The following is a 114,509-nucleotide window of genomic DNA, read 5'->3' on the forward strand; positions in this document are numbered from 1 at the left end:
CGAGGTCGAGGATGCCCAGGAATTCGGGCTGGCCAGCCCGCTGCCGTCGGTCGACGAACTGCGCCGCGATGTGTTTGCCCAGGAGATGCCCGCATGACGGCCAAGAAGATGAACTCGCTCCAGGCCGTCAATTCGGCGCTCGCCCAGGCGATGGCGGAGGATGACAAGGTGCTGGTGCTGGGCGAGGATGTCGCCGACCGCGAGGGCGGCGGCGTCACCGGCGCGACCGCCGGCCTGTCGACCCGCTTCGGCGACGATCGCGTCAAGTCGACGCCGATTTCCGAACAGGCGATCATCGGCGCGGCGATCGGCGCGGCACTGGCCGGCTACAAGCCGGTGGCGGAGATCATGCTGATGAACTTCACCACTGTCGCCATGGACATGATCTTTAACCATGCGGCCAAGCTGCGCTTCATGTCGGGCGGGCAGAGCACGGTGCCGATCACCATCCGCACCCTGACCGGCGCGGGCTGGCAGACCGCCGGCCAGCATGCCGACCATCTGGAAGGCTGGTTCGCCCACACCGCCGGCATCAAGGTGGTCGCGCCCTCGACCCCGGCCGATTACAAGGGGCTGCTCTTGTCCTGCATCCAGGACCCCGATCCCTGCATCTTCATCGAATCCGCCGGCAGCCTGTTCATTCCGGGCGAGGTGGATGAGGTTGCGACGCCGATTCCGCTCGGCAAGGCGCGGATCGTGCAGGAAGGCACCGACATCACCATCATCTCCTGGTCGTCGCAGCTGCTGCGCTGCCAGGCCGCGCTGCCGGCATTGGCGGAGGCAGGCATTTCGGCCGAACTGGTCGACCTGCGCACCGTATCGCCCTGGGACCGGGAAGCGGTGCTGGCTTCGGTCGCCAAGACCGGCCGCGCGCTGGTGGTGCATGAGGCTGTGCGCGATTTCGGTCCGGGCGGCGAAATCGCCTCGACCATTGCGGAGGAACTGTTCGGTCAGCTCAAGGCCCCGGTCCGACGCCTGGGCGCGCCCAAGTCGCCGGTGCCCTTCGCCAAGGTGCTGGAGGACGCCTATATCGTCTCGCCCGAGCGCGTGGCCGACACGGTCAAGGCGCTGATGGCCTGAAGATCGGAAGGCGGCCGGGGCAGTAATCCGGCCGCTTTCTTCTTACCGCCCCACCTCCCCCACCGGCAGCACGGTGGTGAATTTCGTCACCGACAGGGCGAAGTGGGAGGAGGCGCCGCCGACCGAGGGGTGTTTGAGCAGGTTGCGCATCAGGAAATGCTCATAATCGGCGACGTCGGAGGCCACGACCCGCATCAGATAGTCCCATTCGCCCGACATGAGGTAGCATTCCATGATCTGCGGATGCGCCTCGACAAAGGCGTGGAAGGCGTCGACGCTTTCGCTGGTGTGGCTCTTCATCCGCACGCTGCACAAGATGTTGACGGCATGGCCCAGCTTCTCCGCATCGGCGAGGCGCACCGCGCCCTTGAGCACGCCCATCTCCTCCAGCGCCCGGATCCGCCGCCAGCAGGAAGGGGCGGTGCTGCCGACCCGTTCGGCCAGGTCCGCATTGCTGAGCGAAGCGTCGCGCTGAAGCTCTGCGACGATGCGGCGGTCGAGCGCATCGAGATTGACGGATTTGTTCATGATATCGCCGATCGGTGAATTGATTTCCCAAAATCCCTTGTAAATTCTCCCCGATTGAAAGGCAATTACGTCCACTCTGTGAGAGATTGGCGTGATGGTAGAGGAGCTTGAACCACCCGCAGGCGCTGCGACCGACTGGACGATCCCGCAGGCGTGGGACCGCTACAGCGCGGCCGAGCATGCGATGTGGGATACGCTGTTCGCGCGCCAGTCCGCCATGCTGCCCGACCGGGTGGTGCCCGAGTTCATGACCGGGCTTGATATCCTGCGCATCAACCGCCCCGGCATCCCCAATTTCGAGGAACTGTCCGATCGGCTGATGCGCGCGACCGGCTGGCAGGTGGTGGCCGTGCCGGGGCTGGTGCCGGATCGGGTCTTCTTCGAGCATCTGGCCAATCGCCGCTTTGTCGCCGGCCGCTTCATCCGCACCCCCGACCAGATCGACTATCTGCAGGAGCCGGACATTTTCCACGATGTCTTCGGCCATGTGCCGCTGCTCGCGAATCCGGTCTTCGCCGACTATATGGAGGCCTATGGTGAGGGCGGCCTGCGCGCCGCCGATCTGGGTGCGATCGAGCGGCTGGCCCGGCTCTACTGGTACACGGTCGAATTCGGCCTCATTCGCCGGCCCGAGGGGCTGCGCCTCTATGGCGCGGGCATCGTCTCCTCCTATGGCGAATCCGTCTTCGCGCTCGACGATCCCTCGCCCCATCGCCTTGGCTTCGACCTCAGGCGGCTGATGCGCACCCGCTATCGCATCGACGATTATCAGCAGAGCTATTTCGTCATCGACAGTTTCGAGGATTTGCTGCGCCAGACGGTCGAGACCGACTTCGCCCCGCTTTATGCGCAACTGGCAGGGCAGCCCGATTTCGCGACCGACGCGATCACCGACACCGACATCATCTACACCCGTGGCACCCAAGCCTATGCCCGTGCCCGCGCTTCTGAGGTTCTATGACAGACACGACCCTTCTTGCCCCGGCGCCCGGCCGGTCCCTGTTCGGTGCGCTCGATCGCCAGGCGCCCGACGCGCTGCTGGGGCTGATCGCGCAGTATCGCGCCGATCCGCGCGCCGACAAGATTGACCTGGGCGTCGGCGTTTATCGCGACGAGGCGGGCGCGACCCCGGTAATGCGCGCGGTGAAGGCGGCAGAAGCGCTGCTGCTGGCCGAGCAGGGGAGCAAATCCTATCTCGGGCCGGAGGGCGACACGGGCTTTGTCGACCTGCTCGCCGCCATCATCTTTGGTCCGCTGGCAGGGGCCGACCGGATCGCCGGTGTGCAGACGCCGGGCGGCACCGGCGCACTGCGGCTGGGCGCCGACCTCATCGCCCGTGCGCGGCCCGGTGCCACCGTGTGGATCGGTGATCCGACCTGGCCCAATCATGCGCCGATCTTCCGCGAGGCCGGGCTGGCGCTGGCGTCGCACCGTTTCCTGGATGGTGCCGGCGCGGTCGATTTCGACGCGATGCTGGCCGATCTGGCCGCGGCCCAGGCCGGTGACGTGCTGCTGCTCCATGGCTGCTGCCATAATCCGACCGGCGTCGATTTCAGCGCCGATCAATGGGCGGCGATCACCGATCTGTGCGCGGCGCGCGGCCTGATCCCCTTCATCGACCTCGCCTATCAGGGTCTGGGCGACGGGCTGGAAGCGGACGCCGCCGCCACGCGGCAGATGTTGGCCGCCGTGCCCGATGCGCTGGTCGCCTATAGCTGCGACAAGAATTTCGGCCTCTATCGCGAGCGGGTGGGCGCGCTGTGGGTGCAGGGGGCGAATGCCGCGCTGACCGCGCTCGCCTTTTCCAACATCGTCGCGCTGGCGCGCGGCATCTGGTCGATGCCGCCCGATCATGGCGCGGCGATCGTGCGCACCATCCTGGAACGGCCGGCGATGCGCGCGCAATGGACGGACGAGCTGGACCAGATGCGCACCCGCATCAATGCGCTGCGCGCCGCGCTGGCGGCGGCCCATCCGCAGCTTGCCGCCATTGCCGGCCAGCGCGGCATGTTCGCGATGCTGCCGGTAACCCCTGCCGCCGTCGCCGCGATGCGCGCCGACCATGGCATCTACATGGCCGGCAATGGCCGCATCAACATCGCCGGGCTGCGGCTCGACACCATCCCCGCCTTTGTCGCCGGCCTTTCGCCGCATCTGCCTTCTGCCTGAGGAACCCGTTATGACCATCGATCCCGCCAACCCGCTGGGCCTCAACGGCTTCGAGTTCGTTGAATTCACCTCGCCCGAGCCCGAGAAGATGGCCGCCCAGTTCGAGCAGCTGGGCTTCACCGCGACCCACCGACACCCGACCAAGAATATCACCCGCTACAAGCAGGGGCGGATCAACCTGATGCTCAATCGCGACGATGCCGGACGCGTCGCTGCCTTTCGTGGCGAACATGGCCCCTCGGCCAGCGCCATGGCCTTTCGCGTTGCCGATCCCGATGCGGCGCTGCGCTGGGCGCTCGACCATGGCGGCAAGCCGACGGACGAGAATGACACGGTGATCCAGGGGATTGGCGGCTCCTACCTCTATTTCATGCCCGATGGCGGCGATCCCTATGCCGACTGGGCCGAGTTTCCCGGCTGGCGGGAAGCCGAAGCGCGCAACAATGTCGGCCTCGACCTGCTCGACCATCTGACCCACAATGTGAAGCGTGGCCAGATGCGGGTGTGGAGCGAATTTTACCGCACCCTCTTCGGCTTCGAGGAACAGAAATATTTCGATATCAAGGGCAAGGCGACCGGCCTGTTCAGCCAGGCGATGATTGCGCCGGACAAGGCGATCCGCATTCCCCTGAACGAGAGCCAGGACGACAAGAGTCAGATCGAGGAGTTCATCCGCGACTATAATGGCGAGGGCATCCAGCATATCGCGCTTACCACCGCCAATATCTATGACACGGTCGAGCGGCTGCGGGCGCGCGGGGTGCGGCTGCAGGACACGATCGAGACCTATTATGAGCTGGTCGACCAGCGCGTGCCGGGCCATGGCGAGGATCTGGAACGGTTGAAGCGCAACCGCATTCTGATCGACGGCAATGTCGGTGAGGAGGGCATCTTGCTGCAGATCTTTACCGAGACGATGTTCGGCCCGATCTTCTTCGAGATCATCCAGCGCAAGGGCAATGAAGGCTTTGGCAATGGGAATTTCCAGGCGCTCTATGAATCGATCGAACTGGACCAGATCCGTCGCGGCGTGATCACCGTCGATGAGTGACGCGCCGCCCCGGATGATGAGCGGCTTCGGCAATCATTTCTCGACCGAGGCGGTGGCCGGCGCGCTGCCGGTGGGGCGCAATTCGCCCCAGCGCCTGCCCTATGGCCTCTATGCCGAGCAATTGTCGGGCACCGCTTTCACGGCGCCACGGGCGGAGAACAGGCGCAGCTGGCTCTATCGCATGCGGCCGGCGGCATCGCATCCGCCCTTCGCTCCCTATGATGCTGCAGCCTTGCTGCGCAGCGCGCCATTTGACGAAGTGCCGCCATCGCCCAACCGGCTGCGCTGGAACCCGCTGCCGCTGCCGGAGGGTGACGTTGATTTCATCGACGGCCTCACCAGCTATGCCGGCAATGGGGATGTCGCGGCGGGCCAGGGCTGCGCCGTGCATCTCTATGCCGCGACCGCCTCTATGATCGACCGCGCCTTCGTCTGCGCCGATGGCGAGATGCTGATCGTGCCGCAGCAGGGGGCGCTGCGTATCGTCACCGAACTGGGCGTGATCGATGTCGCGCCGTTGCAGGTCGCGCTGATCCCGCGCGGCGTCCGCTTCCGGGTCGAACTGATCGAGGGCGCGGCGCGCGGCTATGTCTGCGAAAATTATGGCGCGCCATTCCGCCTGCCCGATCTGGGACCGATCGGCGCCAACGGCCTGGCCAATCCCCGCGATTTCGAGGCGCCGGTTGCCGCCTATGAGGATGTCGAGCGGCCATTCGCCCTGATACAAAAGTTCATGGGCCGCCTGTGGATAACTATGCTGGACCATAGCCCGTTCGATGTCGTCGCCTGGCACGGCAATTTGACGCCGCTGCGCTATGACCTCACCCGGTTCAACACGATCAACACGGTCAGTTTCGACCATCCCGACCCGTCGATCTTTACGGTGCTGACCTCGCCCAGCGAGACGCCGGGCACCGCCAATATCGATTTCGTCATCTTCCCGCCGCGCTGGATGGTGGCGGAGGACACGTTCCGGCCGCCCTGGTTCCATCGCAATGTGATGAGCGAGCTGATGGGCCTGATCCAGGGTGAATATGATGCCAAGGCGGGCGGTTTCGCGCCCGGCGGCGCGTCGCTGCACAATGGCATGGCTGGCCATGGCCCCGACCGTGCGAGCTATGACAAGGCGATCGCCGCCGACCTGGCGCCCCAGCGCATCGCCGACACCATGGCCTTCATGTTCGAAAGCCGCATGGTGCTGCGCCCGACGCGCTGGGCGATGGAAAGCCCGCTGCTGCAACCCGATTATGATGAATGCTGGTCCGGCTTCCGCAAGGCCCAGCTTCCCCCGATGAACGAGACCCCATGAGCTATTGGCACATAGACGAAACCCATGATTCGGCCCGCACGAGCTGGGTCGACAGCGCGCAGGATCATGGCGACTTTCCGATCCAGAATCTGCCCTATGGCCTGTTTTCGCCCGCAGGCGCTTCGCCGCGCGCCGGTGTCGCGATCGGCGACGCCATATTGGACCTGGCCGCCTGTGTCGGCGCCGGGCTGATCGATTGCGCGCCGCTGCTGGAAGGGCAGCTCAATGCGCTGATGGCGCTGCCGGTGGCAGAGCGGGTGGCCCTGCGTCGCCGGATCAGCGCGCTGCTGTCGGACCCGGCCCATCGCCCGGCGGTCGAGCCGCTGCTGCATCGGGCGGCGGACTGCATGCTGCACCTTCCGGCGCGGATCGGCGATTACAGCGACTTCTATGTCGGCATCCATCACGCCAACAATATCGGCCGCCAGTTCCGGCCCGACAATCCGCTGCTGCCCAATTATAAATATGTGCCGATCGGCTATCATGGCCGGGCGTCCTCTATCCGCCCGTCGGGCGATCCGCTGGTCCGCCCGCGCGGCCAGCGCAAGCCGCCCGAAGCCGATGTGCCGGTGGTCGGCCCGACTGCCCGGCTCGACTATGAGCTGGAACTGGGTGTGTGGATCGGCGCCGGCAATGATCTGGGTAGCCCGATCCCCATCAGCGAGGCGGCCGATCATGTCGCCGGCTTCTGCCTGCTCAACGACTGGTCGGCGCGCGATTTCCAGGCGTGGGAATATCAGCCGCTCGGGCCCTTCCTGGCCAAGAATTTCCATTCGACCATTTCGCCCTGGGTGGTGACGCCCGAGGCGCTGGCGCCGTTCCGCATCGCCCAGCCGCCCCGGCCCGAAGGCGACCCGGCGCCGTTGCCTTACCTTAGCGATGCCGATGATCAGGCTCATGGCGCGCTGGCGCTGACGTTGGAAGTGTATCTCTCCACCCAGGCGATGCGCGACGCAGGCCAGCCGCCGATGCGGCTGAGCCAGGGGCCGGCGAGCAACATGTACTGGACCGTCAGCCAGATCGTCACCCATCATGCGTCCAATGGCTGCAATCTGATGCCCGGCGATCTGCTGGGCAGCGGCACCATCTCCGCCCCGACGCGCGACGGCTATGGTAGCCTGATGGAAATCAGCAGTGGCGGCCGCGAGCCGATCAGCCTGCCATCGGGCGAGACGCGCAGCTTCCTGGAGGATGGCGACGAAGTGACATTGCGCGCGACCGCGTCGGCCCCCGGCCATGTGTCGATCGGCTTTGGCGAATGCCGCGCTATGATCGTGCCGGCGCGATGAGCGATCTCACCCTTCATGGTTATTGGCGGTCGAGCGCGAGCTATCGCGTGCGGATCGCGCTGGCCCTGAAGGGCGTCGACTATGCACAGGTCACCCATGACCTGCGCAGTGGCGCGCAGCGGGCGCCCGACTATCGGGCGCTGGCGCCGCAGGGGCTGGTGCCCGCACTGGTCGATGGCGACAGCGTGCTGACGCAGAGCGGCGCGATCCTTGAATGGATCGAGGCACGCTGGGCGCAGCCGGCCTTGCTGCCCGCTGACCCCGGCGATGCCGCGATCGTCCGTGCCATGGCCGGCATCATCGCCTGCGATATCCATCCGCTCGGCAATCTGCGCGTGTTGCAGGCGCTGCGGCAGGATTTCGGCGCCGATGAGGATCAGGTCCGCGCCTGGATCGCCCGCTGGACCGGCGAGGGGCTGGCCGCGCTCGAAACATTGGTCGCGCGCCATGGTGGCACCCATGCCTTCGGCGACGCGCCCAGCTTCGCCGACTGCCATATCGTGCCCCAACTCTACAATGCCCGGCGCTTCGGCGTCGACCTGACGCCCTTTCCGCGGCTGTGCGCCGTGGACGCGGCGGCATGCGCGCTCCCCGCCTTTGCCGCCGCGCACCCCGATCGCCAGCCCGACGCGGACGCATGAGCGACACTGACACGCGCCTGTTCGCGACGCCGGCGGGCGTGCGCCTCTGCCCGATCGAGCAAATCGCCGACGGCAAGGCACGCAATTTCGTGCTGCAGATGCGCGCCGGCCGCTTCCATGGCTTTGCCGTGCGGGATGGTGACCAGGTCAGCGGCTTTGTCGATCAATGCCCCCATGCCGGCCTGCCGCTGGCGCAGCAACTGGACGATTATCTGACCCCGGATGGCAGCCATATAAGATGCAGCTGGCACGGGGCCCTGTTTCGCCGCGACGATGGCGTCTGCGTCGGTGGGCCATGCGTCGGCCAGCGCATCGCACCCTGGCCGCTCAGCATCGCCGATGGCTGGATTGTCACCGCTGCCCAAAGCGACTAGGAACCGGCCCAGGGACGGCGCTTCGCATCGTCCCGACATGATCGCGCCGGTGCCCCCACGGGGGCTTAAAATGGGAAGGCGGTGCGGATGCCATGGCATCCAAGTCCGCAGCTGTCCCTGCAACTGTGAGCGGCGAGCGTGATGAACAGCGCCCTCCCCAGCCGGGAGGGCAGCCACTGGGCCGGACGCTAAATCCTGCGAGGCCTGGGAAGGCCGTTCCTCCCGCTATGACCCGCAAGCCAGGAGACCTGCCGGCGTTTAGGTCGCTCTTGCTTTGGTCCAGGGGATGGCCGGGGCACGGTGTTCCGTCTGAGCGACAGGTTGGCGGCTGGAGCCGCGCGGTCACGCATCTGCGGGCGAACAAGCGCCCGTCCGCGATGCCGGCCGGCCGTGCGTGCGCGCCCGGTTCGCTCCCGCCCCGGTTGCTCCGGCGCGCGAGTATTTGTCATGGCCAACACTGCATCTGCCAAGATTCCGACTACCGTCATCACCGGCTTCCTGGGCGCGGGCAAGACCACGCTGATCCGCCATCTGCTGGAAAATGCGAAGGGGCGCCGCCTCGCCCTCATCATCAACGAATTTGGCGATGTCGGCGTCGACGGCGAACTGGTGAAGGGCTGCAATGACGCCGCCTGCCCCGAAGAGGATATCGTCGAGCTGGCCAATGGCTGCATCTGCTGCACCGTGGCCGACGATTTTCTGCCGACCATGACCGCGCTGCTCGACCGGCCGAGCCCGCCCGACCATATCATCATCGAAACCTCGGGGCTGGCCCTGCCCAAGCCGCTGGTCAAGGCGTTCCAGTGGCCCGACATCCGCACCCGCGCCACGGTGGACGGGGTCGTCGCGCTGATCGACGCCGATGCGGTCGCCGCCGGCCGTTTCGCCACCGACGAAGCGGCGCTGGCCGCGGCGCGCGCCGCCGACCCCAATCTGGACCATGACAGCCCGCTGGAGGAATTGTTCGAGGATCAGCTTGCCTGCGCCGACATGGTGGTGCTGAACAAGAGCGACCTGGTCGATGCCGACACGCTGGCTGCAGTCGAGGCGCAGGTCGATGCCGAAACGCGGCCCGGCGTGAAGATCGTCCGCGCCGCTCATGGTGCGGTCGACATCGGCGCGCTGCTGGGCATCGTCGCCGCGGCCGAGGATGATCTCGACGCCCGCCCCTCGCACCATGAGGCGGAGGGCGAGGATCATGACCATGATGATTTCGACAGCTTCGTCGTCAGTGGCGATGCGGTTGCCGATCCCGACACGCTGGTGCAGGCGCTGTCCGCGCTGATCGCCACCCACGACGTGCTGCGCGTCAAGGGCATGGTCGCGGTCGCGGGCAAGCCGATGCGCCTCGTCGTGCAGGCGGTCGGCCCGCGCATCCAGCATTTCTTCGACCGCCCCTGGCAACCGCAAGAAGCGCGTCGTACCCAGCTGGTGGTGATCGGCCAGAAGGGGCTGGACCGCGCCGCGATCGAGGCCGACATCCAGGCCGTGCTCGGCTGATGCATCTTCTGTCCGCCACGCCGGGAACGATCAGCGACGGCGAGGAGGCGATCGACCTCGACCAGCCGCCCGGCGACATCGTTATCCTGACCGTGGCGGACAGCGATCTGGCCTGTTTCGCCGCTGCTGCCGCGCGCCTGCCCGATGATGCGCCGAGCGTGCGGCTGGCCAATCTGCTGCAGCTCAAGCATCCCTATTCGGTCGATCTCTATGTCGAGAAGGTGATCGCCAAGGCGCGCTTCGTCTGCGTCATCCTGCTCGGCGGCAAGAGCTACTGGCCCTATGGCGTGGACGAGATTGCGCAGGTCGCGCGCGAGCGCGGCATCGCCTTCGCCGCGATCGCCGACGGGCGCGAGGGTGATCCGGCGCTGGACCTCGTCTCCACCGTGCCGGCGGCGATGCGCGAGCAGTTGCGCGACTATCTGCGCCAGGGCGGCACAGCCAATGCGCTGTCCTTCCTGCGCTGCGCCGCTCGGCTGATCGGCGCGGATGCGGGCGAGCCCGACCATCCGCTGCCGATTGCCGACGCCGGCCTCTATCTGCCTGGCCATGACCGGCCCGGCGTGGCCGAATTGCGCGCGACCTGGGTCGAGGGGCGGCCGGTGGCGCTGCTGATCTTCTACCGCGCTTTGGTGGTCGCCGGCACGCTGAGCGCGGTCGATGCGATGGTCGCGGCGCTTGGCGCGCGCGGCTTCAATGTCGCCGCCGTGCATGTCCGTGCGCTGCGCGAGCCGTTCGTGCGCGACTGGCTAGGCGGGCTGCTGGCCGACATCGCGCCCGACATCATCGTCAATTCGACCAGCTTCGCCGCCTCCTCTTCGTCCGAGCCGCGCGTGCCGGGCATCTTGGAACAGGCCGATTGCCCGATCCTGCAGACCGCCTTTGCCGGGGTCGAGGAAGGCAGCTGGCGCGGGTCGGCCCGTGGCCTTGGCCCGCGCGACCTGGCGATGAATGTCGCCCTGCCCGAAGTGGACGGCCGCCTCTTCACCCGCGCCGTCGCCTTCAAGGCGGCCGAGCGGTTCGATGAACGCACCCAGTGCGGCATCGTCGTGCCGCGCGTGGCACCCGACCGGGTCGCCTTCGTCGCCGATCTGGCGCGCAACTGGGCGGCGCTGCGCCGCGCCGCGCCGGCCGAGCGCCGGGTCGCGCTGGTGCTGGCCAATTATCCCAATCGCGACGGGCGGATCGGCAATGGCGTCGGCCTCGACACGCCGGCCAGCGCTGCCGCGATCCTGTGCCGGCTGGGTGAGGCCGGCTATGCGATCGGCGACGCCCCGCGCGATGGTGCCGCGCTGATGCGGCTGATGACCGGCGGCGTCACCAATGATCGGGCGTCGATCGACCGGCCGGGCGAGGTCAGCCTGTCGCTTGATGTCTATCGCGCCGCCCTTACCGCTCTGCCCGACAGCGCGCGGGAGGCCATGGTCGATCGCTGGGGACCGCCGGAGGCCGACCCCTTCGTGCGGGACGGCGCCTTTCGCCTTGCCGTCCAGCGCTTCGGCCATGTCGCGATCGCGGTACAGCCGGCGCGCGGTTACAATATCGATCCCAAGAGCAGCTATCATGACCCAGCGCTGCCGCCGCCTCACGCCTATTTCGCCTTTCATGTCTGGCTGGCGCAGGATTTCGGTGCGCAGGCGCTGGTCCATGTCGGCAAGCATGGCAATCTGGAATGGCTGCCGGGCAAGGCGGTGTCGCTTTCGGCCGATTGCTTCCCCGAAATCTGCACCGGGCCGGTGCCGCAACTCTATCCCTTCATCGTCAACGATCCGGGCGAGGGGACGCAGGCCAAGCGCCGCATCGGCGCCGTCATCCTCGACCATCTGACCCCGCCGTTGACGCGGGCGGAAAGCTATGGGCCGCTCAAGCAGCTCGAAGCGCTGGTGGACGAATATTATCTCGCCGCCGGCATGGACCCGCGCCGGCTCGACCGGCTGCGCCGCGATATCATCGACCTCGCCCGCAGCCAGGGGCTGGACAAGGATGCGGGTGCCGCCGGCGACGATGACGACGCACTTGCCGCGATCGACAATTATCTGTGCGAGCTGAAGGAATTGCAGATCCGCGACGGGCTGCATGTCTTCACCGCCTCGCCGCAGGGGCGGCTGCGCCGCGACCTGCTGGTCGCGCTGGCGCGCACGCCGCGCGGGCTCGATCATCCGGGGCAGGCGTCCTTGCTGCGCGCGCTGGCCGATGATCTGAGGCTCGGCTTCGATCCGCTCGATTGCGTGCTGGGCGCGCCATGGCATGGGCCGCGTCCAGCGGCGCTGGCGGACTTATCCACAGACCCTTGGCGCACCCATGGCGACATGGTCGAGCGGCTGGAACTGCTGGCGGCGGCGCTGGTCGACGGCGCGGCGCCGGTCGGCCCGGCCAGCACCGCCGTGCTGGCGGCGATCGCCGATGATTTGGCGCCGCGCGTCGACGCCTGTGGTCCGCGCGAGGCGGCGGCGCTGCTGGCCGGGCTCGACGGGCGGTTCGTGCTGCCCGGACCATCGGGCGCGCCGACGCGCGGCCGGCCCGACGTGCTGCCGACCGGGCGCAATTTCTTTTCGGTCGATACCCGCGCCGTGCCGACCGCTGTGGCCTGGGATCTGGGCCAGCGATCGGCGCAATTGCTGGTCGACGATTATCTCCAGCGCGAGGGCGACTATCCCCGCGCCATCGCCCTGTCCGCCTGGGGCACGGCGAACATGCGCACCGGCGGCGACGATATTGCCCAGGCGCTGGCGCTGATGGGGGTGCGGCCGCGCTGGGAATGGAGTTCGGGGCGGGTCGTCGGCTTCGAGATGATGACCCTGGCCGAACTGGGCCGGCCGCGCGTCGACGTGACATTGCGCGTCTCCGGCTTCTTCCGCGACGCCTTCCCCGAACAGATCGACCTGATCGACAGCGCGGCCCGCGCGGTGATGGCACTCGATGAGCCGGACGAGGATAATCCCGCCGCCGCCCGGCATCGCGCCGAGCAGGCGGCGCTGGTGGCGGATGGTGCCGATGCGGCGGAGGCCGCGCGCCGCGCTGGTGCCCGCGTGTTCGGATCGAAACCCGGCGCCTATGGCGCGGGACTGCAGGCGATGATCGACGAGAAGATCTGGCACAGCCGCGCCGACCTGGCGGACGTCTATCTCGACTGGGGCGGCTATGCCTATGGCGCGGGGGTGGAGGGCGACAGCGAACGCAGCCTGTTCGCCACCCGCCTGGCCCAGGCCGACGCGGTTGTCCAGAACCAGGATAATCGCGAGCATGACCTGCTCGACAGCGACGATTATTATCAGTTCGAAGGGGGCATCGCCGCCGCCATCGAACATCTGAAAGGCACCCGGCCGCTCAGCTATCATAACGACCATAGCCGCCCGGAGCGGCCGGTGATCCGCACGCTGGAGGATGAGATCGGCCGCATCGTCCGCGCCCGCGTCACCAACCCCAAATGGATCGCTGGCGTCATGCGCCATGGCTATAAGGGCGCGTTCGAGATCGCCGCCTCGGTCGACTATCTCTTCGCCTTCGCCGCCACCACCCATGCGGTACGCGATCATCATTTCGACGCCGTCCACGCCGCCTTCATCGAGGATGAGGCCGTGCGCGCCTTCATGGCCGACGCCAATCCCGCCGCCCTGCGCGAGACCGCCGCCCGGCTGGCCGAGGCGCTGGAACGCGGTCTGTGGAAACCCAAGTCCAACAGCGCGGGCATGCTGCTCGCCGAGCTTTCTGGAGAGTGACGATGGTCGAACGCACCGACGAACAGCATGCGGAAAAGATGAAGAAGAAGCAGGCTGCCCATGACAAGATCATGGCGACCAAGACCCAGGAAAAGGGCCTGCTGATCGTCCATACCGGCAAGGGCAAGGGCAAGACCACGGCGGCGCTGGGCATGGTCGTCCGCATGATCGGCCATGGCCGTAAGGTCGGCGTGGTCCAGTTCGTGAAGGGCGCGATGACCACCGGCGAGAAGGCGGTGTTCGATGCCTTTCCCGAGCAGATCGAATTCAAGCCGATGGGCGAGGGCTTCACCTGGAACACGCAGGATCGCAGCCGCGACATCGCGCTGGCGCGCGAGGCGTGGGACGAGGTGAAGCGCATGGTCGCCGACCCCGATTATGCGATGGTGCTGGCCGATGAACTCAATATCGTGCTGCGCTACGACTATCTGCCGCTGGACGAGGTGCTGGCGGTGCTGACCGGCAGGGACGAGATGAAGCATGTCGTCGTCACCGGCCGCAATGCGCCCGAGGCGCTGATCGAGGCGGCCGATCTGGTCACCGAAATGACCATGATCAAGCATCCCTTCCGCAGCGGGGTGAAGGCGCAGGCCGGCATCGAATATTGATGCAGGCCTTCGATCCCGATTTCTGCGCGACGCTGACGGAGCTGCTGACCTGGCGCCGCGACGTGCGCCATTTCCGCACCGATCCGCTGGACGAGGCGATGGTGCTGGAACTGCTGACGCTGGCGCAACTGGCGCCCTCGGTCGGCAACAGCCAGCCCTGGCGCTTCGTCCGGGTAAGGACGCCGGCGCTGCGCGCGACACTGGCCGATCATGTCGATGCCGAGCGCGAGCGGGCCACCAGCCAGATCGCCGACGCGACCCGGCATGACGCCTATCGCGCGCTGAAGCTGCACGGGCTGGGCGAGGCGCCGGAGATCATCGCGGTCTTCTGCGACGATGCGACATCGGCCGGCGCGGGGCTGGGCGCTGCGACCATGCCGCAGACCCGGCTCCATTCGGTGATGCTGGCGATCCACACGCTGTGGCTGGCCGCGCGGGCGCGTGGGCTGGCGCTCGGCTGGGTATCGATTCTCGATCCCGCCTTTGTCGCGCGGACGCTGGCGGTGCCCGACGACTGGACCTTCGCCGCCCTGCTATGCCTGGGCCATCCCGAAGTCGTCGCCGACACGCCCGAGCTGGACCGGCTGGGCTGGCAGGCCCGGCTCGATCCGCTGGCGCAGATCAGCGAGCGCTGACCATTTATTGCGGGGCGACCTCGAACATGTCCTCGATCCCCGGCTCCTCGGGCATGTCGTCGCGTTCGGTCGCCTGGCGCGCCCACATGGTGGCGTAGAGACCGTCGGCGCGGACCAGATCGGCATGGCGGCCACGCTCGACGATGCGGCCGGCGTCCAGCACGATGATCTCGTCGGCATCGACCACGGTCGACAGGCGATGGGCCACCACCAATGTCGTGCGCTTGCGGCTGATGTCGCGCAGCACGGTCTGGATTTCGGTCTCGGTGCGACTGTCGAGCGCGCTGGTCGCTTCGTCCAGCACCAGCACCGGCGGGTCTTTCAGCAGCGTGCGGGCGATGGCGACGCGCTGTTTCTCTCCGCCCGACAGCTTGAGGCCGCGTTCGCCGACGCGGGTCTCATAGCCCTGCGGCAGGCTCATGATGAAATCATGGATCGATGCCGCCTTGGCTGCGGCCTCGATTTCATCCTGACTCGCGCCTTCGCGGCCATAGCCGATATTATAGCCGACCGTGTCGTTGAACAGGACCATGTCCTGCGGCACGATGCCGATCGCGGCGCGCAGCGAGGCCTGCGTCACGGCGGAGATGTCCTGCCCGTCGATCGACACGGTGCCGCCCTGGATATCGTAGAAGCGGAACAGGATGCGGGCGATGGTCGACTTGCCCGCGCCCGAGGGACCGACGATGGCCAGCGTCTTGCCCGCCGGCACCGCGAAGCTGACGCCATGGAGGATCTCGCGCTCGGGATCATAGCCGAAGCGGACCGCGTCGAAGCGGACGGCGCCGCCCGCAACCTGCAGCGCCGGGGCACCAGGCACGTCGGCAACTTCGGTCTCGGTATCGATCAGCTTGTACATCGCCTCCATGTCGATCAGGCCCTGGCGGATGGTGCGATAGACCATGCCGAGCAGGTCGAGCGGGCGGAACAGCTGCGACAGGAGGGTGTTTACCAGCACCACGTCGCCAGTGGAGAACTGCCCCCGGCTCCAGCCCCAGACGGTATAGGCCATCGCCCCGCCCATCATCAGGTTGGTGATCAGCGACTGACCGATATTGAGCCAGGCGAGGCTGTTTTCCGACTTTACCGCCGCCTTCGCATAGCGGCGCATGGCGTTGCCGTAGCGCCGGGCCTCGCGCTCCTCGGCGCCAAAATATTTGACCGTCTCGAAATTGAGCAGGCTGTCGACGGCATGGGCGACGGCGCTGGTGTCCATGTCGACCATGTCGCGGCGCAGTTGGTTGCGCCATTCGGTGACGAGGCGGGTGAACCAGATATAGAGGGCGACCATGGCCAGCGTCGCAGCGACCAGGCCGGGACCGAATTTCACCAGGAAGATGGCGCAGACGGCGAGCAGTTCCAGCACCGTCGGCGCGATGTTGAACAGCAGGAAATAGAGCATCGTATCGATGCTTTTCGTGCCGCGCTCGACGATCTTGGTGACGGCGCCGGTGCGGCGGTCGAGATGGAAGCGCAACGACAGGCGGTGGAGATGGACGAAGACATCGTCGGCCAGGCGCCGGCCCGCTTCCTGCCCGACCTTCTCGAAAATGGCGTTGCGCAGATTGTCGAACAGCACGCCGCCGAAGCGCGCGCCGGCATAGGCGACGACCAAAGCCATGGCGAGGCCGGCGGCCGGCTCCAGCCCCGGCGCCATCCGGTCGATCGCGCCCTTATAGGCAAAGGGCATGGCGAGGGTGACGACCTTGGCCAGCGCGACCAGCGCCAGCGCCACCGCGACGCGGCGACGCAGCGCCGGCGCATCGGCCGGCCAGAGATAGGGAATGAAGCGCCGCAGCGTGGCCCAGGCGGGCGGAAGGGGCGTGGAATCGGGCGTGGCTGGGGGCATTTGTCGCTATTTAGGGCATGACGGGCGGCAATCCAGTGGCGCGGCCATCCGGCCGGCCACGCAAAAGCGTCCCTTGTTGGAGATCATCCGCTTAACTTCGCACATTTCCCGCACATTCTGACATTTTCTTGCGCCCCGCCGATCCTATCGAAAAGTCGGGAACCGGGTGGCAAGAATAGCAAAGCGGGCTGCTGTAGGACAGCATCTTGCCCCGATGCGGCGCCCATGGCAGGCTTCGCCTCCGTCATCCTTCCCCGACAAGGAGCACGGCATGGAACCCTTTAGTGTGGCGCTGGCCCCCGAACGACTGTGGCAGGCGATCAATCCCCTGACTTGGACGCAGAGCGGTGGCCAGGTCGGCCTCATCAATATCGCGCTCGGCCAGACGGCACGCCCGGACATAGAGCGCACGGTATTGAACGAGGTCGGCAGCTATGGCCGACAGATCGGCCGGATCGGCGACGCGCTCGAAGTGCTGATCCGCCATTTCGAGACCAGGGATCTGCCACAGGCGGAACGCGACGCGCTGACGATTTTGATGGGCCAACTGGCCGAGGTCCGCAAGGTCAAGGCGCGCGAACGGGACGGGTGATATGGGGTTGGAACAAGGCATAGCCCCTCCCTTCCAGGGAGGGGTTGGGGTGGGTTGCGAGCGTAGCGAGCTTCTGCCCTATCGATCGTAGACCGCCGCTGCGCGGCGCACCCACCCCCGGCCCCTCCCTGGAAGGGAGGGGAGTAGGGAACAGCCGCATCTGGTCGAAGCCTGCCAATCCCCACAGGCGTCATCCTGACGAAAGTCAGGATCCATTCTGCACTGCGCCAGATAGGGATTGCTGAATGAATTCCGGATCAAAGTCTGGGATGACGACGAGGGTGAGGGCAGTATTGGGTCGTCAGCCATCAATGACGGGAGATAGTCGCTTCCGCTCATCCCCAGCAATGTCGCGCCGGACGCGATCCGGTCGCGCGTGGCCGTCATCGCCCACCGCTTTCCTATTCGCCCTGTCTCTGGTCTACCCTTGGCGATGCGACAGCGCGTTCCTTCGTCACCCCGTCTTCTCCATCCGGCGCTTGCCCGGCGCGCAACCGGTGCGTGGGTGTGGCGTCGGCGGCGCGCGGCGGGGGCGATCCGGGCGCGGCGCGCGGACCCGCCCCTTGTTGGAGGTGACGCGTTTCCCGCGCGTGACCGGCGCGTAACGGGTGCAAAGCCAGCGCAAAAGGCCCCGAAAGCCCGTTTACACTGTGAACTTCGGGAGAGGCGTCTTCTATCGGCCCTGGCGCAGGATCGCCGGTGCCTCCCGCCATGTGCCCGGCGCAATGTCGTCGATCGTCCAGTCGCCGATGCGCCAGCGGACCAGGCGCAGGGTCGGCAGGCCGACCGCCGCGGTCATGCGCCGAACCTGCCGATTGCGCCCTTCGCGGATGATGAGGCGCAGCCAGCAATCGGGCACGCTCTTGCGGAAGCGCACCGGCGGGTCGCGCGGCCACAGCGCGGGATCGTCGATCCGCTCGACCTCCGCCGGCAGGGTCATGCCGTCCTTCAGCTGCACGCCGCGCCGCAGCGCCGCCAGCGGCGCGTCGTCGGGGTCGCCCTCCACCTGGACCAGATAGGTTTTGGGCATCTTGAAGCGCGGATCGGCGATGCGCGCCTGCAACCGGCCGTCATCGGTCAGCAGCAGCAGCCCCTCGCTGTCGAGGTCGAGCCGGCCGGCGGGATAGACGCCGGGCTGGTCGACATAATCGGCCAGGGTCGGGCGCGGCGGGCCGGTGCGCTCGTCGCTGAACTGGCACAGCACGCCATAGGGCTTGTTGAGGAGGATCAGTCGTCCCATGCGTCGTCGTCCTCATCCTCCTCAAACGCGATGCTGCCCTGATTGTGGAGCAGCACCAGCAGCGCGATCGCGGCATCATCGCCCGCCAGCGCCGGATCAAGCGCCAGCGCGTCGTCCGCGCACAATTGCTGCGCCAGCGCCGCGCTGGCGCCGGTGCAGTCATGCGACGCGCCATCGACGAACAGCAAGATGGCGTCTTCCGCCCGGACGAAGGCGAAGCGGCTGGCCGGATTGCGGCGCAGGGGTGCGCCTTCCGCCACCAGCGCCTGCATGGATGCCGGGTCGATCGCCTCCTCGGGCGCCCAGTCGATCTCGGGATATTTGCGGGTGCTGCTATATTCGCCGAACCAGCGGGCAAAGCCGGCGGGATCGCCCAATTGTGCCAGCACCATCGCCTGCAACCGGGCGAGCGCGGCCGGCGCGATCTCGCCGGGATTGGCCTGGCGCGCCAAAGCGGGATCAGCATAGCGATCATCCTCGCCCAGCCCTTCGAGCAGCCGGTCGGTCCAGCCCTCGATCAGTTCGCTGCGCGCGGGCGCACGGAAACCGACCGAATAGGTCATGCAGTCGTCGCCCACCGCGACGCCATCATGGGCGATGCCGGGCGGGACATAGAGGATGTCGCCGGGTTCCAGCACCCATTCGTCGGTCGCGTCGAATTGGGCCAGCAGGCGCAGATCGGCATGCGGGCGCAGCGGGCTGTTATCGTCGCACATCTGGCCGATGCGCCAGCGGCGGCGGCCGGCGCCCTGGATCAGGAAGACGTCATATTGGTCAAAATGCGGGCCGACGCCGCCGCCGTCGCTGGCATAGCTGACCATGACATCGTCGATCCGCCAGTCGGGGATGAAGCGGAACGGGGCAATCAGCGCCGCGACATCGGGCGCCTGATGATCGACCGCCTGCACCAGCAAGGTCCAGGGGCTGGCGCCGAGCGCGGCGAAGCGATCCTCCGCCAGCGGCCCCTGTTCCATCGTCCAGTCGCCGTCCGCCTGCACCACCAGCCGCGACTCGACGCCCTCCTCGCAGGCGAGGCCCGCCAGTTCCTCGGGCGCCAGCGGGTTGCGCCATTGCGCCCAGGGATTGCGGATCAGCAGCGGCTTTTGCTGCCAATAGTCGCGCAGGAACAGGTCGATATCGAAATCATGCAGATGCATCGGGGTCTCGCCGGGAAGGGGCGGCGCGCGGGGCGCGCCTGCCATCGGCCCGAACCCTTGCCCCTGTGCCCTGCCAATGTCAAAGCAGACGGGACCGGATCGGCAGGAGGGGCGGGCATGGCCAGGCTGTTGGGGGCGATAATGGCGGGCGGACGCGCGACCCGCTTCGGCAGCGACAAGGCGGCGGCGCTGCTCGACGGGCGGCGGCTGATCGACCATGCGATCGATGCGCTCTCTCCCCATGTCGCCGCGATCGCGATCTGCGGCCGGACCGAGGAAGCCTATCTCAGCCTGCCCGACCGGCCGGGGCCGGACATGGGGCCGCTGGGCGGCCTCAACGCCGCGCTGCATCATGCCCAGGCCCACGGCTTTGACGGCGTGCTGACCAGCGGCTGCGACATGCCCTTCTATCCGGCCGACCTGCCCGCGCTGCTGATCGGCGAGCGGGCGGCAATCCTCGATGGGCAGCAGCTGCTCGGCTGGTGGCCGGCCGCGCTGGCGCCCGAACTGGACGCGCATCTGGCGGAAGAGAATAACCGATCGATCCGCGGCTGGCTGGCGCGGATTGGTGCGCGCACCGTGACGCTGCCGGGGCTGGTCCTGCCCAACATCAACCGGCCCGATGATCTGGCCGCGATCCGGCGCGATCGGGGGTAGCGCTCCCATTTTTTGCGGCGGGATGCGAAAAACACTTGTCCCCCCGCGCCATCCTGCCATTGTCCGGCGCGTCGGATGCGGGGAACGGGGATTCCCATGCACCGGACAGGGGCAAGGAGGGGTGCATGGATCTGGTCCATGTCGGCGCGGCGTTGGCGGTGCAGATGGTCGTCATTCTTGGCGCCTGTCGCCTGTCCGGCTGGCTGGTCGGCCGGTTCCTGCGCCAGCCACGGGTGATCGGCGACATGATCGCGGGCATCCTGCTTGGCCCCTCGCTGCTTGGCTGGCTGGCGCCGCAGGCCCAGGCGCTGCTCTTCCCGATCGAGACCCGGCCGCTGCTGCAGTTCGTCGCGCAGGCCGGCATCGGCCTCTACATGTTCCTGGTCGGCCTCGGCTTTCGCCGCGCGCATTTCCATCTTCAGGCGGGCAGCGCCGTTGCGGTTTCGCTGTGCGGCATCATCGCGCCCTTCCTGGGCGCGGTGGCGCTGACGCCCTGGCTGTCGGCCATGGGGCTGTTCGGGCCGACGGTCACGCCGTTCGAGGCGACCCTGTTCATCGGCGTCGCCATTTCCATCACCGCCTTTCCCGTGCTGGCGCGGATCATCCGCGAACGGGGGCTGGGTGGCACGCCGCTGGCCGCGCTGGCGCTGTCGGCCGGGGCGATCGACGATGCGATCGCCTGGTCGATCCTGGCGATCCTGCTCGCCTGCATCGGCGCGGACGGAATGATCGCGGTCCGGGCGCTGGGCGGCGGCGGGCTGTTCGCGATCGTCATGCTGTTCCTGGGCAGCCGGCTGCTGGCGCCACTCGCTCGCTGGGCGGAGCGGGAAGGGCGGGTCACGCCGGCCATGCTGCTGGTCGTGCTGCTGCTGTTCGGCGGTTGCGCCTGGGCGATGGACATGGCCGGACTGCATGCCGTGTTCGGCGGCTTCCTGCTGGGGGTGGCGATGCCGCGCGGCATCCTGTCGCAGGGGCTGGCCCGCAGGCTGGAGCCGACGACCATCGGCCTGCTGGTGCCGATCTTCTTCACCGTCTCCGGCCTCAATACGCAGGTAACGATGGTCAGCAGCCTGTCGCTGGCGCTGGTTGCGCTGGCGATCCTGGCGGTATCGATCCTGGCCAAGGGGGGCGCCTGCTGGGCGGCGGCGCGGCTGACCGGGCAGGACAATGTCACTGCGCTCGCCGTCGGCGCGCTGATGAATGCGCGCGGACTGATGGAATTGCTGGTCATCAATATCGGCCTGCAGCGCGGCATCATCGGGCCGGAACTGTTCGCCATGCTGGCGCTGATGACGATCGTGACGACGATGATGACGGTTCCGGCGATCGACCGGCTGGCGCGCCGGAAGGGGTTGGGCGGCCCGATTGCCGACGGGCCGGACGATGAACCCGCCGCGCGCGCCGTCGCGACGCCCGGTGCTGCCTGACCGATGCACCGCCCCATCCTGTTTCCCCTCCCGCTGGATTGACCGACATGCATGCAGATTTTCCGACGTCCGACCGGGTGGTGAAGCGGGTTGTCGTCGCCGGCGGGGGCACGGCCGGCTGGGTGACGGCGACCGCGCTGGTCCGCCATCTGGGGCCGCTGATCGACATCACGCTGATCGAATCCGACGCGATAGGCACCATCGGCGTGGGCGAATCCACCGTGCCGACCTTCCGCGGCTTCCACCAACTGATGAAGATCCGCGAAGACCGCTTCATGGCCGAGGCGCAGGCGACGGTGAAGCTGGGCATCGAGTTCAAAAATTGGGGACGGGTCGGCGACCGCTATATCCACCCGTTCGGCACGATCGGGCTGCAATGGAGCTGGATGGCCGATTTCCACCATTTCTGGCTGCATGCCAGGGCGCAGGGTTTTGGCGGCGAACTGGGCGAATATTGCCTGGAGTGGATGGCGGGCGAGGCCAATCGCATGTCGCTCAGCAGCTCGGTCGCGCCGAGCTATGCCTATCATATCGACGCGGCGCGCTATGCCCGCTTCCTGCGCAGCCTGGCCGAGCCGGCGGGGGTCAAGCGGGTCGAAGGCAAGATCCGCAATGTCGAACTGGCGCCCGAGAGCGGGCATATCGCCGCGCTGGTGCTGGAATCGGGCACGCGGATCGAGGGCGACCTGTTCATCGACTGCACCGGCTTTCGATCGCTGTTGCTGGGCGAGGCGCTGGGCGTCGGCTTCGAGGATTGGGGCCAGTGGATCCGCACCGACCGTGCGGTCGCAGTCCAGTCCACCTCCGACGGCCCGGCCCAGCCCTATACCTCGGCGATCGCGCATGAGGCGGGCTGGCGCTGGCGCATCCCGCTGCAGCATCGCGACGGCAACGGCTTCGTCTTCGCCAGCGATTTCATGTCCGACGATGAGGCGCATGCCCGGTTGCTGGCGGAAATCGAGGGGGAGCCGATCGTCGACCCATGGCTGGTTCGGTTCAAGACCGGCACCCGGACCAGGGCCTGGTACAAGAACTGCGTTGGCCTGGGGCTGGCCGGCGGCTTTATCGAGCCGCTCGAATCGACCAGCATCCACCTGATGATGGCGGCGGTGACGCGGCTGATCGAGGATTTCCCCTTCCACGGCTTCGACGACGCGCTGCTCGACCATTTCAACCGCAAGTCACGGCTGGAGTTCGAGAATATCCGCGATTTCATCATCCTTCACTATCATGTGACCCAGCGCGACGATTCCCCTTTCTGGGATCATTGCCGGACGATGGAGATACCCGACAGCCTGAAGGAAAGGCTGGCGCTGTGGCAGGAAAATGGCCGTGCCTATCAATTGGGGCATGAGCTGTTCCGCGTCGACAGCTGGTCGTCGGTGCTGCTGGGGCAGGGCATGCACCCGCGCGGCTATCATCATGTCGCGGCGATGATGCCTGAACCGCAGCTGCGCGAGGAGCTGGCGCGGATGCGCAAGGACATTGCCGGGGTCGTGGCGGAGATGCCCAGCCATCGCGAATTCCTGCGCCGCTATTGTCCGGCAGAATTGGTCTAGTCAAAAAATGCGCATCGGTAGAATATTTTTTGCAATGCACAATAAAACATAAAAAACCATTATTTTCAGTAAAATATAAATCTGTAAATCAAACCCTTAGGGACTTTAACCGATCATAGCATCATAATTGACAACGCTGGCCATTAGGCTAGCATGAGCGTCCAATAAGGCTCGATGTGGGCGAGCTGTTAAAAAAGGGAGGATTCTGAAATGGGCTTACCATATTCCAGATTCATGCGTTGCGCGTCTCTGATAGCGCTAACGTATAGCGTTACACCAACGGTGGCGCAGGCGCAGGACGCAGCCGTCCAGAATGCCGAAGCCGACATCATCGTCACCGGCGTGCGTGCCAGCCTTGATCGCGCGATCGACATCAAGCGCAATTCGAGCGGCGTGGTCGATGCCATTTCGGCCGAAGATATCGGCAAATTCCCCGACACCAACCTGGCGGAATCGCTGCAGCGTATCACCGGTGTGTCGATCGACCGCGTCAATGGCGAAGGGTCGCAGGTCACGGTCCGCGGCTTTGGCGGCGGCTTCAACCTGGTGACGCTGAACGGGCGCGCGCTGCCATCGGCCAATGTCACCTCCGTCGGCGGCGACCAGAATGCCGATTATTCGTCGGGCACCAGCCGCTCCTTCGACTTCGGCAATCTGGCGTCGGAAGGCGTCAGCACGCTGGAAGTCTACAAGACCGGTCGCGCCGCGATCCCGTCGGGCGGCATCGGCGCGTCGATCAACGTCGTCACCCGCAAGCCGCTCGACGCGCGCGAGGCGGGCTTCAGCGGCACGATCGGCGTCAAGGCGCTCTATGACACCAGCGTCGAGAAGAGCCTGAGCGACCCGGCCAAGATCACGCCCGAAGCATCGGGCCTGCTGAGCTGGCGCGACGAGAATGAAGTGTTCGGCGTTTCGATCTTCGGCAGCTATCAGAAGCGCAATTTCTCGACCCGCGGCGCGACCGTCAACAACTGGAACATCCGCCGTTACAGCCAGTTCGCCGATCCGGCCAACGGCTTCGTCAACGCCAATACCCAGATCAGCAACGCGCCGACCGACCCCAACACCCTGGTGTCGGTGCCCAATGACAGCAGCTATTATTATTCGCAGGGTTCACGCGAGCGCATCAACGGATCGGCGGTCATGCAATTCCGCCCGACCGAGACGCTGACCTTCACCGCCGACGCGCTGTTCGCCCAGAACAAGCAGCGGGAACAGCGTGCCAGCCAGGGCAACTGGTTCAACCGGCCCTTCGCCCAGGTGGAGTTTGACGGCAATCCGGTGGTCGCCACGACCAGCTATCTGCAGGAGAATATCGCCGGCGTTAAGGACGCGGCCTTCGAACAGGCCGAACGCGGCGTGCGCAACCGGTTGCAGGATTATGGCCTGAACGCGAAGTGGGAGATCAACGACCGCGTCACCCTGTCGATCGACGGCCATACTGGCCTGGCGCAAAGCTCGCCGGACAATCCCAATGGCGTGAGTTCGACGCTGGTGGGCCTGGGCGCGCCGATCGTGGCATCGCAGTCGGCCGATTTCAGCGGCGTCATCCCGGTTCAGTCGATCACCATCAACGATGCCCTGCGCGGCAACGGTAATGGCGTGCTGGACCTGGGTGACCTGGGTTCGCAGATGGGCCGCACCGTGTCCTCGGCGCAGCGCCAGCGGCTCAACGAGATCCGCGCCGACCTGGGCTGGGAACTGGATGATGGCGGCAGCCGCTTCGATGTCGGCGCCAATTACCGCACGTCCAAGATGCGCCAGACCCGCACCCAGACGCAGCAGACGCTGGGCGACTGGGGCATCAGCAATGTTGGCGATATCGCATCGGTCGCGCCGGGTGTGCTGCAGGAATATTGCCTGGTCTGCAAGTTCGACAATTTCGATGCCAAGGGCCAGGGCGCGACGCTGACCGCCTTCCAGGGCAGCGCCGTCGACCTCTATAATGCGCTGTCGCCTTATTATGCCCAGCGCGGCAATGCGATCGGCATCACCCAGCAGGAGGATAACCGGGTCAAGGAGGATATCTGGTCCGCCTATGGCCAGTTGACCTGGAAGGGCGAACTGGCGGGCCGTCCGGCATCGCTGGTGGTCGGCGCGCGCTATGAACGGACCAAGGTGCGTTCGACATCGCTGGTGGCGGTGCCGCAGGCGATCAACTGGGTGTCGGACAACGACTTCACTCTGGTGGTGTCGGATGAGGTCCAGCCGGTTTCGGACAGCGGCAATTACAACAACTTCCTGCCCGCGATGGACTTCCAGATCGAGCTGGCGAAGAATTTCATCGGTCGCTTCTCGTTCAGCAAGACCATTGCCCGGCCCGATTATGGCAATCTGTTCGTGGCAAGCTCGGTCGGCACGCCGCCGCGCCCGATCGCGCTCGGTGGCTTTGCCACTGGCTCGACCGGCAATGCTCGCCTGTCACCGCTGATTTCCGACAATCTCGATCTGTCGTTCGAATGGTATTACAAGCCGTCGAGCTATATTTCGGCGGGCGTGTTCGAAAAGCGGGTGCAGAACTTCGTCGGCACCGGCCAGACGACGCGCAACCTGTTCGGGCTGCGCGATGTCAGTTCGGGCGCGGCGGGATCGCGATCGGGCACGGCACTGGCTGAACTCAAGCGGCTGGGGGCTGACCCGAGCGACGTCAATCTGTTCACGATGACAGCATTGCTGCAGCAGCAGGGCAATATCGATGCCGCGTCACAGCAGTTCCAGGCGAACTATTCGAACGGGGCGCTCAGCCAGGCCTTCATCGACCAGGTGCTGACCGAAGTCGACCTGACGCCGGACGCCAATGACCCGCTCTACGATTTCGAGGTCACGCAGCCGATCAACAACCGGCAGGGCAAGATCTGGGGCTTCGAACTCGCGGCCCAGCATTTCTTCGGCAATACCGGTTTCGGTGTGTCGGCGGCCTATACGCTGGTCCGGGGTGACGTGGGCATCGATGTCGGCGCCGATCCGAGCGAGGACCAGTTCGCGCTGGTCGGCCTGTCGGATACCGCCAACGCCACGCTGATCTATGACAAGAACGGCCTGTCGGCCCGTCTCGCCTATAACTGGCGCGACAAGTTCCTGCAGTCGGCCAACCGTGGCGGCGGCGATCGCAACCCGGTGTTCGTGCGCCCGTTCGGCCAGCTCGATCTCAACATCAGCTGGGATGTGTCGGAACAGTTTGCCGTCTCGTTCGAGGCGATCAACCTGACCGAGAGCGACATCCGCACCTATGGCCGCGACAAGAGCAACCTGTGGTATGCGCAGGAACTGGACCGTCGCTTCCTGCTGGGTGGGCGCTTCCGCTTCTAAGGGGGGAGCCGGGGCCGTCCTGCCGGGCGGCCCCGACTTTCACAATTGCGTCGTGCGGACTGCATCGAGGCGGGCCACGCAAAGGGCTTTTCCTGCGCCGCCGACGCCCTACTATGGCCGCCCGTTCATGCGGCACGCCGGATATTCCATGACCAGCACGATGATACTCGATCCCATCACCCATGCCGCGCTTCGGGTCGCACCGGGCAATGGCGCTGCCTTTGGGGATGCCGTCAACCAGACCCTGATCTTCCCGACCGAGATCGACGCGATCCAGCGGGAATATCCGATCCTGATCCAGCGCGATGGCCAGGGCGCCTGGCAGCTCACGGCGCTGCTGGGGTTCGATCGCGACGAAAATCTGTTTCTCGACGCCGGGGGCTGGACCGCACGCTATGTGCCCGCCGTCCATCGGCGCGGCCCTTTCCTGATCGGCATGCAGCAGCGCGACGGCGAAGATCATCCGGTGATCCATGTCGACCTCGACGATCCGCGCGTCGGCGCGGCGGGCGAAGCGCTGTTCCTGCCCCATGGCGGCAATGCGCCCTATCTGGATCATGTCGCCGATGCGCTGCGCACCATCCATGAGGGCCATGGCCTGAGCGCGCCGATGTTTGCCGCGTTCGAGCAGGCCGGGCTGCTGGCGCCGATTGCGCTGGAGATCGCGATCGACGACGCGCAGCGCTATGACATTGCCGGTCGCTTCACCATCGATGCCGATCGGCTGGAGGCGCTGGATGGTCCGACGCTGCAGGCGCTGCATCAGGCGGGCCTGTTGCAACTGGCCTATGCGATCCGCTCCTCGCTCGCCAATATCGAGGATCTGATCGTGCGCAAGCGGGCGCGGCAGGCGGCGTGACGCTGCGCCAGACCCGGCGGATTGCCGCCAGCGACCTGACGCCTGGCTGGCTCGACGATCTGATGGCGGCGCAGAGGCCGGTCGTGATCGGCGGACTGGTCGATGGCTGGCCACTGGTCGCTGCCGGGCGGCTATCGGCGCAGGCGGCGATGGACCGATTGCTGGCCAATTATGGCGGCGCGCCGGTCACCGGCTATGTCGGGGCGCAGGAGGCCGGGGGCCGCTTCTTCTACAATGATGAACTGACCGGCTTCAATTTCGATCGCGGGCAGGCGCCGCTGCCCCATTATCTCGATAGGATCCGGGCGGATGCCAGTGACGACGGACCGGCCATCTATATCGGATCGACCGATGTCGACCGCTATTTCCCCGGCCTGCGCGCCGACCATGACCTGCCCGGCCTGTTCGGTGCGGCGGTGCCGACCGTCAGCCTGTGGATCGGCAACCGGACAGTCGCCGCGACCCATTATGACAGCTCGCACAACCTGGCCTGTTGCCTGGTCGGGCGGCGGCGCTTCACTTTGTTTCCGCCCGATCAGGTGGGCAATCTCTATCCCGGCCCGCTATCGCCGACGCCCGGCGGCCAGGTGGTCAGCATGGTCGATCCCGCGGCGCCCGACCTGGCCCGTTATCCGCGCTTTGCGCAGGCGCTGGCGGCCGGTGAGGTGGCCGAACTGGAGCCGGGCGACGCGCTCTTCTACCCGGCGCTCTGGTGGCATCAGGTCGAGGCGCGCGACGGCTTCAACATCATGATGAACTATTGGTGGGACGCCGTCCCCGACTTCATCGACACGCCGATGGCGACACTGCTGCACGGGCTGCTCAGCATCCGCGAGCGGCCGGAGCCCGAGCGCATGGCCTGGCGCGCGCTGTTCGACCATTATCTGTTCGGACCGATAGAGCATGCGCGCGACCATCTGCCCGATCATGCGAAGGGACCGTTGGCGCCGCTGACGCCGCTGGAGGCGCGACGCCTGCGGGCCATGGTGATGCAACGCCTCAACCGCTGAAAGGGCGGTGCCAATCGATCGTTGCGCGTGATTTATGATAACGCTATCAATTGCGCAAATCGCAAGGAGAGGATGATATGACGATCAAGCGCGGAATGTGCCTGCACGCATGGCCGCTGGCCCTGGGACTGGCGCTCGCCGCCTGCCAGCAGGCGCCGGAACAGAAGGGCGAACAGAAGACAGAACAGGCGGCCGGCAATGCCGCGAGCGGCAAGCGCGATGCGTCCGAATATCTGTCCCAGCCGCTGGTCAGCGACATCTACACCGCCGATCCGTCCGCCCATGTGTGGAACGGCAAGATCTATGTCTATCCCAGCCACGACATTGACGGGCCGACGCCCGAGGATGATCTGGGCAGCCATTTCGAGATGCGCGACTATCATGTCCTGTCGATGGACAAGATCGGCGGGCCGGTGACGGTCGGGCCGGTGGCGCTGGACGTGAAGGATGTGCCCTGGGCCGACAAGCAGATGTGGGCGCCCGACGCGGCCTACAAGAACGGCACCTATTATCTCTACTTCCCGGCCAAGGACAAGGAAGGCGCCTTCCGTATCGGTGTGGCGACCTCGAAGGATCCGATGGGGCCGTTCAAGGCCCAGCCGCAACCGATCAAGGGCAGCTATTCGATCGATCCGGCCGTCTTCACCGACGCCGACGGCCAGAGCTATATCTATTTCGGCGGCATCTGGGGCGGCCAGTTGCAGCGCAATATCGGCGGGAAATATGATCCGGACGGGTCGAAGACCGACCTGAAACAGGATGACAAGCCGGCGATCGCGCCGCGCGTCGCCAGGCTGAACGGCGACATGCTGGAATTTGCCGAAACCCCGCGCGAGATCCAGATCCTGGACGACAAGGGCAAGCCGCTGCTGGGCGGCGACCATGATCGCCGCTTCTTCGAGGCGTCGTGGATGCACAAGCATGATGGCAAATATTATTTCAGCTATTCGACCGGCGACACCCATTATCTGGTCTATGCCGTCGGCGATTCTCCTTATGGTCCCTTCACCTACAAGGGCCGTATCCTGGAGCCGGTCGAAGGCTGGACCACCCATCATTCGATCGTCGAATGGGGCGGCAAGTCCTGGCTATTCTACGCTGACAGCCAGTTGTCGGGGCAGACTCGCCTGCGCAACGTCAAGGTGACGGAATTGCGCTACAATGCCGATGGCAGCATCCAGACGATCAATCCGCTGCTGCCCAAGAAGGGCGCCGCGCACTGAGGATTGAGGGAAGCGCGGCGATCATGTCGCGCTTCCCCCTTCATGTCATGCGCCGGGCAGCGTGGTCCATTTGGCGTCGCCCGCCGCATTGGCGATGACGGTTTCGACGAAGCCCATGGTTTGCAGACCGTCCCCGACCGACGGGAACCAGGCTTCGCCGCCCCGGATGCGCGTGGCGAAGGCGCGGTAGAGATTGGCGAACGCCTCGATATAGCCTTCGGGATGGCCGCTGGGCGTGCGCAGCAGCGGCAGGGTCGAGGGCAGCAGGCCCGGCCCGGCCGCGCGCAGCACTTCGGTGGGCCGATCCAGCCAGCGCAGGGTCAGCGTGTTGGGCTCCATCTGCGCCCACTCCAGCCCGCCATGTTCGCCATGGATGCGCAGTTTCAGCCCATTTTCGTCGCCGGCCGCGACCTGCGTGGCCTTGAGGATGCCGCGCGCGCCATTGTCGAGGCGCAGCAGCACATTGACGTCGTCGTCGAGCCGGCGCCCCTCGACATGGATGCTGAGGTCGGCGCAGATTTCGCTGACGCGCAGGCCCGACACATGTTCGGCCAGGTGAAAGGCATGGGTGCCGATGTCGCCCAGGCAGCCGCCCAGGCCCGCACGGGCGGGATCGGTGCGCCATTCGGCCTGCTTGTTGCCATCGCGGTCGATCGCCTGGCTGAGCCAGCCTTGCGAATATTCGACCTGCACCAGCCTGATCTTGCCGAAATCACCGCGCGCGACGCGCGCCCGCGCCTCTTCCACCAGCGGATAGCCGCTATAGGTGAAGGCGAGGCCGAAATGCCGGCCCGAGCGTTCGGCAGCGGCAGCGATCTGGCGCGCCTCGGCCAGATCGAGCGCCATCGGCTTTTCGCAGAAGACATGGAAACCCGCGTCGAGCGCGGCGATCGCCATCGGCGCGTGGAGATGATTGGGCGTTACGATCGACAGGGCATCGATCCGCTCGTCCGCCGGCAGCGCCTGTTCGCCCGCCAGCAGCGCGTCGAGCGAATCATAGGTGCGCGCCGGGTCGATTCCCAGCGCCTCGCCCGAGCGCCGGTTGCGATCCGTGTCGCCGCTGAAGGCGCCGGCCGCCAGTCGCCAATCACCATCCAGTGCTGCGGCAGCGCGGTGGATCGCCCCGATAAAGGCGCCTTCGCCACCGCCGACCATGCCCAGGCGCAACGCTTTTCCTGCCATCCTCTTCTCCTTCGTAATTAGTCGACAGACCGTTCATTCTGCCTCTTGATCTTCCGATCATATTGGAACAGTTTACCGGTAAATAAAAGCCACAGACAAGACGGAGAGTCGAGGGTGCAAAGGGTAATGGGCTTCGGCCTGGTAGCGCTCGCAACGGGCGCAGTGATGATCCCCGCCATATCGAGCCAGGCGCAGACCGCACCAGCGGCGCCGCCGGCCTTCAACGCCTGCCGCGCCTGCCACAGCGTGCAGCCCGGCGGCAAGAGCGGCCTTGGCCCCAATCTGGTCGGCGTCGTCGGCCGCACCGCCGGCACCCTGGCCGGCTTCAACTATTCCCCCGCGCTCAAGGCGTCGAAGCTGAAATGGGACGAGAAGGCGCTGGACGAATATCTCGCCGCGCCGACCAAGAAGGTGCCCGGCAGCCGCATGCCCATCTCCACGCCCGATCCGGCCAAGCGCGCCGCGATCATCACCTATCTCAAGAGCGTGAAATGACGGCGGCGAAGGGCGCGATGCGCGGCCCGGCCATCTTCCTGGCGCAGTTCATGGGCGATGCCGCCCCGTTCGACAATCTGGACAATGCCGCGCGCTGGATGGCGCAGGCCGGCTATAAGGGCATTCAGGTGCCCAGCAACGATCCGCGCTGCATGGACCTCAAGCTGGCGGCGGAAAGCCAGGATTATTGCGATGAGCTGATCGGTCGCTGCAGCGAGGCCGGGGTCGAGATTTCGGAACTGTCGACCCATTTGCAGGGCCAGTTGGTCGCGGTCCACCCGGCCTATGATGCCGCCTTCGACGCATTCGCGCCGGCCGAACTGCGCGGCAAGCCGGCCGAGCGGCAAGCCTGGGCGGTCGAGCAGATGAAGCTGGCGGCCGTGGCCAGCCGGCGGCTGGGGCTGAAGGCGCATGCGACCTTCTCCGGCGCGCTGGCCTGGCCCTTCGTCTATCCCTGGCCGCAGCGGCCGGCGGGTCTGGTGGAAGAGGCCTTTGCCGAACTGGGGAAGCGCTGGCGCCCGATCCTGGACGCGTTCGACGAACAGGGGATCGACCTCTGCTACGAACTGCATCCGGGCGAGGATCTGCATGACGGCCTGACCTTCGAGCGGTTCCTGGATGCTGTCGGCGGCCACAAGCGCGCCAACATCCTCTATGATCCCAGCCATTTCGTGTTGCAGGCGATGGACTATCTGCAGTTCATCGACTTCTATCATGACCGCATCAGGATGTTCCACGTCAAGGATGCGGAGTTCAACCCGACCGGTCGCGCGGGCGTCTATGGCGGCTATGCCGACTGGGTCGACCGGCCCGGCCGTTTCCGCTCGCTGGGCGACGGCCAGGTCGACTTCACCGGCATATTCTCGCGCCTGACCCAATATGGCTATGATGGCTGGGCGGTGCTGGAATGGGAATGCTGCCTGAAACATCCCGAGGATGGCGCACGCGAAGGCGCGCCCTTCATCGAAGCGCACATGATCCGCCGGCCCGAACGGGCCTTCGACGATTTCGCAGGGGGCGGTGATCCCGCCAACAACCGGCGCTGGCTGGGGCTCAGCTGACACCGCAACCGACGATCGACACATGTCCCGACCGGAAGGCCGGCGGGACCAAAGGGAGAGGAGCCGACATGACGGCGATTAACCGGCACAGACTTTTCTGGCTGAGCGTCCTGGCGCTGTTCACCGCCTCGATGAGCGCATCGCTCCGCGCGGCGGTGGCGAGCAGCCTGAAGGCGGAATGGATCGACCCGATCGCCCCGATCGCGGCCGGCGAGATGATCGGGGCGGCGCTGGGATCGGCCTTCCTGGGCTTTTCCATCACCGTCTTCGTCGTCAGCGCCTTTCTCGACACGATCGGCATCCGCCGCGTGCTGATCGGCTGCGGCATCGCCTTCCTGATCGGCACGACGCTGATCGTGGGTGCGGGCAGCATGGCGACCGGCATGACCGTCTATCACCTCGTATGGCTGGGCATGCTGCTGTCGGGCATCGGCTGGGGCTTTGCCGAAGCGTCGATCAATCCGCTGACCGCCCGCCTCTACCCCGAGGATACGACCCATCGCCTCAACGTGCTGCACGCCTGGTATCCCGGCGGGCTTATCGTCGGCGGCCTTGCCGGCGTGTTCCTCGCCTCGGCGCTGCCCTGGCAGGCGATCATGGCGCTGGCCTATATCCCCGCCATCGGCGTCGTATTGATCGCCTCCACCACCCGCTTCCCCGCACCGCCCGCCACCGCCGGCAGCCGGGCGATGAAGGACATGATGCTGGAGGTGGTCCGTCGCCCCAGCTTCTTCATCTGGTTCAGCGCGATGTTCCTGACAGCCTCGTCCGAACTGGCGCCGGGCCAGTGGCTCGACGTCGCGCTCAGCAACCGGGTCGGCATGCGCGGCATATTGCTGCTGGTCTATGTCAGCGCGCTGATGTTCGTGTTCCGCCATTTTGCCGGACGGATCGCCGGCCGCCTGTCCAACCCCGGCCTGCTCTGGGTGTCGAGCCTGCTCGCCGCGATCGGCCTGTTCATGCTGTCGCAGGCGCAGTCGCCCGCCTCCGCCATCCTCGCCTCCACCGTCTGGGGCCTGGGCGTATGCGCGATGTGGCCGACGATGCTGGCGTCGGTGGCCGAACGTTATCCGCGCGGTGACGCCTGGGCGCTGGGGCTGGTGGGCTCGGCCGGCGCGCTTGCCAGCTTCTTCGTGCTGCCGCGGCTGGGCGAGATGTTCGATCAGGCCAAGGTGGAACTGGCCGGTGGGCCGGAAGCCTTCACCCGCCTGACCGGACCGGCGTTGCGCGCGGTGGAGGATGCGGCCGCGTCGCAATCCTTCGCCCGCCTCGCCTTCGTGCCGCTGATCCTGCTGGTCGTGTTCGGGCTGATCTGGCTGTCCGACCGGCGCGCCGGTCGTCGGGCGGAGGCCGTGGCATGAAGCTGTCGCGCAGAAACCTGATCGCCGCCGGCGTCGCCGCAGCCGCCAGCCCCGCCATCGCCGCTGCGGCCGGCAAGGGATCCTCCAATGCCGCCCGCTTCTCGCTCGGCTACGCCCCGCATGAAGGCAGCTTTACCAGCCGGGGCGGATTGCTGGAGCAGATCGCCTATGCCGCCGACCAGGGCTTTCGCGCCTGGGAGGATAATGAGGCACGCAAGCGTCCGGTCGAACAGCAGGAAGCCATGGCCAGGGCGCTGGCGCAGCGCGGCATGACCATGGGCGTGTTCGTCGCCAGCATGCCCAAATGGGCGGAGTTCCGCCCGCTGCTCGGCAGCAATGACGATGCCGAACGCGAAGCCTTCCTGGCCGACATCCGCACATCGGTGGAGGTCGCCAAGCGGCTGAACGCGAAACATGCGACCGTCGTTACCGGCTTCATGGACCGCAAGGTGCCGCAGGATATCCAGACCGGCCGGATCATCGATTGCATGCGCCGCGCCGGCGACATCGTCGCGCCGCACGGCCTGACGCTGGTGATGGAGCCGCTCAATACGCGGACCAACCATCCCGGCGTCTATATGCAGTCGATCGCCCAGGGCTATGCGGTGGCGCGCGGCGCCAACAGTCCGGGCGTCAAGATATTGGCGGACCTCTATCATGAGCAGATCCAGTCCGGGAACCTGATCCCGACGCTGGAGGCCTGCTGGGCGGAGGTCGGCTATATCCAGTTCGGCGACAATCCCGGCCGCAAGGAACCGGGCACCGGCGAGATCAACTACGCCAATATCGTCCGCTGGCTGCGGGGCCGCAATTATGGCGGCGTGATCGGCATGGAACATGGCAATTCGCTGGCCGGACGCGAGGGCGAGGATCGGCTGGTCGCCGCTTATCGCGCCATCGACCAAATATAAGATGAGAGGAGGACGAGGATGAAAATCATCCCGACTGGCTTTGCAGGGACGGGTATCGCGCTGGCCACGGCTCTGCTGGTGGGCACAGCGGCGCAGGCGCAAGACAAGCCTGGCAAGCTGGGTTTCAAGGACACGCCGATCCTGCCCGGCGGCAACTGGCACGTCCATGATCCCGATCGCCCCGCCCCCACCGTCGTCACCCCGGCGGCACAGGCCGGCGGTGCACAGGCCGGCGGCGCACCGTCCGACGCAACCATCCTGTTCGACGGCAAGTCGCTCGACGCATGGCGCGGCGAGCGTGGCCCCTGGACGCTGGAAAAGGGGATCATGACCATCCCGCCGCGCAGCCAGAGCGGCGGCGAGAACAACCTGATATCGAAGCAGGAATTTGGCGACGTCCAGTTGCATCTTGAATTTCGGTCGCCCAATCCGCCGACCAAAAGCTCGCAGGATCGCGGCAATAGTGGCATCTGGTTCATGCAGCGCTATGAAGTGCAGATCCTGGATGGCTATCAGAACCCGACCTATGCCGACGGCACGGTCGGCGCGGTCTATGCCTGGAAGCCGCCACTGGTGAACCCATCGCGCCAGCCGGGTGAATGGCAGAGCTATGACATCATCTTCGAACGGCCGCGTTTCGCCGCCGACGGCAGCCTGGTCCGGCCGGCCTATGTCACAGCGCTGCTGAACGGCGTGCTGGTGCAAAATCATCAGGCGATGCTGGGCACCACCAAATGGCGTTCGATCGCCCAATATCAGGCCCATGGGGACAAGGCGCCGATCCAGTTGCAGGATCATGACAGCCCCGTGTCCTTCCGCAACATCTGGGTCCGGCCGCTGCCGGATGAAGCCATCGCACAGGATCTGAAGGGAGCAGGACAATGATGGACCGCAGACATGCGCTGGCGGGCATGGTCGCCATGTTCGGCGCCGGGCTGTTCGCACCGCTGGCGCGCGCCGCCGGGGTGATGCCCGCCGCTGGCGTGATCGACCAGGGCGCACCCAGCCTGCAACTGTTCACGCCCGATCAGCGGGCGCTGATGACCGCGCTGTGCGAACGGATATTGCCGGCGACCGACACGCCCGGCGCGATCGAGGCCGGCGTCCCCGCCTATATCGAGAAATTGCTGGCCGACTGGTCGGTGGCGGAGGATCGCGATCCGGTCATCGCCGGTCTTGCCGAAATCGATGCGCGCAGCTGGCAGGATTACAAGATCCCCGCGACCAAGGCATCGGCGGCGCAGCATGACGCGCTGCTGACCCTGGCGATGAACGACCAGATCCCCAAGGGCGAGGAGTTTTTCGAGGCGTTCCGCCAGATGGTGATCGTGGGCTATTACACGTCCGAGATCGGGATCACCCAGGAACGCGAATATCTGCCGGTGCCGGGCGAATATAACGGCGCCTTCCCCTATTCCCAGGTCAACAAGGTCTATTCCGCATGAACCTCAACCGTCGTTCCATGATGCTGGGCGCCGGCGGCCTGGCCGCCCTCGCCGCCTCCCCCTTCGCCGCGCAGGCCGCCAGGGCCTCCGGCAAGATCGCCAGCATCGGCCTGCAACTCTACACCGTGCGCGAGCTGTTCGCCGCCGATCCGGTCGCCACCTTGGAGAAGGTCGCCAAGGTCGGCTATCGCGAGGTCGAATTTGGCGGTGGCGGCTATGACGCCATGGACCACAAGCTGCTGCGTAGCACGATGGACCGGCTGGGCCTCACCTGCCCGTCGCTCCACATCGGCTATGACGCGCTGCTCGACAAGTTCGACGCCAGCGTGGCGATGGCCAGAACGCTGGGCGCGGGCACCGTCGTCCTGCCCTATATGGTCGACAAATATCGCAATGCGGAAGCTTGGAAGGCTGCGCTGGTCAACATCAACCGCTTCGGTGCGCAGCTCAAGGCCGCGGGCCTGGGCTTTGCCTATCATAATCATGATTTCGAATTCACCACCAAGCCGGACGGCGTCAGCCTGTTCGACCAGCTGGTGAAGGCATGCGACCCCGAACTGGTGAAGATCGAACTGGATCTCTACTGGGCGATCTATGCCGGGCAAGATCCGCAGGCGCTGATCCGCAGCCTCGCCGGCCGCATCTATTCCTATCATGTGAAGGATATGCGCGCGGACCGCAGCATGACCTCGGTCGGCAGCGGCACGGTCGATTTCGCCGCGATCTTCAAGCTCAATGCCATCGCCGGCGTCCAGCATTTCTATGTCGAGAATGACCAGGCACCCGCGCCCTATATTCCCGACATCACAAAGAGCTTCCAGACGCTGCACGCGCTGCGCTTCTGACCACTGGCCTGCCTCAAGACAGAAAACTCCAGGAGAGGACATCATGGCTTCGACAGACAGATACGATGCGATCGTCATCGGTTCGGGCATCAGCGGCGGCTGGGCTGCCAAGGAATTGACGGAAAAGGGGCTGCGGGTGCTGATGCTCGACCGCGGCCATATGGTCGAACATGGCGAGGATTATACCTATGACGGCAAGCCCGCCTATGAGGTGCCCGCCCGCAACATCATGCCCGACCCGCTCAAGCAGAGCGATTATTTCATCGCCCAGCATGGCTATGTCGCCCCCAGCAACCAGGCTTTCTACAATAATGACCGCCTGAACCCCTATGATTATGGCGCTGGCAGCAAATTCTACTGGATCCGCCCCGCGGCGGTCGGCGGCAAGTCGCTGATCTGGGGCCGCTGGAGCTTCCGCTGGAGCCCGGCCGATTTCGAGGCGAACAAGCGCGAGGGCATCGGCGGCGACTGGCCGATCCGCTATGAGGATCTGGTCCCCTGGTACAGCTATGTCGAAAAATATATCGGCGTATCGGGATCGCGCGAAAATCTGGCCTATCTGCCCGACAGCGAGTTCCAGCCGCCGATGCCGATGAACATCGCGGAAAAATGGATGAAGCAGCGGCTGGAAACGCAATTCCCCGGCCGCAAGATGATCAATGCGCGTCTGTCCAACATGACCGAGGACAAGCCCGAACAGAACCGCACCAAATGCCAGTTGCGCAACCAGTGCGGCAATGGCTGCTCCTTCGGCGCCTATTTCTCGACCCAGGCGGTCACCCTGCCGGCTGCGCGGGCAACCGGGCGGCTGACCTTGCGGTCCGACGCGGTCGTCACCAACCTCGATTATGATCCGGCGACCAAGAAGGTCAGCGGCGTGCGCTTCGTCGATGCCAAGACCGGGCAGGCCGAAACCGTGTCCGCGCGGCTGGTGTTCCTGTGCGCATCGGCGCTGGCCTCGACCCAGATCCTGATGAACTCGCGCCCGGCGGGCAGCGGCAAGAGCCATTTCGACAGCAGCGGGACGCTGGGCCGCTATGTCATGGACCATATCTTCCGCGTCGGCGTGAAGGGCGACATTCCCGGCATGGAGGAGTTCATCGAATATGGCCGCCGTCCTGGCGCCATCTATGTCCCGCGCTTCCGCAACAATGGCGACAGCGAAGATGTCGGCTTCAAGCGCGGCTATGGCTATCAGGGCGGCGCCTATCGCGAACCGTCCAAGCCGGTCGGCTTCGGCGCTTCGATGAAGCAGGGCATGCGCAAATATGGCGGCTGGAAATTCCAGATGGGCGCCTTTGGCGAATGCCTGCCCTATGAGGATAATTATGTCGCGCTGAGCCCCGACAAGACCGACCGGTTCGGCATGCCGCTGATGCAGTTCAACGTCACCTTCCGCGACAATGAGATGCGGATGATGGCGGACGCGCGCGAACAGGGCGAAAAGATGCTGCGTGCGGCAGGCCTGACCAACGTCACCAGTTCGGTCCGCGAACATGTGCCGGGCGACGCCATCCACGAAATGGGCGGCGCTCGCATGGGTGCCGATCCGCGCGCATCGGTGCTCAACCAGTGGAGCCAGGCGCATGATGCCAGCAATCTGTTCGTCACCGACGGCGCGCAGATGGCGTCCATCTCCTGCGTCAATCCGTCGCTGACCTTCATGGCGCTGACTGCCCGCGCGGTCGACCATGCGGTCAAGGAAATGAAGGCAGGCCGGGTCTGACAGGGGCGGCCCACTCCCGACGCTGTGCTGCGCCGCAAAACCGGCTATCAGGGGCCATGAGGATGAGCTTCTGATGGCCCGGCGGCGGGAAAATGGCGTGACGATCCGCGCCGTGGCGGAACGGGCCGGCGTGTCGGCGATGACGGTATCCAACGTCATCAACGGCGCCGGCCGCGCCAGCGCGACCACGGTCGCGACGGTGCAGGCGGCGATCGCGGAACTGGGCTATGTGCCCAATCTGGCCGCCCGGCGCCTGGCCAAGGCGCGGGCGACGACGGTGGGCCTCATCTACAGCAACCGGCGCACGCCCTTTCTCGATGCCGTTCTGGTTGGATCGCTGCGGGCGACCAACGCCAATGGGCTGCAACTGATCCTGCGCGACGGCGATGGCGTGACGCTGGACGAGGCCGAACGCATTGCCCAGGAACTGGTGCGCAGCGGCGCCGATGCACTGCTGCTGATCCCCCCCTTTGCCGAGCAGTTGAGCGGATCGGCGATATTGCCGGCGCTCGGCGTGCCTTTCGCCGCGATCGCCACCGGCACGCCGCTGTCGGGCATATCGACGGTGCGGATCGACAATCAGGCGGCGATGGAGGCGCTGACCCGGCGCGTCATCGCCGATGGCCATCGCCGCATCGCCTATGTCGCCGGCCCCGATCATTACAGCGTGGTCGCCGCCCGGCTCGACGGCTTCTACGCCGCCCTCCAGGATGCCGGCCTGCGCGTGGACGATAGCCTGATCGTCGAGCATAGCGCATTCGACCATGCGTCCGGCATGGCGGCGGCGCAGGCGCTGCTCGCCCGGCCCGACCGGCCGACCGCGATCCTGTGCAGCAGCGACGATCTGGCGGCGGGCGTCATCGCCCAGGCCGGACAGATGGGGCTGACCCTGCCCCATGATCTGAGCGTCACCGGGTTCGACGACACCATCCTCGCCTCGCGCGTCTGGCCGCCGCTGACCGTGATCCGCCAGCCGGTCGAGGACATGGCCTTTCGCGCCACCCAATGCCTGATCGGCGCGCTCGGCAAGGGCGGGATGCGCGTCAGCGACGAGATATTCGACCATCAACTGGTGCAGCGCGCGTCGATCGCGCCGGCCAGCACTTAGGGTTTCACCGGGTGGCGCGGATCGCCGCCCTTTCAGCGACAGGGGACAGAGCATCATGGAAACGAGCAGAAGGGAATTGGCCGCGATGATGGCATTGGGCGGCGCAGGCATGGCCCTGACCTCGACACAGGCCTCGGCACAGGCCGCGACCCCGGCTCAGGCGAAGCTGGTCCATCATGTCTTCTTCTGGCTGAAGCGGCCGGGCAACCAGGCTGATCGCGACCAGTTGATCGCCGGCCTGCGCACGCTGCGCGCCATCCCCGTGATCCGCGACCTGCAGATCGGCGTGCCCGCCAGCACCGAAAAGCGCGACGTGGTCGATTCCTCCTTCGACGTGTCGGAACTGATGGTCTTCGACAATGCGGTCGACCAGAAAGTCTATCAGGACCACGCAATCCATCAGGCCTTCGTCAAATCCTGCGAGCATCTGTGGCAGAAGGTCGTGGTCTACGACATGCAGGTCGTGCCGGATCGCTGAGCCGGGCATCGCAAGACGGCCCGATCCGCGCTAGGGTCAATGACATTCAGCCCTGACGGCCTGCAAATGGCGGCCTTCCGCGCTTCCGGTGCTCACGTACTTTAAGTACGCTGCGCTCCGGATCACGGAAAACCACCATTTTCGTCACGTCATCATCTGAATGTCGATTGCCCCTAGGGTCGATCATCAGCCTGAACGAGAGAAGATCATGATTCTGCCGGATATTCTTGCCCCCACCTATGTCCAGATGCTGGGCGCCCTGTCGGCCTGGCTGGCCAAGGCCGGGAAACAGGATGGCACGGCGCAAACATTGCCGGGCGCGCGGCTGGCGCCGGATATGTTCCCGCTGTCGACCCAGATCCGCTTCGCCTGCGTCCAGGCGCAGGAGGGCATGTACCGGTTGCGCGGCGAAGCCTTCCCGCCACTGGTCGGGCAGTTGCTCGATGAAGGCCGCAACGCGGGCGAGCATCCCGGATCGATCGCCGATGCGCAGGCAAGAATAGCCGAGACGATTGCGATCGTGGAAAGCCTTGCGGCGGATGTGCCGTCCATCGATCCGGCTGCGCCGATCGCCCATGCACTGCCGCAGGGCATGATCTTCGACCTCACCGCCGGCCAATTCGTCCGCGACTGGGCGTTGCCGCAATTCTACTTCCACATCATGACCGCCTACGCGATCCTGCGGGCACAGGGCGTGGACCTAGGCAAGGTCGATTATGTGGCCCACATGTTCCCCTATTTGCGGCCCGGCACCCTGCCTGCGCAATGAGGTGACATAGCGGCGGCAGCGCACGCTGTGGTTCATGGCCATGGAGCCGCGTCGTGGCCCGTTTTCGGCATTGCCGTTCATCACCGGCGCGACGCCGATCCTATGTCTCGGCAGACAGGGCATGGATCGGCAGCAGGGCCGCGCCGAAGGTGATCGGCGATCCATGCAGGTTCGATATTCTGACCGGCGGGCGGCGATGATGGACCGTGGTGACGAGGTCCGCCTGATGCAGGCGATCGGCCAGCCCCTGCAGGATGGTCGATGGTAAGGTGCCGGCCAGCACGATCGCCCCTGGATCGAGCCAGGCGAAGGCGGTGTTGCTGACCATCTGCAATTGCTCGGCCGCCCGGTCCAGCCAGATGTCGATCGTCGGTGCCTGGTCGGCAGCATGGAAATCAATGTCCGCGACCGAGGATAGGTCGCAACCATTGCTGCGCAGCATCGCCAGCAGATCCAGCGGGCTGGGACGCGGCAGATGCCCTGGAAACAGGCAGCCAATCTCGCCCGCCACGCCATATTGACCGCGCATCAGGCGCCCGTCGACAATGACGCCGGCGCCGATGCCGAAGCCCAGCAGCAGCACGACGATCGTGCCGAAATCGCGCAGCAGGCCACCCAGATAATATTCGGCGATCGCGGCGGCATTGGCGTCATTCTCGATCCAGAGCGGCCAGCCCATTTCGGCGGACAATATGTCGCGCAGCGGCGCGTCCCGCCAGTTGGGCAGGACGTCGACGACGCTCCACCGATCGCCGGTCGGCGACAGGGATGGTCCCGGCACCGCGACGCCCAGACCCAGCATGCGGCGTCCCAGCAGGCCGTGCCGGTCCACCAGTTCATGCGTCATGCGCCGCACCTTGCGGGCAAAACCCTGCGGATCGATCGGCGCAACGGCCTCATGATGGGTGGCGATGGTGGCGCCGGTGAAATCGACCAGGGCGATGTCGATGAAGCCCTTGTGCGCCGTCGCGCCGACCGCATAGCCGCCATGGCCGGCCAGCCGCAGGGGAATGGCCGGGCGCCCGCGGCCCTGTGCTTCCGCGCCAGGCACTTCCTCCACCAGATTGAGCCCGATCAGGTCGCGCGACAGGCGGGTGAGGGCGGTGCCGCTGATTTCCAGTGCGGATGCCAGCGCGGAACGGGACAGTGGCCCTGACTTGCGCAGCATCTGGAGGATGCGCCGCTGGTCCTTGTCCAGAGTGGGAAACTGCATGATCGATCCCGCTATCGGTGAAAAGCGACGACCGGTTATGGGGATTTATTTATTTTCACAACAATAATTAAAAATGTCATATCGCACGGTCAGAGGCGCCCCGACCAATTCAGAGGGGACGCATCATGCTCAAGACTTTCCTTGCCTCCGGCACGGCGCTTGCCGCGCTTTGCACCATCACCACGCCTGCCCTGGCGCAGGCCGCCGCCGACGCCGCGCCCGCCGCCGAAGCGGCTGCCGATGCCGGCAACGGCCCCAACGACATCATCGTCACCGGCTCCACCCGCGCCCAGCGCCGCTTCGACGTATCCTATGCGATCAACACCATTTCGGCCGAGGATGTGGAGAAGATCGCGCCTGTCAATTTCGCCGACCTGATCGGCCAGCTGCCCGGTTTCCAGACCGAAATCACCGGCGGCGAAGTGCAGAATATCTACCGCATCCGCGGCCTGCCCAATGATGGCGGCTTCGTCAGCTTTCAGCAGGACGGCCTGCCGCTGTTCCATGAGAATGACGGTGTCTTCTTCCGCGGCGACGCGATCCTGAAACAGGATCTGATGACCGACCATGTGGAGGTCGTGCGCGGCGGCCCGGCCCCGGTCTATGCCAGCTATTCGGGTGCGATCATCAACGCGATCACCGTCACCGGCAGCGACGAGGCGCGCGGCAAGGCACAGGTCACGCTCGGCGACACCGGCCTCTATCGCCTGGACGCCTATCAGGCCGGCCCGCTCGGCAACGATACCTATTATGCGATCGGCGGCTTCATCCGCTATCATGACGGCTATCGCGACAATGGCTTCGCCAATGACAAGGGCGGCCAGCTGCGCGCCAATATCAAGCATGACTTCGACAATGGCTCGATCAAGCTGAACCTCAACTATGTGAACGACCACAACGTCTTCTATCTGCCGATCCCGATCTCCGACCCGCGCGATCCCAGCGTCTCGCTCGACAAATATATCGACTATTTCGACGGCACGATGAATTCGCCGGCGCTGCGCCATGTGAACCTCAAATATCGCGACGGCACCGGCCAGATCCAGAGCCGCACCGGCGACCTGTCGGATGGACGCCATATGCAGATGGTCAATTTCGGCGCCCAATATGATGGCGATTTCGACGGCTGGCTGGTTTCGGCCAAGGCCGGCTATACTCAGGGCAAGCTCGATTTCAGCGCCTTCTACTCGACCACCAACCCGGCCGACGGCAACGCCTTTGCCGCCGGCTATCTGACCCGTGCCACCGCCGCTTTCGGCGCGGTGGACCATTTCGGCTATACGCTGGCGGGCACCAACACCGTCTATGATCCCTATGCGGCGTCGGGCCTGGTGATGCAGGGCCAGTATCGCGACATCCATTCGAAATTCTATTCGGCCCAGGCCAATCTGTCGGTCGCCAAGAAGTTCGAGACCGGCTTTGGCACCCATGACCTCAAGCTCGGCCTCTATGGCAGCTTCTATGGCGAGGACAGCCGCACCCTCTATCAGAATTACCTGATCGAAGTGGCCGGCAAGCCGCGCACGCTGGACCTGGTCGCCTATAATGCCGCAGGCGCGGAAATCGGCCGCGTCACCGACAATGGTGTGCTCAACTATGCCGCGACCCTCAATCAGGGCGACAGCGACGCCAAGATGTTCGCCGTGTTCGCCAACGACACCTGGGAAATCGTGCCGGGCCTGCGCATCGACGCCGGCATCCGTCATGAACGCTACAGCTACAAGGGCTGGGCCGCGCTGACCGAGGCGGCCAATCTGGGCGACGCCAGCACGCTGGCGGACGACAGCACCCGTGCCTTCACCGGCGTGATCCTGAACCAGAAACTGAAGCCCAACGTCACCAACTGGACGGTCGGCGCCAATTACGACTTCTCCAGCCATGTCGGCATCTATGGCCGCGCCTCGCACCTCGAAACGCCGCCCAACATCCAGACGGTGATGAGCATCAACCCGACCATCATCACGACCAAGGCCGACCAGTTCGAGGCCGGGCTGAAGCTCGCCTTCGGCCGCTCCTATCTCTACGTCACCGCCTTCTACACCAATTTCGATCCCTTGAACGCCAGCTTCCTGGCCTATGATCCGACCACGGGCCGCAACGATGTCAACGTGCCCTTCATCGGCGAGGCGCAGGTGAAGGGCGTCGAATTTGACGGCAAGCTGGCGCTGACCAACTGGTTCTCGCTCAACGGCGCGCTCACCATCAGCGATCCCAAATACAAGAATTTCGAAAGTTCGACCGGCGCCGATCCGGAACAGGCCGAAGGCAACCAGATCGTCCGCCAGCCCAAGGTCTACGGCAATATCCGGCCCAGCTTCGACTTCCAGACGGGCGACACCGACGTGTCGGTCTATGGGCGCTACACCTATATGGGCAAGCGCTATGTCGACCTCTACAACAACACTGCGCTGCCGGCCTATGGCACGATCGGCGCCGGCATCACGGCGCGCCATGGCAGCTGGCAGGCACAGATTGTGGGCGACAATCTGTTCAACGCCCATGGCCTGACCGAAGGCAATACCCGCACCGACTCGCTCAGCGGTCAGGGCAGTGCCGAGGCGATCTATGGTCGCCCGATCTTCGGCCGCAACTTCCGCCTCGTCATCAGCAAGTCCTGGTGATGGCCCGTCGCCTCGGCCGCGTTGCGGCGTCGTTGATGACGATGGCGGCGGTGGCGATCACGCCCGTCCCGGCTCTGGCCGGGGCGGCGCGCGACGCCGTGACGGAGGCGCTGTCCCGGCGCCTCTTTCCTGTGCTTGATGCCCTTGGACACGATCCGGCCGCCCTTGCCGCCTTCCGCGCCCGGCCGGACATGGATGCGCTGCTCCATGCCCGCGAAGATCGCCGCACGGCATGTGCCGGCGATGTCGATTGCGTGGCACAGGCCCATATCTGGACCCCGACCGAGATCGCCCTGATGGTGCAGGCTGCGCTATCGCTGCGTGACGTGCCGGTCGCGGACGATGGCGCCGGTGCGCAGATCCGCCGCGAGGTGGAAGGGATCAACGCCATCCTGCGCAGCTATGCGCTGGGACAGGTGCCCGCCTATCCCGATATCGACGGCGCTGGCACGATCGACCCACGCGAGCGCCAGGCCCGGCTGCGCGCTGCTGCCTGGATGGCGCAGACGCCGCGCAAGGGATCGGCCCAGGCGCTGGATTCCAGTATCGACTATGCCCTTGCGCTGCTCGACGTCAGCGACCGCACCGACGCGATCGGCTTCGAACCGCTGACCGGCGGCCTCAACGCCCCCGCTATGGCGCGGGCCAAAAATATCGACTGGAAACGCTATCGCTACAGCGCGCTGATCGTCACCGGCGTCGGCCCGGAAGTCGACGGCATGGCGCTGAGCCCATTCGGCAAATATCATCTGCGTCTTGCCGCCAACCGCTTTGCCGATGGCGACGCGCCCTTCCTCATCCTGACCGGCGGCCGCGCCCATCCGCGCGCGACCCGCTTTGCCGAGGCGCAGGAGATGCGCCAGGCGCTGATCGAGCGCTATGGCGTGCCCGCCGATGCCATCATCATCGAACCCTATGCCCGGCACACCACCACCAATTTGCGCAACGCCACCCGCCTGCTGATGGCGATGGCGGCGCCGTTGGACAAGGATACGCTGATCGTCTGCAATCCGGGGCAGAGCGCAATGATCGAAAATCCGCTGTTCGTGCAGCGCAATGACAAGGAACTGGGCTATCAGCCCGGTGCCATCGGCGCGCGCCTGACCCCCACCGAATTGCTGTTTCGCCCGTCGCGCCTGTCCGCGCGGGTCGATCCGCGCGATCCGCTCGACCCCTGAAGGGAGGCATGATGATGATGCGTAAACTGACCTTGGCCCTGGCGCTCGGTGCGCTGGCGTTCAGCCCCGGTGCCGCCATGGCCTGGGGCGGCACCGCCCATGAAGTGATCGATCGCGCCGCGCTCGACGCCATCCCGCAGGACGGCCCTGTCTTTCTCAAGGCCTATACCGACTATATCGCCGCCTCCGCCTCGCTGCCCGACAGCTGGCGCGGGGATTCGGAGAATTTCTCCAAGATGGAGGAAGACCCCAATCATGGCTGGTTCCGCGAGCAGTTCCGCTTCGTGAAGCCGATCCCGCGCTCGCGCTACGAATTCATCCTGGCGCTCTACAAGCGCTATGAGACGATCAAGGACAGCGATCCGGCAACCGCCGCACGCACCAATGTCCGCTGGACCGGCACTTTGCCCTATGCGGCGATCGAGGCCTATGACCGGCTGGTCGTCTGCATGCGCCATGTCCGCAAGGCGCAGGCCGAAGGGGGCGACATATCCGTCCCGGCCCAGCATTGCGCCTTCCAGACGATCCGCCTTGGCCATTATATCGGTGACGGCGCCCAGCCGCTGCATGACTCGATCCATTCGGATGGCTGGCGCGGCGACAATCCCAGCGGCTACACCCGTGATCGCAGCATCCATGGCCGCTTCGAAAGCCAGTTCGTCGACGGCATGAAGCTGACCGTGGCGGTTATCGCGCCGCGCCTCGGTGCGCCCGGTCATCGCGACGGCGACATGTTCGATGCGATCCTCGCCTTCCTGGATCAGGCCGGCGATCGGATGGAATATGTCTATCAGCTGGAAAAGCGGGACGGCTTTGCCGATTTCGCCGACAAGGATGTGCGCGCCCTCGTCTATGAACGGACCGCTGCCGGCGCTGCCATGCTGCGCGACATGCTCTGCCGCGCCTGGGCGGAAAGCGCCAGCCCGCCGGCCAGGGTCGTGCCCGCGCCGCTCGATTTCTCCAACCCGCGCTTCAATCCGGAAACTGGATCGGCGCCCGACTGATCGCGTGCCTCCCGCCGTGCCAGCGCTGCGAGCAGCCGGGCATGGCGGGCATGGCCAAGGTCGAAGCGCCGCATCAGGAGGATCGCGCAAAGACTGCCAAGGACGGGAACGCCCAGTCCCAGGCCGAGCATGCCGGCCTGGACTGCCGCAGTCTGTACCTGCCCCGGCACATAGCCCAGCAGGCCAAGTGTCCAGCCGGTCAGACTTGAGAAGGCGGCACCGCTTGCCTTGACCACGACGAGGTAGAAGGCGAACAGGCCTGTCTCGAAGCGCCTGCCATGGCGCCATTCCACCACATCGACGGCATCGGCCAGCAGCCCCCATGGCAGCATGAACATGCTGGCGAGGCCGACGCCGATCACCGCCCCACAGATGGCCAGGGCAGGTGGCCAAGACAGGCAGGCGGCGAAACCCGCCAGCCCGATGATGCTAACCCCATGTCCCATGGCGAGCAGGGCGCTCTTGCTGAATCGTCTGGTCATCGCGGTCCACAGGATCACGCCGGCGAATTGGCCGATCGTCACGGCCAGCAGCAAGGTTGCGACAAGATCGGGGCGGCGGACGACATAGCTGCCGATATAGAGCAGGGAGCGTCCGAATGCCGGTGCGGCAAATCCGGTGAGCAGGGCCAGAAGAGCCAGTGCCACGACCATCGGGTCGCGAAACGGGATGTCGATGCCGTCCTGCCTTGCGCTTTGCCGGGCGATGCGGGCGGCACCACCGCTTGTATCGCCGCCGCAGGTCCATGCGCACAGGATCATCGTCAGGGCAAAGACGGCGCCCGTCGCCGCGCCGGTGAGCGCCAGCCGATCGAAGGACCGGGTATTGCCCGCGTCTTGCACCAGCGGCGTCAACAAGGTCGCGACAATCAGCGCGCTCGCCGTACTGAACAGCAGTCGATAGCCCGAAACACGGCCGCGCGCGCTGCTGTCGCTGGTCACTTGCGCCATCAGCGCATTGTGCGGCACGTCGATGATGGCATAGGCGCCCCGAAATATCAGCAAGGCCATGGCCAGCATCCATAGCTGCCGGGCACCAAGCAAGGGCATGGCATAGAGCAGGGCGAAGGCGATCGCGCAGGGCGTTGCTGCGACCGCCACCATCCAGCGATAGCCCTTGCCGACATGCCGCAGGCGGATCGTCAGCCGCGCCGCCAGCAGATCGAAGATCAGGTCGCCGCACAGCGCGGCGAGCATCAGCCATCCCGCCGTCGTCGCGCCAAGGTTCAGCACGTCGCTCAGCAGGAACAATATCGTCAGATCCGCGCCGCTGAAAACCAGTGCCTTGCCGAAATTGCCGGAGGCATAGGCCAGCATGCGGCCATCGTCCCGTGTCCAGATCACCTCGATCGCCCCTGATGGTCATGACCGCACGGGGAATTGCGGAATGCATCGCGCCTAGAAGCGCATTCTTTCATTTGTGCGACAAGGGCGGTGGGAATGGGGCCGGTGGCTTATCGCCATTGGCAGCCCTGGACCACGCGACAGCACGGGGCACAGGCAGATCAGGGCCGCGTGGCCGCAGAAGGAAAGCGCATGTGACAACGCGGCCTTGCTGCCCCCCGAAGGGTGATTATCGTATCGATTTCTGGGAAAACTGGAGCGGGCGAAGGGATTCGAACCCTCGACCCCAACCTTGGCAATTCGCCCGAAGCATATTTTCTGTGTTTTTCGATTCTACCCTAGAACAGCAAAAAGCACGCATTTCTGCCGTTTGTTTGCGATCGGGATTCGTCAGTGTTATCCTACCCTACGCCCGGATTTGACCTCCAGGACTTATAAAATAAGCAAAATCAGGTCGAAATCCGGAAAAAGTAAGCAGATTTTTGGGTCATTTGGCAGGCGACTGAAATCATGGCGAAAATCACAAAAACGCTCATCGAAGCTCAGAAACCTTCGAAAGATGGGGTCAAAGGTTCGAATCATCTTCTGTGGGACAGCGAGCTACGTGGCTTCGGTGTTTCTATCGGCCAGAGCCGGCGAAGTTTCGTCGTTCAGTACCGTTTGCCGAACGGACAGAGCCGTAGAAAGGTGATCGGTCGGTTCGGGTTGATGACCGTGGAGGAAGCCAGGCGGCAGGCTCGCATCATTCTTGGCGATGTCGCCAATGGGCGAGACCCTGTCGAGGATGCCCGGTCGAGCGGGCAGGGCTATACTGTAGACCAGATTTGTGACTGGTACCTTGAGCGAGCCTCAGCCGGCAAAATCATCGGCAGAAGCCGCAAGCCGATCAAGGCATCCACTCTGACGATGGATCGAAGTCGTGTCGATGCCCACATCCGTCCGTTGCTAGGCCACAGAATAATTGCCACATTGAAGCTCGGTGATATCGAAGGCGCCCAAGCCGACATCGCTGCTGGTGCGACCTCCAAGCCCAGGGTGGGCAGTCGTGGGGGAGCCACCAAAGGCGGCGAAGGCGTAGCCTCGCGCTGCATGTCTACGCTTCACTCGATTTTCGAACATGCCGTGCGACTTGGCGAAATCGAAAAAAATCCCGCGAGGGGCATTCGCAGAATTGCGAGCACGCCCAAAATGAGGTGGCTCTCTCAGGCTGAGATCAGGAAACTCGGCATAGCGCTCAGAGAAGCTGAGGCAGATGACGAGCATCCTACCGGGATAGCCGTGATCCGATTGCTGTTGCTGACTGGCTTTCGTCGGCTCGAAGCACTCAGTCTTGAGCGCGACTGGCTTCTTGATGAGGAGAGCGCGATTCACTTCAGGACGACAAAAACGGGGGCGCAACGACGCGTGATAGGTCAGCCTGCTCTCCAGCTTCTTTCGGCGCAGGCCGATTCGGGTTCGCGATATTTCTTCCCGGCCGATTGGGGAGAAGGCCACTTCATCGGCATAGTGCGGGTCTTGGATAGAATTTGCCATCGAGCAGGACTCGAAGGCGTGACACCGCATGTCTTGCGCCACACTTTCGCAAGTGTCGCAGGCGGGCTTGGCTACTCCGAACTCACGATTGCGGCACTGCTGGGACACGCGTCCCGCGGCGTCACGCAGCGCTACATCCATATCGACGAGCCGCTGCGCGCGGCCGCAACGGCGGTAGCCGAGTATATCGATGAACTTTTGCGAGGGTGCAGATGATCGCCCTCCACCATCATGACATGGAGATAAGCCCCTTATACGAGGTCGGCCGTTTTTCAGCGAAGCATCTACGCCAGAGCGATGGCTCTTTTTCGCTACCAGACGTTATCAGCCTGCAACTATTCCGAAGAATGTGATGGTGGCCTCTTCGTGCCGAGGAGGCGAGCCGGATCATCCCAAGCGGTGAGACATATGAAAGAGGCAGATGCCCAGACGCGCGATGCTTTGGTCCCGCAAAGCGCAGCCTTATTCAGCGGCAGGACGGAAACCGCCCAGTTAGCATCCCCAATCATCAATCGCTCTTCGATTGCTTTCGTTTGTGCTTCGACGCGCAGAGCCGCGGCCCTCGACGCGAGCTCGCTCAGGGCGCGGCCCAGGAAAGCGCAGGACTGTGGCGGCGACAATATCCCCGATGCCACTCTCACAGCACAGATGATCCAGGCCTGGCGGGCTGGCACAGTCGACCGGGCCCGAAATGAATTTCATTCCTGCCGCCTCCACATTCGCATCGATCACAGGACGCGCGAACAATGAAGCGCGCGATAATCCTTGCCGTTTCTCTCCTCGCCGCATGCGATATATTGCCTCGCGATCCGGCCGGCACATCGAAGCGGATTGCTGAGCGACGAAGCTTCACGGTCGCACTCGCCGATCCCACTGTGCACGAAGCGGCACAAGTCCGGACGCTGGTACATGAAATCGAGCGGCGAACCCGCGCGAAGGCACAATGGCGGCCAGGCGCGGGCGAGGCACTTTTCCAGCAGCTTGACGACGGTACGATTGACCTGGTGATCGGACGTTTTTCGGCCGAGAGCCCCTGGGCGATGGATGTGGCATTTGGTCCGCCTCTCTCGACGACGGGAACGAAAGACGCGCCGCTGCAACTCAAGGCGGCCATGCGCCACGGCGAGAACCGGTGGATCATGACAGTCGAGCGTGCGAGCCGCGCGATTTCGCAGGAGGCGCGCGACGAATGAGCGATACAAGTCTTCCCGATGAGCTGCGCGAGACGATGGCGCGGGCGGTGCGCCTAGAATATTGGAACATCTTCTGGACTCTAACCATCATCGTGACGATGGGCCTAGTGCTTGGTCAGAGCCAGACGATGAAGACCGCGTGGATAGAGGACACGCTGGGCCTGGTTCCGCCTGTCATGTTCCTGATCGCCGCGCATATGGAGCGTCGCGCCCATCGATCGCGCCGCTTTCCTTTCGGTTTCGAGCGGGTCAACGGCCTTGGTTTCTTTGTGGCGGCTGTTGCACTGACTGCCGTCGGCGCGCTGCTTCTCTACAATGCGATGATGGCGCTGGGCTCGCAGGAGCACGCAACCGTCGGATCGATCGTCATTCTGGGGCATGATATCTGGTTGGGATGGCTGATGATCGCCGCCCAGATCTACTCCCTCATCCCGCCGCTCTTCATCGGCCGGAAGGAACTTCCGCTGGCGCAGGCTCTCAACGACAAGCTGCTGCATACCGACGCACTCATGAACAAGGCCAATTGGCTGACCGGGGCGGCGGGGCTCGCCGGTGTCATTGGGCTGGGGCTTGGCTGGTGGTGGGCTGACGCGTTGGCAGCAGCAATCATTTCGCTCGATGTCCTTAATGACGGTATCAAGGCGTTGCGCTCTTCGACGGCAGAACTGGTCGATGGTGCGCCAAGAGCGCTTTCCAGCACTGATCTTTCGGATGATGCGCAAAGCCTGTGTGATCGCCTCAGCGCTGAATTTCCCGGTGCCACGATACGGCTGCGGGAAACCGGCCGCCTTATTCGCGCCGAAGTGCATGACACGCATCCACCGGGCGAATGCCGTCACCCGCGCCATTATTGGCCGGAGGGTGAGGACAGGGCGTGGCGGTTGGCACAGGTGAGCTTCATCCCGCCTGTTGGACGCGAGGAAGGAAATTAGGCCGGCGGTGTTTGTCGCACAGCATCCGACTGCTTTTCCGGCCGGATGTAAATGGACGTCAGATCGGGGACGCAAGCCTTCATTTCGCGTTCAATATCCTCGATCAGACGCTCTGCATCTCCCATCGGCAGATCGTCGACGAAATCAGCACTGATCGCTACGAAAACGGCATCAGGCGCGGTATGGATCGTACGGACATGATTGACCGCACTGATCTGCGACCGCTTGGCGAGAATGGTCCATAAAGCCGAAATGATCGCCGGGTCGGCGCTTTCGCCGATCAACAGGCCCTTGGCTTCGCGCGCAAGCAGAATAGCGACGCCAGCTAGAATGAGACCAATGGCAATCGATGCAAAACCGTCAATCCGTGGATTTGCGAAATAGTGGCTGGCCCAGACGCCGATGCCTGCAATGGCGAGGCCGATCAGCGCAGCGCTGTCCTCGAACAGGACAATGAACCCGGCGGGATCCTTGGATCGGCGGATCGATTGCCACCAACTGCTGGCACCGCGCTTGCCGTTGAATTCGCGCACCGCAATGAACCAGCTTGTTCCTTCAAGCAGCACAGCGACACCCAGCACCACATAATTGATCGTCGGATCACGCAAGGGCTCAGGATCGGCGATGTGCAACCAGCCCTCGTAGATCGAAACGCCCGCACCGACGGCAAAGATCAGGATCGCGACGACGAAGGCCCAGAAATAGAGTTCGCGGCCATAGCCGAAGGGATGGGTGGCGTCGGCGGGACGTCTGGCCTTTGCCTGACCATAGAGCAGCAGAACCTGATTTCCGCTATCGACCAGCGAGTGGACACCCTCGGTCAGCATGGAAGAAGAGCCACTGATCGCTGCCGCCACGAACTTGGCGACCGCTATCCCGACATTGGCGAAAAGCGCGCCGTAGAGGACGATATTCTCGCGGATTTGGCGTGACAGACCGGCCATCGCGTTCAGCCTGGATAAGGGCTGGACTGAAGCAGGCTTGCGAGATGCGCGGCATTGCCGGCGACCATTTCCGCCGTCTTCATTACCGCCTCCGGCGTCTCGCCGAGATCCTTGAAATCGACCGACCCCATCGCTTCGCCGACCCAATAGCAGGCCGCAACAGCGGGGATCGTCCAGCCCACATCGTTCAAAGCCTGGAACAGCTGAGCGGAGCAGAAGTGGGCGCCATCTTCATTACCCACGATTGCTGCGACAGCGACCTTCCCATAGCTCGGCATCCGACCCTCATCGTCGGTCTCGGAGAGGAAGGCATCCATCCGTTCCAGGACGCGTTTGGCGATGCTGCTGATCTGTCCCATCCAGATCGGTCCTCCGAAGATCACAATGTCATGAGCGAGTATCTTCTCGCGCAGTCCAGGCCACGCATCGCCATCCCCTTCGTCGGAGCTGACGCCTGGCCTGATGTCAAGGGCTGCAACCCGGACCGTTTCGCTGACCGTCACATCATTCTTGCTGAAGACCTTCGTCAACACGGCGATCATCGCGTCGGTCGAACTCTCCTGGCGGGAGTCCGCCTTGAGCGTGCAGTTAAGCGCCAGCGCCTTGAGCGGCATGTGTCATCTCCTTGAGGGGCCAGGATCAGCAGAACGCGCCCATCCCTTCTTCGCGGAAAGAACACCTGGGCGCGTAATGGGTTCTGCGGATCGAGGGAGAATTGGCTGAGCGATGCCGCTGCTGTGCAACTTCCGTGTGCACGAAAGTTCAGCGACACGCCCCGATCAGGTGCCGGTGCCAGATGGTAGCAACATGAAGATGAGTGATTTGCCTTGCCACCCCATGGGAATGGCGAAGCTGTGCTGTCGGCTTTCTGTTGGAGGCTATCACGGAACCAACTTGCCGATTGCACGCTCTCATCGGGGAGGTCGCACATGGCTGCACGCGCATCTTGGCAGGGCCAGATCAAGCTGGCACTGGTGTCCATCCCGGTCGAAGTGTATCCCGCAACCAAATCGGGTGCGGCGGTCAGCTTTCGTCAGATTCACGAGCCCACCGGCAAACCCATTCATTATGAAAAGGTCGTGAGCGGCGTGGGGCCCGTCGACCGAGATGAGATCCTCAAGGGGTTCGAGCTTTCAAAAGGCAATTATGTGCTGCTCGAACAGGAGGAAATCGAAGCGGTCAAGATTGAGAGCCGCAAGACCCTCGACCTCGTCCAGTTTGTCGAGGCCGATGCGATCGACGTTCTTTATTACGAGAAGCCCTATTTCGTCGTACCCGCCGATGACCTCGCAGAAGAGGCCTATGCCGTGCTGCGGGATGCGCTGCGAAAGGCAAAGAAGGTCGGACTTGGCCAATTGTCGGTCCGTGGACGGGAACAGCTGGTATCGATCAAACCCTGCGGACGGGGGCTGGTCATGGAAGTTCTGCGCTATGCCGACGAGGTAACCAAGGCGCAGACATATTTCCGAGGTTTGCCTGCCGATACGGCGGATGAGGACATGCTCGATCTTGCTACCAGCATCATCGACAAGCGAACGGCGCCCTTCAAGCCGGAAGAGTTTCGCGATCGCTATGTCGATGCGCTCCATCGCCTGATCGAAAAGAAGAAAAAGGCCAAGGGGAAGCGGATAATAGAAGAGGTGGACGATGAGCCGGCGCGCAAGGGCGGCAATGTCATCGACCTGATGGCGGCGCTCAAGAAGTCAGCGGGGGAAACGTCTCGCACCCCAGCGACGAGAAGAGGTCGAAAAGCGGTTCGGCGACAGACACTGGCAATAGGCGTGCGACGGCAGCCAAGCGCAAAAGCGCGTGATGACGCTGAATCCCGATACCCCGCTCCACCTTATCGACGGGCCGGTCATGCTGCGCCTGAGCATTGCTGCTCTGCTCGGCCTGCTTTTGGGGCTCGACCGACAGATACGCGGCCATGCAGCGGGGCTACGCACCCATGGCCTCATCTGCTTCACCAGCGCCCTCATGACTGTCTGCGCAATCGCGCTGCACAATCAGTTGCAAGGCGAGGGAAATATAGATCCCCTGCGGGTCTTCGAAGCTTCTGCCGCATTTTCGGGCATCATAGCGACTGGCCTCATCATATTCAGCAAGGGTGAGATCAAGAATCTGACCACGGCAGCCCATATCTGGCTGGCGTCGATGATCGGAATCGCTTCCGGCGCTGCCCTCTGGCCCCTGGTCGCCAGTGCCACTCTCGTCGCGATCCTCATGCTCAGCCTGCTGGGATTTGTGGAACGGCGCTGGCTCGCGTCCGAGGAGCGACAGGGCGAATGAGCCGGCTCCATCCCCTTGCCTCCTATAATGCCAAACGGGACTTCAATCGCACCAGCGAGCCTGAAGGCAAGATGGCAAAGAAGGGCGGTAACAGTTTCGTTGTCCAGAAACATGCCGCCACAAGGCTGCATTGGGACTTCCGGCTGGAAGTCGATGGCGTGCTCAAGAGCTGGGCCGTCACCAAGGGGCCGAGCCTGGATCCCGATGACAAGCGGCTTGCTGTCCGCACCGAAGATCATCCTCTGAGCTATGGCAGTTTCGAGGGTAATATTCCCAAGGGCGAATATGGCGGCGGCAGTGTGATGCTCTGGGACCGCGGTTGGTGGGAACCGATCCCGGGGAAGAGCGCGAAGGATATAGAGGATGGCCATCTCCATTTCATCCTGCATGGCGAACGGATGAAGGGGGAATGGCTGCTGGTACGGATGAAGGGGCGCGCGGGCGAAAAGCGCGAGAATTGGTTGCTGCGCAAGATTGAGGATGGCGAAGCCCGCCGGAATGGCGATCTGGTCGAGCGCGCGCTGACAAGTGTTCTGACTGACCGCTCCATGGCGCAAATCGCCGGGGACATCGCCGGCACGCAGTCGTTGAAAGGCGCGAGGGGCAAGACATTCACGGATAGGATGCAGGCGGCAAACGCGCATAATGCAAAGATCGGCAAGACGAAGATGAAGGCGAAGGCCATAACGGAGGCTATGCCGCGCTTCATCAAGCCGCAGCTTGCAACTTTGGTCGACCATGTACCGGTGGGCAACGAATGGCTGCACGAGATCAAATATGACGGATATCGCGCGCTCGTTGCAGTCAGTGGCGAAGCGATAAAAATATATACGCGCAGCGGCCTGGACTGGACGGACAAATTTGGTGCTTTGGCCGGTGCCATAAAAGCGCTCGACCTCCCGCCTGCATTGATCGACGGCGAGATCATCGCCTTTGACGCTGACGGCAATCCCAGTTTTTCGGCGCTGCAGGCGGTGTTGAAACGGGGCCATGGCGCGGAGCGAGCCGACACGCCGTTCCATTTTTTCGCTTTTGATCTTCTTTCCCTTGACGGCATGGATTTGAAGTCTCTCCCCGCAATCGAGCGAAAGGAGCGGCTCGAAGCCTTATTGGCGGATGCAGATCAACCGATCCACGTTGCCGATCACCTGATCGGTTCGGGCGAGAAGCTCTACCGATCGCTTTGTCAGGCCGGGCAGGAAGGCATTATCGCAAAGCGCGTCGATGCGCCCTATCGCAGCGGACGGACACGCGCCTGGGTGAAGGTCAAATGCACCCGTCGGCAGGAATTCGTGATCGTAGGCTGGACCCGTAGTAAGGTAAAAGGGCGTGCCTTCTCCTCCCTGCTACTGGGGCAGCATGAAGGCGGTGAACTGGTCTATAAGGGCAAGGTCGGCACTGGTTTCGATGCCGCCACAATGACCCACCTGGCCGAGGCCATGAGTCCGATTGCGACCGGCACGTCGCAGATCATCATTTCCGCCGCCCAAGCGCGCGGCGTCCAATGGGTCAAACCCAGGCTCGTTGCGGAAGTCGGTTTTGCCGAGTTCACAAGGGAGGGGCTCGTGCGACATGGCAGTTTTCTGGGGCTACGAAGCGACAAGTTGGCAAAGACGGTCAAGCCCGAAAAAGCGGCCCCAACGCCTCCTTCGGCCACGGCCATCAAGATCAGCAATCGCGCGCGCGTGATTTTCCCGGAGAGCGGGCAGACCAAAGGGGAGTTGGCCGATTATTACGCGCGGATCGCCCCGCTTATGCTACCTTTCGCCGCCAATCGGCCGATCAGTCTTGTGCGATGCCCCCAGGGCCGCGCGAAGAAATGCTTTTTCCAGAAACATGACAGCGGCGCCTTTGGCGATCATGTCCGCCATGTTGCGATCCGCGAGAAAGGCGGCGGCTCGGAAGATTATCTCTATGTCGACGATGCCGATGGCCTGATCGCCTGCGTCCAGATGGGTACGATCGAATTTCATGGCTGGGCGAGCCGTGCCGATTCCGTCGAGAAGCCCGATCGCATGATCTTCGATCTCGATCCCGATGAGGGCATGGATTTTGCACGGGTTTGTGAAGCGGCAAAGGATATTCGCGATCATCTACGCGATATCGGTCTGATCTCCTTCGCCATGCTGTCGGGAGGGAAGGGGGTCCATGTCGTCGTCCCCCTCAGCCCCACCCATAACTGGGACGCACATAAGGATTTCGCCGCCCGATTCGCCCAGGCCTTGAGCGCGGCAGAACCCGAGCGCTTTGTTGCCACGATGAGCAAGGCCAAGCGCAAGGATCGCATATTCATCGACTGGCTGCGCAATCAGCGCGGCAGCACCGCCATCCTCCCCTACTCGGCGCGCGCACGTGCCGGCGCGCCCGTAGCCATACCGGTCGACTGGGACGAATTGAACGATTGGCAGGACGCCCATCCCTTCGACATCGGAGATGCCGAAATATTGGGGAAGCGCGCAATGAAGCTCAAAGGCTGGGGCTTCGCTGCGCAGACCCTGCCGGATCTATGATCCGCTTCGGGCACCATGAACCCCGCCATGCGTTGATGGTAGAAGATCAGCATGAAAGGATCAAAATGCCCCATCACAAGGAACGTCCTGCCCGCAAGGCCACCAGTCGCCTTGCGCTCTACCTCTTCTTCGCATTCATCGTTGCAGCCATCCTGGCTTTCATCTGGGTCAACATGCACGCCTGACCGGACGATAGCCCCTTAGTCCGCCCCGGGCCGCGCCACGGTCCGCGCCAATTCATCGATCTGATCGACCGGGATACGTCTTGCTATCATCGCCATGGTATCGGGCGGCAGGCGCGCGTCGATGACGTTATCGTCTTGCTGCCAAAGCCGCAGGCGCGCAGCAAGATAGCCTGGCTTCTGCCCCGCAAGAATGGGCGCCGCCTTGCCGACTGCATGACAATTGCTGCAGGCCGGCAGGGGCTGGCCAAAACGATCCAGTCCCGGAGAACTGGCCGAGGTCGCAATGTTCGCCAGGCCGGGCATCGCGGAAAAATAGCTCGCGAGCCTCGCCATGTCCTCGCGCCCGGTCGTTGCCAGCGCTGCCTGCATGACTGCACTGGTGCGCTTCCCCGACATATATTGGTGCATGCTGGCGACCAGATAGGCCGCGCTCTGCCCAGCCAGGACCGGAATATCGGGTTGCCTCCTCCCCCGACCATCGACGCCATGGCAGCTTGTGCATGCCGACAAGGTTGCTGGAGCAACGCCGGGCAAACGTCGCTCCTCGCCAGCCTGGGTCAGCGCTTGATATTGCGCCGCCGTCATCTGGGGCAAGCGCCGGACGAAAGCGGTCATGCGCCTCACCTCGTCCGGTCGATCAGCCGCCGCCCAGGCCGGCATGCCGGTGAATTTGACGCCATGCCGGATGATCCAGAACAATTCGCGATCCCGCCATTCCCCTGCCGTCCGGGCAAGATCTGGCGCTGGCGGGGTTGCCTGCTGCATCACGGGTGATGGACGCACACCCGGTGCGCCATGACAGACCTGGCAGGCCTGACGAAAATGCCCTGCTGCACTGACCAGGCCCTCATCGTCGAGCGGGTCGGGCGGTGCGTCCAGCCAGGCATAAGTCCGCACGGAATTGCGCATCGTCCAGTGAAGGAACCAGTCGGTAATACGCCAATGGCCCGACGACGCGGAAATCTGCATGGCCCCGGACCAGGCGAACAGCATGCCCAGAATCCCAAGTCCGAGCAACGCGACGATAGCGCGCTTCAAGCTGATGCGAAGGATCATGCCGCCCCCCTCTGGCGAAGGAGGCTCGCCAACAGGACAAGACCACCGATGAAATAGCTGGCCCCGCCAACCAGCAGCATGAGGACACCGCCCAGTTGCTGGTCGATCAGCGGGTCCATGCCGGCCAGATGATGATCCGCCGCCGCGTAGAGAGGCCGTGGTGCCAGGCCGATCAGGACACCAAGCAGGGTCATGTGCATCGATGTCAGCAACAGGGCACCGATGCCAGCGGCCCGATGATCGGCGCGGAGCACCGATGACCAGAGCAGCAGACCAGCTCCAAGGAAACAGAGCTGCTCGAGCCCGAGCATTGGCAAGGACGTCATTGTCGCCGCGCGAAGGGCCGGCAGGTGCCAGAGCCAGACCGTGACAAGTTCCACCAGCATCATCGCCATCGGGCTTGCGAGGCCGGGCCAGAGACGCGCAGGATCAAGCCGCCCTTGCGACAGGCCAAGGGCAAGAAAAGGCGCTGCAATCGCCACGGCAATCATATGGCCTGCCATGTGGCCAGTCATGCCAAGCGGTAGCACAGCCAGGATCCAGCCGATCGGTACCAGCGCGAGGCCGGCGGCAAGTGCGGCACGCTTCATCGGCAGTCCCGCAGGAAGATGACCGGAAGCGCCGTGAACAGCACCCCGACGAAGCTCAGCCCTGCCAGGAGCAAGGTCGACTTGGCCAGGAAACGGAGCCGGTCGATCCGGGTCGAGTCCTCATGGGGCGGCGGATTGCCCGGCAGGCGTGCCTGCGCCCAGGCGATCCATCCCGAAAGCCCGATCATCAGCAGCGCAAGCATCGTGCCGATGACGAACAGCAGCGGAAAACTGGCAAAGCGCCCGGCCTTGGCACAGGAGATGGCCGCCCAGAGATAGGACGCCAGGAAATGACCCGCCCAGATGGCTGGCGGCACGATCAGCGTCCAGAGCGTGACCTTGAGCCGCTCGTGCCATTTGCGTCGCTCGCTCATGCGACCTCCGGGAACAGGCCGATCGTCGAATAGGTGACGATCGCAGTCAGCGCGTAGAAATGCATGTAGACGGTGACGTTGCGCAGGTCCGCGTCATGCACCGGGGACATGCGCCCGGCGAGACTGCGCGCGAGTGCATAGCCCTGCATGATGACGGCAACGCCCGCATGGGCCGCGGCCCAGATGGCGAGTGTCCACACGATTGCAGGATAGCTGTGCGCCTGCGGGTCCATGCCATGGGTCCATGGTCCGGCGAGCCCTGCCCCGACTCCGGCAAGGCTGAGTAGTAGCGCGACCATGAGGCAGAGCCGTGCCATGCCGACATGCTTGCGGGCATGCACCTCGCGCGCGCCTAGCGTCAGCAGCCAGCTTGCGATGCCCAAGAACAATGCGAGCATGGGCCAGGCCATGCCGGGACCGTCCGCCAGAGCGACCGGCGGGAAATCGGCATGGCGGGTCCAGAAGAAGAAATAGCCGAAGACCAGTCCGGAAAACGCGGTCGCATCGGCCATCATCGTGATGAACATCGCCCACCAGCCTGGCGCAGAGGGCCCGGAGAGATAGAGCGGCAGCTCAAGGCCGTGGCCGATCGGTTTGCACGGCTTTTCGGGAATTTCGGCCGTCCCGGTCCAGAGCCACCACAGCGCCATGGCGAGTGTGGCAACGCCACTGACGAGCGCAGCCCAGTAGAGATGATAGGTGGTGAGGATGAAGACCCCGCCGAGCGCGACCGCCGTCAGCATGGGCTTGATGCTAGGGGTTCCCAGGCGGATCACGGCCAGTGGCCGGGCATCAAGGACGCTCGTGACGATCGTCTCGCGTCGCCCCTCCTGTGCATCGGGCAGGAAGAAGCGGCCCTCATCCACCTTGCGCACGAAATCTGTCTGGTCCCAGATTGGATAGCGGCTCTCGATCAATGGCACCGACCTTATGCCCCAGTCCTCGTCCTCGGGATGGGCGAGCCACTCCAGCGTGCCCGCATTCCAGGGATTGCGGACGGCCCGAACACGGCGCGGCGAGAGGCTAAGATCGACGCATATCACCGCCACCCCCGCGGCAAACAGCCAGGCCCCCAGGGTGGACGCCATGTTGAGCCCGCCCAGCCCCAGTTCGGCAGGATAGGTGAAGACGCGGCGCGGCATGCCCATCAGCCCGGAAAGATGCATCGGAAAGAAGGTCAGGTTGGCACCGACAAACAGCATCCAGAAAGCGATCCGGCCAAGCCGGTCGGACAGTTTCTTGCCCGTCACCAAAGGCCAATAATAATAAAGGCCGGCAAAAAGCGGCATCAGCGTGCCGCCGATCAGCACATAATGGAGATGGGCGACGACGAAATAGCTGTCATGCGCCTGCCAGTCGAACGGTGCCACCGCCACCATCACGCCGGTAAGACCGCCGATCACGAAAATGGCGAGGCTGCCGGTCGCGTAGAGAAGGGGTGTGGACCAGGTGACCCGCCCTGCCCACAGCGTCGCTATGAACACGAATATCTGGACGCCGGTCGGAATGGCCACGGCTTCGGAGGCGGCCGAGAAGAAGGCCAGGCTGATCTTCGGCAACCCGGTGGTGAACATGTGGTGGACCCACAACCCGAAAGACAGGAAAGCGGTGCCCACGGCCGCCAGCACGATCCACGGGTAGCCCAGCAGATGGCGGTTGGCGAAGGTCGGCACCAGCATCGCGAACAGCGCGATCGAGGGCAGGAATATGATGTAGACTTCGGGATGACCGAAGATCCAGAACAGATGCTGCCACAGGAGCGGATCCCCGCCCCGGCGCGCATCGAAGAAGGGCCAGTCGAGCAGCCTTTCCATTTCGAATAATATGTCGCCGGCGATGAGCGGCGGAAAGGCAAAGAGGATCATCACCGCCACAACCAATATGTACCAGGCATATAGCGGCATGAGATTGAGCCGCATGCCCGGCGGTCGACATTTGAGCACGCCGACAATCAGTTCGACTGCGGCCGCGACCGACGACACCTCGATGAAGGAAAGACCGAGCATCCAGATATCGGCTCCGAGCCCCGACAGGTCGGTCCGGGTGGTCAGCGGAGGATACATGAACCAGCCGCCGTCAGGGGCGGCATTGAAGAAGATCGATCCCCCGACGAACAGCCCGCCGATCAGGAAGGACCAGTAGCCAAAGGCCGACAGGCGGGGGAATGGCAGGTCGCGCGCGCCCAGCAATTGCGGCAGCAGGATGATCGACACCGCCTCGAACATCGGCACGGCGAAGAGAAACATCATCATCGAGCCGTGCAGAGTGAAGAGCTGGTTGAAGGTACCAGGCCCGACCAGATCATTGTCGGGCACGGCAAGCTGGGTGCGCATGATGAGCGCGAGCACGCCGGCAAAGAGCATGAAACCGAAGGCGGTCAGCACATACCAGACGCCGACGCGATTATTGTTGCAGTCGGTCCAGCGCAGGAAGATCCCCCTGGGCGGTGCCCACACCGCGCGCAACCTTTCTTCCTGCGCCGCGCGGAGCGCCGGGTCATCCTGATCGTGGAGGCTCATTTCAGCCCCTCGAGATAATGGGCAATGGCAATGGCCTCCTGCTCGGACAGCTGAGGATAGGCGGGCATGCGCGCGCCTGGCTTTGCAATCTGGGGCGCACGGATGAAGGCCGCGATATTGGCGGTGGTCGGTGGCAATATCCCTGCCCCCAGCGTCCGCCTTTGCCCGAAACGGCTAAGGTCAGGCCCGATTGCAGCATGATGCGCGGTTCCCCGGATGGCATGGCAGGCGCCGCAGCCATGCGCATCGAAGAGGGACTGGCCCCTCGATGAAACCAGGCCCGTGCCGGCCCCGCGCGCGCCCGCCAGCCATGCGTCGAAATCAGCCGGGTTCATCGCAATCACGTCGAAGGCCATCAGCGCGTGCGACAGGCCGCAAAACTCGGCGCAAACGCCCCGGAAGCGGCCGGCCTTTTCGGCGCGCACGACCAGCCTGTTGGTCCGTCCGGGGATCATGTCCATCTTGCCGGCAAGACCGGGAATCCAGAAACTGTGGATCACGTCCTGCGCGCCGAGTTCAAGGATCACCGTCCGCCCCACGGGAATGCGGATCTCATTGGCAGAAACAAGTCCAGGACCTGCGCGTGATGCCCCATAGGCGACCCGCCACCAGAATTGCTCGCCCTCGACCCTAATGGTGAGGTCGCCAGCCGCCGTGTCGCGCGGGCGCATGGCAGGCAAGGCATAGAGCAGCAGCGCGCCAAGGATCAGGGCCGGGCCGATGGCGCCCAGCCACAAGATGATCCGCATGCCGCCATGATGGCTGAGCGCCCCTTCCGGAGCGCGAAGCGCGCGAACATAGATGAGGACCATGACCGTCACGATGATTGCCGCACCGATGGTCAACAGGATCGCCATCTCGCGCACCTGCCGCGCTTCGGCGCCGAAGACATGGAGGGCCGACTGCTGCGCATTGCAGGCGCCAAGTCCGAGCAGTAAAATGGTCCAGAGCCATGGATTGCGCATTGCGCCCGCGTCACCCCTTTCGCGCCGCATCCGGTGTGCAGCGTCTTTCGTGCCAACACGCGAAGCGGCATCCGGTTCAAACATTTCTGTTTCGTAACAAGTGGATGAATTGCCGGTGTCGGCGAAACCAAAAGCCATCCGGCGCATTGGCGAGGGATCATTCTTCGACAAGGAGACATGTCTTGCCCAGCGCCCCGCCGCGCACCCGGCCCCTGCTCCATCCGCTTCACGGCCTGCTGCTCGCCTGGCCGGTCGCCCTGTTTCCCGCTGCCCTGCTGTCGGACATCACCTATCTCAACAGTGCCGAAATCCAGTGGAGCAACTTTTCGGCATGGCTGATCACCGGCGCGCTGATCGGCGGCGGCCTGGTACTGCTATGGGCCTTGATCGCGCTAACGCGCGCCAAAGGACCGGCACGCCGGCAGCACGGCCTTTATCTGCTGCTGCTGGCGCTGATGTGGGCCTGCGGGCTCATCAACGCCTTCCAGCATAGCCGCGACGGCTGGAGTTCGGTCGGAACGGCCGGTCTCATCCTCTCCCTCCTCAGCAGCCTGGCTGCCCTTGCCGCGGGCTGGACGGCCTTCGCGGGTTATAGGGAGGTTCGGCCCTGATCGTGCGTGCCTTCATCCTGGGCGCCGGTATCCTGGCGCTTGCCGCCTGCGGGCGCAGCCAGCCCGGCCTTGACCAGACCGGCGACCGGCCGGACCTGCCCGATCAGCGCCAGACATTGCTGCCGCCGATGAAAATCGCGACGCCCGCAGGCTGGGGCAATGAAAAGCCGACGGCACCGGCCGGCTTTAGCGTGACGGCCTTTGCCACGGGGCTCGCCATCCCGCGCCAGATGCTGGTGCTGCCCAATGGCGACATTCTGGTGGCGGAAGGGTCGGGCGGTTCGGCCCCCGCGCTGCGGCCCAAAGATGTCATCGCGACCCAGATCAAGGCCATGGGTAAGACATCGGTCAAGGGTGGCAATCGCGTCACCCTGCTGCGCGATGCCGATGGCGATGGCCGCGCCGAATTGCGCAGTGCGCTCATCACCGGATTGAATGCGCCCTATGGCCTCGCCCTGGTCGAGGGCCAGCTCTATGTCGCGACACAGGACGCGCTGCTGCGCTTTCCCTATCGCGAGGGCGAGACGCGCATCACCATACCGGGCGTCGAAGTGACCAGATTGCCCTCGCGCATAAACCATCACTGGACCAAGTCGCTGGCAGCTGGCCCGGACGGATCGAAACTCTATGTCGGTATCGGCTCCAACAGCAATGTCGGCGAACGCGGCATGGCGGTGGAGGAAGATCGTGCCGTCATCTGGGAGGTCGATCGCCAGTCCGGCATGCATCGCACCTATGCCTCGGGCATCCGCAATCCGACAGCACTTGCCGTTGAGCCGCAGACGCGCCGGCTCTGGGCCGTGGTGAACGAACGCGATGAGCTCGGACCGCAACTGGTGCCCGATTATATGACTTCGGTTCGTCCCGGGGCCTTTTATGGCTGGCCCTACAGCTATTGGGGACAGAATGTCGATCCGCGGGTGCGTCCGCAGCAGCCCGACATGGTGCGACGCGCGATCCGGCCCGATTATGCCCTGGGATCCCATGTCGCGGCACTCGGCATCAGCTTCGCAACCGGCGCCGGTCTTGGCCCGGCCTATGCGCAGGGGGCCTTCGTCGGGCAGCATGGCAGCTGGAACAGGCAGGATCTGGCCGGCTACAAGGTGGTCTTCATCCCTTTCGCCAACGGTCGGCCCGCCGGCAAGCCCCAGGACTTCCTGACCGGGTTCATCAAGGATGGACATGCGCGCGGACGTCCGGTGGGCGTGAGCTATGATGCGGTCCATGGCGCGCTGCTTGTCGCCGATGACCTGTCCAACAGCGTCTGGCGGATAGCCCCAACCCGTCGCTGACATGAGGCAAAGAGCAAGGAGAGAGAAAATGGAGAAACGACAGGAAGACGGGGAAACGGTGACCCATCTCTCGAAAGTCGAGGCGCGCAGCGGATCGCGGACCACCGTGACCCGGTCCATATTGGTAACAAGCCTCGCGCTCGTCATTGCGGTTCTGCTCATCGTGGTTGCGATCGGCTATTTCAGGGCCGACAAGACCGGCGCGGATGAGGTTAACAGCGATAACCGCGCAGGATCGGCCGCCCCCCAGGACTGAAGCCGTCGAGCAATAGCGGTAATATCAGGTTAAATGCGCCAAATGGATGGAAGGAACGCCGTCGTGCGCGGTGACAGGATGGCGAAGTCCGTCTATCCCCAAGTCATGGCCTCCATTTTTTCTCCGGCGCCCACGCACGCGGATTCGCTCAGAGCACGGATAGCCTCTTTTCCGTGGGAGAAAACGGCACTGGGAGCCAAGGCCGACTGGCCAATTTCGCTTCGGACCACGGTCGAGCTCGCGCTCGCCTCGGATTTTCCGATGTTCATCATGTGGGGGGAGGCGCAGATATTCCTCTACAATGATGCCTATGCGCCCTTTTTGGGAGCTCGTCACCCCGCAGCACTTGGCCAATCGATGTGCGATGTCTGGCCAGAGATCTGGTCCGAGCTCTCGCCCCTGATCGATCGAGCCCTTGGCGGCGAGACGGTTTCGGTCGAAGACATGCACCTCGTCATGACCCGCAATGGCGATGCCGAGGATACATGGTGGACCTTCTGCTACATCCGTTGCGCGACGACGCAGGCGATATCGTCGGCGTGCTCGATATAGCGGTGGATGTGACGCAGAAGTTTACGGACGCCCGCAGGATCGAGGAAAAACGGGCAAGGCTGGAGAAAAGCGAAGCGCGTTTCAGCGCATTGGTAAGCGCGACCTCCGACGCAATCTATCAGATGAGCGCCGACTGGCAGGAAATGCGCCAGCTCGACGGACGTGGTTTCCTGATCGACACGCAAGCACCATCTGTTCGCTGGCTTGAGCTCTACATCCCACCGGATGACCAGTCCATCGTGATGGCTGCGATCACCCGCGCCATCGAAGCCAGGGCGCCCTTCATGCTGGAGCATCGCGTACGTCAGGCTGATGGCGCTATTGGCTGGACAGCGTCCCGCGCCGTCCCCATTCTTGACGATGACGGGCAGATCCTCGAATGGTTCGGTACGGCCACCGATGTGACGGCATCGCATCTCTCGCGCGAAGCCCTGGCCACAAGCCGGGAGAAGCTGGAACTCGCCACGCGCGCCGCCCGCCTTGGGCAGTTCGACTATTGGCCACAGACCGGACAGCTTGAATGGGACGATCGCTGTCGCGCCCTCTTCGGCCTGCATCCCGGCGCGCCCGTCAGCTATGAAACCGCCTTTCTGGCGGGCCTGCATCCCGAGGATCGCGAAGGGGCCGACACAGCGGTGCGCGCCGCGCTCGATCCGGCCGGCAGCGGCATTTTCGACACCGAGTATCGGACCGTCGGGATCGAGGATGGGATCGAACGACATATCCATCCTCAGGGCCTGGCAATGTTCGAGGGCCAGGCCCCGATTCGCCTTATCGGTACCGTGCAGGACGTCACCGCCGATCGCCAGGCGCAGGCCAGTTTGCGGGAGGTCGAGGAGCGGCTGCGTCTTGCCGGACGGGCCACCAATGATGCGGTATGGGACTGGAACTTCAGCGACGATCATGTGACCTGGAACATCGCCCTTGAGCATGCCTATGGGCACAGGCTCGAAGATGTCGAACCGACCGGCGAGTGGTGGTTGGACCATATCCACCCGGATGACCGGCATCGGATCAATGACAGCATTCACGCGGTGATCGATGGCGAGGGGACTGACTGGACCGACGAATATCGCTTTGCCCGCAGCGACGGCAGCTATGCCGATGTGCTTGATCGCGGCTATGTTCTGCGTACGCCTGCCGGCGAGCCGCTGCGTATGGTCGGGGCGATGCAGGACATGTCCGCCCGCAAGGCGATCGAGCGGCAGCTTGAGGAGGATCGCCGCAGGCTTGCCGAGGAGGTCGAGACCAAGACGGCCGAGCGCGACAGGGCTGAAGAGGCCCTGCGCCAATCGCAGAAGATGGAAGCGGTCGGCCAGCTGACAGGTGGCCTTGCCCATGATTTCAACAATCTGCTGACGGGCATTTCCGGGGCCCTGGAAATGATGCAGATACGTATCGCGCAGGGCCGGGTCGGCGAAATCGACAAATATTCCGTCGCCGCCCAGGGCGCCGTACGCCGCGCCGCGGCGCTCACCCACCGCCTGCTCGCCTTCTCCCGCAGGCAGACGCTCGATCCCAAACCGGTCAATTCCAATCGGCTGATATTCGATCTGGAAGAACTCATCCGGCGCACGGTTGGGCCGCAGATCGAGGTTGAGACCGTGGGCAAGGCCGGCATCTGGACCACCCTGGTCGATCCCAATCAGCTTGAAAATGCGCTGCTCAACCTCTGCATCAACGCGCGCGATGCGATGCCAGATGGCGGGCGCATCACGATCGAGACCGCAAACAAATGGCTGGACGACGCAGCAGCGCGCGAGCGCGATCTGGAACCGGGCCAATATGTCTCGATCTGCGTGACAGACACCGGCACGGGCATGACGCCAGAGGTGATTTCCCGCGCCTTCGATCCCTTTTTCACGACCAAGCCGCTGGGCGAAGGCACTGGCCTTGGCCTATCGATGATCTATGGATTCGCACGTCAGTCCGGCGGCCATGTGCGGATCTATAGCGAGGTCGGGACGGGTACGACCATGTGCCTCTATCTGCCCCGCCACTTCATGGAAGACGAGGAAAGCGAGGACGCGTCAGTCATTCCATCGCTGAGTGAGCAGGCGGCCAGCAATGAATCACGACGCGGTACGATCCTGGTGGTCGATGATGAGCCCACGGTTCGGCTCCTCGTTGTCGAGATAGCGCAGGAACTGGGCTATGATGTGCAGGAAGCGATGGACGGCCCAGGCGCCATGCGGCTGTTGCAAAATGGCGTGGCAATCGACCTGCTGATCACGGATGTGGGCTTGCCCGGCGGGATGAACGGTCGACAGGTTGCCGATGCCGCACTCAGCCTCCTGCCGGATCTCAAGGTCCTGTTCATTACCGGCTATGCTGAAAATGCCGTCATCGGCAATGGCCAGCTCGCGCCCAATATGGCGCTCGTCACCAAGCCGTTCGCGATGGACGCATTGGCAAAGCGGATTGGCGATATGCTGCCCTGATCCCGCGAGGCGGCAATCGACCGAGCACTGCGCCGCCTCCAATATCAAGAGATCGTCAATCTTGCGGTACGACCGGCGGTCGGCCTGACAAGATTTTGCGGCTGAGTTTCAGGCAAGGCTTCAGGCCGCGACGGATCATGTACAGGGTCTTCCGCGTTCATGGGCAAGCAAAAAGGACAGAGATGATGCTTGCCAACGCCCGCCGTGAAATCCTGACCCGCCCGATCTTCTCCCTCGTCGAGGCAGCCCTGCCCGCTCTTTCCGCTACGGAGAGCGAAGCGATCGAGGCTGGCAACAGCTGGTGGGACGCGGCCCTCTTTACCGGCAATCCGGATTGGGATCAGCTCCTTGCCGTGCCGCCCGCCCGGCTGACCGACGCGGAGCAGGCCTTCATGAATGGCCCTGTCGAACAGCTGTGCGGCATGATCGACGACTGGCGCATGACCTGGGAAACGCACGACCTGTCGCAAGAAGCGTGGGGCTATCTCAAGCAGGAAAAATTCTTCGGCATCATCATTCCCAAGGAACATGGCGGCCTTGGCTTTTCCAATTTCGCCCATAGTGAGATTGTCCGCAAGATCGCGACCCGATCCGTGTCCGCGGCCGTCACCGCCATGGTTCCCAACAGCCTGGGCCCAGGCGAACTCATCCTGCGTTTTGGAACCGAGGAACAGCAGCGCTACTGGCTGCCGCGGCTGGCGGATGGTCGCGAAATTCCTGCCTTCGGCCTGACCAGCCCGGAAGCCGGCTCCGATGCGGCCGCGATGGTCGACGAAGGCGTCATCTGCAAAGGCCAGTGGGCCGGCGAGGAGGTGGTGGGCATCCGCCTCAACTGGCGCAAGCGCTATATCACCCTGGGTCCGGTCGCGACCTTGCTGGGCCTTGCCTTCAAGCTGCGCGATCCTAACCATCTGCTGGGCGGACAGGAGGAGATCGGGATCACGGTCGCACTTGTCCCCACCGACCTTCCCGGCGTCTCGATCGGGCGCCGGCATATCCCCTCGATGCAGAGTTTCCAGAACGGCCCCAATGAGGGCCATGACGTATTCATCCCGCTCGACAACATCATCGGCGGCCCAGATCGCGTCGGCCAGGGATGGAAAATGCTGATGAGCGCGCTGGCGGCCGGCCGGGGCATTTCCCTGCCCTCCCTGTCTGCAGCAGCCGGCGCCTTTGCGGCTCATACGACCGGCGCCTATGCGCGGGTGCGCTCCCAGTTCAACCTGCCGATCGGCAAGTTCGAGGGGATACAGGAGCGGCTGGCGCGGATCGCGGCCAATGCCTATCTGCTCGATGGCGCGCGCCGCCTTACCTGCGCGGGGCTCGATCAGGGGAACCACCCCGCCGTCATTTCCTCGATCCTCAAGCTGCATGCGACCGAACGCATGCGGACCGTCATCAACGACGCGATGGACGTGCATGGCGGCAAGGGCGTGATCGACGGGCCCAATAATTATCTCGGCAACCAGTATCGCGCGATCCCGGTCGGGATCACGGTCGAGGGCGCCAATATCCTCACCCGCAGCCTGATGGTATTCGGCCAGGGCGCGATCCGCTCCCACCCCTATCTTCTCAAGGAGATTCGCGCGGTCGCAGATGCCAATCGCGGGCGGGCGCTGGCGCAGTTCGATGATGTGCTGTGGAAGCATGTCGGCCACGCGCTCAAGACCGCGATCCGCGCCTTCGCGCGCAACTGGACCGGCGGCCTGTTTGCGCCAGCGCCCAAGGCCGGGCGCGCGACCCGCTATTATCGCCAGATGAGCCGCTATGCCGCGGCCTTTGCCTTCATATCCGACATATCCTTCCTGACCCTGGGCGGCGAGCTCAAGCGGCGGGAACTCCTCTCTGCCCGGCTGGGCGACATACTGTCGGAACTCTATCTTCTTTCCGGCGCGCTCAAGCGCTGGGAGGATGAAGGGCGACAAGATGATGACCTTCCCCTGCTCGCCTGGTGCATGGAGAGCGGCTTTGCCACGATCGAGCAAAGGTTCGTCGAGATCATCGAGAATTTCCCCGCGCGGCCCGTGGGCTGGATGCTGCGCCTGTTCATCCTGCCGTTCGGCCGCCGTCGCCATGGCCCGACCGACCGGACCATCCGTCAGTGCGCGCAGATCATCCTGGAGCCCTGCCCAGCGCGCGAACGGCTGATCGACAATGTCTTCATCGGCGGCCCCGAAGAACCCGTCGCCCGCCTGACCGAAGCCTTCCGCCTGATGGTCGATACCCAGCCGATCCACGACCGGCTGCGCAAGGCGCGGATCAAGGATTGGGCCAAAGCGCGCGAGCGCGGCCTGCTGTCGAGCGCAGAGCTGGCGCAGCTTGAAGAGGCAGATCGCGCGGTCGCGGACGTCATCGCCGTCGATGATTTCGCGCCCGAGGATCTGCGGCGCAATGCTGCTGCATCGGACCTGGCGCAGGCCGCCGAATGAGCCGGCCGGTCTATATTGTCGATGGCGCCCGCACGCCCTTTCTCAAAGCGCGTGGCGGCCCCGGTCCGTTCACGCCTGTCGACCTGGCGGTACAATGTGGGCGCCCCCTCCTGCTAAGGCAGAAATTTGCCCCCACGGACTTCGATCAGGTCATATTGGGGTGCGTCAATGTCATCGCCGATGAAGCCAATCCCGCGCGCGTCGCTGCCCTGCGTCTGGGCTGCGGGACGCAGACGACCGCCTTTACCGTTCAGATCAATTGCGGTTCGGGCATGCAGTCGATGGACACTGCCTACCGCTATATCGCCGATGGCGGCAGCGACCTCATCCTGGCCGGCGGTGCCGAAGCGCTCAGTCACGCCCCCCTCGTGTTTCGCCAGGATGCCGTCCAATGGTTCGCCGCGATGCAGGGCGACAAGAACAACCCCTTGGCCTCGCTGAAAGCGGCCAGCGGATTTCGTCCCGACTTCCTCAGGCCCATCATCGGACTGGAACGCGGCCTCACTGATCCCATCACCGATCTTGGCATGGGCCAGACCGCCGAAATATTGGCGCACCTCTTCTCCATATCGAGGGCGGAGGCGGACGCTTATGCCGTCGAAAGCCACAAGCGTCTTGCCCGGGCGCAGGCGGAGGGATGGCTGGAGGGGGAACTTCTTCCCGCCTTTGCGAGGGATGGAACCGTATATTCCCAGGATGATGGCGTGCGGCCCGACAGCAGCACAGAGAAGCTCGCGACGCTGAAGCCGGTTTTCGAGCGCCCTTATGGGAAGGTCACTGCGGGCAATAGTTCGCAGATCAGCGACGGCGCCTGCTGGACCATCCTCGCCTCGCAAGAGGCGGTCGAGCGCCATGGCCTTATGCCCCGTGCGCGGATCGTCGACAGCCAGTGGTCGGCGCTTGATCCAGCCATCATGGGCCTGGGTCCGGTGCTCGCCTCGACGGCACTCCTCAAACGCAATGGCCATGGATTGGCAGACATCGACCTGTGGGAATTGAATGAAGCCTTCGCTGCGCAGGTGCTGGCATGCCTTGCCGCATGGGAGGACGAAGCATTTAGTCGCAGCATATTGGGCCTTGAGGGGGCGGCCGGGCGCATCGATCCCTCGCGCCTCAATGTCGATGGCGGCGCGATTTCCCTGGGGCACCCGGTGGGCACGAGTGGCACGCGGATCGCGCTGCATCTGGTCCAGGCGATGGAGCGGCTCGGGCTGAGGCGCGGCATCGCCACCGAATGCATCGGCGGCGGCCAGGGCGGCGCCATGTTGATCGAACGGCTATGAAGGAGGCCATGATGAACGATCCTGTCTGGTCCTTTCTTGCCGATCGCGATCTGGAGACCGGTCCCGCGCCCCATCGCTCGGAGGCCCTGCATCACTGGCGCTTCACGCGCGATGCCCAAGACATTGGCTGGGCTATCCTCGATCAACAGGGAACGGAAACCAATGTCCTGTCCCAGGCCGTGCTCGAGGAGCTTGGCCATATACTCGACATGATTGCCGACCGTGCGCCCCGGGCGTTGGTCATTCGATCCGGCAAGAAACAGGGCTTTCTTGCGGGCGCAGACATCAGCGAGTTTCGTGACATGCGCGACGAAGCGATGGTGCGGGACCGAATCGCCGCCGCGCATGCGATCGTCGACCGGCTCGAAGCACTGACCTTGCCGACCATTGCGGTCATGCACGGCTATGCCATGGGTGGCGGCCTCGAGGTTGCCCTGGCATGTAACCAGCGCATTGCCATCGAAGGGACAAGGTTCGGCTTCCCCGAAGTGCAGCTTGGCCTGCATCCGGGGCTCGGCGGCACGGCGCGCTTCACCCATTTATGCGACCCGATCGTGGCGATGGAACTGATGATGACCGGCAAGTCGATCGATACCAAGCGCGCGAAAGACATGGGGCTGGTCGATGCGGTCGTTCCTGAACGCCACGTCCACGCCGCCATCAAGGCCGCAGTTGCAGGAGATATGGACCAGGGCCGGCAGGCATTGCTGGACCTACTGAAGGACGCCGCGCCAGTCCGCCATCTGGCGGCGCGGCAGATGCGCAGCCAGGCGGAAGCCAAGGCACCCCTGGCCCATTATCCCGCGCCCCATGCGCTCATCGACCTGTGGGAAACTCATGGTGGCGACCAGGAGGCGATGAAACAGGCGGAGATCACTTCCTTCGCACATCTCATGATGAGCAATAGCGCGCAAAATCTCATCCGCGCTTTCTTCCTGCGCCAGAAGCTCAAGGGACTGGCGGGGCCAGGTGAAAAGACGATCGCCCATGTCCATGTCATCGGCGCGGGTGCGATGGGCGGCGACATCGCGGCCTGGTGCGCCTGGCGCGGTCTTCGCACCAGTATTTCCGACGAGAAGCCCGAGCCGATTGGCGCTGCTCTTGGCCGAGCCGCGAAACTGTATGAAAAGCTCGCCCATGGAGATCGGCTCAAGGTTCGCGATGCGCTGGATCGGTTGATCCCTGACCCGGATGGTGCGGGCATCGCCAAGGCCGACATTCTGATCGAGGCAGTCCCGGAAAAGGTTGATCTCAAGCGGACCCTCTATGCGCGCGCCGAGCCACGCATGAAGGATGGCGCAATCCTGGCGACCAACACCTCCTCCATTCCCCTTGAGCAATTGCGCGAGGGGTTACGCCATCCCGAGCGGCTGATCGGCATCCATTTCTTCAATCCTGTGTCGCGGCTCGATCTGGTCGAGCTCATCAGCCATGACGGGGTCGATCCGCAGGTCGAGGCAGGCGCAAGAGCCTTTATCGGCATCATCGGCAAGCTGCCGGCCCCGACCCGTAGCGCCCCCGGCTTCATCGTCAACCGGATCCTTACCCCCTATCTGGTCGAGGCGATGACGATGATGGACGAGGGCATCGCGCCCGAGACGATCGACAGGGCGGCAATGGATTTCGGCATGCCCATGGGCCCGCTGGAACTTGCAGATCAGGTCGGCCTCGATATCGGCCTTGCGGTTGCCGCCATGCTCAAGCGAGAACTGGACTGGCCCATGCCTGCCACGCCGCAATGGTTGGCAGACAAGGTCTCGGCGGGTCAGTTGGGCCGGAAAGCCGGGAAAGGCATATATGCCTGGAAGGACGGCCATGCGGTCAAGAACAGCGCCCCGCAGCCCCCGCCGGAGATGGCGGACCGCCTCATCATGCCGATGCTCAACATGGCGGCCGCGACCCTGCGCGAGCAGGTGACCGACGATCCAGATATCATCGACGCTGCCATGATCTTCGGCACCGGATTTGCGCCCTTCCGCGGCGGACCGCTCCATTATGCCCACGCACGCGGGATTGGCGAAGTCAAAGCCGTGCTGGAAGGGCTGCGCGAAGCCCATGGCGAGCGGTTCCGGCCCGATCCGGGCTGGGACATGCTGCAATGAGGACCGGCGGGACCCGTCCTCTCGAACTTCGCTCGGCAGAGGAGGTCGCCGACCGCATCATCGCTCGCACTGACGGGCATATCGTCCTTGGCCTGCCATTGGGCCTGGGCAAGGCGCCTCATATCGTCAATGCCCTCTTCGCCCGTGCCAGCGCTGATCGCGCCATCAGGCTGCGTATCTTCACGGCGCTCACCCTCGAGCAGCCCTCGCTTGGCACGGACCTCGAGCGTCGTTTCCTCGAGCCCGTGTTCGAGCGGACAATGGGCGGATATCCGCGCTTTGCTTATGCGCAGGCGCAGCGTGCGGGCGATATGCCGGCCAATATCGAGGTGAATGAATTTTTCTTCCAGGCCGGCAGCCGGCTCGGCAATGGAGATGCACAGCGCCACTATATTGCAGCCAACTATACACATGCGATGCGCTATCTGATCGACCAGGGCGTCAATGTCGTGGCGCAGATCGTCGCGCGACGGGGAAACAGCTATAGCCTGAGCTGCAATAGCGACATGACCCTCGACCTGCTTGCCGAGCGCGATCGGGGCCGGGCCGATTTTGCCCTGATCGGTCAGGTCAATGACGAATTGCCCTTCATGCGCGGTCCGGCCGAAATCCCGTCCGACCGGTTCGCAATCATTCTCGACAGCGCGCAGACACGCTTTCCCCTCTTCGGGCCGCCACGGCAGCCCGTAAGCCCTGCCCAGCACGCCATCGGAGCTCATGTGGCCGCGCTGATAGCCGATGGCGGCTCGCTTCAGATCGGCATCGGCGCGATCGGCGACGCGATCGCCCACAGTCTGATCCTCCGGCAGGAACGGCCGGATGCCTATCGCGCAACGCTTGACCGGCTGGGCGCTCCCAAGCCATGGGAAATGGGCCCGTTTGAGGAAGGCTTATATGCGCCGACCGAGATGCTGGTCGACTGTTTCCTCGATCTCATAAGGGCCGGCATCGTCAAGCGTGAAGTCGATGGCGCGATCGTACATGGCGGCTTTTTCGTTGGCCCGCGCAGCTTCTACGCCGCGTTACGGGACATGGATGAGGATCTGCGCGATCGCATCCATATGCGTGAGATCAGCTATATCAATGCGCTGTTCGGCAACGAAGCGGCCAAGCGAAAGGCCCGGCACAAGGCCCGCTTCGTCAACAGCGCCATGATGGTCACGCTGCTGGGCGCCACGATCTCGGACGGACTTGAAGATGGCCAGGTCGTCAGCGGCGTGGGCGGGCAGTATAATTTCGTCGCGCAGGCGCTCGAGCTCGACGGCGCGCGTTCGATCATCACCCTGCCTGCCACCCGGCGTCACAAGGGCGAGAGACAGTCCAATATCGTCTGGAGCTATGGCCATGAAACCATCCCGCGCCATTTGCGCGATATGGTCGTGACCGAATATGGCGTGGCGGACCTGCGCGGCCAAAGCGATGAGCAGGTCATCCAGCGCCTGATCGCCATCGCCGACAGCCGCTTTCAGGGCGAACTTGTGGAAAAGGCCCGGTCCGCGGGCAAGATAGCGCCCGACTGGGACATTCCCGAAGCGTACAGGGATAATCTGCCCGAGCGGATCAGCGCGGCCATGCCCAAGGAGACATTTCCGTCCTTCCCGTTCGGCACGGACTTTACGCAGATCGAGCAGCGGCTGCTGCCGGTAATGCAATATCTGGCAGACCATGCGACCAGGCCCGCCCAACTGGCCGCCCTGATTGCCCGCGGCCTGCGCAGTGGTCAGCCCGACGAAGCGGAATTGGCCGCACTCGAGCGCATGGGGCTGGATGCGCCCCATGGCGTCAGGGAGCATAGCTATCGCGCGCTCATCCTGGGAGCCTTGCGCAGTGCCGGACAGTAAGGACAGGAAAGAGGCGACCGGGCCAGGCGTCGCTTCGACAGACAGGGGAATGGAGCAGATGAAGGACGGCAAGGATAGCCCGCACCCCGATCTTGACGCAGAAGAGGCCGCCCATGTCGAGGAGCGTAGTACGGGTTCGGCAAAGGTCGTCCATGAGGTCGTGCGGCTCCAGGGTGAGGAAGAGCTGGATCGACCGATCCTCGCACTCATGCTTTCCGGCCTGGCCGCCGGCCTCGCTATCACCCTGTCGCTCATGTCCGAACTGTTCCTGCGGGCAAGGCTGCCCGACACGGACTGGGCGCCCCTCATCTACCTGCTGGGCTATCCGGTCGGGTATCTGATCGTGATCATGGGGCGGCTCCAGCTCTTTACCGAAAGCACGGTCACAGCGGTGCTGCCGGTCGCGACCCGTCCGAGCCTTAGCAATCTGGGCCGTCTGGTGCGCCTGTGGGCCTGCGTGCTGGCGGGGAATCTTGTCGGCGTCACGCTCGTAAGCGCGCTGATGGCCGGTGAGATCATCATCACGCATGAACAGCGCATCGTGGCGCTCGATATTCTCGCAAAGCTCGAATGGCAGGACTGGTCGAAAACCCTGATGCTCGGCATTCCGGCGGGCTTCATCATGGCCGCGATTGCCTGGGCCCTGCCCAATGCCAAAGGCAGCGAATTCTGGGTGATCTTCCTTCTGACCTATGTCATCGGCCTTGGCGGCTTTTCGCATGTCGTCACCGGTTCTTCCCAGATCAGCTTCCTCTGGTTGAGCGGCGAGGTCAGTTTTCAGCAGGCCTGGTTCGGCTTCTCTCTGCCTGCACTCATTGGCAATATCATCGGTGGTAGCGGCCTGTTCGCGGTCCTAGCCCATGGGCAGATGCGAAGCGACCTGACCGAAGGGGGATAGCGTTCGGTTTCAACCGTCGCCGGCAGGCAGAACTGCGCGCAGAGACTTCTCGATTTCCCCGCCGCAATAGGCCTCGCCATAGCGCGTCACGCTTCTTGCCTCGAGCCTCGCCAGGGCAGGATGAGCGCGCAGACGCTGGACCAGACCCATCGTTGCAGGCGCATGTTGGGAGAGCATGGCAGCGATTGCGCCGAAGCGGCTGGCCATGGTGCCCCATAATGTCACGGTCACGATATCGGCCAGATCTGGCTTTGCGGTGCCGAGCATGAAACCCTTTCCAGCTTCAAGGCCGCTGCTTGTGCCCACAGCCTCCCAGATGCGCATCCATTTCACCAGCCGAGGAATAAAGCTGGCCCATCGATCCTCCGTCCACATCTGCCGGCCGCCATCCAGCGTCAGTTCGTCAATGATATCATTTGCGTCATTGACGAGCTTGACCGTCAAGGCGCGTTCGCGGGTACAGCCATGCACAAGGTCAAGACGCTCTGCCAGATAGACCATGATTGCTGGCATCTGAGACAAGGCAAATCCGGTTTCATTATCAACCAGGAGGGGTGGTCCCATGAAGGGCACCGGCTGATCCTCCAGAGCCATTTGCATGAGCGCGGCGATCTCACCCTCCTCATGTTCGTTCCAGCTCTTGCCCGCAAAGGCAAGCGCGGCCCGGATGAACTGTCCGCGGAATGGCAATGGCCAATAATAGAGCTCGAAATCCTTCTCCACCCTCATCCCTCCTTTACGTCCGTGCTTCTGCCAGAAGGCTTTCCTGGGCATATTGGTTGCCATGGGAATCTTGCTGGCAACCTCCGGGCTGTAATGGTGCACAGGAACACAGTGGCGGAGTTCGCGTTCTCCAATATGAGCTATCAGCAGTTTCCAGCAGCAGTTTCGGGGGGCAGCCAGGCGATGAGACCGAAGCTTCGATGGGGGACATAGCCTCAAAGAAGGTCTTCTCCGCCAGTGATAGTGCAGTTGCGCAGGGAGCTTGGGACGCATGTCGAATGAAATAGGTTCGGTTCGGCAATGGGATGAGGGGGACCTGATGGAAGCCTTTCTTCTCATTCAAAGCGAGCGCCATACCAGTGACGACCAGATAATTTTTGCAGAAATGCGGCGCCGTGCCGGTGGCGGCGCACGTGAGCAGCGCGATGCTTCTAACCGGCCTCGACTGTGGAACTTCGAGCCGGACCGGCCTCTGTTCTGAGATATGGTCGCCAGCCCGGCGCGCGCCAAAGGCGAGGCGTTGCCGGGCCGGGACACCTCAACCCGCTGCAAGCCTGTCAGGCGAAAAGCGGTCTGTCATTTCGGCGAGCGCCCGCCCACTCACCCAGGCGGATTGCGATCTGATCGTGCCCCCCACGTTTTGCGTCGTAAAGCGCTTCATCTGCCAGCCGGTAGAGCGTGCCAAAGTCAACGCGGGATGCCGAGGCCGTTACACCGATACTCACCGTCACCATGCGATTGCCGATGATGTCGCCATGGCTCAGATCGGCCAAGGTTCCGCGCAGGGTTTGTGCAAATTGCTCGATGTTCCCAACTTCAGCTCCTGTGACCATCATCGCAAACTCCTCCCCGCCCAGACGACATACGGCACAGGAGGAGTTTTCATGCTGCGCGATGCAGCGGCCCATAGCTGCCAGAACGTGATCGCCAGCCTCATGACCATAGACATCGTTGATCGACTTGAACCAATCGACGTCGATCAGGAGCAAAGCGACCAGCGCGCCTGATACAGGCAAGCCTTCAAGCATGCTGCCGGTTCTTTCCATGAAACCCCGTCGGTTTGGCAACCCTGTCAGAACGTCGCGGCGGGCAAGCTCATGGGCCTTAGCCTCTGCGAGCCGCGCGACATCTCGTTCCATCCGCAACCGGGCATGAGCACGCGAAGCGGCAGCGGAGAGCCACAATGTTTGCCAAGCCGCTGCGAACAGGACGAGAATTTGCGACCCACCGCCCCAGAACATGGCGTCCGCGTCGAAGAAGCTGGTCGACGCAAGGACGATCATTGGCAGTGCCCAGGCCCCACCCAGGCTCCGCGCCGCGCTGCTTCCCCGTCGCCATGCCTGGCCAATACAGGATGCGACCGCCGTCAGATTGGCCAGGACCAAAAACCCCAGCAGATTGCCGAGCATGTCGAACGGCCCGGAACGCATCAGCGAAAGCGGGATGCCCAATGCGCACACGCTTGCGGTGAGGCCCAGGGCGGTGCGCCTCAACCCCGCATCGAGATGCTGTTTTTCAAGAGCAGTGACGGCGCTCAAAGTGGCAAGCGTAATAGCGAGACAGGAGAGACCAGTGCAGATTTGCGCCGATACCGCGCCCGCCATGGAGGGAAAGAAGAACAGATGAAGTTGCGACCAGCACGCCCCCCATATGACCATGCAGCATGCCCATGCGGCCTGCCAGCCGGCATGTTGCTGACGGACGGCAAGAGCCAGTGAGGCGTTATAAATCGCGCCCACAATCAGCAGAACGAGCGCAGCACCGGTCAAGGTAGCCAGGCCAGTTGTCTGGGTGGCTTCTTCACCGCGCTCGACAAGCCTCATCCGCAGGAGATGCGCGCTCGCCACTTTGTCAAATCTCAAGGTGAAGGCCACGACAGGAACGTCGCGATAGGGCGCGCGGAACGCGAGTTGGCCGCCAGCTCTCCAATAAGTCCCGAAATTGCCGCTCCGGACATGTTGCTGCTCGACGGCACCGTCACGATAGATGAAGCGCACGACCAGTCGATCAAATCGAGAGCTGTGGATGATCAGCGACAGATCCTCATGATCGCGCGAGCCCTGGGGCAAGGCGGCGTGGAGCCACAATGTGCCCTTCTGATAGCCATCAGGTTCACCATTGCAGGCAAAATGGGAGGGGCGCGTGTCGTCAGGGGCAATCGACCGGCTCACTGCATGACACAGAGGATCGCCAATGCGTAGCAATTCAGCGCGCGCGGGCTGAGCCCCGCCCAGGATCAGCAGTGCGATCGAGAGCATGGCGCAGCAAATCGCCAGCCCATGTCGGGTTAGTCCCCTGGTCAGAATCCGCGCATTCATCGCGGCCCCTCTAGCATGAAAATGCCCGAAAATACTGGGCACATGGCCACTGGCTCACCTGCGGGCAGCGATGCACCCGGCTCGCGTCAACACTCACCATGAACTGACGGAGGCGGAAAAACATCTCACGATCACAAAACAAGAAATTTAATCCAAGTTAAAACGCAAGGCCATCATGTTGCGGCGGACGGCCTCATGAAAATCCCATCACAAAATCCATGACGATATCGAAATAAATATTGCGAATGCTCTACCATCTACGCCTTCTGCCTTAATAGACCTTAGCTATGGCGCTCTGGTAGTGTCAAAATTGCAACATCAGCATTATTGTTTTCGCATGCGGCAACCCCGGTGCATGCCCTTTAGTTTGAGCCTCGTGGAAATAATCAAACAGGGACGTACATCATGAATAAGATCATTCTCCCATTGCTGGGCTGCCTGGCACTGCCGACTGCGGCCATGGCCCAGGACGACACCGCACCCGATGGCAGCAAAGCCTTCGGTATCGAACCCTATGTCGGCATTCTCGGCGGTTATCACACTTTCGACCGCGGCACCGAGTTCGGCAGCGTTCCGGGCGAGACGATCATGAACGGCGCCCTGATCAGCGGCATCGCGGGCGTGAATGTGCCGCTCGGGCCTGTGTTCGTCGGGGTGGAAGGAAACGCCTCGAAGGGCTTTAGCGACATCGATTGGGAATATGGCGTGAAGGGCCGTGTAGGCGCCCGCGCAGGCGAGAGCGGTTTGATCTACGCCTCGGCCGGCTATCAGTGGGTCAATGGCAAAGGCGGCTGGCCCGACGAGAAGGACTGGATGTACGGCGCGGGTGTCGAAGTGGGGCCAAAGGAGATCGGCCTCGGCGGTGTCACTGGCAGCAGCGGCGTGCGCCTGCGCGTGCAGGTCGACACCTATGATTGGGACAGTTTCCGTCCCATGGCTGGCGTCATTTTCCACTTCTGAAATTACCACACAGTTCCAGGGGAAGGAGTAAGACATGGCCTTCCCCCAGGACGCAAAGGCCGATCGCATAGCCGCTTGTGGGCCGCATTCGCCTTGAGTGGAAGATGGCCGCTGCCATGGGGTAGAGCGGGCAACTACAGCGAGCCCGTTCTCCCGTTCAGCCAGAATGTGCTGGGCTGATCCACTTGATGTGGAGATTATCTTCCCGCACCGTGAACCCGTTGAACACCAAGGCGTTTTGCGTGGGCTACTGCACTCGTTGCAGGATTTTGGAGGCTTGCGCGTGACGATTGAGGTTCGCTTTCCCGATGGCAGCCGTCGAGATGTGCCGAGCGAACTTCGTATTCTGCACGCAGGCAGCGTGAACGAAGAGCCGGCATTCTGGCATGTACCGCTTAACTGCGATTCCTATTGGCGTTATGCGTTTGACGGCGTGCATTGGAATGCACGCCCCAGAACGGGTGGCCTTGCCATGTTCCGCAGTCCGGCCATCGAGTGGTGGCGGGGCATCGTAACAATGTCGGACGAAGCGGCTTTGGGGCAGGAACAGTGTCTTCTGGTCGCCGTCAACGCCTGATGGCCTATGACTTCTCTTGAACAGCGCGAGGCGATGCGCTCACAATTGTGTCAGCATATTCTATGTGAGCCGCTGCCAGGCTTCTTCCATCGCATCGCGCAGTTGCGCCGCCCAGAAGGATTGCCCCTCGCCTTGGGAAATAAGGTCCTGCCTGACCTCGATTTCAGCGTAGCGAAGATCATTTGAAAGGGCGTGGAAGGGCATGCTGTAATCGGTTTCATCCATGGCATAGGGAGCATTGTCGCCGACCTCGATCGGCAACCGGCGCAGCGCGTCCAGCAGGCAGGTCGCAAAATCGATCCGGCCGGCGGCGTGCAAGACGCCCACCGACCAAGGGCGCCTGATCTCGTCCAGTATCGGGGTGAAACTATGGAGCGCGAGCAGGATTGTCTCCTGCCCCGCTGCCAACCGAGCAGAGATCATTTCTGAAATGCCGGCATGATATGGAGCATGGATTGAGGTGACACGCGCCAGCCTGTCGGTTTCAATCAAACCCTGATTGCCACCGATATCGGTCCCATCGGAAGACGCAGGTATCGCGTCGTCGCGCGCGGGATCGCGATTACAGTCGATCACCAATCGCGAATAATTCTGGAAGATGAAAGGGGCATCGAGGAGGCGCGCCAGTTCCAGGCCCATTTCTCTCACGCCTATGTCGATTGCGATATGCCGAGACCAATCGGCCGGGCCTACGCCGAGATCAGCCAGGGCCGAAGGAATTGCCAGCCCTGCATGATCTCCGGTCAGGAGGAACGGGGAGCAGCCCTCAGCGTTGACGATGGTGGACGGCGCAGGATCGCCTGGACCCAGCAGATTCACGGTCTCTCCCTGACCATCGGGAATTTCCTTTCATGCCGTTGCTGACAATCGAACATGTGACGACTTATCGCTATCAGCAACCTGTGTCGCTGGGCGAACATCGCATCATGATGCGGCCGCGCGAGGCCTTCGACCAGCGACTGCTCCGGGCGCGGCTCGATATCGATCCCGCACCTGCCGAATTGCGCTGGCTGCATGACGTCTTCGGAAATTCCGTGGCAATTGCTCTGTTCGACAAACGCACATCGCATTTGATCGTCACGAGCGAGGTCACGCTTGAACATGCGCCCTTGACGCAGCAGCAGGTCGCCGTCGAACCCTATGCCCGGCTGTTCCCCTTCACATATTCGTCGGAAGACATGCCCGATCTGCTGCGTTCGATCGAACGCAACCATCTCGATTCCGAGCGGATCGTCGACAATTGGGTCCGAGGTTTCGTCAGCAATCATGGTGATACCGCGACTGTCGATCTCCTGACCCGGATCGCGACAGGCATCCAGCGTGACTTCACCTATGTCCCACGACATGAAAAAGGCACGCAGTCGCCCATGGAGACGTTGCGCAAGCGGCAGGGGACCTGTCGCGATTTCGCCGTGCTGATGATCGAGGCTGTGCGGGCGCTGGGTTTCGCCGCCCGCTTCGTGTCGGGCTATGTCTATAATCCGTCGCGCAGCGAAGGGCTGGTCGGCGGCGGCAACACCCACGCATGGGTCCGCATCTTCCTGCCCGGATCTGGTTGGGTGGAGTTCGATCCGACAAATGGCATCATCGGCAATCGCGGCCTGATCCGCGTAGCGATCGCGCGCGACCCGTATCAAGCGCTGCCGCTGTCAGGCACCTGGTTCGGTTTGCCTGCCAGCTTCCTGGGGATGGACGTGACGGTCAACGTCCGGCGTGCTGATCCGGACCTGTTTCCTCTCTCTGGCCATGGCGCCATCAACAGCCGGTGTGCCGGCAATCAAGAAAAGAATCCGACATGCTGATCCGGTGCGGCTACGATATTGAGTTTTCGACCGAAAGACGGACGGCGATGATGGCCTTGCTCAGCCTGCATCCTTCGCGTCACCAGGATCTACGAACGCCCCAGCGGCTGATAGCGAGTCCTGACATTCCACTTTATCAGTTCGAGGATGGGTTCGGCAATGTCGCCACCCGGCTCACCATCCCGCCGGGCAACGTCCGCTTGTCTTGTGACTTCGTGATTGAAGACAGCGGTGATCCCGACGACAGATCGCCCAGCGGTGCTCAGTTGCCAGTCGAAGAACTTCCAGATGCCGTCATGCCTTTTCTGCTGGGCAGCCGCTATTGCGAGACAGACCGTTTGATGGATGTCGCATGGGCTCAATTTGGTCATCTGGCTGGTGCCAGAGAACGTGTCGAGGCAATCGTGGATTTCGTGCACTGCCATATCGAATTTGGCTATCAGCATGCCCGCGCCGACAAGACGGCCTGGAATGGCTATCAGGAGCGAAAGGGCGTGTGTCGTGACTTCGCCCATCTCGCAATAGCCTTGTGCCGCTGCATGAACATCCCAGCACGATATTGTACCGGCTATCTGGGAGACATCGGCGTGCCGCCGGTAGATGCTCCGATGGATTTTAGCGCGTGGTTCGATGTCTATATCAACGGCGCCTGGTACACATATGACGCGCGGCACAATCGCCCGCGCATCGGCCGGATCCTGATGGCCCGGGGGCGCGACGCCACCGACGTAGCCTTGACGACGGCCTTTGGGCCGGCGAAGCTGGTGCGATTTCAGGTGCATACTCAGGAAGTGACCTCCCTTGACTGAGCCAGACGATCCGCTCCTGCAACGCTGGACTGGTCCGCTCGGCGCGCCGCCTTTTGCGCGCATACGGGATGAGCAGTTTCTTCCTGCAGTCATCACCGCCATCGCCTGGCATGAAGCTGAACTTGATGCGATTTGTGAGCAGAGCGCGCCTGCTACCTTTGAAAACACGATCGCTGCGCTGGAGCGGTCAGGCGAGCCGCTCGCGCGCGTCCGCCGGTTGTTCTGGGCTCTATCCTCGGCAAGGGGCACGTCGACCATCCGTGAGGTGGAGGCGGAAATTTCGGCTCGTCTGAGCGCGCATGCCGTTGCCATCAGCCATAATGATCAGTTGGTAGCGCGCATCTTCGCCGTTCATGCTTCACGGCACGAGAGCGGCCTGACACCGGAACAGGTCCGGCTCGTGGAGGACAGCTATGCAAGCTTCCTGAAAGGCGGTGCGGCACTGACGAGGGCTGGTAAGCAACGCTTTGCCGCCATCGAGGCTCGCCTGTTTGCCCTATCGGTTCAATTCGGGCAGAATGTGCTTGCCGCCACAAGCGCATGGGTGCTCGATCTGGAGCAGAATGAGCTTGAGGGCTTACCCCCCGCAATATGCGAGGCGGCCGCGGCGCGAGCAGCAGCAAAGGGGCACGAGGGCCGCTATCATATAACGCTTGATCGCACCGACCTGGAGGCATTTCTGACCTTCTCGAGAAGGCGCGATCTACGCGAAGCCCTATGGCGGGCCTTCACCTCGCGTTGCGACGGTGATGAATATGATAATTGGTCGGTCATTGCGGAAATCCTGGCGTTGCGCAGGGAACGGGCCGCCCTGCTAGGTTATGCCGACCATGCGCATTACGCGCTTGCCGACAGCATGGCGCATGATCCTGCAGCGGCGAGCGCGCTGATGCGCCAACTGTGGGCGCCGGGAAAACGCCGCGCAGCGGAAGAAGCGGCAGAATTGCAGAAGTTGATTGATGGGGAGGGCGGCGATTTCCGTCTCGCGCCTTGGGACTGGCGTTTTTACGCGGAGCAGGTGCGGCGCGCGCGTTACGCGCTCGATGCGGCTGCGGCTGCAGAGCATTTGCGGCTTGATGCGGTGCGACAGGCAGCGTTCGATACAGCCAGCCGACTTTACGGCCTCCGCTTCACCAGGCGAGCGGACATAGAAGGTTACCACCCGGATGTCTGGGCTTGGGAGGTGACGGACGGCGACGGGAGCGCAGTGGGCCTGCTCTTCACCGACTATCTGGCCCGACCGGAAAAACATGGTGGCGCCTGGATGGGAAGCCTTCGGGTGCAAGAGGAGATGGATGGTGACGTGCGCCCGATCGTCTATCTTGTTGCCAATTTCGCCCCTGCTCCGCCACCCGACCAAGGGGCGACCCGTCTATCGATTGATGAGGCACGCACCCTGTTTCATGAATTCGGCCATGCATTGCACGGGCTCCTCTCGAGCGTTACCTACCCCAGTCAGTCCGGAACGGCTGTTGCTCGCGACTTCGTAGAGTTTCCCAGCAAATTCATGGAAAACTGGATTGTGAGCCGGCAGGTGCTTGCAGGTCTTGGAATGCCGGAGGATCTAATCTCTGCCATTCGCGAGGCGGAGGCTTACGGCCAGGGTTTTGCGACCGTAGAATTGATCGGTTGTGCATTAATCGACCTTGCCGTCCACCAGAAATCGGAGGCCCAGTTGGATCCGCGCGCGATTGTTGCGGCGGAGCTTGACGCGCTGGGAATGCCATCCGATGTCGGACTGCGCCACCGCTTTCCTTATTTTACCCATATCTTCGATGGCGGCTATTCAGCAGCCTATTATAGTTATGCCTGGTCCGAGGCATTGGATGCCGATGCTTTCGAGAAATTTGTCGAAGCAGGTGATATATTTGACCCCAGGCTCGCGTCGCAATTCCGCGACGAGATACTCGCTACAGGAAACAGTCGGGATCCCATGGCTTCTTTCCAGGCCTTCCTGGGGCGTGCACCCGACGGAACGGCTTTGATGCGAGCAAGGCATCTTCTCGATGCTTGAACGACCCAGATGGCCATTCCGTCAGAAGGCGATCGCCAGTTGAGGCTGTAACGCGCCTTCCCGTCCATCGTCCTGCACAACGCAATCTACCGCGAACATATAGGCCACGCAGGCGCGTGCCTGCTGCGCCCAAGCAATGGCAGCAGACCTCTTGTCAGGCGGCAATGGTCAGCGGAGTGGCCATATCCTGCCCGGCCTGCATTACCTCATCGGTATGGACTTTGAAGGCGGCCAGGCGCATCGATCCGAACGCCGTTGTCAAAGCGGTATCGGCGGCGTCCCGTCCGCACGCCATCAGGATTCGCCCTATGCGGGGGATGCGATGCCTTGCGTCGAAACTGTGCCACTCTCCACCGAGATACGCCTCGAACCAGGCATGGAAGTCCATCGGGACATCAACTGGATCGACGCCGATATCGCCAAGATATCCGCTGCAGTAGCGTGCAGGAATATTCATGCACCGGCACAAGGCCACCGCAAGATGGGCAAAGTCCCTGCATACGCCGACCCGCTCATTATATGCTTCCCAGGCGGTCCTGGTGCACCGCGCATATCGATAGCCATAGGTCAGATGCTGATGCACGAAATCGACGATGGACTGCACCCGCTCCCATCCCGGCGCGATATGACCGAAATGATACCAGGCTTTCTGGCAGAGGAGATCGGTCTCGCAATAGCGACTGCCCATGAGATAGATTAGGACATCCGAGGGCAGATCCCGGACTTCATGCTGGATTGCCGATGGAATCTGACGATCATGTACGCCGCTATCGGCAATCGTGAAATCGCATGACAGAGTGGTACGGCCTGCCGGCAGGGTCATGCGAGTGCAAATGTTGCCGAACGTGTCGCGGTAATCATGGGTCGGGATCGGGGCGCTCGTCCTGATCCTGTGAGGCGTTCGAAGATCGGGAAATCTGGACGGCCGGATCGTGAGGAGGGAAATCAATGGCGTAGGAGCGCCCGTTTCCAGAACCAGTTCATAGCCAGCACGAATGAGCATATGTGACTTTCAAATTCGAGACGCGATCTTGAAGTGCAAAGTCGCAACCCAGCCGATAGTTTCTTCGCCAGGAGCTGTTTCGACAAATATGGTTCGCCATTGCGCGCTTCCCAGCCTTCATTGTAGAGTAACCATCTTCCGCCCGCAGCTCCACGAGGGATCAAGCGGCTATCCTGACGGGCAAGAGATCTTGATCATCCGCATGCAATATCGGGTCGCTTCTCGCTTCCGCGATCTCATCGCCCGACCAGCCCCTGATCATGCCAACGCCGCACAATATCTCGCCGGGGGGGCGGCGTCGGCTCGAGGCTGCGCCTGGCGATCAGTCTGAAGGAGCCACCCTTGGAAAAGAGGGGCGCTCAGTCGTCGGGAATGGCCGGATTTTTCGTCCCTGGCGCGCCGGGCATCAAGGCTCCATCAGCGTCCCTATTTTCTGCAGGTCCCGTCCGTTGAACCGGCGGTGCATCGGCACGCTGCGATCCTTCTTGGCTGTGAACCGGCCTGTTCCTGGGACGCTCGGTTTCCAAGCGTCGCTCGTCATCCGCATGGTGACCATTTGCCTGTGTCGTCGTGGTTTGCGGTTGTGCCATCGTCGCGATAGCCAGGACGAATATCCACATGATCGTTCCTCTCACGTCTCCATAACCTCTCCAATCTCCGTTGGAGCGACGTGGTTCCGGCTTTTTCCTGTTCGCGGTGCCGCAAGGCGTATGTGAGGGCGTCGAGCACAGGAGCTAGCCAGCTGCAGTTACGCTCGGGCCGCCGCGGTTCGCGGTCATTCTCCATGGGCGCAAGTAGCCAATTGCCCAGGTGTCTGGCAGCATAAGCCTTATGTTTGCGGCGATCGGATCCTGCGACGCTTCTGGCCGTTGACTGGTCATCCGCACACCTACAGAAATTTATTCCAAAGGAGTCGCCATGTCGCTCAGCGGCCGTACGATCGCTCTTCTCATCGCTCCGCGCGGTACGGAAGAAGTCGAATTTGTGGAGCCCATGAACGCCCTCAAGGAGGCCGGAGCGCGCGTCCAGGTGATTGGCCTTCAATCTGGCCAGGCACAGACAAATGTTCATGATCTCGATCCAGGCGGCGAATATGCCGTCGACATGAATTTTTCCGAGGCGGATCCAGCATGTTTCGATGGCCTGGTCATTCCCGGCGGCAGCGTGGGGGCCGACAAATTGCGGGCCAGCCGCGGCGCGATTGCCTTCGTTAAGGCCATTTTCGATGGTGGAAAACCAATTGGCGCGATCTGTCACGCGCCCTGGCTTCTGATTGAAGCCGGGATTGCCAATGGTCATTCGCTCACCTCCTTCCCCTCGATCAAGACCGACATCGAAAATGCCGGCGGCCGCTGGGTAGATCAGGAAGTCGTGATTGATGGCCAATGTATCACCAGTCGCAGTCCTGACGACCTGCCGGCATTTTGTGCTGCGCTCGTGGACGCATTTGCAGATGCGCCATCGCGCTGAATGGGTTCGAGAATGGGCGGCAATGTGGCCGCCGCCAATATTTCAAGAGGGTAAGGGTCGATGATTTTTCCTAAGAAAGCCAAGCAGAACCGGGCGTTCGGCAAGTCTCGTGATGAGGCGATGCAGGATGCGGTGAAGATCGGGATCGCGGAAACCGCAGCACGTGCCGCCGTCACAGCGACGGTCACTTTCGCAGTGGGGTGGCTCCTCAAGCGGACCTTCGAGAAAACGGTGGCGCAAACCGCGCAACCTGCCTGCAAGACCAAGCCGTCCATGGCGACGAACAGCCCTGCGGTCAGCTACAAGCAGACGCGAAAGCGCACTGACACGGATAATTCAAACGACTTCTGATATGTTGCCTGTTGGATTTCGGATGGACTGGCAGAGCGATCGAAATCAGAAGGTCTGACGTCGATTGCGTGTATCCACGGAAATATCATGGTACAGGATATATCCGTGGATACAAAGCGGGCCTTCACAGGTTATTGTTTGGCAAGTCATTGATTTGCGGCCCCCCTAGCCCTGCATCGAAAGATGCAGGGTTTTTAGTTCATTGATTGCTGCACCCTTTGACTGATCGCGAACCGGTTACCCTTACTGCTTGTGAACCTGGCACTGTCCGATCTCATCCGCGCGGATGTCGACAGGATCATGGACACGAAGTTCGAGGGATCCTTTGCGCTCGACCCTGCATTGGTGATGTGCGATTGCGTTGACCATCCATTTTGTAATGCTGGATATGATGATGGTGTTTGCCGACTTTCTGCGCGGTCGCAGGCGTGAGTTGCTGAGTGCCCACGACCTTGGCGAACTTGAGGCTATGGTGACCGATCTGAGGACCTTGCCTGCCCGCAAGACCTTCATATCTCGCGACCAAAAAGTCACCATGAGCACCTATCTCATCGAAGGCGTCATGTGCCGATACATGGACGACCGACAGGGAGACCGGCAGCTGGTGGCAGTCCATGTGGCAGGCGATTTTGTCGATCTTCATGGCTACCCGCTGGGGCATCTTGATCATGACCTTGCCACCCTGACCGCCTGTCGAGTGGCTTTGGTGCCTCATGTTGCGCTCGATCATCTTGTCGCGACGCGCCCGGCACTCACAAAATTATTGTGGTTCAGCACGCTTCTCGATGCCGCCATGCATCGCGAATGGATATTTCGCCTTGGTCGTCTCGACGCGGTTGCCCGGGTCAGCCACTTCTTCTGCGAAATCGAAGCGAAATTGCGCGCGATCGGGCGAAGTGATGGGGCACATTTCACCCTCCCGATGACCCAGACCGACCTGGGAGAGGCCTGCGGGATAACACCGGTTCATATGAACCGGATGCTGCGTGAACTCAGAGATCGCAACCTCCTGGCGATCCACCGCCATGATGTTGAGATCCTTGATCTGAGAGGTCTGGCGCGGTTGGGTGAATTTGATCCTGCCTACCTGTTCCTCGACGAGCAGAACTGACGGAACCGCCACTGCTAGCATATCGTTCTTGTGTCCTTGAGAAGGAGCAGAGCCGTTATGCCTACCCCGGGTATTCATGAAGAAGCCGGTATTGCCTCAGCCTACGCCGGATTGATCATGCTGGATGGTCCGAACGGTATTGCAATAACGCTGACTGCAAATGCAGCAGAGGGGACGGGTCTTTCCCTTCTGCGTGCCGCTGAAATAGCGCGTGAGCAAATGGCCGCAGGTGAGGACAAGGATTTTCCAGAGGAGTGAAAACGTCTCGATTGATCTAGATCAATACTCGAAATCATTTCGGTGTTGCCTTGTATTTTATTGTTGCTGCGATGCAACTTTAGGCATTTGCGCGGTTTTACTTTGCGGCTCGTGCGCAGGGGGATGAACGAGGCCTATCTCCGGTAGAGGATAGCCGCATGAAGATCGCTCAAATCGCTCCCCTTGCTGAAAGTGTGCCGCCCAAGCTTTATGGGGGTACCGAACGGATTGTCTCCTATCTCACCGAGGCCTTAGTGCATCAGGGGCATGAAGTAACCTTGTTCGCGAGCGGCGATTCGCAGACATCGGCCGAGCTTGTTCCGATTACGCCGGCGGCGCTGCGACTGACCCCGGGTATCGTCGACACCATACCTTATCATATGATGATGCTAGATGCGGTGAGGCAAAGGGCGGACGAGTTTGATGCGCTCCACTTCCATATCGATCTGCTGCATCTGCCCATGATCCAGGATTTTATCGGACGTACCGTCACGACGTTACATGGTCGACTCGACCTTCCCGATCTGCCGCCCTTCTACCGGTGTTTTGGCGATCACTGCCTCGTATCGATTTCCGATCATCAACGCCAACCCATGCCACCGGTCAATTGGGGTGCGACCATCTACCATGGTCTGCCGGTCGATCTGCTACAGCCCAGTCTCGGCGCCGATGAGGGGTATCTCGCCTTCCTCGGGCGCATTTCACCCGAGAAAAGACCAGACCGCGCCATTCGCATCGCAGCCCGGGCCGGCATCGAACTGCGAATTGCCGCAAAGATCGATGCTGTTGATAGGGGTTATTGGGAAGAGGAGATCGCGCCCCTCATCAAACTCTATCCCAATATTCGCTTTATCGGCGAGATCAACGAACAGCAGAAAGCGGATTTTCTCGGGGGTGCAAGGGCCTTGCTCTTCCCGATCGACTGGCCCGAGCCTTTCGGTCTTGTAATGATCGAAGCAATGGCTTGCGGAACACCGGTCATTGCGTTCCGATGCGGATCGGTGCCCGAGATCATCGAACATGGGCGCTCGGGTTTCATCGTGGACAGCGAGGATCAGGCGGTCGAAGCGGTGGGCCAACTTCGTCATCTTGAGCGCGCAAGGGTGCGTGGCGCGTTCGACGCACGGTTCACGGCTGGCAGGATGGCCGCAGACTATGCCGCATTATATCACAGGCTGCCGGGCGCCCGTACGGATGCCGCCTGGCTGCGTCGCCAGCGCGGCGAGGAGTCGGAATTGCAGATCGTCGCATAGGAGTCGCCATGTCGCTGACCCAACCGCAGCCAGGGATGCCTGGTATTGCAGGAGGACAGGCGCTGTCACAGGCGCAGACCCAGTTCTTCATTCCTGCTACCGCTTCATTGCACGAGCGTCGGCCACGCACACTCAAGCATGGAGACAGCTTTGCTGTCTTTGACCATAGCGGCGATGCCATATCCGGGCCCGGCAGTCCCGAGGGTTTCTATCATCGCGATACGCGCCACCTTTCGCACCTTTATCTCACGGTCAACGGCATGCGTCCGATACTGCTGAGTTCGGCGCTACGCGACGACAATGCGATGTTGACCTGCGATCTGGCTAACCCGGATTTCCTCGGATCAGACGGCCGCGTCGAGGTGGAGCATGATCTGATCCATCTGCGTCGCAGCCGCTTCCTGTGGGACGGCGCGATCTACGAACGGATCATCGTGCGCAATTTTGACATTGCTGAGCGCCGGGTATCCGTGGGCCTCTCCTTCGCTTCCGATTTCGCGGATCTGTTCGAGATACGGGGCATGACAAGATTGCGCCGTGGTACCATGCACGAGCCCAAGGTCGCAGAGGCCGATGTCCTGCTGGGATATAAGGGGCGTGATGGCCTCGAGCGGTCGACACATCTCCATTTTGATCCCGCGCCAGCGCAGCTGACGGCAGAGCAGGCGCTATTCGATGTCTCTGTTGCTCCCGGCGGTCGATGCACATTGTTCGCACGTGTTGCCTGCGAACATGTGAGCGAAGTTGATCAGCCCTTGCCCAAGCTGTTCCTCAAATCCCTGCGCGAGGCCATGCGTGCGCTTCAGGTTTCGCGCCGCCGCGGCGCGTCGATGCGATCGTCCAATGACCTCTTCGACGCTGTGGCGCGACGTTCGGTATCCGATATCTCGATGCTCTCCACCGATACGGAATATGGGCCATATCCCTATGCAGGCATTCCCTGGTTCAGCACGGTTTTCGGCAGGGATGCACTGATAACCGCACTCCAGACGATCTGGATGGACCCGGCTATCAGCCGAGGCGTGCTGGGATATCTCGCCGCGCACCAAGCGACGCATTTCGATCCAGCCGCCGATGCCGAGCCAGGTAAAATCCTGCATGAAGTGCGTCATGGCGAAATGGCCGAACTGGGTGAAGTCCCTTTCCGCCATTATTATGGTAGCATCGATTCCACCCCGCTTTTCGTCATGCTGGCCGGTGCATATCTGGAACGCACAGGAGACCTTCAGTTTCTCGCCAGAATATTACCCAATATCGAGTCTGCATTGCAGTGGATCGACAATCATGGCGATCGCGATGGCGACGGCTTCGTTGAATATGGACGAATGACGGATCAGGGCCTGCAGAATCAGGGCTGGAAAGACAGCCATGATTCCATATTCCATGCTGATGGCAGTATCGCCAAAGGCCCGATCGCTCTCGCCGAAGTTCAAGCCTATGTTTATGGCGCGTGGCAGGCGGCGAGCAGCATTTATCGTGCAAAAGGGGATTTGGATCGCTCGGAAGCCTATCTTGCCCGGGCCGTCGATCTGCAGGATCGTTTCGACGCGACTTTCTTCGACGCGGAACTGGGCACATATGTGCTCGCGCTCGACGGGCAGAAGCAGCCCTGTCGCATTCGCTCCTCCAACGCAGGCCATGTTCTTTACACTGGTCTGGCCCGATCAGAGCGCGCACCCATGGTTGTGGCAACATTGATGGCACCCGCCTCATTTTCCGGCTGGGGTGTGAGGACGATAGCGTCGACCGAGAAGCGCTATAATCCCATGAGCTATCATAATGGGTCGATCTGGCCGCATGACAATGCGCTGATCGCCGCGGGCTTTTCGCGATATGGCTTTCAGCGTCAGGCGTCGCAGATTTTCGAAGGCCTCTTTGCCGCTGCAACCTATGTTGATCTCCTGCGCCTGCCGGAGCTGTTTTGTGGTTTCCCGCGGCGGCGTTCGCAGGGCCCGACCTTCTATCCGGTCGCCTGCAGTCCGCAGGCCTGGTCGGCAGCGGCTCCCCTGTCGCTCATTCAAGCCAGTCTGGGACTGGGGTTCGATGTGTCGTCCAACGAAATCATCTTCCGCCAACCGACCTTGCCGACATTTCTCGACAGTCTTTTCATCGCGTCGCTGCCATTGGGGGCGGGAGAGGCGGATATCATGCTCGACCGCCTCGGAGATACGGCGGTCGTCAAGCCGCAGCATCGTGACAGTCGGGTAAGGATCGTCACCATAGCGTGATCATCCTGTCTGCCCGAGGCGCAGAGACGAGCCGGATGGCAGAGGCGGATTTTCTCCCCCGTACAAGGCGCCAGCCGGACTGCGCATGTCAGTTATGAGCGATCGGAATTTGAATGATATCACGCGAGCGTATCGACAATGGAGGATTGATCCTCTTCATCGCTGTCTCGACGGTCGGACTTGGTCTGATCATTTCCGGTTTCATCTCGGCATTGCTATGGGCGGCTTTGGCAGCCTTGCTGTTTCAGCCGCTTTACAGGCATATTCTGATCGATTGTCGCGGACGACGTAATCTGGCGGCAGCGCTGACGCTGCTCATCATCATCATTGCCGTCATCATGCCGGCCCTGATCATCGGAAGTCTCGTTGTCGAGCAGGCGAGCGGCGTTTACGCAAAGATCAGAAGCGGCCAGATCGACTTCGCAACCTATTTTGGTCAGGTTCATGCTGCCTTGCCGATGCGCATGCAACATTGGGTCGAGAATGCCGGCTTTGGTACGTTCGAACGGGCGCAGGCAAAAATTTCTCAGGCGTTGAGCGCCAGCGGCAGCATGTTGACGCAACGCGCTCTGACGATCGGCGCGGATGCTGCTGCTTTCGTACTCTCCTTCGGTGTGGGGCTCTATGTGAGCTTCTTTCTCCTGCGCGATGGGGAGGCGCTAGCACCCCAGATCATCAAGAGATTACCTCTCGAACACGCCATATCCCATCGGATCGCAGCGCGCTTCGTGATCGTTGTTCGAGCGACGATTAAGGGATCGGGAATCGTTGCCCTGGCGCAAGGCTTTCTGGGCGCCGCTACTTTCTGGATAGTCGGCATGCCGGCCGCCCTCTTATGGGGGGTGCTGATGGCAATCGCCGCCCTGCTGCCAGCGATCGGGCCTGCGATAATATGGCTTCCTGTGGCGACCTATCTGCTTGCGACGGGCGATCTTTGGCAGGCCATCACCGTGATCGCTTCAGGCGTCTTTGTGATCGGTCTTGTCGACAATCTCCTGCGGCCAATGCTCGTTGGTCGGGATACCGGGCTGCCGGACTGGCTCATATTGGTGACGACTCTGGGCGGAATCGAGACGCTTGGCCTTAGCGGCATCGTGGTGGGGCCGATCGCTGCGGCATTCTTCCTCACGGGATGGGATATATTGTCAGAGCAGAAAGGCGCTTCCACGTGCGACTGAAGCGTGGATTGGCAGTCCGCGGAAAGTGCCCGGAACCACGAAATCGCACTGGTGGAACGATCAGGCGATTGCCGCATTGTCGGCGGACCACAGGCGCCGCATTCAAGGTCTTCGATCATGTTCAAATATGTTGCGATCAGGCAGGAGAAGGGCCGCTGGCATGTCAGTGCCGAGAGTGGGCGGGTGGGAGATCCAGTCCTCAATCTCGAAAATGGGGGCTATGCTTCTCGCATGGATGCCCTGCAGGCCGCGATGATCTACGCGCAGGACAATCGCCTGGATATCGTCGAGATGGCTCTTTGAAGCGAGCGGGTCGCTGGCGCGACCGCGTCCTCCAACATGCATTGGTCGTTCGAAATCCTGTTTCCGGTCTCGCGCCGCCCGAGCGACTAACAACCGATATCTTTCAATGTTCGGAGCGTTGGTGACATGAGCATCATCGCTCATTTTTCTATCTTGTTCGTGCCCTTGACGGCGCGAAAGCGCAGCCATTTGTCGCAGCCACATGAACAAGCAGCACCCAAGCTTTGGTGCGCCATCTCGATATCATCGGGGACTAGGCATGGTTCCTAAGTCGATCCTCTTGCCACGAAATGGGTGGGTGCCAGATAATCCCGTTCTGCCGGTCAAGCTGTATATCGAAGTGGAGCCAGGAGAGCGGACGGATCTGGCCGAAACTTTCGAGGCATGCTTTCACAGGCATGGCTGGGAGCCCGAATGGCGTGATCAGATCTACGATTATGATCATTATCACTCTACCGCACATGAGGTGCTGGGGATGGCATCGGGTCATGCCATTCTTGCGCTTGGAGGGGCCAGGGCATTTGAAATCAAGGTCAGAGCCGGCGACGCGTTGCTGCTGCCTGCTGGAACCGGGCATCGCGCAATTGAGCAGAGCCGGGACTTTCTTGCGGTAGGCGCATATCCAGCGGGGCAGAATTGGGACATATGTTGCGTCGCGCCCAGCCAGACGATGCTGGATCGGATCAATAGCCTGGCTTTACCGAAATATGATCCGGTCACCGGAAGCCCATCTTAGCCGCCATCACTGCCGGCCTGCGGCCTGATACCGCTTAACAAGTGGATGCTCAGGATGGACCATTTCAGACATTGGGGCGTTCATTGCATCAAGGAGAGACCAAGCCGATGCACCTTCCCCCCGCCATGCATTTCGTTGAGACGCTACCCGCCCCGCTGCCGCAGATCGGCATGTTTTCGGATGCGGAAGAGCTGCAGCTTTCGGATGACCATATGCCGACCCGGTCTGTTACCGGGCAATATGTCGCAATGGGTGGCGCAATGCTGCTGACTGCGGTGCTGCTCGCGCGCGGACTGCGGTAAGGACCGGCCGGTCAACGTCTCCAAAATCATAAACAGGAGCCCCTACATGTTGTGGACAATTCTTCTCGTTATCCTGGTTCTCTGGGTTCTGGGCGCGTTCGTCATTCCGATCGGAGGTGGTCTGATCCATCTCCTCCTGGTTCTCGCCGTCATTGTTCTGGTCTACCAGTTCGTCACCGGACGACGAGCCTGATCGGCCCGACCGAGCGCGTGAAGACTCATGCCAATTGCGATCGGAGAGGACGCGATCGGTCCAAAGGAAGACTGGCATGCTGCACAAGGATGTTCGAGCTGAAAAGACAGCCGAAAAAGCCGAAGATCGAATGGAGAATATGGGTGGCTGCGGCACGTCGCAAAGTCCGGTTTCTGCAATCGGACAGTCGGGCGGGACCTCCAAGCGGGCACGGCCAATTCTGACGCTTGCGTTCACTGCACTCAGGCGCGCCTAAGCGACGCCGTCGCGCAATGGAATTTAGAAGGGCGTGTGTATCCGCATCGTCGCTATCGCGCGCTTGGCTTGTTGTCGGGCAATTGATGCGCACATGGTCCCGGTAGACCGCGAGTGGCATCAAGTTCGCCTCCTGGCAAGCATGCTCAGTCATGCCGGTACGTTGGAATTTCTTCGCGAAATCGTACTGATCGAGATCAAAGTCAGCTGATTGGCCGGGAACGGCCTGCCTGGCCAGGGATTGATCTTGTTGTTGGGCGGCATCCGCCCCTGGCAGAATTGGAGAGTATCATGAGCATTGAAGGCAAGGCCAAGGAAGCCGCCGGTTACGTGAAGGAAGAAGCTTTCGAGCACGGCAGATCGCCTGAAAGCCAGAAGAAGGCCCAGGACGGCCGGGACCTTCGCAATGAGGGGCGGATCGAAGACGGCAAGCCGCCGAAGACCGACAAGCCTGGCACGGGCGACTGACAATCTTCAAGGTCAGAAGGCGCCGCCCCAGACGGGGCGGCGTTTTTCGTTGGAACTCATCTATATGAGTGGCTTGTCGTTGCATCCTAAACGCTTCGGGCGATCTGGTAAGCTTGGCGTCAACTGGATGCTAGCTTGGCGGGTTGGTCGATGCAGAGCCGGCAGACAACCGATGCGGTGCTGCAGGCGCTGCACATGGCGGTATGGCGGCGCCAGCCGAAACAGCGGGTGCTGATCCATTCGGATCAGGGCTCGCAGTTTACCAGCATGGTCTGGGCGGCCTTCATCCGGGCTCACTTTCTTGAGCATTCGATGAGCCGGCGCGGCAACTGCCATGACAACGCAGTGGCCGAGAGCTTCTTCTCGTCGCTCAAGCGCGAGCGCATCCGGCGCCGCACCTGCAAAACGCGCGAGGAAGCCGGGCAGGACATGTTCGATTACAACGAGATATTCTACAATCCGGTGCGCAAGCAGGTCAGGAACGGGATGCTCTCACCCACCCAGTTTGAACGGCAGCAGTTTTTGAAAGCGGAAGGCGTCTAAAAAATTAGAGGCTATTCACCTCTGAACTGGACATGATGCTCGGGATACCGGACTGCGATGCCGCGTGATGTCCAGACACGTGATGTCCAGACAGTAGCTCTCTCCCGGAGGTGCTGCTGATCGCCAATCGGTCGGCTGGCAAGGCACTCAACACCGCTTTAGGCTCCATCCGTTGTATCACCGGGCAACTCGATTGAAACATTGGAGCACCGTGCCTCAAGACCATCTTGCGTTATTGCGGTGGTACGGCCATCCTTGTCGGTGTGATCGGGCATCTGGCGCCCTTTCATTATCGCCCCTGCCAGGCATTAAGAACGCCCGTCCCTAACGGACGGGCGGCCGCTCGGAAGTCGCAAAGCGACTTCCTTGCCAGCGGCACAGCTCTGGGAAATGCAGACAGTTGGGGGCAGTTCCCGCTGCACTTTGCTGTTGCCTGGATTTCGCACGTGGTATCTTCCCAACCCCCTATCCCCTGTCATCGCCCGCCCAGGTCCGTTGCATCGGGTTGCCATAACAGTCCGTCCGAACTGCTCCCCTGTCCGGAAGACCTGCCGCCTCCCGCCGAGGATCTGGAACGGACTTTCAAGACGGAGCGGGCTGGTCTTCTGCGCTATCTTGGGCGGCGCGCGGGATGGGATATCGCCCCGGACCTCGTCCAGGAAGTTTTCGTGCGGGCTGCGAGCAGCCAGCAGGCCGGACGCCTCATCAACCCTGCCGCCTTCGTGCGACGTATCGCCCGCAATCTTCTGATCGATCGCGCCCGCAGGAAAGATCGCAACAATATCCTGTTTTTTCCGCTCGATGAGCAGCGCGATCTCGCGTCCGGTCCCGAGCAGAGCCTCAACCTTGAAGCAGCGGACCTTCTGCGGCTTTACGAAGATGCCGTCGACCAGCTGCCGGAAAAGACGCGCCGTGTATTCCTGATGCACCGGGTGGACGAGATGAGCTATCGCGAAATCCATGAGCGATTGGAGATCAGCATCGCGACGGTGGAATATCATATGATGAAGGCCCTGGCGCATATCGGCCGCCACGTGGATGCCGGGCAATGAGCGACACCGAGCGCGATGATGATGCACGTCGTCGAGCTGTCGAGGAGCAGGCGATTGCATGGTTCTCCCATATGCGTGCTGCGGGTGATGACGCGGACCATGCCGAACTTGAAAAATGGCTGGAGCAGTCGGCAGAGCACCGCCGAGCCTATGAATGGGCGAGCCGACATTTTGAAACCGCTGCGCTGTTGAAAATGTCCCGTCGCCATGGCCGCAAGGACCATGCGTCCCGGCCGACATGGATGATCGGGCTCGCCATTGCCGCAGCCATGATCCTCGCCATCGCCCTGGGAGCGACATTCAGGTCAGGTAGCAGGGGTGAGGAGGCCAATGCGCAGATGCGCCGCCCTCCGGTGATGCGCGCGCCTCCGCATCAGATCCGGAATCTGGCGCTGGCTGATGGCTCGAAACTGACCCTGGATGCCGATAGTCGTGTGGAGATCGCCATGACCCGCAAGGAGCGGCGGCTCCGGCTGATCGGGGGGAAGGCCCGCATTGCCGTCAAGGCGGATAGTCGACCGTTCATCCTGGAAGCGGGCCCAGGCGAAGTATCTGCCCAGGTAGCGCGCTTCGACGTTGGGCTCGACAGCCAAGGGCAGATCGAACTCGCCGTGTTGTCGGGTGACGTCGAGTTGCGGAGCCTGCTTCGACCGGCGATGGCGATCGTAGCCGGGCAACGCGTTTTGGCAGGTCAGTCGATCGGATATGCCGCAGACAGTTTTCGTCCGATTGCGCTTGCCTCCGACGGGATCGATGACCGCGACTGGCCCCAGGGTTGGGTCGAATATAGTTCGGTGCCGCTGCGCAGACTGGTCGAGGACAGCAATCGTTATGCCCGCCGCCCCATCATTCTTGATGATCCGAGTCTGGGCGACCTGCTGGTTTCAGGACGCTTTCAGTTGACCGAGACGGATCGTTTTGCCGAACGGATTGCCGAGCTTTTCGACCTTGTCGCATCCCGGCGCTCAGACGGCATACATTTGCGGAACAGATAAAATTTCGCGGCCGGCTAAGGTCGTTCGATTTCTGGCGTCAACTACCCACCCGAGGCGCGCCGATGTGGCGTGTCGGCATTGCGCTTTGGGGGAACAATGGCAGGGAAGACATTTCAGACGATCGCAGCGCTCATGCTGGGCGTTGCCGGTAGCATCACGGTTCCTGCAGCCTGGGCGCGAGAAGAGCAGGATCAGTCATTCGACCTGCCGGCGCAGCCGCTCGAGCAATCTCTCCGAGAGATAGCCTCAAGGGCAGGTTGGGAAATCTACATGCCGGCCGAAAGCATCGGGGGTATCATCGCGCCGTCGCTGCAGGGCAAGCTGCCTCCAAGGCAGGCTATCCTTCAACTCCTGCAGAATACGGACTTCACGCCACGCTTCCTGCAGGACGCCGTGATCATTCGGTCGTCGGGCGACCGCTCCAAAGACATCATCACGGTCACCGGAAGCCGGATCACCGGCGCGCCGCCATCGGCGCCCGTTCGGGTCATCACGGCGGAAGATATGCGGCGCGGTGGGCAGGCTGATCTCGGTGAAGTCCTCAGAAGCTCGCCGCTCAATTTTGGCGGAGGACAAAATCCGGGTGTGGGCACCAGCCAGGGAGACGCCGATGTGAATGTCAACGGCTCCTCGTCTCCCAATTTGCTGGGGCTGGGGCCCAACGCGACCTTGACATTATTGAACGGCAGCAGACTGAGTTACACCGGTGTCAACTCGGCAGTCGACATCAGTGCAATCCCCGCAACGGCTGTGGATCGCATCGAAATCGTGACCGACGGCGCGTCGGCAATTTATGGCGCGGATGCCGTTGCCGGCGTCGTCAATGTCATCCTCAAGCGCGACTATGAGGGCGTGACCGCGCTTGCGAGGGTCGGTGGATCCACCGACGGTGGGAACTTCCAGCAACAATATAATCTGACTGCCGGTGCGCGATGGAGCGGCGGCGGCATTCTGGCCGTCCTCGACCATAGTTCCAACTCCGACGTCAAGGCTTCGAGCCGCTCCTACGCCGAGGGCATGGCGACCGATTCCTCGCTCTATCCCAGGCTCGGTCGGGACAGCGCCCTGATCAGCCTGTTCCAGGATATTGGCACTCGACTGAAAGCCAATATCGATTTCATGTACAAGGATGGCCGGCAGGATGTCATTGCCGGCTTTCTTGGGGGGCAACCCCACACCAGCAGCGGCGCCGCCGTCAGGACGGACACACGGTCCTGGCTGATCGCTCCCGCATTGTCGGTGGATTTCGGCGCGTCATGGAACGCCCATATTCTATCCTCCTTCGGTGCGGACAAGGCGCAGTCTCACTCTGACATCTTTGCCGGCGGCAACGTCTACGGGGCAAGCTACCGTCGTTATGACAATGATGCCCAGTCGATCGAACTGAACGCCGACGGGCCGCTCTTTGACTTGCCGGCTGGCGACGTTCGTATTGCCTTGGGTGGCGGATATCGCAGAACCGGCATCAAACTGAATACGACGACGCTCGGCACTACCAGCAATGCCTTCAGCGAGCATAGCGAGAACGGCTTCGGCTTTGCCGAAGTGCTGATTCCATTGCTCTCGCCATCCCAGAATTCGGCGCTGGGACGATCGCTTCGCCTGACCGGTGCATTCCGATACGAAGCCAATTCCGGGACCGACTCGGTTGCGCTTCCCAAGCTGGGCATAGTCTATGAGCCGGTTGAAGGTCTGGCGATCAAGGGAAGCTGGGGACGGTCCTTCCGGCTCCCGACCCTCTATCAGCGCTACGGGAGCTATTCAGCGGTTCTGTACCCGACGGAACGATACGCGACCGGCTTCCCCGCTAGCTCGACCTTCATTGCGCTACAGGGCGCCAACGCCGACCTTAAGCCGGAGCGTTCGGAAAGCTGGACGGCTTCAGCTGAATTCAAGCCGGTAGAGCATCCCGAGTTCAGCGGGGTCATCAGCTATTTTCATATCGACTATACCGATCGCGTCGCGACGCCGCTGACATCGGCCGTCGGCGCTCTCAACAACCCGGTCTATGCCAACCTGGTCACGCTCGCCCCGTCCCTCTCGCTTCAACAGGCGATCATCGACGGCGCGGCTATCGGCCTGCAGAATGGAACGACGGGCACGTATGATCCCGGCCAGGTCGTTGCGATCCTCGACGCGCGGAGCCGCAACATGGCGCGAGAAGTCTACAAGGGCATCAGCCTGTCCATGCGCTACATGATCGGGGATCCCGAGCGCGAAGCGTTCGATCTCAGTTTCGACGGCAATTGGGTCGATAGCCAAAGGCAATTATTTGCTGCGGTGCCAGCGACCGCCCTGTCCGGCACCTTGTTCAACCCGCCCGAACTCAAAGGTCGGTTTGGTGCAAGTTATATCAGGCCGAATTTCACCCTGTCCGCGTTCACGAACCTCAGTTCCAGTCTCGTCGATAACCGAAAGCGCCCGGCCTATCGGATACGCGGTCTCGCGACGCTCGACATGTCCGCACTCGTCAAGGCGGGAGGCGGGTTCGAACTGGGAGCAAGCATCCAGAATGTCTTCAACGCCAAGCCACCGGTAATTGTTACCGGCTCAGGCTATGACACGCCTTTCGATACCACCAATTATTCCGCGATCGGGCGCTTCCTTTCCATACAGCTCCGGCGGTCATGGTAATGGTAACGGCTGCACGCCTGTGGATCAGCCTGCCGATTGTGCTGGGCCTGGGATTGGCGCCGCCTGTACAGCTGCGTGCCGTTGGGGCCGAGGCGCGGTACTGGACCATGGACGACATCCTGGCGATCCCGATCATTGCCGGCACCGCGCTGGCGCATGATGGACGATCGCTGGCCTATATCCTTCGGGTCGCAAACCGAAAGGAGAACCGCACGGAGTTCGAACTCCATGTGACCAATTTCCAGCCGGATGGGGACAGGATCCTTGCCCGCTCCATCTGGATGGAACGGCTCCAGGCCATCCCCGGCAGGATGGCCTGGAGCCTATTGGCCGATCAGGGGGCAGGCGTGCAACTCTACCAGTTCAGGAGCGACGGCGCGATGACGCCGCTCCTGATCAGTCCGGAAACGGTCCTTGTCGGCTCTGCCGATGGTGCGGAATTTGGTTATGGCTTTACAGGGCCGGTCCGCTTTGGCGTCGCCGCATATAGTTGGTCCCCTGACGGCGTACGTCTCTTCTACTCCCTCCTCCACAATGAGGAGGCGAGCAGCGGAATTCGCTACGGCGAGGCTGTGACGAACCTGACCGTCCATCGTCGGCAAGGGCCGGGGGTGTCGGCGCGCTTCTTCATCAAGGAGGAAGCGCGTGCTCCGATCTGGATCTCGGATGTTCCAGGCGGAGACAGGGTGGGACGTTTCATGGGGGGAATGCCGGCCTGGCATGCGGATGCGCTCGACTATTCTCTCCAGACCGACAATCTGAACGTGCCACATATTCAGCGTTATCGATGGCGTTTTTTTGACAGGAAAAGCAGCCCACTGGTGGAAGGCCCGGCGCTCTTTTCCGATCGGATCACAGGTCCGCAGGGCGGAACATTGCAGATTGAGCGCGTCCAGCAGGAGCGGCGTCTGCGGGAACGGAGGGCAGATGGCCGAATGGTCGATTATGGCGTGCTCGACGCCACCTTGTCAGATCCCAGATCACCGGGGCATTGGCGATCGCCCGATGGCCAATTCACGCTAATCGCGGTCCGGTTCATAGCCGAAGGTCGCTATGGGCTGATCCGGCTCGATGCCGATGGCCAGTCGACCCGGATCGAGGTGCCCGAAAGCCTGACGCATTGCAGCTTCGTGCCAGCGCTCACGCAAGGGATATGCGTCCGCGAAGGTGTCACTCGTGCGCCCTCCTTCGTTCGGATCGATGTGCCGCGCGGTCAAATCCAACCTCTACAAGGCGTTTCCCCCCGCCATGATGCGATCATGCCGTTGCGTGCGGAAACGCGAATGCTGGACAACGCCTACGGCTTTCGAGCGCGAAGCCTGATCCTCTATCCACGAAACTATGCGCCGGGGCGCCGCTATCCCGCTCTGCTTGTCACCCATGGAACCGACGCCGACGAGCGTTTCGGGGCGCAGGACATTCAATGGCATTATCCGGTGCAACTGCTCGCCGAGCGCGGTTATGTGATCATTCTCGCCAACGAGCCCGACCGCTCGCAAAGCGCGCAAATGGAGAAGGCGTTCGCTGATCGCAACATCTGCGGTGGTGCAACGCCGCCTGGAGAAATCCAGCGGATTGGCTGGTTTAATCAGATTGAGAGCTTTCGTGCCATTCTGCATGCGCTGGACGCCGAAGGCCTGATCGACCCGAAGCATGTGGGCATTGCGGGATATAGCTATGGATCGCAAATTGCGAATGTGGCGGTCACTCAGACAGACATGTTTTCGGCGGCGTCCAGCGGCGACGGTGGCTTTCTCGAGCCGACCATCTATCGCACCCATCAATGCGCCTATCGGGCAATTTATGGCGGGCCGCCGGGCGACCCGGCAGCGCAGCCCAACTATGCCGCGCTGGCTCCTTCCTATCGTGCCCGATTTGCCCAGGCACCGATATTGCAGCAAATCGCCGAACCACATGAGTCGGCCATCGACTTCCATCAGGCGCTTCGCGCGGCAAGCGTGCCGTCCGAACTGTCGCTCTATCCGGGGGAGAGTTGGGCGTCGGATGAAACCCATTTTTTCCACATTCCATCGAACCAATTGGAAGCCATGTCCGAAAACATGGAGTGGTTTGATTATTGGCTCAAAGGACTGCCGCCTTCACCAGGCCCTGACGGGCAGCGGATCGAACGGTGGGATGCGATGCGAAAGGCTATGGAAAAATCCTTGCCGGGAAGCCCATCTATGTCGTCCAATGGCGAGCCCAACTCTCCGCGCCCGCGAGGCCGATAATGCGCCGGGCGCGATATCTGTCGCCTCCGGTTGAGCCAGGGGACGGGAGATCCCGGATGAGACCGCTTTGGGCCAGTAAGCCGGATCTCAGATGGGAAAGGATTTGCGTCTCATTCTCCCAATAATATCGGTCCAGGAAACCTGCCGGGCCGCCCTTGGTCCGGCGGGCCGCGATCAGTGGCGGAAGATAGGACTGAAAAGCCTGGCGTGCGACCGAACGATCGATTCCGCCTTCGACCCAATGCCAGCTTGGAATGCCGAGACAGAGCTCCATGACGGGCTGCGCCAGCAATGGAGATATTGAGGGCGGACTGGAGCGACGATCGTGGAATCCATCATGACCGACCGCACGGGCCAAGGCGCGGACATGCGTTGCCGAACCCGCTGGAATATCATCAGGAGGCAATAGCCAGGGATGAATGTCCATCGCGTCGATCGCAGCCTCAAGCCGCGCATCGTCGAGAAAGCTGCGGTCACCTCGTCTGGCAGACGAATTCGATGGCTTCTTCAGCCTGCGGACGAGGTGGAGCAGGATCGTCAAATAGTCGGCATCATGTAACTGCGCGACATCCCGGATCGTTCTGAGAACTGCAGCGATATCCTGGCCGGCCTGAAATCGGTCAAGTATCGGTGCCACGGAGTGCATCAGTGCGAACACATTGTCGCCGCCATGCCCGGTGAAATAGGCGTCGATGCCTTGCTGTCGCGCGGTGAGCGCCTGGGCCTTGGCCGTGCTTTGCGCATAATGGGCCATGAAGGGACGTGCCGCGTGCGCTACGATTGGCCGTTCCACGTCGATTGCATCCGGATCATAGGAGAAAATATCGAGCGGGATATCCAGCGCCTTTGCAAGAAGTTGCGCATAGCGAAGTTCATCGCCCTCGCGGTCGGGCGAGTTCATGTGAAGGCCGCGAAAATGCGCGCCTGAATGGTGCAGCCCGGTGGCGATGATCGAGGAGTCAAGACCGCCTGAAAGACCTGACAGGATGGAAGGGAACATGGCTGCCCATGTTCCGATGGCGTCGAATATGGTTTTGCGCACCATATCGACGGACCCCATGGGACGCTTGGTCCGGTCCGGGATGAAATTCCAGGGTTGCCACAGAAGATTCGAGCTTCGTGCCGTCGGCGTGATCCTAAGCCGGCAGCCAGGCATGAGTTCGCGGACGCCGGCAACGCAGGTTCGCTCGCCGCTGTAGAATGGGTTCCAAATATGTACGAGCAGCGCATCCAGGTCGACGCGCATCTGGCTCGCAGCAAAAGGCGCGGCACCAAGTTGGGGGGTTATCGCGATGCCGCCGTTCACTTCTCGCCAGAACGCAGGCATGGTTCCGGAGGGATCGCGCACGATCCAGATGTCGTCCTGAAAATCTTTGAAGATAGCGATATAGCCTCCCCAATAGTCCCGGATCAGGCTTTGTCCCTGGGTCGCGAAAGCTGCACTGATCTCCGCGGCATTGAGATGGGTAATCTGTCGGCTGGGTAAGGTCCGCGTGAATAGATGTCCCAGCACTGCTCCCTGGGTGCCAAGTCGGATCAGATGTTCAGTTGCCCGAAGATGTATCGGCCCATCAAGTGGGACAGCCTCCATGCCATCAATATCGGTAGTCGGCGTGGCCCATGGCAACTGCTCTCCCACATAGGCCAGGAAGCGCGGCGCGATCATATCGCCAATATGGGCTCGAAAGCGTCGACCCGTTCCACCGTATCGCCGATCACCCGGTCGTCGCATTGAACCCAGCAATGGGCGGCAATCGGGAGCCGCACGCCGATGACCAAGGTCGGACTATGGCCGCAGCGGCGCAAAATGCGCACGATCGCCATGCTTCGCGGGAGACAGAGATTTTCGAGCGGCAACAGTGCCTGGATGCGGTGAAACGCCGCTGCCACCACCTCTTCGCTTACAGGGAATTTCGACGGTCGAGCGGGCTTACCTGCTTCTGCCTCTAATTCTCTGACGAGCTGCTGCAGCGACGTTCGACGCACTTCCAATATCGCTGCGCAGAGCGACAGCAAGGCGAAGAATATGAGTCTCCAACTGCTTTGCTCCTTTTGTCCCGCTGGTTTGGGAATGTGGCTGAAGATGGGCGCGGGCAATATCCTGCCGGCAGAATGATTCGAGCAGGCTTCGAGCAATGCTGTTATTCGGCGCCCGGTAGCGCCGCGTGCCAGGCTGTATCTGCCTTTCTTTATGTCGAGGAGCACAGGCGTTTGTCCGACAAGGCATGCATAAGTGTCTGCCGTGATCCTGTGCATTGGTGCTTCCCTTTTCGCGAAGATCGAAAGGGCACGCGTCCTGCAAAGGGCGCGTGCCCTCCGCCATTCAGTCTTCTTCGGAGATGCCCAGACCCTTGCACAGGGTGCCGTTTCCATCGTCCTCGCCGATCAGCAGGACGCCGCGCGTGAGATCGAGTGCGTCACCCAGGTCGACGATGTCCTGCGACAGTTCTTCATGTTCCATGATCAACTTCCTTTCAATGAGCGACTCAATGTCGCGATCTGAAAGGTTTCACGGAACGCATGAGATATATATTTTATAATTCATTTATAATCAGATGATGATCTAGGGATCGGGAAATTGAAATTAAAATAGCGACCGAGCAGTGAGGGCGTGGGTTGGGCACACGCACCGGCTCCTTTAGCCTTACAGCCTGGACATGCGAGCCGGTTACCCGGTCACTATCCACGAATGATTTCGTGTTCGACAGATGGTGCGGATCTATATTCTAATGGGCAAGCCGAATTGGCTCCACTTTGATATATATTCAAGCTACTGCGCCCATATCCAACTGAGCATGCCGATGGCGGGGAGGAGGGGCTGCGAACTGGCAGATTGCTGGCCGTCAATCGTTGAAAGCGGCTTGCTGTTAGAAATCGACTTGAACAGACTTGCACCCATTGTCGCCGTTCGAGGACGGGTTTCCGTTCCCTGGAATAGGCGTCCGGCCACACATTAACGGATAGGGGAGAGGGCGGCCGAAGCTGGCAGGTGATCCTTTTGCCATTCTGTAATCAGCCTTGCCCCGACCTTTGAACAGATAGCCATGAACTGGTCGGCGATTGCCTCCCAGCCAGCTGAATGGTCCGTCCATGACGCAGGGCGTCGAAGCCGTCATTGAGGTGCCCGACATGTCCTCAACCCCCATTGTGATGGTACGCGAACTTGCCAAGGACACCACCAATGTGCGTGCTGATGACAAGCGACAAATGCATGTAGCGCGAGGCATATTGCACCAGTCCAAAGGTCGGCTTGACGGGATTGTCCTACACGCGCGGGCAATGCAGCGTCAGCGTCAGCGTCAGCGTAAACGGGATGGGGATCGGCGTTGCGGCCCGCTTGGCTGCTATCCTGGTCCGGTCATTTGTGCCGGGGATAATCGCGGGGGCGCTGCCGGCGAGCTGGCATGTCCCAGAACGGATGGGGACCCGGACACAGGGTATTGACGACGAAAATCTCGCATAGCTGCAGAATTCATCTTCACCCGGTTAAACGCCGTCATCCGCAATGGGCGCGCCACTTGTGTCGCCTGGCGATCCAGCTGAGCTTGGGAACCATTCTGCTGTCCATCGGTCTTTTCAGGGGGGCGACAGGATTGAGATGATGTTGAACGCACTTGCCTGCACCCCAGAGCGCCGCCACCCCTCACGCGAACCGATCGACATTCCCTGCACGGTCAATTGGGCCGGGCTGTACGAATTTGCCACGATCAAAAACATGTCGATCTACGGCGCGCAGCTGGAGGGATTTGAATTTCCGCCAGTCGGGACGCCGGTGACCATCGTCGTCGATCAGGTCGAGCTTTGTGCATCGATCATCTGGGCCGATGGCGAGAAGTGTGGCGTGCTGCTGGAGCATGATGTCGATCCTGCGGTCTTCATACGTCAGCATTCCATTCGGCCTCTACACCATGGCGTACCGCCGATCGGAACGATCCGGCAGCTTATACCGCTTGGCGCTTGCTGAAGGGCCAGGCGAGCCGCTGCGCAGTTGCTCGGAAGCGCACGCCCAGGCATCGACTGGCGGGTTGGACGAAGCTCATCAAGGTGCAGCCCTTCGCAACGATACTTCGTCCGCACCTGTACTGCAGGAGCAAGGTGAAATCTTCGTTACGCGTAGCCGGCTTATCAAAAGCCCGCCCCCGGCAGGCCGGAGGCGGGCAGGTTATGAAGGCCGCAAGGGAGGGGGCGCCACTTGCCCCCACAATACGAAGGCCAATCGCTATGGTTCCGTCCAAATGGCCGTTGCATATTTGCAACTTTCTAAATTTAATGACATTTCTGTGAAACTCGTCGCGAGCCGGCCTGTTCTGCGATCCACTCAATCGAAGCAAACAGGGGTTCGTATGAAGAAGTTTCTCGCCGCCGCAGCCATTCTCGCTGCCATGCCCGCAATCGCTTCCGCGCAGGAAACAGCGCCTGACGGCACCGACGCTTTTGGCGTTGAACCCTATGTCGGTGTACTGGGCGGCTATCACACCTTTGATCGTGGTTCCGAGTTCGGCGCCATCCCTGGTGAAACCATCATGAATGGCGCGCTGATCAGCGGTATTGCGGGCGTAAACGTCCCGCTTGGTCCGGTCTTTGTCGGCGTGGAAGGCAATGCCACCAAGGGCTTTAGCGACATCGACTGGGAATATGGTGTCAAGGGTCGCTTCGGCGCTCGTGCTGGCGAAAGCGGCATGATCTATGCGTCGGCTGGCTATCAGTGGGTGAATGGCAAGGGCGGCTGGCCCGACCGTAAGGATTGGATGTACGGCGCTGGCGTTGAAGTCGGGCCCAAGGAGATCGGTCTTGGCGGTATCACCGGCAACAGCGGCGTGCGCCTGCGCATGCAGGTCGACACCTATGACTGGGACAGCTTCCGTCCCATGGCTGGTGTGATCTTCCACTTCTAAAATATGCTGTGATCAAAATGGCCCCGTTAGCGACCGTCGCTGACGGGGCCATTTTGTCTATTGATAGCCGCCTTCCTGTTCGCGCTTTTCTGCGGCGTTCTGTTGAGCATTTTCAAGCGCATCGGCGGCTTGTTCTTCGTCCTCGGGATCGACGTCTGCGTCGACTTTGTCGTCGGCGCTGGGCAGATCGTCCATCGACGTACCGTGCATGTCAGCCTGATCATTCTCGCCTGGAATCTGTTCGGGGAACATGGCTCTCTCCTATCAGTCGTGAACTCAGCCAACCGGCAACGCGTGAGCATGTTCCTTTTGAACCCGAACGATCCTCCACGAATTTGCGGATCTTCCACGCGACTTGTCTATAAGGTCATGGGGCTGGCGAGATGTGATGGACGCACCCAGCTGCACAGGCTCGAGGCAAAGTCGTACTGCATCATGTCGAATGTCGGCGAGCGCCCATGCCAGTCATTCTATGGCCGCAGGCGAACGCTTGAGACCTGCTGCGTCGGAAAACACCTGTTGGTCGTCGCCCTGTCCCTGCTTTTTTCGAAAAGAATGATGAAATGGAAAAGTGGCCTATGCTGGGCCTCTTCCATCATGCGCGTGGCGTAGCTGGGAGAGGGTAAGTCGTCAGGGCAAATGTAGTATTACGTCGAACCCTTCCTCAGGCGCTGGCGGGACGAAATGCTTTGTGAATAGGGCAAATTCATCGTCGCTCACGGTGAATTCGTGCGTACCGTCGCTGTTTCGCTGGCTAAGCCGGGATTTGCAGACCTCATCCGGCACGTCGAGATAGTGAAGTTGATGCCCGGATCGTGCCTCTTCAAACAAGGAGCGCATCCATGCCCGACTTGCAGGTGTGTTTGCAGGAAAGTCCAATACCACGGAAATGCCTGACCGCAGCAAATCAACGAGATGTGCGCTCATTGCGTCTCTTAGACGTGTCGCGTTGCGGACATAATCGGCCAGACTATTTTGTTCGCCAGGGTATAAGCGAGCCAGCCAGTAATCTTCTTTCACAACGACGGTATGGGGTTGTTCTCCCAACGCGCTGGTAAGCGTGGATTTTCCAGCAGCGATTTTGCCGCACACAAGGTGCAGCGTTGGTTGTTCCAAAGACATATTTCAATAACCTTCGCAGATGCACGCAGCATCATGTCATTCACGAGCGGAGAGACCCGGCCTGACGCATCAAGCCGGGTGATTAATTCGTCCGCTGATCGCAATGGCGATGTGAATCAAAGGCATAGCGAGAAGATGCCGGTCTTCATGTCGATAGTCCAGTATCAGGGGGCAGTCTTTTCAACATGTTGCGGATTGCCGATTGGGAGGTGCAACAGGGCGCCATGGAGAGACGCCAACGCATGTTGTTTGGGGGACGACACGCAATCCACCCGCGAACGTGCCTCACGCGCCGTCTCGTGCCACTTTTGGGGAGGCAAGTGCGCGATACACTCAGTCATATCGGAAGAGCGTCGCAGACCCCTCCCGGCAAGATCTTCTGCCATGGGTTGGTGGCAGCAAGGTTGCTATTCAGCGCTCCAAACGTAACGGTCGCAGAAGGAACGCTGCAGCTAGCAGGTCGGGCTTGGAATTGATGCGCCCATTTATGCTATTCGATTGGCAAAATGACGCGTCCATGAGCGGTCACTCCGATTATGACCGAGACGGGGCCCTAGCCGCCGTTCCGCATGCAACTGGGAATGTCCGCATATGCCGAAAACGGTCACGTCTGATGTATCTTTGCCGCGCGCCAAGGCAAAATATATATGCCTAAATATATATAGATTGCTCATAAAATATGCTTGGGCATATTTCCAATTGAGTGCATCGCATGATTTGATATGCTTAAGCATATAATTCCGACAAAATATATGCTAGGACAGATAAGTGAGTGCGGGCATTGAAGAGATAACGGCGGGTGTCCGTGAGGCGCGTATCGCAAAGGCGCTGACCCAGAAGGAACTGGGGCAGCGCGTTGGCTTGCCACAAAGCCATATCTCCAAAATCGAAAAAGGCACGGTTGATCTCAAACTTTCAAGCCTTGTCGAGATCGCGCGCGCGCTCGACCTCGAGATCATGCTTGTGCCGCGCAAGGCTTTGCCTGCCGTCGAGGGAGCGGTGCGCGCGCATGGCACGACCGTCGAAACAAGCCGCGCAGTGAGCCTACTTAACGAACAGGCGCAAATCGCAGAACGGATCAAAGCAGACTTCCCAGACCTCTCTCAGGTTGAAGGCTTCCAAAATGCAATCCGGAGCATCCCCAGACTGCAATTCGATGCAGCTCAACGCAAAGCCCTCGACGAGGCCTTGCAGCCAGCAAAAGGGCTGAAGACGATCATCGAGGCGCAGGGCGGGGCGGCGGCTCTCGCCAAACGCATTGAGGAGGCGACTTCGGCTCTCCGAAATTTCCGCAACATTCAGGTGCATCATGCGCCGTTGATCGAGGCCGCACGCCAGCGTCCCGCTTACCGGCTGGAGGAGGATGACGATGATTGACGCAGCCGCTCTCGACATATTCCTACATGATCGCCGCATCGGAACGCTCGCGCGTCTCGATGGCGATCGTAGCATCTTCACGTTCGACGAGGCCTACCTCGCCGACGAAGAGCGCCCGACGCTCTCGCTTGCCTATCGTGACCAATATGGCGCGATCATCAATGCGCCTCGCGCCTATCAAACAAAGCTCGAGCCATTCTTCTCGAACCTTTTGCCCGAAGGAACGCTACGCGATTACCTTGCGCGGCGCGCAGGCGTTAAGTCCGTCCGCGAATATCTCCTTCTCGCGCAGCTTGGCAGAGACTTGCCAGGCGCGGTCAGAGCCGTGCCCGTCGAGACGCGTGACGTGCAGCCTGAGGACGCAGACGAAGAAGGTGTTGCAGCTGAAGCCAAGCGCGCACTGCGTTTCTCACTCGCCGGCGTTCAACTCAAATTTTCAGCCCTGAAGAACAGGGGTAAGAGTGGTGGCCTCACCATTCCGGTGAGCGGCACGGGTGGCGACTGGATCGTCAAACTTCCGTCAGCCCGTCATCCCGACGTTCCGGAAAACGAATTCGCCGCCATGAGCTTGGCCTCCAAGCTCGGGATCGATGTCCCCGACATCGATCTTCTGCCGCTCGAAACAATCGGCGGATTGCCCGACGGGATCACCCGATACGGGGCGTCGGCATATGCCATACGCCGTTTCGACCGGACCGATGCCGGACCCGTCCACATCGAGGATTTCGCGCAAGTTTACGGTGTCTATGCCGACGACAAATATGAGAATGCGAGCTACCGCCAAATTTTGTCGGTGCTCGCGATCGAAGCCGATGAGGCAAGCTCGGTCGAATTCCTCCGCCGGCTCACCTACTCCGTGCTGATCGGCAATGGTGACATGCATCTGAAGAACTGGTCACTGACCTATCCCGATCAGCGCCAACCTATCTTGGCGCCAGCATATGATCTTCTCTCGACCGTCGCCTATATGCCTGAGGAGGATGCCGCCCTCAAATTTCATCGGTCACGCGAATGGGAGTCTTTCACCTACCGCGAACTGGAGACGATCGCCGACAAAGCGCGGCTGCCATCGCATCTGGTTATCTCGACAGCGAAGGAAACAGTAGAGCGGTTTGACGGACTTTGGGAACAGGAAAAGGCGCATCTCCCCTTCTCGGGTGAGGTCATTACCGCAATCGAAAAGCACAGAAAGCGCCTCGCAGTGTGAACCAACTTCAACAAAATGCGCTCGCACCGCAACATTTTGCGCGCTGCAGCGGGAGGGCTTAACGGGACGGCGATCGCTGGTGGCGGTATGGAGCGGTCATTAGCGCCCGCGGCGTTGAACGGCGAAAGTTGGTCGGCACGAGCCAGATTGCCCCTCCTTCGCATCGCCATCCGCAGGCGTTCTTCAGATGGCCAATGTGGTTAGAGGAGAACTATCATGGAAATGCCGGAAACAGAACTCACCGCCACTCAGCGCCCGGTTTGGAATGCCGGAAGGACCGTGCCCGAGCCAGCTTGCCGGCATGGCTCGAACGCAGGAGCGGCACGGTGGACAGCTCATTCGATCTCGCAGGCGATTTGATGCGGGATGGCGTGCCGTTCATATTCCTCATGGGCTACGATCAGAAAGCGATCCCCGAGAGGTTCGCAGATGTCGCACGCCTGCAGAAACCGGTCGAGTTTCGCCACGTTATCGGGGCGCTTGCCGAAAAACTCGGCCTGGCGCACTGATCGCCGCCAACCGGCTAGATGACATGCAACATCCGATGTTCCGCGCAAAATGAACCAACTAATTTGCACCGGTGCGATTCCTGACGGCAAGCGTCTCGCGCGACACTGATCCAGGTGAACATGTTCACCTGGAACCAACGCGGTCTATTTTCCTTGAACCTTTCAAGGAGAGTGTGATGAACAACGACGCCCGCAAAAACCGCGACGTGCCCACGCAGGTCACGCGCAATCCCAATATATCAACGGAAAATCAGCCCGAAGGCGCGGCGCGGCGCCCCAGCGATACGTTGGACCGCGAACCGGACCATGATC

102 protein-coding genes, 3 pseudogenes and 1 riboswitch (2 of these 106 only partly in view) are annotated in these 114,509 nt (G+C 62.5%); of the genes and pseudogenes, 82 read left to right on the top strand and 23 right to left on the bottom strand.

Annotated features, from left to right (window positions below; translation table 11 throughout):
• Together AC0KVN_RS18385 and AC0KVN_RS18390 are read left to right on the top strand one after the other, a co-directional pair.
• Positions 1-97, top strand: partial view of a thiamine pyrophosphate-dependent dehydrogenase E1 component subunit alpha gene (locus AC0KVN_RS18385; RefSeq protein ID WP_010335430.1) — the final stretch only. Its footprint begins 899 nt before the window's first position; only the last 97 of its 996 coding nucleotides appear in the window; its start codon lies off the left edge, out of view; the stop codon is at positions 95-97.
• Positions 94-1,080 carry an alpha-ketoacid dehydrogenase subunit beta gene (locus AC0KVN_RS18390; protein ID WP_435568589.1) on the top strand — a complete coding sequence of 329 codons (987 nt, stop codon included), beginning with the start codon at positions 94-96 and terminating at the stop codon, positions 1,078-1,080. Before AC0KVN_RS18385 ends, AC0KVN_RS18390 begins: the two co-directional genes overlap by 4 nt.
• Positions 1,081-1,122: 42 nt before the next feature.
• Here the strand turns inward: AC0KVN_RS18390 and AC0KVN_RS18395 are convergent, their stop codons facing one another.
• A complete protein-coding gene (locus AC0KVN_RS18395) occupies positions 1,123-1,608 on the bottom strand; it encodes an Lrp/AsnC family transcriptional regulator (protein ID WP_188084040.1) in 486 nt (161 codons plus the stop codon).
• A 94-nt stretch (positions 1,609-1,702) separates the two neighbouring features.
• Here AC0KVN_RS18395 and phhA point away from each other — a divergent pair, with 94 nt between their 5' ends.
• The 11 genes from phhA (at position 1,703) to bluB (ending at position 14,903) form a co-directional block, all read left to right on the top strand.
• Positions 1,703-2,569, top strand: coding sequence for a phenylalanine 4-monooxygenase (gene phhA / locus AC0KVN_RS18400; protein WP_435568588.1), 867 nt, complete (start codon positions 1,703-1,705; stop codon positions 2,567-2,569).
• Positions 2,566-3,777, top strand: coding sequence for an amino acid aminotransferase (locus AC0KVN_RS18405; RefSeq protein ID WP_279727360.1), 1,212 nt, complete (start codon positions 2,566-2,568; stop codon positions 3,775-3,777). The genes phhA and AC0KVN_RS18405 overlap by 4 nt, the downstream gene beginning before the upstream one ends.
• Before the next feature lie 10 nt (positions 3,778-3,787).
• A complete protein-coding gene (hppD, locus tag AC0KVN_RS18410) occupies positions 3,788-4,828 on the top strand; it encodes a 4-hydroxyphenylpyruvate dioxygenase (protein WP_037519495.1) in 1,041 nt (346 codons plus the stop codon).
• Positions 4,821-6,137, top strand: a complete 1,317-nt coding sequence (gene hmgA / locus AC0KVN_RS18415; protein WP_313393893.1) for a homogentisate 1,2-dioxygenase — start codon at positions 4,821-4,823, stop codon at positions 6,135-6,137. The genes hppD and hmgA overlap by 8 nt, the downstream gene beginning before the upstream one ends.
• Positions 6,134-7,426: a fumarylacetoacetase gene (gene fahA / locus AC0KVN_RS18420; protein WP_483656254.1), complete on the top strand. Its 1,293-nt coding sequence runs from the start codon at positions 6,134-6,136 to the stop codon at positions 7,424-7,426. Before hmgA ends, fahA begins: the two co-directional genes overlap by 4 nt.
• Positions 7,423-8,067 (top strand): maleylacetoacetate isomerase, encoded by a 645-nt coding sequence (gene maiA, locus AC0KVN_RS18425; RefSeq protein WP_435567607.1) that lies wholly within the window; start codon positions 7,423-7,425, stop codon positions 8,065-8,067. The genes fahA and maiA overlap by 4 nt, the downstream gene beginning before the upstream one ends.
• Positions 8,064-8,441 carry a Rieske (2Fe-2S) protein gene (locus AC0KVN_RS18430; protein WP_435567606.1) on the top strand — a complete coding sequence of 126 codons (378 nt, stop codon included), beginning with the start codon at positions 8,064-8,066 and terminating at the stop codon, positions 8,439-8,441. Before maiA ends, AC0KVN_RS18430 begins: the two co-directional genes overlap by 4 nt.
• Positions 8,442-8,471: 30 nt before the next feature.
• Positions 8,472-8,711, top strand: a riboswitch (cobalamin riboswitch).
• Between the two features lie 177 nt (positions 8,712-8,888).
• Positions 8,889-9,941: a cobalamin biosynthesis protein CobW gene (gene cobW, locus AC0KVN_RS18435; RefSeq protein ID WP_010335421.1), complete on the top strand. Its 1,053-nt coding sequence runs from the start codon at positions 8,889-8,891 to the stop codon at positions 9,939-9,941.
• A complete protein-coding gene (gene cobN, locus AC0KVN_RS18440; RefSeq protein WP_435567604.1) occupies positions 9,941-13,660 on the top strand; it encodes a cobaltochelatase subunit CobN in 3,720 nt (1,239 codons plus the stop codon). Before cobW ends, cobN begins: the two co-directional genes overlap by 1 nt.
• Positions 13,661-13,662: 2 nt before the next feature.
• Positions 13,663-14,268, top strand: a complete 606-nt coding sequence (gene cobO / locus AC0KVN_RS18445) for a cob(I)yrinic acid a,c-diamide adenosyltransferase (protein WP_435567603.1) — start codon at positions 13,663-13,665, stop codon at positions 14,266-14,268.
• A complete protein-coding gene (gene bluB / locus AC0KVN_RS18450; protein WP_435567602.1) occupies positions 14,268-14,903 on the top strand; it encodes a 5,6-dimethylbenzimidazole synthase in 636 nt (211 codons plus the stop codon). The genes cobO and bluB overlap by 1 nt, the downstream gene beginning before the upstream one ends.
• Before the next feature lie 4 nt (positions 14,904-14,907).
• Here the strand turns inward: bluB and AC0KVN_RS18455 are convergent, their stop codons facing one another.
• Positions 14,908-16,752 (bottom strand): ABCB family ABC transporter ATP-binding protein/permease, encoded by a 1,845-nt coding sequence (locus AC0KVN_RS18455; RefSeq protein WP_435567601.1) that lies wholly within the window; start codon positions 16,750-16,752, stop codon positions 14,908-14,910.
• A 271-nt stretch (positions 16,753-17,023) separates the two neighbouring features.
• On the opposite strand from AC0KVN_RS18455, the gene AC0KVN_RS18460 reads away from it, so the two are divergent.
• Positions 17,024-17,344: a hypothetical protein gene (locus tag AC0KVN_RS18460; protein ID WP_125985499.1), complete on the top strand. Its 321-nt coding sequence runs from the start codon at positions 17,024-17,026 to the stop codon at positions 17,342-17,344.
• A gap of 673 nt (positions 17,345-18,017) precedes the next feature.
• Here AC0KVN_RS18460 and AC0KVN_RS18465 read toward each other — a convergent pair.
• Positions 18,018-18,584, bottom strand: coding sequence for a pseudouridine synthase (locus tag AC0KVN_RS18465; protein ID WP_435567600.1), 567 nt, complete (start codon positions 18,582-18,584; stop codon positions 18,018-18,020).
• On the bottom strand, positions 18,572-19,786 hold the full coding sequence (locus tag AC0KVN_RS18470; protein WP_435567599.1) for a JmjC domain-containing protein: 1,215 nt from the start codon (positions 19,784-19,786) through the stop codon (positions 18,572-18,574). The genes AC0KVN_RS18465 and AC0KVN_RS18470 overlap by 13 nt, the downstream gene beginning before the upstream one ends.
• Positions 19,787-19,858: 72 nt before the next feature.
• Here AC0KVN_RS18470 and mobA point away from each other — a divergent pair, with 72 nt between their 5' ends.
• The 7 genes from mobA to AC0KVN_RS18505 all read left to right on the top strand — a co-directional run bounded on the left by mobA (position 19,859) and on the right by AC0KVN_RS18505 (position 29,785).
• Positions 19,859-20,398 carry a molybdenum cofactor guanylyltransferase gene (gene mobA, locus AC0KVN_RS18475; RefSeq protein ID WP_434404142.1) on the top strand — a complete coding sequence of 180 codons (540 nt, stop codon included), beginning with the start codon at positions 19,859-19,861 and terminating at the stop codon, positions 20,396-20,398.
• Between the two features lie 125 nt (positions 20,399-20,523).
• On the top strand, positions 20,524-21,825 hold the full coding sequence (locus AC0KVN_RS18480) for a cation:proton antiporter (protein ID WP_435567598.1): 1,302 nt from the start codon (positions 20,524-20,526) through the stop codon (positions 21,823-21,825).
• A 47-nt stretch (positions 21,826-21,872) separates the two neighbouring features.
• Complete coding sequence (locus AC0KVN_RS18485) at positions 21,873-23,384, top strand: tryptophan halogenase family protein (RefSeq protein WP_435567597.1); 1,512 nt, start codon at positions 21,873-21,875, stop codon at positions 23,382-23,384.
• Between the two features lie 282 nt (positions 23,385-23,666).
• A complete protein-coding gene (locus AC0KVN_RS18490; RefSeq protein WP_122129920.1) occupies positions 23,667-26,693 on the top strand; it encodes a TonB-dependent receptor in 3,027 nt (1,008 codons plus the stop codon).
• A gap of 148 nt (positions 26,694-26,841) precedes the next feature.
• A complete protein-coding gene (locus AC0KVN_RS18495) occupies positions 26,842-27,552 on the top strand; it encodes a SapC family protein (protein ID WP_278984913.1) in 711 nt (236 codons plus the stop codon).
• A complete protein-coding gene (locus AC0KVN_RS18500; protein ID WP_435567596.1) occupies positions 27,549-28,562 on the top strand; it encodes a cupin-like domain-containing protein in 1,014 nt (337 codons plus the stop codon). The genes AC0KVN_RS18495 and AC0KVN_RS18500 overlap by 4 nt, the downstream gene beginning before the upstream one ends.
• 77 nt (positions 28,563-28,639) lie before the next feature.
• Entirely contained in the window at positions 28,640-29,785 is a 1,146-nt protein-coding gene (locus AC0KVN_RS18505; RefSeq protein ID WP_125997991.1) for a glycoside hydrolase family 43 protein, read from the top strand.
• A 45-nt stretch (positions 29,786-29,830) separates the two neighbouring features.
• Here AC0KVN_RS18505 and AC0KVN_RS18510 read toward each other — a convergent pair whose 3' ends face one another.
• Entirely contained in the window at positions 29,831-30,967 is a 1,137-nt protein-coding gene (locus AC0KVN_RS18510; protein WP_435567595.1) for a Gfo/Idh/MocA family protein, read from the bottom strand.
• 126 nt (positions 30,968-31,093) lie between these two features.
• Between AC0KVN_RS18510 and AC0KVN_RS18515 the strand changes: the two genes are divergently transcribed.
• From AC0KVN_RS18515 to AC0KVN_RS18565, 11 genes are all read left to right on the top strand, one after another.
• On the top strand, positions 31,094-31,462 hold the full coding sequence (locus AC0KVN_RS18515) for a c-type cytochrome (RefSeq protein WP_097385111.1): 369 nt from the start codon (positions 31,094-31,096) through the stop codon (positions 31,460-31,462).
• Complete coding sequence (locus tag AC0KVN_RS18520; RefSeq protein WP_435567594.1) at positions 31,459-32,523, top strand: sugar phosphate isomerase/epimerase family protein; 1,065 nt, start codon at positions 31,459-31,461, stop codon at positions 32,521-32,523. Before AC0KVN_RS18515 ends, AC0KVN_RS18520 begins: the two co-directional genes overlap by 4 nt.
• A 68-nt stretch (positions 32,524-32,591) precedes the next feature.
• On the top strand, positions 32,592-33,884 hold the full coding sequence (locus AC0KVN_RS18525; protein ID WP_435567593.1) for an MFS transporter: 1,293 nt from the start codon (positions 32,592-32,594) through the stop codon (positions 33,882-33,884).
• Complete coding sequence (locus AC0KVN_RS18530) at positions 33,881-34,795, top strand: hydroxypyruvate isomerase family protein (RefSeq protein ID WP_435567592.1); 915 nt, start codon at positions 33,881-33,883, stop codon at positions 34,793-34,795. The genes AC0KVN_RS18525 and AC0KVN_RS18530 overlap by 4 nt, the downstream gene beginning before the upstream one ends.
• An 18-nt stretch (positions 34,796-34,813) precedes the next feature.
• Positions 34,814-35,680 carry a 3-keto-disaccharide hydrolase gene (locus AC0KVN_RS18535; RefSeq protein ID WP_435567591.1) on the top strand — a complete coding sequence of 289 codons (867 nt, stop codon included), beginning with the start codon at positions 34,814-34,816 and terminating at the stop codon, positions 35,678-35,680.
• A complete protein-coding gene (locus AC0KVN_RS18540) occupies positions 35,677-36,240 on the top strand; it encodes a gluconate 2-dehydrogenase subunit 3 family protein (protein WP_159367489.1) in 564 nt (187 codons plus the stop codon). Before AC0KVN_RS18535 ends, AC0KVN_RS18540 begins: the two co-directional genes overlap by 4 nt.
• Positions 36,237-37,085, top strand: coding sequence for a sugar phosphate isomerase/epimerase family protein (locus AC0KVN_RS18545; RefSeq protein WP_435567590.1), 849 nt, complete (start codon positions 36,237-36,239; stop codon positions 37,083-37,085). The genes AC0KVN_RS18540 and AC0KVN_RS18545 overlap by 4 nt, the downstream gene beginning before the upstream one ends.
• A 43-nt stretch (positions 37,086-37,128) precedes the next feature.
• Positions 37,129-38,811, top strand: coding sequence for a GMC oxidoreductase (locus tag AC0KVN_RS18550; protein ID WP_063141431.1), 1,683 nt, complete (start codon positions 37,129-37,131; stop codon positions 38,809-38,811).
• A 73-nt stretch (positions 38,812-38,884) separates the two neighbouring features.
• Entirely contained in the window at positions 38,885-39,919 is a 1,035-nt protein-coding gene (locus tag AC0KVN_RS18555) for a LacI family DNA-binding transcriptional regulator (protein WP_010336391.1), read from the top strand.
• Between the two features lie 55 nt (positions 39,920-39,974).
• Complete coding sequence (locus AC0KVN_RS18560) at positions 39,975-40,397, top strand: Dabb family protein (protein WP_483656255.1); 423 nt, start codon at positions 39,975-39,977, stop codon at positions 40,395-40,397.
• A gap of 208 nt (positions 40,398-40,605) precedes the next feature.
• Positions 40,606-41,166, top strand: a complete 561-nt coding sequence (locus AC0KVN_RS18565; RefSeq protein ID WP_125997985.1) for a DUF1993 domain-containing protein — start codon at positions 40,606-40,608, stop codon at positions 41,164-41,166.
• A 100-nt stretch (positions 41,167-41,266) separates the two neighbouring features.
• Here the strand turns inward: AC0KVN_RS18565 and AC0KVN_RS18570 are convergent, their stop codons facing one another.
• Positions 41,267-42,379: an ROK family protein gene (locus AC0KVN_RS18570; protein ID WP_435567588.1), complete on the bottom strand. Its 1,113-nt coding sequence runs from the start codon at positions 42,377-42,379 to the stop codon at positions 41,267-41,269.
• Positions 42,380-42,504: 125 nt separating this feature from the next.
• On the opposite strand from AC0KVN_RS18570, the gene AC0KVN_RS18575 reads away from it, so the two are divergent.
• Genes AC0KVN_RS18575 through AC0KVN_RS18585 form a run of 3 tightly spaced genes read left to right on the top strand, consistent with a single transcriptional unit; the run spans position 42,505 to position 47,182 of the window.
• Positions 42,505-45,000 carry a TonB-dependent receptor gene (locus tag AC0KVN_RS18575; protein WP_435567587.1) on the top strand — a complete coding sequence of 832 codons (2,496 nt, stop codon included), beginning with the start codon at positions 42,505-42,507 and terminating at the stop codon, positions 44,998-45,000.
• Positions 45,000-46,178 (top strand): YdcF family protein, encoded by a 1,179-nt coding sequence (locus AC0KVN_RS18580; RefSeq protein ID WP_313393918.1) that lies wholly within the window; start codon positions 45,000-45,002, stop codon positions 46,176-46,178. Before AC0KVN_RS18575 ends, AC0KVN_RS18580 begins: the two co-directional genes overlap by 1 nt.
• 11 nt (positions 46,179-46,189) lie before the next feature.
• Positions 46,190-47,182 (top strand): phospholipase C/P1 nuclease family protein, encoded by a 993-nt coding sequence (locus AC0KVN_RS18585; protein WP_483656256.1) that lies wholly within the window; start codon positions 46,190-46,192, stop codon positions 47,180-47,182.
• 68 nt (positions 47,183-47,250) lie between these two features.
• On the opposite strand, the pseudogene AC0KVN_RS18590 reads toward AC0KVN_RS18585, so the two are convergent.
• A pseudogene (locus tag AC0KVN_RS18590) lies at positions 47,251-48,498 on the bottom strand (MFS transporter); the annotation flags it as partial.
• Between the two features lie 537 nt (positions 48,499-49,035).
• On the opposite strand from AC0KVN_RS18590, the gene AC0KVN_RS18595 reads away from it, so the two are divergent.
• The 3 genes from AC0KVN_RS18595 to AC0KVN_RS18605 all read left to right on the top strand — a co-directional run bounded on the left by AC0KVN_RS18595 (position 49,036) and on the right by AC0KVN_RS18605 (position 52,183).
• The gene (locus AC0KVN_RS18595) at positions 49,036-50,274 is read left to right on the top strand and encodes a tyrosine-type recombinase/integrase (RefSeq protein ID WP_004209538.1); all 1,239 of its coding nucleotides are present in this window, start codon (positions 49,036-49,038) and stop codon (positions 50,272-50,274) included.
• Between the two features lie 530 nt (positions 50,275-50,804).
• Positions 50,805-51,251, top strand: a complete 447-nt coding sequence (locus AC0KVN_RS18600; RefSeq protein ID WP_483656257.1) for a hypothetical protein — start codon at positions 50,805-50,807, stop codon at positions 51,249-51,251.
• 35 nt (positions 51,252-51,286) lie between these two features.
• On the top strand, positions 51,287-52,183 hold the full coding sequence (locus tag AC0KVN_RS18605) for a cation efflux transmembrane domain-containing protein (protein ID WP_284112661.1): 897 nt from the start codon (positions 51,287-51,289) through the stop codon (positions 52,181-52,183).
• On the opposite strand, the gene AC0KVN_RS18610 is transcribed toward AC0KVN_RS18605, so the two are convergent.
• Complete coding sequence (locus AC0KVN_RS18610) at positions 52,180-53,127, bottom strand: cation diffusion facilitator family transporter (protein WP_483656258.1); 948 nt, start codon at positions 53,125-53,127, stop codon at positions 52,180-52,182. The genes AC0KVN_RS18605 and AC0KVN_RS18610 overlap by 4 nt on opposite strands.
• 5 nt (positions 53,128-53,132) lie before the next feature.
• Positions 53,133-53,741, bottom strand: coding sequence for a flavodoxin family protein (locus AC0KVN_RS18615; RefSeq protein ID WP_483656259.1), 609 nt, complete (start codon positions 53,739-53,741; stop codon positions 53,133-53,135).
• A 315-nt stretch (positions 53,742-54,056) separates the two neighbouring features.
• On the opposite strand from AC0KVN_RS18615, the pseudogene ku reads away from it, so the two are divergent.
• The 4 genes and pseudogenes from ku to AC0KVN_RS18635 form a co-directional block, all read left to right on the top strand.
• Positions 54,057-54,866: pseudogene (gene ku, locus AC0KVN_RS18620) on the top strand (non-homologous end joining protein Ku); the annotation flags it as partial.
• 73 nt (positions 54,867-54,939) lie between these two features.
• Positions 54,940-55,416: an MgtC/SapB family protein gene (locus tag AC0KVN_RS18625; protein ID WP_007710920.1), complete on the top strand. Its 477-nt coding sequence runs from the start codon at positions 54,940-54,942 to the stop codon at positions 55,414-55,416.
• Positions 55,413-57,926 carry a DNA ligase D gene (gene ligD / locus AC0KVN_RS18630; RefSeq protein WP_483656260.1) on the top strand — a complete coding sequence of 838 codons (2,514 nt, stop codon included), beginning with the start codon at positions 55,413-55,415 and terminating at the stop codon, positions 57,924-57,926. The genes AC0KVN_RS18625 and ligD overlap by 4 nt, the downstream gene beginning before the upstream one ends.
• Positions 57,923-58,111 (top strand): hypothetical protein, encoded by a 189-nt coding sequence (locus tag AC0KVN_RS18635; RefSeq protein WP_483656261.1) that lies wholly within the window; start codon positions 57,923-57,925, stop codon positions 58,109-58,111. The genes ligD and AC0KVN_RS18635 overlap by 4 nt, the downstream gene beginning before the upstream one ends.
• Before the next feature lie 15 nt (positions 58,112-58,126).
• On the opposite strand, the gene AC0KVN_RS18640 is transcribed toward AC0KVN_RS18635, so the two are convergent.
• From AC0KVN_RS18640 to AC0KVN_RS18660, 5 genes are read right to left on the bottom strand one after another with little or no spacing between them, the layout of a single operon-like run.
• On the bottom strand, positions 58,127-59,167 hold the full coding sequence (locus AC0KVN_RS18640) for a c-type cytochrome (protein WP_483656262.1): 1,041 nt from the start codon (positions 59,165-59,167) through the stop codon (positions 58,127-58,129).
• A complete protein-coding gene (locus tag AC0KVN_RS18645) occupies positions 59,164-59,757 on the bottom strand; it encodes a cytochrome c oxidase assembly protein (RefSeq protein WP_483656263.1) in 594 nt (197 codons plus the stop codon). Before AC0KVN_RS18645 ends, AC0KVN_RS18640 begins: the two co-directional genes overlap by 4 nt.
• Positions 59,754-60,131 carry a hypothetical protein gene (locus AC0KVN_RS18650; RefSeq protein ID WP_483656264.1) on the bottom strand — a complete coding sequence of 126 codons (378 nt, stop codon included), beginning with the start codon at positions 60,129-60,131 and terminating at the stop codon, positions 59,754-59,756. Before AC0KVN_RS18650 ends, AC0KVN_RS18645 begins: the two co-directional genes overlap by 4 nt.
• Positions 60,128-62,650 (bottom strand): cbb3-type cytochrome c oxidase subunit I, encoded by a 2,523-nt coding sequence (locus tag AC0KVN_RS18655; protein ID WP_483656265.1) that lies wholly within the window; start codon positions 62,648-62,650, stop codon positions 60,128-60,130. The genes AC0KVN_RS18650 and AC0KVN_RS18655 overlap by 4 nt, the downstream gene beginning before the upstream one ends.
• Entirely contained in the window at positions 62,647-63,615 is a 969-nt protein-coding gene (locus AC0KVN_RS18660; RefSeq protein ID WP_483656266.1) for a cytochrome c oxidase subunit II, read from the bottom strand. Before AC0KVN_RS18660 ends, AC0KVN_RS18655 begins: the two co-directional genes overlap by 4 nt.
• 182 nt (positions 63,616-63,797) lie before the next feature.
• On the opposite strand from AC0KVN_RS18660, the gene AC0KVN_RS18665 reads away from it, so the two are divergent.
• The 10 genes from AC0KVN_RS18665 to AC0KVN_RS18710 all read left to right on the top strand — a co-directional run bounded on the left by AC0KVN_RS18665 (position 63,798) and on the right by AC0KVN_RS18710 (position 77,320).
• Complete coding sequence (locus tag AC0KVN_RS18665) at positions 63,798-64,226, top strand: DUF2231 domain-containing protein (protein ID WP_483656267.1); 429 nt, start codon at positions 63,798-63,800, stop codon at positions 64,224-64,226.
• On the top strand, positions 64,223-65,518 hold the full coding sequence (locus AC0KVN_RS18670) for a PQQ-dependent sugar dehydrogenase (protein WP_483656324.1): 1,296 nt from the start codon (positions 64,223-64,225) through the stop codon (positions 65,516-65,518). The genes AC0KVN_RS18665 and AC0KVN_RS18670 overlap by 4 nt, the downstream gene beginning before the upstream one ends.
• 28 nt (positions 65,519-65,546) lie before the next feature.
• Positions 65,547-65,774, top strand: coding sequence for a hypothetical protein (locus tag AC0KVN_RS18675; protein ID WP_010336640.1), 228 nt, complete (start codon positions 65,547-65,549; stop codon positions 65,772-65,774).
• A 63-nt stretch (positions 65,775-65,837) separates the two neighbouring features.
• Entirely contained in the window at positions 65,838-66,326 is a 489-nt protein-coding gene (locus tag AC0KVN_RS18680) for a hypothetical protein (RefSeq protein ID WP_483656268.1), read from the top strand.
• The gene (locus tag AC0KVN_RS18685; protein ID WP_483656269.1) at positions 66,260-68,767 is read left to right on the top strand and encodes a PAS domain-containing protein; all 2,508 of its coding nucleotides are present in this window, start codon (positions 66,260-66,262) and stop codon (positions 68,765-68,767) included. Before AC0KVN_RS18680 ends, AC0KVN_RS18685 begins: the two co-directional genes overlap by 67 nt.
• Before the next feature lie 182 nt (positions 68,768-68,949).
• The gene (locus tag AC0KVN_RS18690; RefSeq protein WP_483656270.1) at positions 68,950-71,196 is read left to right on the top strand and encodes an acyl-CoA dehydrogenase; all 2,247 of its coding nucleotides are present in this window, start codon (positions 68,950-68,952) and stop codon (positions 71,194-71,196) included.
• Positions 71,193-72,479 (top strand): acetyl-CoA C-acetyltransferase, encoded by a 1,287-nt coding sequence (locus AC0KVN_RS18695; RefSeq protein WP_483656271.1) that lies wholly within the window; start codon positions 71,193-71,195, stop codon positions 72,477-72,479. Before AC0KVN_RS18690 ends, AC0KVN_RS18695 begins: the two co-directional genes overlap by 4 nt.
• Before the next feature lie 8 nt (positions 72,480-72,487).
• Positions 72,488-74,581, top strand: coding sequence for a 3-hydroxyacyl-CoA dehydrogenase NAD-binding domain-containing protein (locus tag AC0KVN_RS18700; protein WP_483656272.1), 2,094 nt, complete (start codon positions 72,488-72,490; stop codon positions 74,579-74,581).
• A complete protein-coding gene (locus AC0KVN_RS18705) occupies positions 74,578-76,422 on the top strand; it encodes an acetyl-CoA hydrolase/transferase C-terminal domain-containing protein (RefSeq protein ID WP_483656273.1) in 1,845 nt (614 codons plus the stop codon). The genes AC0KVN_RS18700 and AC0KVN_RS18705 overlap by 4 nt, the downstream gene beginning before the upstream one ends.
• Positions 76,423-76,471: 49 nt before the next feature.
• Positions 76,472-77,320 carry a formate/nitrite transporter family protein gene (locus AC0KVN_RS18710; RefSeq protein WP_122928548.1) on the top strand — a complete coding sequence of 283 codons (849 nt, stop codon included), beginning with the start codon at positions 76,472-76,474 and terminating at the stop codon, positions 77,318-77,320.
• A gap of 9 nt (positions 77,321-77,329) precedes the next feature.
• Here the strand turns inward: AC0KVN_RS18710 and AC0KVN_RS18715 are convergent, their stop codons facing one another.
• Positions 77,330-78,049 carry a glutathione S-transferase gene (locus AC0KVN_RS18715; RefSeq protein ID WP_483656325.1) on the bottom strand — a complete coding sequence of 240 codons (720 nt, stop codon included), beginning with the start codon at positions 78,047-78,049 and terminating at the stop codon, positions 77,330-77,332.
• A gap of 265 nt (positions 78,050-78,314) precedes the next feature.
• On the opposite strand from AC0KVN_RS18715, the gene AC0KVN_RS18720 reads away from it, so the two are divergent.
• Complete coding sequence (locus AC0KVN_RS18720) at positions 78,315-78,524, top strand: hypothetical protein (protein WP_080727019.1); 210 nt, start codon at positions 78,315-78,317, stop codon at positions 78,522-78,524.
• Between the two features lie 76 nt (positions 78,525-78,600).
• Here AC0KVN_RS18720 and AC0KVN_RS18725 read toward each other — a convergent pair whose 3' ends face one another.
• A complete protein-coding gene (locus AC0KVN_RS18725; protein WP_483656274.1) occupies positions 78,601-80,361 on the bottom strand; it encodes a GGDEF domain-containing protein in 1,761 nt (586 codons plus the stop codon).
• Between the two features lie 405 nt (positions 80,362-80,766).
• Here AC0KVN_RS18725 and AC0KVN_RS18730 point away from each other — a divergent pair, with 405 nt between their 5' ends.
• Together AC0KVN_RS18730 and AC0KVN_RS18735 are read left to right on the top strand one after the other, a co-directional pair.
• Entirely contained in the window at positions 80,767-81,321 is a 555-nt protein-coding gene (locus AC0KVN_RS18730) for an outer membrane protein (RefSeq protein WP_483656275.1), read from the top strand.
• A 283-nt stretch (positions 81,322-81,604) separates the two neighbouring features.
• Positions 81,605-81,898 (top strand): hypothetical protein, encoded by a 294-nt coding sequence (locus AC0KVN_RS18735; protein WP_483656326.1) that lies wholly within the window; start codon positions 81,605-81,607, stop codon positions 81,896-81,898.
• 60 nt (positions 81,899-81,958) lie between these two features.
• Here the strand turns inward: AC0KVN_RS18735 and AC0KVN_RS18740 are convergent, their stop codons facing one another.
• Positions 81,959-82,717, bottom strand: coding sequence for an N-formylglutamate amidohydrolase (locus tag AC0KVN_RS18740; RefSeq protein ID WP_483656276.1), 759 nt, complete (start codon positions 82,715-82,717; stop codon positions 81,959-81,961).
• A gap of 32 nt (positions 82,718-82,749) precedes the next feature.
• Here AC0KVN_RS18740 and AC0KVN_RS18745 point away from each other — a divergent pair, with 32 nt between their 5' ends.
• From AC0KVN_RS18745 to AC0KVN_RS18755, 3 genes are read left to right on the top strand one after another with little or no spacing between them, the layout of a single operon-like run.
• Positions 82,750-83,700 (top strand): transglutaminase family protein, encoded by a 951-nt coding sequence (locus AC0KVN_RS18745; protein ID WP_483656277.1) that lies wholly within the window; start codon positions 82,750-82,752, stop codon positions 83,698-83,700.
• A complete protein-coding gene (locus AC0KVN_RS18750) occupies positions 83,694-84,509 on the top strand; it encodes a transglutaminase-like domain-containing protein (RefSeq protein WP_483656278.1) in 816 nt (271 codons plus the stop codon). Before AC0KVN_RS18745 ends, AC0KVN_RS18750 begins: the two co-directional genes overlap by 7 nt.
• Positions 84,502-86,523: a M3 family metallopeptidase gene (locus AC0KVN_RS18755; protein ID WP_483656279.1), complete on the top strand. Its 2,022-nt coding sequence runs from the start codon at positions 84,502-84,504 to the stop codon at positions 86,521-86,523. Before AC0KVN_RS18750 ends, AC0KVN_RS18755 begins: the two co-directional genes overlap by 8 nt.
• A gap of 154 nt (positions 86,524-86,677) precedes the next feature.
• Here the strand turns inward: AC0KVN_RS18755 and AC0KVN_RS18760 are convergent, their stop codons facing one another.
• A complete protein-coding gene (locus tag AC0KVN_RS18760; RefSeq protein ID WP_483656280.1) occupies positions 86,678-87,526 on the bottom strand; it encodes a transglutaminase-like domain-containing protein in 849 nt (282 codons plus the stop codon).
• 918 nt (positions 87,527-88,444) lie between these two features.
• Between AC0KVN_RS18760 and AC0KVN_RS18765 the strand changes: the two genes are divergently transcribed.
• The 18 genes and pseudogenes from AC0KVN_RS18765 to AC0KVN_RS18850 all read left to right on the top strand — a co-directional run bounded on the left by AC0KVN_RS18765 (position 88,445) and on the right by AC0KVN_RS18850 (position 105,087).
• Positions 88,445-88,996: a type 1 glutamine amidotransferase domain-containing protein gene (locus AC0KVN_RS18765; RefSeq protein WP_483656281.1), complete on the top strand. Its 552-nt coding sequence runs from the start codon at positions 88,445-88,447 to the stop codon at positions 88,994-88,996.
• A gap of 60 nt (positions 88,997-89,056) precedes the next feature.
• Positions 89,057-89,347: a hypothetical protein gene (locus AC0KVN_RS18770; protein ID WP_483656282.1), complete on the top strand. Its 291-nt coding sequence runs from the start codon at positions 89,057-89,059 to the stop codon at positions 89,345-89,347.
• Between the two features lie 394 nt (positions 89,348-89,741).
• Positions 89,742-90,458, top strand: coding sequence for a Crp/Fnr family transcriptional regulator (locus tag AC0KVN_RS18775; protein WP_483656327.1), 717 nt, complete (start codon positions 89,742-89,744; stop codon positions 90,456-90,458).
• Between the two features lie 57 nt (positions 90,459-90,515).
• Positions 90,516-90,716 (top strand): hypothetical protein, encoded by a 201-nt coding sequence (locus AC0KVN_RS18780; RefSeq protein WP_483656283.1) that lies wholly within the window; start codon positions 90,516-90,518, stop codon positions 90,714-90,716.
• 158 nt (positions 90,717-90,874) lie between these two features.
• The gene (locus AC0KVN_RS18785; RefSeq protein WP_483656284.1) at positions 90,875-91,969 is read left to right on the top strand and encodes a glycosyltransferase family 4 protein; all 1,095 of its coding nucleotides are present in this window, start codon (positions 90,875-90,877) and stop codon (positions 91,967-91,969) included.
• A gap of 8 nt (positions 91,970-91,977) precedes the next feature.
• A complete protein-coding gene (locus AC0KVN_RS18790; RefSeq protein WP_483656285.1) occupies positions 91,978-94,197 on the top strand; it encodes an amylo-alpha-1,6-glucosidase in 2,220 nt (739 codons plus the stop codon).
• A 113-nt stretch (positions 94,198-94,310) separates the two neighbouring features.
• A complete protein-coding gene (locus AC0KVN_RS18795) occupies positions 94,311-95,375 on the top strand; it encodes an AI-2E family transporter (protein ID WP_483656286.1) in 1,065 nt (354 codons plus the stop codon).
• A gap of 117 nt (positions 95,376-95,492) precedes the next feature.
• Positions 95,493-95,678, top strand: coding sequence for a hypothetical protein (locus AC0KVN_RS18800; protein ID WP_017503458.1), 186 nt, complete (start codon positions 95,493-95,495; stop codon positions 95,676-95,678).
• A gap of 259 nt (positions 95,679-95,937) precedes the next feature.
• Positions 95,938-96,414 (top strand): cupin, encoded by a 477-nt coding sequence (locus AC0KVN_RS18805; protein ID WP_483656287.1) that lies wholly within the window; start codon positions 95,938-95,940, stop codon positions 96,412-96,414.
• Between the two features lie 107 nt (positions 96,415-96,521).
• Positions 96,522-96,716, top strand: a complete 195-nt coding sequence (locus AC0KVN_RS18810) for a hypothetical protein (protein ID WP_483656288.1) — start codon at positions 96,522-96,524, stop codon at positions 96,714-96,716.
• 46 nt (positions 96,717-96,762) lie between these two features.
• Entirely contained in the window at positions 96,763-96,909 is a 147-nt protein-coding gene (locus tag AC0KVN_RS18815; protein WP_007711003.1) for a lmo0937 family membrane protein, read from the top strand.
• Positions 96,910-96,985: 76 nt separating this feature from the next.
• Positions 96,986-97,165 (top strand): hypothetical protein, encoded by a 180-nt coding sequence (locus tag AC0KVN_RS18820; RefSeq protein ID WP_483656289.1) that lies wholly within the window; start codon positions 96,986-96,988, stop codon positions 97,163-97,165.
• Positions 97,166-97,455: 290 nt separating this feature from the next.
• Positions 97,456-97,632 (top strand): hypothetical protein, encoded by a 177-nt coding sequence (locus AC0KVN_RS18825; protein WP_483656290.1) that lies wholly within the window; start codon positions 97,456-97,458, stop codon positions 97,630-97,632.
• Positions 97,633-97,767: 135 nt separating this feature from the next.
• A pseudogene (locus AC0KVN_RS18830) lies at positions 97,768-98,175 on the top strand (DDE-type integrase/transposase/recombinase); the annotation flags it as partial.
• Between the two features lie 227 nt (positions 98,176-98,402).
• A complete protein-coding gene (locus AC0KVN_RS18835; RefSeq protein WP_483656291.1) occupies positions 98,403-99,227 on the top strand; it encodes an RNA polymerase sigma factor in 825 nt (274 codons plus the stop codon).
• Positions 99,224-100,222 (top strand): FecR family protein, encoded by a 999-nt coding sequence (locus AC0KVN_RS18840; protein ID WP_483656292.1) that lies wholly within the window; start codon positions 99,224-99,226, stop codon positions 100,220-100,222. The genes AC0KVN_RS18835 and AC0KVN_RS18840 overlap by 4 nt, the downstream gene beginning before the upstream one ends.
• A gap of 96 nt (positions 100,223-100,318) precedes the next feature.
• On the top strand, positions 100,319-102,856 hold the full coding sequence (locus AC0KVN_RS18845) for a TonB-dependent receptor plug domain-containing protein (RefSeq protein WP_483656293.1): 2,538 nt from the start codon (positions 100,319-100,321) through the stop codon (positions 102,854-102,856).
• A 107-nt stretch (positions 102,857-102,963) separates the two neighbouring features.
• The gene (locus tag AC0KVN_RS18850; RefSeq protein ID WP_483656294.1) at positions 102,964-105,087 is read left to right on the top strand and encodes a prolyl oligopeptidase family serine peptidase; all 2,124 of its coding nucleotides are present in this window, start codon (positions 102,964-102,966) and stop codon (positions 105,085-105,087) included.
• On the opposite strand, the gene AC0KVN_RS18855 is transcribed toward AC0KVN_RS18850, so the two are convergent.
• From AC0KVN_RS18855 to AC0KVN_RS18865, 3 genes are all read right to left on the bottom strand, one after another.
• Positions 105,038-106,753 (bottom strand): asparagine synthase-related protein, encoded by a 1,716-nt coding sequence (locus AC0KVN_RS18855; protein ID WP_483656295.1) that lies wholly within the window; start codon positions 106,751-106,753, stop codon positions 105,038-105,040. The genes AC0KVN_RS18850 and AC0KVN_RS18855 overlap by 50 nt on opposite strands.
• Positions 106,750-107,343, bottom strand: a complete 594-nt coding sequence (locus AC0KVN_RS18860) for a lasso peptide biosynthesis B2 protein (RefSeq protein ID WP_483656296.1) — start codon at positions 107,341-107,343, stop codon at positions 106,750-106,752. Before AC0KVN_RS18860 ends, AC0KVN_RS18855 begins: the two co-directional genes overlap by 4 nt.
• A gap of 67 nt (positions 107,344-107,410) precedes the next feature.
• Entirely contained in the window at positions 107,411-107,548 is a 138-nt protein-coding gene (locus AC0KVN_RS18865; RefSeq protein ID WP_483656297.1) for a benenodin family lasso peptide, read from the bottom strand.
• A 1,137-nt stretch (positions 107,549-108,685) separates the two neighbouring features.
• Between AC0KVN_RS18865 and AC0KVN_RS18870 the strand changes: the two genes are divergently transcribed.
• Entirely contained in the window at positions 108,686-109,051 is a 366-nt protein-coding gene (locus AC0KVN_RS18870) for a PilZ domain-containing protein (RefSeq protein WP_483656298.1), read from the top strand.
• 379 nt (positions 109,052-109,430) lie between these two features.
• Positions 109,431-109,982, top strand: coding sequence for an opacity protein (locus tag AC0KVN_RS18875; protein WP_483656299.1), 552 nt, complete (start codon positions 109,431-109,433; stop codon positions 109,980-109,982).
• A 57-nt stretch (positions 109,983-110,039) separates the two neighbouring features.
• Here the strand turns inward: AC0KVN_RS18875 and AC0KVN_RS18880 are convergent, their stop codons facing one another.
• Positions 110,040-110,234 carry a hypothetical protein gene (locus AC0KVN_RS18880; RefSeq protein WP_483656300.1) on the bottom strand — a complete coding sequence of 65 codons (195 nt, stop codon included), beginning with the start codon at positions 110,232-110,234 and terminating at the stop codon, positions 110,040-110,042.
• Between the two features lie 378 nt (positions 110,235-110,612).
• Complete coding sequence (locus AC0KVN_RS18885) at positions 110,613-111,104, bottom strand: P-loop nucleotide/nucleoside kinase family protein (RefSeq protein WP_483656301.1); 492 nt, start codon at positions 111,102-111,104, stop codon at positions 110,613-110,615.
• A 768-nt stretch (positions 111,105-111,872) separates the two neighbouring features.
• Here AC0KVN_RS18885 and AC0KVN_RS18890 point away from each other — a divergent pair.
• The 4 genes from AC0KVN_RS18890 to AC0KVN_RS18905 form a co-directional block, all read left to right on the top strand.
• Positions 111,873-112,481 carry a helix-turn-helix domain-containing protein gene (locus AC0KVN_RS18890; protein WP_483656302.1) on the top strand — a complete coding sequence of 203 codons (609 nt, stop codon included), beginning with the start codon at positions 111,873-111,875 and terminating at the stop codon, positions 112,479-112,481.
• Complete coding sequence (locus tag AC0KVN_RS18895) at positions 112,474-113,688, top strand: type II toxin-antitoxin system HipA family toxin (protein ID WP_483656303.1); 1,215 nt, start codon at positions 112,474-112,476, stop codon at positions 113,686-113,688. The genes AC0KVN_RS18890 and AC0KVN_RS18895 overlap by 8 nt, the downstream gene beginning before the upstream one ends.
• 326 nt (positions 113,689-114,014) lie before the next feature.
• Positions 114,015-114,197 (top strand): response regulator, encoded by a 183-nt coding sequence (locus tag AC0KVN_RS18900; RefSeq protein WP_483656304.1) that lies wholly within the window; start codon positions 114,015-114,017, stop codon positions 114,195-114,197.
• A 176-nt stretch (positions 114,198-114,373) separates the two neighbouring features.
• Positions 114,374-114,509: the 5' portion of a hypothetical protein gene (locus AC0KVN_RS18905; RefSeq protein WP_483656305.1), read on the top strand. It continues 125 nt past the right edge of the window; only the first 136 of its 261 coding nucleotides appear in the window; its start codon is at positions 114,374-114,376; its stop codon lies off the right edge, out of view.

The organism is Sphingobium sp. SG1 (assembly GCF_057063145.1).

What these genes read in the sequence shown, in the direction of transcription:
- AC0KVN_RS18390 (WP_435568589.1), top strand. Translation starts at nt 94, where the DNA reads ATGACGGCCAAGAAGATGAACTCGCTCCAGGCCGTCAATTCGGCGCTC.
- AC0KVN_RS18395 (WP_188084040.1), bottom strand. Translation starts at nt 1,608, where the DNA reads ATGAACAAATCCGTCAATCTCGATGCGCTCGACCGCCGCATCGTCGCA.
- phhA (WP_435568588.1), top strand. Translation starts at nt 1,703, where the DNA reads ATGGTAGAGGAGCTTGAACCACCCGCAGGCGCTGCGACCGACTGGACG.
- AC0KVN_RS18405 (WP_279727360.1), top strand. Translation starts at nt 2,566, where the DNA reads ATGACAGACACGACCCTTCTTGCCCCGGCGCCCGGCCGGTCCCTGTTC.
- hppD (WP_037519495.1), top strand. Translation starts at nt 3,788, where the DNA reads ATGACCATCGATCCCGCCAACCCGCTGGGCCTCAACGGCTTCGAGTTC.
- hmgA (WP_313393893.1), top strand. Translation starts at nt 4,821, where the DNA reads ATGAGTGACGCGCCGCCCCGGATGATGAGCGGCTTCGGCAATCATTTC.
- fahA (WP_483656254.1), top strand. Translation starts at nt 6,134, where the DNA reads ATGAGCTATTGGCACATAGACGAAACCCATGATTCGGCCCGCACGAGC.
- maiA (WP_435567607.1), top strand. Translation starts at nt 7,423, where the DNA reads ATGAGCGATCTCACCCTTCATGGTTATTGGCGGTCGAGCGCGAGCTAT.
- AC0KVN_RS18430 (WP_435567606.1), top strand. Translation starts at nt 8,064, where the DNA reads ATGAGCGACACTGACACGCGCCTGTTCGCGACGCCGGCGGGCGTGCGC.
- cobW (WP_010335421.1), top strand. Translation starts at nt 8,889, where the DNA reads ATGGCCAACACTGCATCTGCCAAGATTCCGACTACCGTCATCACCGGC.
- cobN (WP_435567604.1), top strand. Translation starts at nt 9,941, where the DNA reads ATGCATCTTCTGTCCGCCACGCCGGGAACGATCAGCGACGGCGAGGAG.
- cobO (WP_435567603.1), top strand. Translation starts at nt 13,663, where the DNA reads ATGGTCGAACGCACCGACGAACAGCATGCGGAAAAGATGAAGAAGAAG.
- bluB (WP_435567602.1), top strand. Translation starts at nt 14,268, where the DNA reads ATGCAGGCCTTCGATCCCGATTTCTGCGCGACGCTGACGGAGCTGCTG.
- AC0KVN_RS18455 (WP_435567601.1), bottom strand. Translation starts at nt 16,752, where the DNA reads ATGCCCCCAGCCACGCCCGATTCCACGCCCCTTCCGCCCGCCTGGGCC.
- AC0KVN_RS18460 (WP_125985499.1), top strand. Translation starts at nt 17,024, where the DNA reads ATGGAACCCTTTAGTGTGGCGCTGGCCCCCGAACGACTGTGGCAGGCG.
- AC0KVN_RS18465 (WP_435567600.1), bottom strand. Translation starts at nt 18,584, where the DNA reads ATGGGACGACTGATCCTCCTCAACAAGCCCTATGGCGTGCTGTGCCAG.
- AC0KVN_RS18470 (WP_435567599.1), bottom strand. Translation starts at nt 19,786, where the DNA reads ATGGCAGGCGCGCCCCGCGCGCCGCCCCTTCCCGGCGAGACCCCGATG.
- mobA (WP_434404142.1), top strand. Translation starts at nt 19,859, where the DNA reads ATGGCCAGGCTGTTGGGGGCGATAATGGCGGGCGGACGCGCGACCCGC.
- AC0KVN_RS18480 (WP_435567598.1), top strand. Translation starts at nt 20,524, where the DNA reads ATGGATCTGGTCCATGTCGGCGCGGCGTTGGCGGTGCAGATGGTCGTC.
- AC0KVN_RS18485 (WP_435567597.1), top strand. Translation starts at nt 21,873, where the DNA reads ATGCATGCAGATTTTCCGACGTCCGACCGGGTGGTGAAGCGGGTTGTC.
- AC0KVN_RS18495 (WP_278984913.1), top strand. Translation starts at nt 26,842, where the DNA reads ATGACCAGCACGATGATACTCGATCCCATCACCCATGCCGCGCTTCGG.
- AC0KVN_RS18505 (WP_125997991.1), top strand. Translation starts at nt 28,640, where the DNA reads ATGACGATCAAGCGCGGAATGTGCCTGCACGCATGGCCGCTGGCCCTG.
- AC0KVN_RS18510 (WP_435567595.1), bottom strand. Translation starts at nt 30,967, where the DNA reads ATGGCAGGAAAAGCGTTGCGCCTGGGCATGGTCGGCGGTGGCGAAGGC.
- AC0KVN_RS18515 (WP_097385111.1), top strand. Translation starts at nt 31,094, where the DNA reads ATGGGCTTCGGCCTGGTAGCGCTCGCAACGGGCGCAGTGATGATCCCC.
- AC0KVN_RS18520 (WP_435567594.1), top strand. Translation starts at nt 31,459, where the DNA reads ATGACGGCGGCGAAGGGCGCGATGCGCGGCCCGGCCATCTTCCTGGCG.
- AC0KVN_RS18525 (WP_435567593.1), top strand. Translation starts at nt 32,592, where the DNA reads ATGACGGCGATTAACCGGCACAGACTTTTCTGGCTGAGCGTCCTGGCG.
- AC0KVN_RS18530 (WP_435567592.1), top strand. Translation starts at nt 33,881, where the DNA reads ATGAAGCTGTCGCGCAGAAACCTGATCGCCGCCGGCGTCGCCGCAGCC.
- AC0KVN_RS18535 (WP_435567591.1), top strand. Translation starts at nt 34,814, where the DNA reads ATGAAAATCATCCCGACTGGCTTTGCAGGGACGGGTATCGCGCTGGCC.
- AC0KVN_RS18540 (WP_159367489.1), top strand. Translation starts at nt 35,677, where the DNA reads ATGATGGACCGCAGACATGCGCTGGCGGGCATGGTCGCCATGTTCGGC.
- AC0KVN_RS18545 (WP_435567590.1), top strand. Translation starts at nt 36,237, where the DNA reads ATGAACCTCAACCGTCGTTCCATGATGCTGGGCGCCGGCGGCCTGGCC.
- AC0KVN_RS18550 (WP_063141431.1), top strand. Translation starts at nt 37,129, where the DNA reads ATGGCTTCGACAGACAGATACGATGCGATCGTCATCGGTTCGGGCATC.
- AC0KVN_RS18555 (WP_010336391.1), top strand. Translation starts at nt 38,885, where the DNA reads ATGGCCCGGCGGCGGGAAAATGGCGTGACGATCCGCGCCGTGGCGGAA.
- AC0KVN_RS18560 (WP_483656255.1), top strand. Translation starts at nt 39,975, where the DNA reads ATGGAAACGAGCAGAAGGGAATTGGCCGCGATGATGGCATTGGGCGGC.
- AC0KVN_RS18565 (WP_125997985.1), top strand. Translation starts at nt 40,606, where the DNA reads ATGATTCTGCCGGATATTCTTGCCCCCACCTATGTCCAGATGCTGGGC.
- AC0KVN_RS18570 (WP_435567588.1), bottom strand. Translation starts at nt 42,379, where the DNA reads ATGCAGTTTCCCACTCTGGACAAGGACCAGCGGCGCATCCTCCAGATG.
- AC0KVN_RS18575 (WP_435567587.1), top strand. Translation starts at nt 42,505, where the DNA reads ATGCTCAAGACTTTCCTTGCCTCCGGCACGGCGCTTGCCGCGCTTTGC.
- AC0KVN_RS18580 (WP_313393918.1), top strand. Translation starts at nt 45,000, where the DNA reads ATGGCCCGTCGCCTCGGCCGCGTTGCGGCGTCGTTGATGACGATGGCG.
- AC0KVN_RS18585 (WP_483656256.1), top strand. Translation starts at nt 46,190, where the DNA reads ATGATGATGCGTAAACTGACCTTGGCCCTGGCGCTCGGTGCGCTGGCG.
- AC0KVN_RS18595 (WP_004209538.1), top strand. Translation starts at nt 49,036, where the DNA reads ATGGCGAAAATCACAAAAACGCTCATCGAAGCTCAGAAACCTTCGAAA.
- AC0KVN_RS18600 (WP_483656257.1), top strand. Translation starts at nt 50,805, where the DNA reads ATGAAGCGCGCGATAATCCTTGCCGTTTCTCTCCTCGCCGCATGCGAT.
- AC0KVN_RS18605 (WP_284112661.1), top strand. Translation starts at nt 51,287, where the DNA reads ATGGCGCGGGCGGTGCGCCTAGAATATTGGAACATCTTCTGGACTCTA.
- AC0KVN_RS18610 (WP_483656258.1), bottom strand. Translation starts at nt 53,127, where the DNA reads ATGGCCGGTCTGTCACGCCAAATCCGCGAGAATATCGTCCTCTACGGC.
- AC0KVN_RS18615 (WP_483656259.1), bottom strand. Translation starts at nt 53,741, where the DNA reads ATGCCGCTCAAGGCGCTGGCGCTTAACTGCACGCTCAAGGCGGACTCC.
- AC0KVN_RS18625 (WP_007710920.1), top strand. Translation starts at nt 54,940, where the DNA reads ATGACGCTGAATCCCGATACCCCGCTCCACCTTATCGACGGGCCGGTC.
- ligD (WP_483656260.1), top strand. Translation starts at nt 55,413, where the DNA reads ATGAGCCGGCTCCATCCCCTTGCCTCCTATAATGCCAAACGGGACTTC.
- AC0KVN_RS18635 (WP_483656261.1), top strand. Translation starts at nt 57,923, where the DNA reads ATGATCCGCTTCGGGCACCATGAACCCCGCCATGCGTTGATGGTAGAA.
- AC0KVN_RS18640 (WP_483656262.1), bottom strand. Translation starts at nt 59,167, where the DNA reads ATGATCCTTCGCATCAGCTTGAAGCGCGCTATCGTCGCGTTGCTCGGA.
- AC0KVN_RS18645 (WP_483656263.1), bottom strand. Translation starts at nt 59,757, where the DNA reads ATGAAGCGTGCCGCACTTGCCGCCGGCCTCGCGCTGGTACCGATCGGC.
- AC0KVN_RS18650 (WP_483656264.1), bottom strand. Translation starts at nt 60,131, where the DNA reads ATGAGCGAGCGACGCAAATGGCACGAGCGGCTCAAGGTCACGCTCTGG.
- AC0KVN_RS18655 (WP_483656265.1), bottom strand. Translation starts at nt 62,650, where the DNA reads ATGAGCCTCCACGATCAGGATGACCCGGCGCTCCGCGCGGCGCAGGAA.
- AC0KVN_RS18660 (WP_483656266.1), bottom strand. Translation starts at nt 63,615, where the DNA reads ATGCGCAATCCATGGCTCTGGACCATTTTACTGCTCGGACTTGGCGCC.
- AC0KVN_RS18675 (WP_010336640.1), top strand. Translation starts at nt 65,547, where the DNA reads ATGGAGAAACGACAGGAAGACGGGGAAACGGTGACCCATCTCTCGAAA.
- AC0KVN_RS18685 (WP_483656269.1), top strand. Translation starts at nt 66,260, where the DNA reads ATGGTGGACCTTCTGCTACATCCGTTGCGCGACGACGCAGGCGATATC.
- AC0KVN_RS18690 (WP_483656270.1), top strand. Translation starts at nt 68,950, where the DNA reads ATGATGCTTGCCAACGCCCGCCGTGAAATCCTGACCCGCCCGATCTTC.
- AC0KVN_RS18695 (WP_483656271.1), top strand. Translation starts at nt 71,193, where the DNA reads ATGAGCCGGCCGGTCTATATTGTCGATGGCGCCCGCACGCCCTTTCTC.
- AC0KVN_RS18700 (WP_483656272.1), top strand. Translation starts at nt 72,488, where the DNA reads ATGATGAACGATCCTGTCTGGTCCTTTCTTGCCGATCGCGATCTGGAG.
- AC0KVN_RS18705 (WP_483656273.1), top strand. Translation starts at nt 74,578, where the DNA reads ATGAGGACCGGCGGGACCCGTCCTCTCGAACTTCGCTCGGCAGAGGAG.
- AC0KVN_RS18710 (WP_122928548.1), top strand. Translation starts at nt 76,472, where the DNA reads ATGGAGCAGATGAAGGACGGCAAGGATAGCCCGCACCCCGATCTTGAC.
- AC0KVN_RS18715 (WP_483656325.1), bottom strand. Translation starts at nt 78,049, where the DNA reads ATGAGGGTGGAGAAGGATTTCGAGCTCTATTATTGGCCATTGCCATTC.
- AC0KVN_RS18720 (WP_080727019.1), top strand. Translation starts at nt 78,315, where the DNA reads ATGTCGAATGAAATAGGTTCGGTTCGGCAATGGGATGAGGGGGACCTG.
- AC0KVN_RS18725 (WP_483656274.1), bottom strand. Translation starts at nt 80,361, where the DNA reads ATGAATGCGCGGATTCTGACCAGGGGACTAACCCGACATGGGCTGGCG.
- AC0KVN_RS18730 (WP_483656275.1), top strand. Translation starts at nt 80,767, where the DNA reads ATGAATAAGATCATTCTCCCATTGCTGGGCTGCCTGGCACTGCCGACT.
- AC0KVN_RS18745 (WP_483656277.1), top strand. Translation starts at nt 82,750, where the DNA reads ATGCCGTTGCTGACAATCGAACATGTGACGACTTATCGCTATCAGCAA.
- AC0KVN_RS18750 (WP_483656278.1), top strand. Translation starts at nt 83,694, where the DNA reads ATGCTGATCCGGTGCGGCTACGATATTGAGTTTTCGACCGAAAGACGG.
- AC0KVN_RS18760 (WP_483656280.1), bottom strand. Translation starts at nt 87,526, where the DNA reads ATGCTCATTCGTGCTGGCTATGAACTGGTTCTGGAAACGGGCGCTCCT.
- AC0KVN_RS18765 (WP_483656281.1), top strand. Translation starts at nt 88,445, where the DNA reads ATGTCGCTCAGCGGCCGTACGATCGCTCTTCTCATCGCTCCGCGCGGT.
- AC0KVN_RS18770 (WP_483656282.1), top strand. Translation starts at nt 89,057, where the DNA reads ATGATTTTTCCTAAGAAAGCCAAGCAGAACCGGGCGTTCGGCAAGTCT.
- AC0KVN_RS18775 (WP_483656327.1), top strand. Translation starts at nt 89,742, where the DNA reads ATGGTGTTTGCCGACTTTCTGCGCGGTCGCAGGCGTGAGTTGCTGAGT.
- AC0KVN_RS18780 (WP_483656283.1), top strand. Translation starts at nt 90,516, where the DNA reads ATGCCTACCCCGGGTATTCATGAAGAAGCCGGTATTGCCTCAGCCTAC.
- AC0KVN_RS18785 (WP_483656284.1), top strand. Translation starts at nt 90,875, where the DNA reads ATGAAGATCGCTCAAATCGCTCCCCTTGCTGAAAGTGTGCCGCCCAAG.
- AC0KVN_RS18790 (WP_483656285.1), top strand. Translation starts at nt 91,978, where the DNA reads ATGTCGCTGACCCAACCGCAGCCAGGGATGCCTGGTATTGCAGGAGGA.
- AC0KVN_RS18795 (WP_483656286.1), top strand. Translation starts at nt 94,311, where the DNA reads ATGATATCACGCGAGCGTATCGACAATGGAGGATTGATCCTCTTCATC.
- AC0KVN_RS18800 (WP_017503458.1), top strand. Translation starts at nt 95,493, where the DNA reads ATGTTCAAATATGTTGCGATCAGGCAGGAGAAGGGCCGCTGGCATGTC.
- AC0KVN_RS18805 (WP_483656287.1), top strand. Translation starts at nt 95,938, where the DNA reads ATGGTTCCTAAGTCGATCCTCTTGCCACGAAATGGGTGGGTGCCAGAT.
- AC0KVN_RS18810 (WP_483656288.1), top strand. Translation starts at nt 96,522, where the DNA reads ATGCACCTTCCCCCCGCCATGCATTTCGTTGAGACGCTACCCGCCCCG.
- AC0KVN_RS18815 (WP_007711003.1), top strand. Translation starts at nt 96,763, where the DNA reads ATGTTGTGGACAATTCTTCTCGTTATCCTGGTTCTCTGGGTTCTGGGC.
- AC0KVN_RS18820 (WP_483656289.1), top strand. Translation starts at nt 96,986, where the DNA reads ATGCTGCACAAGGATGTTCGAGCTGAAAAGACAGCCGAAAAAGCCGAA.
- AC0KVN_RS18825 (WP_483656290.1), top strand. Translation starts at nt 97,456, where the DNA reads ATGAGCATTGAAGGCAAGGCCAAGGAAGCCGCCGGTTACGTGAAGGAA.
- AC0KVN_RS18840 (WP_483656292.1), top strand. Translation starts at nt 99,224, where the DNA reads ATGAGCGACACCGAGCGCGATGATGATGCACGTCGTCGAGCTGTCGAG.
- AC0KVN_RS18845 (WP_483656293.1), top strand. Translation starts at nt 100,319, where the DNA reads ATGGCAGGGAAGACATTTCAGACGATCGCAGCGCTCATGCTGGGCGTT.
- AC0KVN_RS18850 (WP_483656294.1), top strand. Translation starts at nt 102,964, where the DNA reads ATGGACGACATCCTGGCGATCCCGATCATTGCCGGCACCGCGCTGGCG.
- AC0KVN_RS18855 (WP_483656295.1), bottom strand. Translation starts at nt 106,753, where the DNA reads ATGATCGCGCCGCGCTTCCTGGCCTATGTGGGAGAGCAGTTGCCATGG.
- AC0KVN_RS18860 (WP_483656296.1), bottom strand. Translation starts at nt 107,343, where the DNA reads ATGCACAGGATCACGGCAGACACTTATGCATGCCTTGTCGGACAAACG.
- AC0KVN_RS18865 (WP_483656297.1), bottom strand. Translation starts at nt 107,548, where the DNA reads ATGGAACATGAAGAACTGTCGCAGGACATCGTCGACCTGGGTGACGCA.
- AC0KVN_RS18870 (WP_483656298.1), top strand. Translation starts at nt 108,686, where the DNA reads ATGATGTTGAACGCACTTGCCTGCACCCCAGAGCGCCGCCACCCCTCA.
- AC0KVN_RS18875 (WP_483656299.1), top strand. Translation starts at nt 109,431, where the DNA reads ATGAAGAAGTTTCTCGCCGCCGCAGCCATTCTCGCTGCCATGCCCGCA.
- AC0KVN_RS18880 (WP_483656300.1), bottom strand. Translation starts at nt 110,234, where the DNA reads ATGTTCCCCGAACAGATTCCAGGCGAGAATGATCAGGCTGACATGCAC.
- AC0KVN_RS18885 (WP_483656301.1), bottom strand. Translation starts at nt 111,104, where the DNA reads ATGTCTTTGGAACAACCAACGCTGCACCTTGTGTGCGGCAAAATCGCT.
- AC0KVN_RS18895 (WP_483656303.1), top strand. Translation starts at nt 112,474, where the DNA reads ATGATTGACGCAGCCGCTCTCGACATATTCCTACATGATCGCCGCATC.